We start from the raw sequence: 90,518 nt of genomic DNA on the forward strand, positions 1-90,518 counted from the left end.
GACACAGGTCATCTCCTTCGCGATGAGCAATGTGTCTATTAAAAAGTGTCCACCATGTGTCCGAACACCTGTCCACCATGTGTCCGGTACATACACTCCCGAAGGAGAGGGGACTGACCCTGTTGTTTGCGGTCAATCCGGCGACCTGAGCGATCGATTTGAATTCAAGATCCGATTCAGCGCGGTGCCTCACGTCGGCGTAGATCCCGACCATCCCCCAATCAGTTCCCTCTACCTCCGGGAGAGGGCTAGGGTCAGGGGCTTTTTTGTGGGAAAAGTGGAAGACGTGAGCGGCGCACAACTTTCCAAGACGTTTCGCTAAAGCCCTCACCACAGTGGGCTTTAAATACGTACAAAAATTAGCGAAATGTCTGACAGAGGCGCTCGTTGCACCTCTCTATCGCGGCACTTATAGTCTCGGCTCGCAGAAATCTCTGCGACGATCTTGGCCGGTCGAGTACAGGATCTAACCCATTTGGAGTGAATTCTATGACCGACCAAGTAATGCCTCGCTACCTCCCCATCGACACCTATGACGCCGATTCCCCGGTGCTCTTCATCAACACCCACACAGAACTCAGCGACATGGCCGCCTGTGCGATGCACCGGTTCGTCGTCGTGCGCGATCTGGCCGACACCTTGGCCAGTCTCAACCTCAAAGACATTTCCGATTGTGATCTGACGCGGGTGACCAGCGCGGTGCATCTGTTGATGCGCGAGGGTTGCGCGATTCTGAATGTGATTCAGGCGCGGGCGATGCAGAGGGAAGAGGCGTAAAAAACGCCGATTTAGCGGCGTAGCGGGTGGCATCATCGCTGGCAAGCCAGCTCCCACAGGGTTTGGTGTATGACCACTAATCTGCAGTTGGTCGCATAACCTGTGGGAGCCTGGCTTGCCAGCGAAGGCGTCAGCCCGGCCAACTTATTACTCCTTGACGCTCATGTATTCCTTGGCCCAGAGGATGTATTCCTCAGGCTGGGTATAGGTGTGCGTCAACTCGGTCGCGCTCAGGTCGGAAGCCTGGGTAAAGATCTGCCGCTGCTCGCGCAGGCTGTCGTAGGTTGCCTTGATTGCCGCAAAGTAAGCGCCATGCCCATCGATGGTCACACGCACGCCCAGTTCGGCCAGACGCTTGTCGTCACGCAGCGCCGGGTTGCCGTAGGTGACCAGCATCAACGGCACGGTGAGGTGTTCGGCGATCTGCTCAAGCTGATCGAAGTCCTGCACGCCAACCATGCAGATGCCGTCAGCGCCTGCGGCCTGATACTGGCGGGTGCGGCTGATGATTTCCTGGTTCGGCAGAATGCCGGCGTTGGTGCGGGCGATGATCGCCATTTCCGAGTCGACCCGGGCTTCCAGCGCCGCACGGATCTTGCCGACGCCTTCGGCGACCGAGATCAGGTCGGTCGATTTGCGCCCGAATTGGGCGGGCAGCAGGGTGTCTTCGATGGTCAGGGCAGCGACGCCGGCGCGCTCCAGTTCGACGATGGTGCGCATCACGTTGAGGGCGTTGCCGTAGCCGTGGTCGGCGTCGGCGATCACCGGCAACTGGGCAACGCGGCCAATGCGCGTGGCCTGTTCGGCGAACTCGCTGAGGGTGATCAGGGCAAAGTCCGGCGCGCCGAGCACCTGTAACGAGGCCACGGAACCGCCGAGAATCCCCACTTCAAAACCCAGGTCAGCGGCAATGCGTGCAGACATCGGGTCAAACACCGAAGCCGTGTGGTAGCAGGCGTCGGAGGCCAGCAGCTGACGGAAGTTACGGCGCAAATCTTGATGAGAAAGCCTGGTCATACGAGTTCCACCAATACAAAGGAATGGAAAGGCTTGAGCAAAGGTGTCAACGCCGAAGAGTGAAAAGGCTATCACGCGAATGGGTCAAGGATCATGACGAATTTGCAAGGCAGCGATTTGCCGATGAATCTTCTGCTGAAAGGATTCACCTTGGAAGGGGAAAATTTACCTGTGGCAAGGGAGGCAGGCTTGATCCCCGAGAATCAGGCGGCCACAGCCTGCTGCTGTTGATTGGGCAACATTACTGCCCTGACCGAATTGCCCGGTTGCAATTGCAAGCGTTTGGCCGTCAGGCGATCGATCACCAGGCTGCTGCCGACCCGACGCGCCCGCGCCACAGTGATGCGGCAGTTTTCCAGACGCCGGTTATGGATCAGCCACAGCGGCGCCTGTTCGTCCGGGCTGCCAAGGCTCAAGGTCAGTTCAAGGCTGTCACGTACCGTACGGATGTTGCGGATCGGCGCTTCAATCACCGGCCCACCGTCAAAAATGTCGATATAGCCCTTGTGAGTGAAACCTTCGGCCTGAAGAATTTTCAGCGCCGGCTCGGTGTTGGGATGTGCCTGACCGATCGCCGCCTGAGCCTGTTCAGTGAGCATGCAGGTATACAGCGGTTGGCGCGGCATCAGCTCAGCGATAAAGGATTTGTTGCCCAGCCCCGACAAGTGGTCGGCGTGGCTGAAGTCCATCTGAAAAAAGTGCCGACCCAGGCTGTCCCAGAACGGCGAACAGCCCAGTTCATCAGCACTGCCGCGCAGTTCGGCGATCATCTTTTCGCCAAACAGATGCGGAAACTCGGCGACAAACAGCAGGCGCCCCAAGGACAGCAGTCGCCCGTTACTGCCGTGACGATGGTCATGGCCCAAAAACAACGAGCACAACTCCGATTGGCCGGTCAGTTCATTGTTGAGAAACAGCGTTGGAATCTGCCGCTGAATACCCAGGTTCGGTGCCGAACTCACCGTCAAGCCAACGCGATAGTTGTACCAGGGTTCGCGCAAGCCGATCGCCCCGGCCATGGCGCTGACGCCGACCACGCGCATGTCATCATCTTCGAGCACGAACAGGTAGTCGGCGTCGGCGCGTTCCACCTGCTCGGCGAATGCGCGTTGCGCCCAGCGCACCCGGTGGGACAGGCGATCTTCATTGGCCGGCAGGGTGGTGAACCCTGGGCCGGCCTGTTTTACCAAGGCCATCAAGGCTGGCAGGTCGCTGACTTTAACCGGGCGGACAATCATGCTGTAACTCCTTCTGCGCGCCTGTTCGGGCACTGTCGTTGGGTGCGGAACCGGGCGCGGTTCACAGGGCAATCAGGCGGATCTGGCTGCCATCGGTCACGTTCAGCGCCGCACACATTGCAGGGGTGAGGGACAGCGGTTGATCGGGCTGGTAATCGAGTTCGGCGACGATGGCCCGGAAACCGTGGAGCGTGTCGTTGCTCAGCAGATAACGGCCACGCGCATCAATCTGTGGCTGTAGTCGTACTTCGGCGACCTGGCTACGGACGATCGAACGGATGTTCGTCGTGCGTGCGAACAGCGTCGGGCCGGCGTCGAACAGGTCGATGTAGCTGTTGGTTTCAAAACCTTCACGCTCAAGAATGTCGAAGGCTTCCTGGCCGTCCGGGTGGATTTTGCCAATACAGTCCTGCGCCGCTTGCGGCAGCATCGGCACGTAGATCGGGTATTGCGGCATCAGTTCGGCGAGGAACGTGCGGCTCTGCAACCCGCACAACCGCTCGGCTTCAACGTAGGGCAGATCGAAGAAATGTTTGCCCAGTGCATCCCAGAACGGCGAGTTGCCGTGCTCGTCGCTGTAACCGACGATTTCGGTGATCACTGCTTCGGCGAAGCGTTGCGCGTGAGCCGCGATGAACAGCAAGCGCGCCCGCGAGAGCAATTCGGAGAACGGTGTGCGCACCAGTGCCGCGTCGATGTGGAAGCCGCGCAGCAGGGTGTGATCGTTCAAGTCGTGGCACAACGACAGCGCCGGCACGCCGTGCTCGATGTTCAGTTCCCGCGAGGCACTGGTGAAGTGGCGGTTGCGCAGGCTGTAGAACGGCTCGTCGAAACCGGCGGTGGCAAGAATCTCCGAGCAGCCCAGCAGTCGCTGATTGTTCAGGTCTTCCAGCACGAAGAAGTAATTCTCCGGGCCCTGCGCCGCGGCGTCGCTGTCGAACGAGGCAGCGGAGCCGGCGATTTTCTCGCGCAAGCGGTCGCTGTCGTCCGGCAGGGAGGTCACGCCCACCAGACTGTCGCGGGCCAATTGTTGGAGCTGGGTCAGGTCAGTCGGTGCGACTGGGCGTAAGACCAGCATGGATGTACTCCTGTATCAAAAGGTTCGGCGAATCGCCGAACCTGACTATCACTGTCGGGGTCCACGCGTTAAATCGGCGGTCGCCTGATTTGTTGTCAGACGCCGCTCTTTTTCTTGTCAGCCGTTGCTCGGGTCAGGCAACGCGGTGCTGGTGCCGAGCTTGTTGAGGAAGAACAGGTACACCAGGCCCAGAGCAATCCAGATCAGGCCGAGTTTCTGCGCATCGACGCCCATGTTGTACATGATGGCCGCGACGATGATGAAGCCGATCACCGGGCAGATCAGGTGGCGCACAACCTGACCGGACTTTTGCCGACGCCAGTAGTAGTTGATCACGGTCAGGTGCAGCAGCATGAAACCGCTGAGTGCGCCGAAGTTGACCAGCGAGGTCAGGGTGTCGACCGAGTTGATGAACAGGTAGCAGATCACCAGCGACAGCACCGCCACCAGATAAATGCTCAGGTATGGCGTGTTGTGTTTTGGATGGACCTTGGCCAGCACTTTCGGCAGCTTGCCGTCGCGGGCCATGCCGAACAGCAGGCGCGAGACTGCGGCTTGCGAGGTGATCGCCACGGCCACGCCCCAGGCCAGTGCCGTCGCCACACCGGTCAGCGTCGCGAGCCAGCTGCCAGCGGCGATTTCGGCGATTTCATAGAACGCGGTGTCGGCGGACTTGAAGCCCATGCCGGCGGCCAGATCAGTGGCGATCCAGGTTTGCGCAACGAAAATCACGCCCATCACCACCAATGTGATCAACGCGGCTTTGCCGATGCTCTTGCCCGGGTCACCCTTGATTTCTTCGGCGAGGGTGGAAATCGCATCAAAGCCAAGGAACGACAGCACTGCAATCGATACCGCTTGCATCAACAGGGCGAAATTGAAGGTTTCCGGGTGATACAGCGGCGCCAGGGTCAGTTCACCGTTACCGCCGCCGTTGTACAGGGCGGTCCAGGCGTAGAACAGGAAGATCCCCAGTACGACCAGTTGCGCCAGCAGGAAAATGATGTTCATCCGTGCGGTGAAGGTGATGCCGCGCAGGTTGACGAAAGTCGCGCTGACGAGGAACGCGAGGATGAAGCCGACTTTCGGAATGTCCGGATACAAGTGGTTGAGCGCCATTGCCGCGTACACATACAGCAGCGGCGGAATCAGCAGGTAGTCGAGCAGCATCAGCCAACCGGCGATGAAACCGACGTGTTGGTTGAGGCCGCGTTGCGCGTAGGAGTACACGGAACCGGCAATCGGGAAAGCCTTGGCCATGCTGCCGTAGCTCAACGCGGTGAACAGCATCGCTACCATGCCGATGATGTACGCCAGCGGCACCATCCCCGGTGCCTCGGCGTTGACGTAGCCATACACACCGAACGGGGCGATGGGGATCATGAAGATCATCCCGTACACCACCAGATCGGTGAGGGTCAGGCTACGTTTCAACTCTTGCTTGTAGCCGAATTCTTCAATTTCCATGAAGCGCAACTCCTTGTCAGCCATCGATTGTTTTTTAGTTGTTCTATCGGTAATCCGTTATAGCGTCAGCAGTCTTACAGGCGTTTTTCTTACAGCAATGGCGCTAGATACCCAGCCCAGCGCGATACGTCTTCGGGGCTGCGCAGCAAGTCATTGCGCACCTCGATCAGTACTGAATCCAGACCACGGGCATCGCCGTGGACGGGCACGGTCATGTCGCCCAGCGGATCGATTTTGTACGGCTGGTTGCCGGCCACTTTCAACGGGTGTTGTTCGAGCCCGTCGAGCAAGCGCTGGGCATAGGCTCTGGCTTGGCCGAACAGCACGCCGATTTCCAGCGGGCGAGGCTGGCCGTAATACACCGGGGTGAAACTGTGAATCCCGACCACTCGCACCGGTTGCCCCTTGGCGATGCGCTCGTCGATCAGTGTCTGCAAACGCGCATGGAACGGTTTGAACAGCGTCTGCCGGCGGTATTCGCGCGTGGCCTCATCCAGCTCCCGGTTGCCCGGCACCTGATAGATCTCACTTTGTGCCGGAATGCTGTCGGGGGCATGCCGTGGGCGATTGAGATCGATCAGCAGCCGCGAATAGTTGGCGCTCAATAGAGTCGCGCCGAGTTGCTCCGACAATTGCTTGGCCAGTTGCAGCGCACCGATGTCCCAGGCGATGTGTTCACGGGCGGCGGCAGCGTCCAGGCCCAGATTGTTCAGGGCCTCGGGGATGTAACAACTGGCGTGCTCGCACACCAGAATCAACGGGTGCGTCGAGTCGGCGCGGCTCAGGTTGTAGACCGGTCGGGTGTACAACCCCAGCTCGGCGGATTCAGTACAGGCGTGCATAGTGCTCACACAAGTCGGCGGGCGAGAGCTGTTCCGTCAGCGCCAGTTCCTCGGTTTTCAGGGCGTAATACGTGTCGAGCAACGGCTTGGGCAGCCATTCGTTGAAGGCAGCGCTGTCGCGCAGGCAATCCAGTGCCTGAGCCAGCGAGCCGGGCAGGGCAACGATGCCCCGGGCCTGGCGTTGCTCGTCGTTGAGTGAATCGGGAATTTCATCGGTGATCGCGTTCAGCGCCAGACGCTGTTCGATGCCCAGGCGTCCGGCAATCAGCAGCGCGGCCATCGCCAGGTGTGGCGAGGCGGTGGCGTCCATGGCGCGGAATTCGAGGTTGAATTGCTTAGCTACGGGTTTGCCGCCGAGGGTCACGGTCGGGCAAATGCGCAGTGCTGCTTCACGGTTTTGCTGACCGAGGCAGGCGTAGGACGCGCTCCAGTGATGCGGCTGCAAACGCTCGTACGACACCGGCGTCGGCGCGGTGAACGCACACAGCGCCGGCAAGTAATGCAGGATGCCCGCCGCCCAATGCTGGCCGAGGGTCGACAGGCCATTGCTGGTGCCGGCGTCGTAGAGCATCGGCTGGCCGGCCAGATCGAGCAGGCTGACGTGCAGGTGCACGCCGTTGCACACCGCGTCTGCGGCCGTTTTCGGCGCGAAACTCAGGTCGAGGCCCATTTGCCGGGCGATCTCGCGGGTGATTTCGCGCACATTGACCGCACGATCGGCTGCGGCGACGCCAAGCGTCGGGCGGCAGGTGATTTCGTATTGATGCTTGCCGTATTCAGGCAGGAACATTTCCGGTTCGACGCCACCGGCACGCAAGGCACTGAGCAGCCAGCCACCGAATTCGGCGCCCTGACGCTGGGCTTCGAGGGAAAACGCCAGGTGTTGGGCAAAGCCTGCGTGCAGGTTGAACTCATGTTCGAACGCGGCGTTGACCTGCAAACCGAGTAGATCGCGATAACGTTCGATTTCGTCGCGCAACAGCGTGCGCGGGCAGGCGCCCCACGGCCGGCCGTCGGTTTCGCGGATATCACCGTGGATGAAGTCCAGCGCGGGCGCTTCGGCGGCCGGGCCGTTGCTGACGGTGACGCGGCTGCTCAGGTCGGGAATCAGGCGCAAGTCGCCATAGGCGCCCCACGGATTGGTCGAGGCAATGATGTCCTGAGGCGTCAACGCGCTGTTGGCCGGCACCCAGCCACAACCGGCGGCCTGGTAGTGTTCAAGTTCGTCGGTGGGAAACGAGCGGCCACGGGTGATGCCGATCAGATCGGTGGTGACGATGGTGGTCATCGGCAATGGCATCAGGCGTGCGCTCATGGCTGCATCTCCTGCAACCGGCCGAGCACGGTTTGCGTGTCGGTGATCCAGCAGTAGCCCTTGATCGCGTTGAGGCAGGCGTTGTGGCGTTCGGCGCTGTAGGTGGCGCAAGCGTCCTCGACCAGAGTCACCAGATAGCCGCGGTCGGCGGCGTCACGCACGGCCATGTCCACGCATTGGTCGGTGACAATGCCGGCGATGATCAGATGGCGGGTTTCGAGATTGCGCAGCACGTAGTCGATGTTGGTCGAGTTGAAGACCCCGGAAGAGGTTTTCGGCAGGACGATTTCATTTTCCACCGGGGTCAGGTCTTCGATGATCCGCGCCTGCACGCTGCCCTTGGGCAGATGCATATCCGACAGTTTGTGATCCAGCGAGCGGTCGCGGCCGTCGGCGGTCAGGCTTTCGATAATGGTATGGAGCACGTTCTGCCGTGCCTCGCGAAAGGCGCTGAGCAAACGTCGTTGATTGGGCACCACCTGCATGTGTGCACGGGTCAGGAAATACTCGGCGTCCGGGCCGTTCAGGTGCGGGTCGAACTGCGGTTCGAGCCAGGCACGCTGCATGTCCACCAACAACAACGCGGTGTGATCGGTGACAAAGGGCAAGTCCCGCGGCGAGCGGTGGGGAAGGCTGAACATCCTTATTTATCCTCCAGCAGGTGGGTGTTGAAGTCGTTGCGCAGGGCGTCGATGCCTTCCAGGCGATCGGCCAGATTGTCAGTGCGCAGGGTCAGGCAGGCGATCAGTGCTTCGACCTGTGCCAGCGCCGGCACCATGGTGTCGAACGGCGAGGCCGATTCCACCGGAGCGCTGATGATCAGGTCGGCCATTTCGCGCAGCGGCGAGGCGTAGATATCGGTGAACAGCACCACGCGTGCGTTATTGTTTTTCGCCGCGCTGGCGACGCGCAGGGCCTGGGTCTGATAGCGGCGGTAGTCAAACACCAGCACCACGTCCTGACGTTGCAGATCGAACAGCCGATCGGGCAGTTGCGCGTTGTCCTCCAGTGCAAAGCAACCGGGGCGCAGCAGGCGCAAGTGATTGAGCAGGTAAGTCGCCATCAGGCTGCTGAAACGTCCGCCGAAGCAATACACCTGATGCCGCGCATCGAGCAGCCAGTCGGTGAGGATGCGCACGTCTTCGGGTTGGGTCAGCGATTGGGTGTCGACCAGCAAGCGATGGCTGTCAGCCAGATAGTGGCTCCAGGCATCATCCTTGTGTTGTTGCGCACGAGGCTGCAACAACGTACGCGGCGAGCGCAGGCGATGGTCCATGTCGCTGAGCAGCGCATCCTGGAATTCGGCGTAGCCGCCAAAACCGAGTTTTTTTACCAGCCGCACGATGGTCGGATCGCTGACCCCGGCATGTTCGGCCAAGCGCGCCATTGGCCCCAGGCCGTTTCTTGGGTATTGATCCAGCAAGGCGCGCACGACTTTGCGTTCCGACGGCGTAAGATCGAGGCCGGGGTCGGTGATCAAGTCTCTGAGAGGGGGCATCCTGGCTCCTGCTGGATGGGTGTGTCGAATTCGCTTCACAATCCGTTAAAACAGTATTTATGTAACTGGCGTTACATGTCTAGTGAATTCTTTTTGCTGTTGAAAAGGCGCCAAAATGGAGCAAGACCCCTGTGTAACAAGGGCTACACCGAACTCGACAGGCTTTGTAGTCCATTGCCCGTAGCTGTGTCAGACATTGCCGTTTTTGCGCTTAAGTCACTTTTTCGCGACATTGCATCAAGTCCCCCTGAGCCCCCGGTTTACGGCACAATTGCCCTTGGTTCGGCATTGCGCCGTGGATTTTCATGACTCTCGACAGAGTGATCGATCGTGCAGACCACCCGTTTGACCCTGATGTGCCATGCGCGAACCGTCGCACAAAAACTGGCGTGTTTTCCTACGAATGAGCCTGTTGAAAATACCGACCTGGCGGCTGACTCGCTGGCCGTGCGGTTCGACTCCCCACGACGTCTGATCTGCGGCCCTGAGTTGCGCACTCGTCAGACGGCTCAGTGGTTCGGCACGGATGCGCAAGTCGACGAGGCGCTACGCGATTGTGACTGGGGCCGCTGGCACGGCCGGTCGATCAAGGATCTGCAGCGTGAGGAAGAGGCGGCGCTGCAGGCCTGGCTGGAAGATCCCCACGCCACGCCCCATGGCGGTGAGTCGGTTGCCGGACTTTGTGAGCGTGTTGCGGCTTGGCTGCAGAGTTTGCAAACCACGCCGGGCCATGTGGTGGCGGTCACCCATCCGTTTGTCATCCGCGCCGCGCTGATCCAGGTGATGCGCGGCTCAGCTTTTCATGACATTGATGTCGAACCATTGTCGGTGGTCGAATTGCGCTTTACCGGCCGCTGGCGATTGCGCTTGCCCGGTCTCGATCTTGAAGGAGCACGCTGATGAAACAATTATTGGTGATCGGCATCGGCGCCGGTAATCCGGACTACATCACGATGCAGGCGGTGAAAGCGCTGAACCGGGTGGATGTGTTCTTTCTGATGGATAAAGGTCAGAGCAAGGACAAACTGATCGATTTGCGTCGCGAAATCTGCGAGCGCTATATCACCGATCCCACGTACCGCTTCGCCGAAGCCCACAGCCCGGAGCGTGAACGCGGCGACGTGGACTACACCGCCAGCGTCGATGACCTGAACCGCGCCAAGCAGCAAACCTTCGAACGGCTGATCAATGACGAATTGTCTGACGGCGAGTGCGGCGGTTTTCTGGTGTGGGGTGATCCGGCGTTGTATGACAGCACTGTGCGTATTTTGCAGGCGATTCACGCGCAAGGCCGCTGTGCCTTTGAGTTTGAAGTGATCCCGGGGATTACCAGCGTTCAGGCGCTGGCCGCGCAGCACAAGGTGCCGTTGAACACGATTGGGCGTTCGGTGGAAATCACCACGGGGCGGCGGTTGGCGGCAGGCAAGGTCAGTGATGCGGACAGTCTGGTGGTGATGCTCGATGCCGAAGATTCCTACCACCATGTGGCCGATCTGCAGACAGACATTTACTGGGGGGCTTATCTGGGGACGCCGGATGAAATTCTCATCAGCGGCAAGCTGGGGGAGGTGGCGGATGAAATCGAGCGGGTGCGCAAGGCTGAACGGATTAAGCATGGCTGGATCATGGATACGTATTTGCTGCGCAAGCCTTAGATCTCAATGACCGGGCGGCCCTTTCGCGAGCAGGCTCGCTCCCACAGGGAATTGTGGTCGGTGCAACGATTGGGTCTGTTCTCTGTCCCCACGAGGGACTTTGTGCATGGGGCAGGCAGCGGGCGGATGTCGTGGATCCGCCCGCTGTCTGTATTGCTCGTTACACGCGTTGCAGCGCCAGGGCTACGCCTTGACCGCCACCGATGCACAGGGTCGCGAGACCCTTTTTCGCATCACGTTTGATCATTTCATGCAGCAGGGTCACCAGTACGCGGCAGCCCGATGCGCCAATCGGGTGGCCCAGCGCGATCGCGCCGCCGTTGACGTTGACCTTGTCCAGATCCCATTGCAGATCCTTGGCCACCGCCAGCGATTGCGCGGCGAAGGCTTCGTTGGCCTCGATCAGCTCGAGTTGGCCAATGTCCCAGCCAGCCTTGGCCAGGCAGCGACGGGTGGCCGAAACCGGGCCGATGCCCATGATCGCCGGGTCGACACCGGCGTTGGCGTAAGCGGCAATGGTCGCCAGCACAGGCAAGCCCAGCGCTTTGGCTTTCTCGGCGCTCATCAGGATCACCGCAGCAGCGCCGTCGTTCAGCGACGAAGCATTACCGGCAGTGACGCTGCCGTCCTTTTTGAACGCTGGACGAAGCTTGGCCAGTGACTCGGCAGTGGTGTCGCCACGCGGTTGTTCGTCAACCTTGAATGCCACCGGATCGCCTTTGCGCTGTGGAATCAGGATCGGCGTGATCTCATCGACAAAACGCCCGGCCTCGATGGCAGCAGCGGCTTTTTGCTGAGACGCGGCAGCGAAGGCATCTTGCTGTTCGCGGCTGATCTCGTATTTCTCGACCAGGTTCTCGGCGGTGATGCCCATGTGGTAATCGTTGAACGCATCCCACAGACCGTCGCTGATCATGGTGTCGACGATTTGTGCATGACCCATGCGCAAACCGGTGCGCGCACCTGGCATGACGTAGTTGGACAAGCTCATGTTTTCCTGGCCACCGGCGATGATCACCTCGGCGTCGCCGCAACGGATCGCCTGAGCACCGAGGTGCAGAGCCTTAAGACCCGAACCGCAAACCTTGTTCAGGGTCATGGCCGGTACGGCGTGGGGCAGGCCAGCCTTGATCGCGGCCTGACGCGCCGGGTTCTGGCCGGCGCCGGCAGTCAGCACCTGACCCATGATCACTTCATCCACTTGCGCACCGTCCAGGCCGGTCTGCTCGAGCAACTGACGGATCACCGCCGCGCCCAGATCCACCGCGGATACGCTGGCCAGGGAGCCCTGGAAACTGCCGATCGCGGTACGCGTGGCGGCAACAATGACGACATCTTGCATTTTCGAATTCCTCACTCGGCAGCGAACTGCATTTCCGGCACGTGATCCGGGACGATCAGTTTACCAGCGGTTTTGGCGACGATTTCCTCGACGCTGACGCCAGGTGCGCGTTCCTTGAGGACAAAAGCGCCATTCTCGATTTCCAGGTAGGCGAGGTCGGTCAGCACGCGCTTGATGCAGCCGGCGCCGGTCAGCGGCAGGCTGCACTTGGACAGGAGTTTCGACTCACCGTCCTTGGACGCGTGGGTCATGATGACGATGATGTTGTCGGCACCGGCCACCAGGTCCATGGCGCCGCCCATGCCCTTGACCAGTTTGCCGGGGATCATCCACGAGGCGATGTTGCCTTCGACGTCGACTTCGAACGCGCCGAGCACGGTCAGGTCGACATGGCCGCCACGGATCATCGCGAAGGACTCGGCTGAGTTGAAGATCGACGCGCCGATACGCGCGGTCACCGTTTGTTTGCCAGCGTTGATCATGTCGGCATCGATGGTTTCTTCAGTCGGAAAAGGGCCCATGCCGAGCAGTCCGTTTTCCGATTGCAGCATGACTTCCATGCCTTCGGGGATGTAGTTGGCAACCAGGGTCGGAATGCCGATACCGAGGTTCACGTAGTAGCCGTCCTGCATTTCGCGGGCGACGCGCTGAGCCATTTGTTCGCGGGAAAGTGCCATGTTTTTATTCTCCGTCAGCCTGAATTATTTGCGGATGGTGCGCTGTTCGATGCGTTTTTCGAACGTGCCGCAAATGACCCGATCGACGTAGATGCCGGGGGTGTGGATCTGCGACGGATCCAGCTCGCCGGGCTCGACGATTTCTTCGACTTCGACCACGGTGATCTTGCCGGCAGTGGCGGCCAGCGGGTTGAAGTTCTGTGCGGTGTGACGGTAAACGACGTTACCGAAATGGTCGGCTTTCCAGCCTTTGACGATGGCGAAGTCGCCGGTGATGGATTCTTCCATCAGGTACTTGCGACCTTTGAACTCGCGCACTTCCTTGCCTTCGGCAACGGGTGTGCCGACACCGGTGGCGGTGAAGAAGGCCGGGATGCCGGCACCGCCTGCGCGCATCTTCTCGGCGAGGGTGCCTTGCGGCGTCAGGATGACTTCGATTTCGCCTTTGAGCAGTTGCTCTTCGAACAGCTTGTTTTCGCCAACATAAGAGGCGATGACTTTGCTGATCTGGCGATCGGTCAGCAGCACGCCGAGGCCGAAACCGTCGACGCCACAGTTGTTGGAAACGACGGTGAGGTCGCGGGTGCCCTTGCGCTTGATCTCGGCGATCAGGTTTTCCGGAATGCCACACAGACCGAAACCACCGGCGATGACGGTCATGCCGTCTTCCAGCCCGGCGAGGGCTTCCTCGTAGGAACTCACGCGCTTGTCGAAACCTGCCATATGCACCTCTTTTATTATTTGCGGGCGGCTGGCTAGCCGAATGACTGGAGTGTCGCGCTGGACGATATATTTGTTAAGTTGATTTTTAAGGTTGATTGATAGATAAAACTCAATAAAGTCTCTTCAAATCACTTGGCCCCTGTAGGAGCTGCCGCAGGCTGCGATCTTTTGACCTTGACCTTAAAAAACAAAATCAAAAGATCGCAGCCTGCGGCAGCTCTTACAGTTTGAACGGCGTTCAATAGTATGACCATCAAACAGATTCGCGCCTTTCTCGCCGTCGCCCAAAGCCTCAGTTTCGCCGTGGCCGGCGAGCGCCTGCACCTGTCGCAATCGGCGCTGAGCCTGACCATCAAAGCCTTGGAGGAAGGCCTCGGCGGGCGCCTGTTCAGCCGCAATACCCGCAACGTCGCCCTGACCGCCGAAGGCGAATCCCTGTTGCCGCTGGCCCGACGCTTGATCGCCGACTGGGACAACGCCGAAGACGAAATGCGTCAGCGCTTCAGCCTGCAACGCGGGCGGGTGACGCTGGCGGCGATGCCATCGTTTGCCGGCAACTTGCTGCCGCCGATCCTCAAGACCTTTCGGGCGCGCTACCCGAACGTCAACGTGACGGTCAATGACGTAATCAACGAACAGGTGCTGGAGATGGTTCGCGACCGCCAGGTTGAGTTGGGCGTGGCGTTCGAGCCGATGCAGAACACGTCGATGACGTTTACGCCGCTTTATCTGGACCGCTTCGTCGCGGTGGTCCCGCAGGATTCGCCGCTGGCCGCACGCAGCGAGATCGACTGGCAGACGTTGTTGCAGGAGCCTTTTATCACCTTGCAGCGGCCGTCCACGGTGCGGGTGATGCTTGAAGAACACTTGCAGGCGCGGGGCATGAAGTTGCCGGTGGAGTTCGAAAGCCACCAACTGGCGACGGTCGGGCGGATGGTGGCCAGTGGGCTGGGAGTGAGCGCGGTGCCGGCACTGTGCGCCGAGCAGATGCAGGAATTGGGTGCGCGTTGCCTGACGTTGAATGATTCGGTGGAACGGGCGATTGGCGTGTTGACCGAGCCGGGCAATGAACTGTCGGCGGCGGCGCAGGCGCTGTTCGATATCCTCAAAGCCGAACACTGAACCTGTAGGAGTGAGCCTGCTCGCGATAGCGGTGTTTCAGTCAGCAACGATGTTGGCTTACAAGACGCTATCGCGAGCAGGCTCACTCCTACAGGGAATTTATGTGTTCAGGAGATGAGCTGTTGCGATAGCAACGGCAGGAGCTGTTCGCAGGAGGCCTCGATCTTCAAGTCGAGCAATTCATCCGCCCGGGTCTTGCCCAGATTGATCGCAATCAACGGCTTGCCGCGATCGGCGATCACCCGGCACAGACGAAACGCTGAATACGCCATCAACGAAGACCCGACCACCAGCATCCCCGCCGCTGTTTCTGCCGCCGCCATGGCCCGTGCCGCTGTGGTCTGCGCGACGTTTTCGCCGAAAAACACCACATCGGGTTTCATCCGCTCACCCGCGCAATGGGGGCAGTGCGGCACCTGAAAGCGTGCCTCGAACGCCGGGTCGAGCAGGGTATCGCCGTCAGGTGCCTGCACTGCGTCGACGCCGGCCAGGTACGGATTCTGCTGTTCCATCAGACGCTGAATCGAATCGCGCTCACTGCGCTGCCCGCAATCCAGGCACAGCACGCGATGCAGGCTGCCGTGCAATTCGATCACGTCATGACTGCCGGCCTGATCGTGCAAGGTGTCGACATTCTGCGTAATCAAGCCACTGATGCGCCCCTGGCGCTGCAAACTGGCCAGCGCTTCGTGCGCCGCATTCGGCTGCGCCTGGCGCACGCGCGGCCAACCGAGCATCGCCCGCGCCCAATAGCGGCGGCGTGACTCGGGGGCGGAGAGGAATTCCTGATACATCATCGGCTGGCGGCCACGGCGCACACCGTCGCTGTCGCGGTAATCAGGGATGCCCGAAGGTGTGCTGATGCCGGCACCGGTCAGCACCAGAAAGTCGCCATCGGCCATAGCCCGTTGCAGCGTGTCGAGGTGTTCGCGGATCGGGCTGTCAAGCATGGTCGGCGCTCCTGGCAGAGAGAATGCCTTGCAGGTTAACACCGACCCCTGTGGCGAGGGAGCTTGCTCCCGCTGGACTGCGCAGCAGGCCCATCCTTTGGGGCCGCTTCGCGACCCAGCGGGAGCAAGCTCCCTCGCCACAGGGGATGTGTTCTTTTCAGTCCCGATGATTTACTTGCGCGCCTCCAGTATCAGATTGAACGGCGTTTGCGTTGCACGCCTGAAACGCTTGAACCCGGCCTCGGCAAAGACCTTGCGCAGGCGCATCTCACCCGCTTGCGCACCGAGCCCGAGGCCAACTTCCTGAGACAGCGAGTTCGGCGTGCAAATGAACGTCGACGCCGCGTAGAACAGCCGACCGACCGGGTTGATGTTGTCGTCCAGCGTGTCGTTGGCGAATGGCTCGACCAGCAACACCGTGCCGTCATCCTTCAGCGAGTCGTAGGCGTGGCGAGCGGCGCCGACCGGGTCGCCCATGTCGTGCAGGCAGTCGAAATAGCAGATCAGGTCGTAATCGCTGCCCGGATAGCTCTTCGCCGAGCCCTGGAAGAATTTCGCCCGGCTGCTGACGCCGCCTTCTTCGGCGCGTTGGGTGGCGACGGTGATCGACGGTGCATGGTAGTCGTAGCCGACGAAGCGCGAGTTGGGAAACGCCTGGGCCATGATCACCGTCGAGGCACCGTGGCCGCAGCCGATGTCGGCGACTTTCGCGCCATCCTCGAGTTTCGCCACGACACCCTCCAGTGCCGGCAGCCATTCGGCAATCAAGTGTCCCTTATAGCCTGGGCGGAAAAACCGTTCGGTGCCGGTGAACATGCACGGGTGGTGATCGCCCCAGGGCACGGCGCCGTTGCCGCGCATGGCTTTGACCAGTTTGTCCTTGTCATGGAAAAACGACGCCACCACGCCGAGCCCGCCGGCGACGTACACCGGCGAGTCTTCGACGGCCAACGCCAGAGCCTGTTCTTCCGGCAAACGGAATTGCCCGTCGAGGTGCTCCATGTAGCCCGACGCGGCGTGTGCGCTGAGCCATTCGCGGACCAGACGGGGATTGCAGTGGGTTTTTGCCGCGAGGGTATCGGGGCTGATCGGCTGACTGTCGGCCATCGCCCGGTACAGCCCGAGCTCCTCGCCGACGATGACATTGGCCAGCATTGCCGCGCCGCCCATGTCGTTGACCAGTTTGCCCATGAACTCGTTGAGTCGGGACTCGTCCATCACATGTGCTCCTGAAACAGGATCACGGTCCGGCGACGTTGAGGGTCGAGGCATGCGCCACCGGGCGGTGGTCATGGAAACGGGCAGGGCACGGCAAAAGTCCTGCAGCCCCCTCGACTGGGTAATGAAAGAGTCTAGCCCTCGTCCGGGATAGACGCTGAATTTGTGGGCACTGAAAAACCTGTGGGAGCTGGCTTGCCAGCGATGGCGTGGGCATAGCAACTGACTTGGTGCCCGATACCCCGCTATCGCTGGCAAGCCAGCTCCCACAGGGGACGGTGTTTGATGAGGGATTTGTATTGCCGTGTATCGCGTTGGCTCGGGGATACACGAGGTGGCAAATCCCCGGTTGGCTGAACACAGCGGCGATACAGCCGTCGGTTCAACTGGGTTGGCCAATCAAACGAGGTCAACGCCCATGCAAACTTCCCCATCATCAAGGCAACCCAGCGTCGGTCTGGGTCTGCGGCGTGGTCTGTTGCAAGACCTGCTAGCCGCCCGTTCCGGCGATTTCGATTTTCTCGAAGTCGCCCCGGAAAACTGGATCGGCGTCGGCGGCGCCCATGGCGCGGCGCTGCGCGAACTGGCCGAGCGTTATCCGCTGTCCTGTCACGGATTGTCGTTGTCGCTGGGCGGTTCGGCGCCGCTCGATACTGGTTTTCTGCAAGAGATACGGGTGTTTCTCGACCATCATCAGGTCCGGCATTACAGCGAGCACCTGAGTTATTGCAGCGATGACGGCCATCTCTACGATCTGCTGCCCTTGCCGTTCACCGAAGAGGCCGTGCGCCACGTTGCCGCGCGCATCCGCCAATCCCAGGACATTCTCGAGCGGCGTCTGGCGGTGGAAAATGTCTCCTACTATGCGGCCCCGCGCCAGGACATGGACGAAGTGACCTTCACCAACGCCGTGCTGCGCGAGGCCGATTGCGACCTGCTGCTGGACGTCAACAATGTCTTCGTCAATTCGATCAACCACGGCTTCGATCCGCAGGATTTCCTCGCACGGATCGAGCCGGGCAGGGTGGCCGGCATGCACGTGGCCGGGCATTTCGATCAGTCCGACACACTGAAGATCGACACCCATGGCGCCTCGGTGAAACCGCAGGTGTGGTCATTGCTGGCCGAAGCCTATGCGCGGTTTGGCGCACAGCCGACCTTGCTCGAGCGGGATTTCAATTTTCCGGCGTTCAGCGAACTGGTCGCCGAGCTACAGACTATCCGCCGTCTGCAAGGCGAAGGAGTTCCGCGTGGATAACCTCGAACGGCAACAACAGGCGCTGACGCGCTATCTGCGTGATCCTGAGCAGCAACCACCACCTGCTGGAATGAACGTCACGCGGGTCAATGTCTACCGCGATCTGGTGTTCAGTAACCTCTCGCAATTGTTGAGTGGCACTTTTCCGGTATTGATCCGGATCATCGGCCAACAACGCTGGAACCAGTTGATTCGTGGTTTTTTGCGCGACTACCGAGCTCAGACCCCGAAATTCGCTGAGATTGCCGAGGCGTTCCTCGACTATCTGGCCACGCAGCCTGCGGTGTTGCGCGAAGGTCAGTGGCCGGCGTTTCTGCTGGAGCTGGCGCATTACGAATGGGTCGAGATGGTCTTGCAACAATCCGACGCCGAGCCCTTGCCGTCAACCGATGCGGGGTTGTTGCTGGAGCAGCCGTTGCAGGTGTCGGCATTGGCGTGGCCGTTGGTTTATACGTGGCCGGTGCAGTTGCTCGGGCCAGATCACCAGCCCTCGGTCGCACCGCAGCAACCAACGCTGTTGCTGGTACGGCGGGAGGTGGACTTCAGCGTGAAATTCTCGGAACTGAGCCCACTGACATGGCGGTTGTTGCAGCGCATCGGTGAGCTTCCGGCATTGTCCGGGCGTGAGCAGTTGCAAGATTTGGCGCAGGAGGCGGGGCAGCTGGCAGACGAATCGTTCATGGACAGTGGATTGGCGCTGTTGCAGCAAATGCATGACGACGGCGTGATCGGCATCCTCTGAACACATCATGCTTGCCTGTAGGAGTGAGCCTGCTCGCGATAGCGGTCTGTCAGTCGGAGCTGGTTTAACTGACAGACCGCTATCGCGAGCAGGCTCACTCCTACAAGGGATGGTGTTGAGATTAAAGGTGTAGGGGGAGTTTGAGCTCGGCGCACAAGCCGCCGCCCTGGCGGTTGCTCAGGGTCAACGAGCCGCCCAGGGCCATCGCCAATTGCTGAGCGATCGCCAGACCCAGGCCGGTGCCGCCGGTGTCGCGGTTGCGCGAATTTTCCACGCGATAGAAAGGCTGCATCACCTGCGCGAGTTCCGCTTCGGCAATCCCCGGGCCGCGATCCATGACGGTGATCGACAGGTTGCCCTTGTTCGCTTCGACCCACACTTCAGCGGCGCCGGCGAATTTCAGGGCGTTGTCGGTCAGGTTGACCAACACCCGGCGCAACGCGTGCGGACGGGTGTCGACCACCGCCTCACTCTTGCCGACAAGCTGCACATCCTTGCCCATGTCCTGATAATCGAACACCAGGCTTTCAAGAAAGGAATCCATGTTGGTGCGCCGACTTTCCTCGGTCGAGCCATGGATGCTGCGGGCGTAGGCCACGCCTTCACGGACCAGGTGTTCCATCTCGCCGAGGTCGTTGCACAGTTTGTCCTTTTCCGCCGAGTCGTCCATGAACTCGGCGCGCAGTTTCATTCGGGTGATCGGGGTTTGCAGGTCATGGGAGATCGCCGCCAGCAGTTGCATGCGCTCCTTCAGATAATCGGCGATCCGCGCCTGCATCGCATTGAAGGCGCGGGCGGCGTAGACCACTTCGTTCGGGCCTTTCTCGTCCAGATGAATCGGGTGAGCGTTGGGGTCGAGGGTTTCCACGGCATTGGCCAGGCGGGTGAGGGGGCGGATGGCAATGCGCACCGCCAGCCAGGTGCAGGCAATCATCAAGGCCAGTTGGCCGAGCAATACCGCTGGCAACCAGGGTGACAGCGGCACCATCGAGGGGCGCACGTCAATGGTCACCGGGCTGCCGTCGCTCAGGCGCAAGTGGCCCTGGAAGTGCTTTCGCGGACCGGGAATGTCGGTGAACGTCAGCGGGTATTGGTCGCCGATTGCATCGGTGATCGACGTGACTGCAATCGGCACATCGCCCGGCCCGATGGCTGTGCCGGGTTCACCTTCGCTCAGCAGATAGCCGTAGTTGGCCCGCGCCAGGCGCTTGAGCCACGCCGGGCGCTCCTCGGCAGGCAAGCGGTCGAGGATCGCAATCGAGGTCGAGACGTCGGTTTCCAGATTGCCCAGCATGGTGTTTTTCGCGCTTTGGTAACGCTCGTAATACTGCGCGCCGAACGACAGTGCTTGGGCGAGGATCAGGCCGATCAGGAAAATCAGCGACACCCGCGAGGCAAGGGTACGCGGCCAGTGCAGGTTGAGGCTCATGCCGGGGCACCGAGGATCTCGACCGGCAGCGAAAACACATACCCTTCGCTGCGCACGGTCTTGATGTAGGCCGGTTCACGGGCGTCGTCCAGCAGGCGCTGGCGTAAGCGGCTGACCAGCAGATCAATTGAACGGTCGAACAGATCGGCGTCACGGCCCTGGGTCAGGTTGAGCAATTGATCGCGGCTGAGCACCCGTTGCGGATGATCGAGAAACACCCGCAGGAGGCGGTATTCGGCACCGCTGAGGGCGACCATGGTGCCGTCCTTGTCGAGCAGATGGCGGGCGGACGTGTCCAGTTGCCAACGGCCGAACGCCAGCAAGCGACCCGCTTCGGTAACCACCAGATTCGGCGGCAGCATCCTTGTGCGGCGCAGCACGGCGTTGATCCGCGCGAGCAATTCACGGGCGGCGAAAGGTTTGGTCAGATAGTCGTCGGCACCCATTTCGAGGCCGATGATGCGGTCGGTTTCATCGTTGCGGGCGGTGAGCATCAGCACCGGCGTGGCCTTGTGTTTGCCCACGCGCAGCTCGCGGCACAGCTGCAGGCCATCGTCGCCGGGCATCATGATGTCGAGCACGATCAGGTCGACGGTGTTGGCTTCGAGAAAGCTGCGCATTTGCCGGCCATCGGCGACCACGGTGGTGCGCAGGCCGTTTTTCTTCAGGTAGTTGCCGACCAGTTCGCGGATCTCGCGGTCGTCGTCGACGATGAGAATGTGATCGACATGTTCCATGGGATCAAGCCTCTATCAAAGGGGGAATACCGTGCAGTCTATCGAGCCTTCACGCGCTCGCCTGCCTGCCTTTGTATTGCAGTGTATCTGGCATGACAGCCGATACACGGGGACGCAAAAACACGATTTTTTCAGGCTTTTGTATCGCTGTGTATCCCTGGGCAGCAGGGATACACAGCCATTTATACCCGCCAGTTTCCGACACATAGGCGATACCTCGAGAGCCTTGAATGAGCTCCATCGAGGCACACCACAGCGCCTCGGCTCAAACCCACTGAAGCCTTGAGGAACACGCCATGAAAAATACTTCCGTTATCGCCGCCTGCCTGTTTGCCGCGCTGAATATCTGCACCCTGTCGGCCCGCGCCGAAGCCGTCGTCACCCCGCAAACTTACAGCTACGGCACGCAACTGGATATCCAGAAAGTGGTTTCGCTGACACAGGACAACTCGGTGACATGCGGCGTCGTCAATGCGCGCATGACGTACCTGGATTCGGCCAATAAAACTCACGTGCTGGATTACCGCAAGTTTGCTGACGGCTGCAACAACGACAACTGATTCGTCATTCTTTTAAAGGAAAAAACCATGAATAACCTCTCGCGTTTCCTCACAGCCGTCGCTTTCTCTTTCGCCGGTGCAGCCGCCCATGCCAACGCTGCGGTTGAACAGCATAGCTGCCACGGCAGCAGCTGTTTCCAACTGACGCCAATCGTCAAACAGGGCGCTGATGCTTTGCTCGCGGCTGACGGCGCCGGCCGCACGCCGCAAGGGCAGAGGCTGGAAAGCCAGAACGCCTGACCCCCGGCCACAGGGCTCAGTCTTCACATTTATTCAGGGTGACTTTTATGTACCTCATCGCTTTCCTTGGCGGTCTTTTGACCGTCCTCAGCCCCTGTATCCTGCCGGTGGTGCCATTCCTGTTCGCCGGGGCGCAGCGCAGCCGTACTTCGACTCTGCTGACCCTCGGCGGCATGACCCTGACGTTCGCACTGATTTCCAGTCTGGCGGTGGTCAGCAGTGAATGGGTCATTCAGGCCAGCAACAGCGGGCGCCATATCGCGCTGATCGTCATGGCGCTGTTCGCGCTGTCGCTGATCTCGGCGCGCATCGGTGACTGGCTGGCGCGTCCGTTTGTGTGGCTCGGCAACCGCCTCGATCCCGCTGCGCAGAAAAAGGCCGGGCCTTTGGGCTCGGTGATGATCGGCGTCGCTACCGGGCTGTTATGGGCGCCTTGCGCCGGGCCGATCCTCGGGGTGATTCTCACGGGCGCCATGTTGCAAGGCGCCAATGCGCAGACCAGCCTGTTGTTGCTGGCTTATGGCGCGGGCAGTGCGTTGTCGTTGGGCACGCTGATTTTCGCCGGGCGTGGGTTGGTCAACCGCTTGAAACCATCGATCCCGTTCAGCGGTTGGTTGCGCCGTGGCGCCGGTGTTGCGGTGCTCGCGGCGGCGGTCGTGATTTCCATCGGTGCCGATAAAACCCTGTTGGCCGGCACGTCCTCGCAAGGTGTCGCCAGTGTCGAGAAAAGCCTGCTGGATAATGTACCGAAAGTGCTCGACTTCCTCGTCAGCAAGGTACGCGCTGATTCGCTGATGGACGAGAGCAAAGGCGCGATGCCGTCGCTGTCCGGTGCCGTGCAATGGCTTAATTCACCGGAGCTGAGCGCCGAATCCCTGCGCGGCAAAGTGGTGCTGGTGGACTTCTGGACTTACGACTGCATCAACTGCCAACACACCTTGCCCTACGTCAAGGAATGGGCGCAGAAGTACCAAAAGGATGGCCTGGTGGTCATCGGCGTGCACACCCCGGAATACGGCTACGAACGTATCATCGACAACGTCAGGGATCAGGTGAAAAAGCTCGGTATCACTTACCCGGTGGCCATCGACAACAACTACGCGATCTGGCGTAACTTCGATAACCAGTACTGGCCGGCGCATTACCTGATCGACGCCAAGGGCCAGGTGCGTTTCAGCCACTTCGGCGAAGGGCGCTACGAGGCACAGGAGCAAATGATTCGGCAATTGCTGGAAGAGGCCAAGGCACCTGCTGCCTGATCAACTACCCCAATGGCTCAAAGGTCGCGCACCATGAGCCATTGGTCGTTGTCCCAGGCGCGAAAGCGCTCCAGCACCTGCCAGCCGCGTTTGGCGTAGTAGTCCTGTTTGGTCTGCGTGTGCAGATAAAGACGCGGCAGGCCACGGCTTTTCGCTTCCTGACAGATCCCTTCGATCAACTGCTCGGCGAGGCCTTGCCCACGAGCTGCCGGGTCGACGAATACGCAGGCCAGCCAAGGGCCAAGATCCGGTCGAAATGCGAGATCATCGCGGGCCAGCGCCGCACCACCGACCAGTCGCTCACCGTCCATGGCGATCAGGCAAGACCAGTCACCATTGCTTTGACCGTCGGCAAATTCCCGTTGCCATTCGGCCAGGGGCTGATGGGCGTATTCGTAGTGAAATTGCTGGTGGATCCACGCGGCATAGGTGTCGCTGTGTTGCAGATGGCGGGCCAGCCAGTCGAGATGCAGAGGCATGAGACGAGTCCGTTCAGAGGGCGAACGCGCATCAGAAACCAATCGCTCGCTGCTGGCAATGCCGAGGGTGTTGCACACCCTTTACAGATTTCCACCGCTTATCGGCAAAGCCGTGGTTTTGCCAGCTCGGCAGACGATTGGCAGGGACGCCGGGCGCCCTCGGCGCGATAGTGGGCGAGCAGGGCCACTGCCGGCCCCGTCACAAACGCTATACCACAAGAAGAACGCGAGGTTGCCATGCCGAAATTCGTGATTGAACGCGAGATTCCAGGAGCCGGGAAGCTGTCGGAGCAAGAACTCAAGGCCGTGTCGCAAACGTCCTGCCAGGCGTTGCGTGAACTCGGGCCACAGGTGCAGTGGCTACAGAGCTACGTCACTGCCGACAAAATCTACTGCGTGTACATCGCTCCCGATGAAGAACAGGTGCGCGAACACGCTCGCCTCGGCGGTTTCCCCGCCAACAGCGTGGCGCGAGTGGTGACGGTCATCGATCCGACTACCGCCGAGTGAAGGCAGCTTCAACCTGTTGTGGAGCACCCATTCATGAGTACCCCGATTGATCTGACTGCCTTGAAGGAACGCCAGAAAGTCGCCTGGGCCAGCGGCGACTACTCCCTGATCGGCACGACCTTGCAAATCGTCGGTGAAAACCTCGCCGAGGCCTGCGACCTGCGTTGTGATGAGGAAGTGCTGGATGTCGCCGCCGGTAACGGCAACGCGACGCTGGCGGCAGCGCGGCGAGGGTGTCTGGTTACCTCGACCGACTACGTGGCAGCCCTGCTGGAACGCGGCCAGGATCGCGCCCGCGCCGAGCACCTGGACGTGACTTTTCAAGTCGCCGACGCCGAAGCCTTGCCGTTCGCCGATGGCAGTTTTGCGGCGGTGCTGTCGACGTTCGGGGTGATGTTTGCCCCGGACCAGGACGCGGCGGCGGCCGAGTTGGCGCGGGTTTGCTGTCGTGGCGGGCGGATCGGTCTGGCCAACTGGACGCCGGAAGGTTTCGTCGGCCAGATGTTCAAAACCCTCGGTCGCCACTTGCCACCACCGGTCGGTGCCCAGCCACCGTCGAACTGGGGCACGGAAGCGTGGCTGCATCAGCATTTCGATGACCGCGATTTTGTCGTGCAGGTGACTCGTCGCGAATTCAACTTTCGTTACCGCTCGGCAGCGCACTTCATCGATATCTTTCGGCATTGGTACGGGCCGGTGCACAAGGCCTTCGCCGCGCTGCCGCCGGAAAGCGGCCAGGCGCTGGAAAGTGATCTGGCGGATTTGCTCAACCGTCTGAACCGGGCGGGGGAGGACTCGTTGGTGGTGCCGAGTGAGTATCTGGAGGTGGTGATCAGCAAGCGCTGAGTCGAACTCGATCCTTCAGCTCAAGGGAGACCCTTGTGGGAGCTGGCTTGCCAGCGATAGCGGTGTGTCAGACAACAAAGATATCGACTGACCCACCGTCATCGCTGGCAAGCCAAGCTCCCACAGGTTTCTGTGGTGCCCTCAAATTCCGCATGCACCGCAAATCTTTGTGGGAGCTGGCTTGCCAGCGATAGCAGTCTATTGGCAGATAAATATGCTGACTGACCCACCGCAATCGCGAGCAGGCTCACTCCTACAGAGATTTGCGGCGTACATCGCGTCTGTAAACGACACAAAACCTGTAGGAGTGAGCCTGCTCGCGATAGCGGTGGGTCAGACAACAAAGATATCGACTGACCCACCGCCATCGCTGGCAAGCCAGTTCCCACAGGTTTCTGTGTTTTGATTGGGCTTATTTCTGATGGGATCGATCAAACCACTCCAGCGCCGTGCGCCAGATGCAGATCCCCAGAAAGTACGCCGACATCAGCAGCCACAAACCCATCACCAGCGGGTTGATCACCGGGTGATTGAGCACCAGTGACAAACTGCACAGCAGCCAGATTGCCGTGACCGCAATGTTGATCGGCATGAAGCGGCGCACGCGGAACGGATGCAGGAACTTCATTCGCGTCACCGTCAGTAGCGCCAGGCCGATCACGGTCAGAAAGGTGATCCACGGTCCCGGCCCGATGATGTACAGGCACAGTGCGACGACGTTCCACGCGGCGGGGAAACCGACGAAATAGTTGTCCTTGCTTTTCATGTTGACGTTGCAGAAGCAGAACAGCGACGACACCAGAATCAGCGACACCGTCAGCAGCAGCGTGTAATCGGGCAGCGGAATGTAGCGATAGATAAACAGTGCCGGGATGAACACGTAAGTCAGGTAATCGATGACCAGGTCAAGGATCGAGCCATCGAAACTCGGCAGTACCGATTGCACATTGACCTTGCGCGCCAGTGCGCCGTCGAGGCCGTCGACGATCAGCGCCACGCCCAGCCACATCAGGCAATGGACGGGCTGGTTTTCGAGCAAGGCGAGGGTGGCCAGAAACGCCGTGACCACGCCGGTCGCGGTAAAGCCATGGGCGCCCCAGGCCTTGAGCCTGGCAATGTGGACGGTGGATATCACGGGGGCGTTCTCCAGAAATTCAAGCAAGCCGAGTCACACCCTTAAGCAGCAAGGGCGCCGGCTAACCGGGTCGGGGTTGCAGCTATCGACCGGTCATGCCGGGATAAGGTTCACCCTCCATGAATCTTAGCTCGCCACTGAAAAAATACGCAGGCGAAATCTGTAGGCCTTTTCTGTGTCGGCCCAACGGTGCTGGCGCAATGGCTGCATCGGTCTATTGTTGGCAGACGCAATTACTGCCAATGCATCGAGGATGCCGTCATGAACACCAGCGATTTGCTCGAACAACTGCTGCGGGGCCAGGCCTCGGCGGGTCAACAAAGTGGTGCCTCGGCCAGTGGTGGTCTGGGTGGCCTCGGTGGTTTGCTGGGCGGGCTGCTCGGTGGCGCGGATCCCACCGGTACTCGTGGCGGTTCGCCTGCGGGAGGGGCTGGAGGATTGGGCGGCTTGCTCGGTGGTTTGCTCGGCGGCGGTGGCTTGGGCAGCGTTTTGGGCGGCGGCGCTGGCACGCAAAGCCGATCCGGCGGCACCAACTACGCGGCGCTGGCATCGCTGGGCATGATGGCGTTCCAGGCCTATCAAGCCTGGCAACGCAGCCAGGCCAGCGCGGCACCGCAGCAGACGCCGCAAACAGCCAATCTGCTCGCTGGCCCCGAAATCGAAGAACACAGCCACGCCGTGCTGCGTGCGTTGATCGCGGCGGCCAAGGCTGACGGGCGCATCGACGATAATGAAAAGCACCTTATAAGCACTGAGATCGGCAAGCACACCGATGATCCGCAGATGCAGCAGTGGCTGGATGACGAAGTCGCCAAGCCTCTTGATCCCAATGAGGTGGCACAGTCGGCTAACAACGACCCGGCCGTGGCGGCGGAAATGTACCTGGCCAGCGTGATGCTGGTGGACGATCAGCAGGACGCCGAGCGTAATTATCTGGATGAACTGGCGGCGGCCTTGGGGATTGATCCTGAGTTGCAGGTGCATCTGGAGCAGCAGGCCAAAGGTCAGGCCTGAAGCAAGATCAAAAGATCGCGGCCCTAGCCTTCGGCAGCTTCTACAGGGGAGATGTGCAATCGAGATATGCAGGGGCTAACCCGCCGTCCGTCCGGGCAATTTTCACGTCGATTGAATTTTTGCTTCGCGCAACCCCTCTGCTGCTGTAGAGGCGCGAAGCAGCGTCCTGCCAATCGACCGAGAATACTGCCATGACTGTCCTGACACCTCTGCAATCCGTGCCAGCCCAAGCACAAGCGATCGAACCTGCCGGGAATCTCCGTGGCATTTATGAAACGCTACTACGGGAGGAAAACCCGCAAGCCGTTGCGCAAACGTTCCTGCACGAGCAGCTTCAACGCGCGGCAACGTTGCCCGAAGAGCTGCCGCAAGATCCCTCTACCTGGCACGCCTGGGTTGCCGCGCATTGCGCCGACGTTGCCCGGCAATACGCCGACTATTTGCAACAACGCAAGGCTGGCGGGCCACGGCAGTTCTTCAGCACCAAGGCACAGGCGCTGTATTTCCTGCAAGCGGTGGGGCCGACCAAACTGGTCGATGGTGCGTGGCTGTATGGGCTGTTGCAGCACTGGCGCGATCCGCGTTTCAGCGGTTTGCTCTGCACCTACCTGGAAGAACTCGGCGAGGGCAATCCGGCGCAGAACCATGTCGTGATTTATCGCAAACTGCTGGCCGAGCACGATCTCGACCACGCCAGCCCGATTGCCGATGAGCGTTATCTGCAAGGCGCGCTGCAACTCGCGCTCGGCGTCTGCGGCGATGAATTTTTGCCGGAGGTGATCGGCTACAACCTGGGTTACGAACAACTGCCACTGCATTTGCTGATCAGCAGTTACGAACTCGCCGAACTAGGCATCGATCCGTACTACTTCACGCTGCATGTGACCATCGACAACGCCAGCACCGGCCATGCGCAAAAAGCCGTGCAAGCGGTGTTGGATCTGTTGCCGCTTGAAGCTGATCGCGCCGACTTTCTGCGCCGGGTATCGCTGGGTTATCGACTCAATGATCTGGGGCAGGGCAGCCGCGCGATCATCGAAGGTTTCGACCTGGAAACCGAATTGCTGGCGATGCTCGAACGCAAGTGCCCGTTTGCCCAGCATATGCACTCGGACTATTGCCGCTTCGAAGGCAAAACCGTCAACCAATGGTTGGCCGAATCGGCGCATCTGCCGGGTTTCCTGCAAGCCCTGCAGGACAAAGGCTGGATCAAGCGTCATGAAGATCCGCAGGCAAGTCGCTTCTGGCAACTGATCGACGGCGATGGCGCGGCGATGTTTGGCGTGTTCAGCGCCTACGAAAAACAATTGGTTCACGACTGGATTGCCGGTGACTGGAAACCCTCGGAAAAAGCCACGCCTATGCGTCGACACGCGCCCGCCAACTCACCGATCGAGGTGCCGGAACAAGACCCCGACGTGCAGCAGCTCAACGCCGCGCTGAAAGGGCAGGACGGTCACGCACAAATGGCCGCGCTGATCCCTTGGCTGGCGCCGGCGCGGCATGCGCATCCTGCCGGGCTGCTCGCTACCCGGCGCTTCATCGAACTCAAATCCCGCCTGCCTTAAGGACACCAGCAATGAATCAGGAAGAACAACTGTCCACCCACGACCTCGCGCTGTTGCAACTGGGCCGGCGCTTGCAGGCTGACGGCTATCGTTTCATCACGCCGACGCCGCTGACCCATCAGCGGGTCAATCAGCGTGACGAGGGCCAGTTCGCCGATTCCCTGCGCGATGTATTTGGCTGGTCGCGGCCCTTCGAGCCGGGCCTGTTGTCGGCCGATGAGCAGCGCCAGTTGCTGGACGCTCAAGTCATCGACACCTACGAAGGTCAACTGAAAAGCCGCGTGCGCTGGTCGAGCCTGGACGACTTGCTGTTCGTGCATTCGGCGTATCCGACCGATGCCGCTGACTCGGTGTTTTTCGGTCCGGACACTTATCGTTTCGCCCAACTGATTCACGCCCATTTGCAGCAGAACTTTGCGCCGATCCACCGTGCTGTGGACATTGGTTGCGGGGCCGGTGTCGGCGCCATTCTGATTGGCCGCGCCCGTCGCGAAGCGCAAGTGCTGGCGCTGGATATCAATCCCGCTGCGCTGCGCCTGACCACGATCAATGCGGCATTGGCGGAAGTCGCCAACGTCGAAGCCTGTGCCAGCGATCTGCTGCAAGGCGTCGACGGCGAGTTCGATCTGATCGTCGCCAACCCGCCGTACATGGCCGATCCGGCCGCGCGAGCCTACCGGCACGGCGGTGGCACGCTGGGCGCAGGTCTGTCGCTGCGCATCGTCGAGCAGGCCCTCAATCGGCTCACGCCGGGCGGCTCGTTGTTGCTTTACACCGGCGTGGCGATGGTCGATGGCCGCGATCCGTTTCTCGACACGGTGTTACCACGGCTTGATGAAACGCGTTTTGCCTGGACCTACCGGGAAATTGACCCGGATGTTTTCGGCGAGGAGCTGCTCAACCCCGGCTACCAGCGGGTCGACCGAATTGCCGTGGTCGCCTTGACCGTGACTCGTATTGGCTGAAGCAGGGCAGGTGCGCCATGAGCAGAAACCTCGACGACTACAACCGCATGCGCGATTTCTCGGCGACGTCGGAGCCGGCCGCCGTCAAGCGCTCGGGCAAGAAAACCGCAGCGGATCACGCCCTGCAGTTCTGCATCCAGAAGCACGACGCTTCGCACCTGCATTACGATTTTCGCCTGGAGCTTGATGGCGCGTTGAAGAGCTGGGCAGTGCCGAAAGGGCCGTCGCTCGACCCCAAGGTCAAGCGCCTGGCAGTGCATGTCGAAGATCATCCGCTGGATTACGCGACATTCGAAGGCAGTATTCCTGAGGGGCATTACGGCGCCGGGGATGTGATTGTCTGGGATCGGGGCGTGTGGATTCCGCTGGAAGACCCACAAAAAGCCTACGCCAAGGGCAAGCTCAAGTTCGAATTGCAGGGCGAGAAACTCGCCGGGGTGTGGAATCTGGTGCGCACGCACATGCCGGGCAAGAAGGAGAACTGGTTCCTGATCAAGCATCAGGACAGCGCCGCCCGTGCGCAGGATGATTACGACGTGTTGATGGCGGAACCGGACAGCGTTTTGAGTGAGCGCACCTTGGTCGATAAACCGAAGCTTGCCGCCAGGCAGGTCAAGCCCATCGACAAGCCTGCCGCCAAATCACGCAAAAAGGCTTCGGGCACGCTGACCGGTGCGCACAAGGCGAAAATCCCCGCGCAACTGAAACCGCAACTGGCGACCCTGGTCGACAGCGCGCCGGAAGGCGACTGGAGCTACGAGATCAAGTTTGATGGTTACCGGATCATGGCGCGGATCGACGGTGATCAGGTTCAGCTGTTCACCCGCAACGGTCACGACTGGACGCACAAGTTGCCGAAACAGGCAGAAGCGCTGGCCGCTCTGGGACTTGAATCGGCGTGGCTCGACGGTGAAATGGTGGTCGCCGACGAACAGGGTGTGCCGGATTTTCAGGCGCTGCAAAACGCCTTCGACTCCGGCAGCAGTGCCAACATCCTCTATTACCTGTTCGACATGCCGTACCTCAACGGCGTCGACTTGCGCGAAGTCGCTGTCGAGGAGCGCCGCGCGGCGCTATCCACGGTGCTCGGTGCTCATGAGCAACCGTTGTTGCGCTTTTCCCAGGCGTTCGACGAAACTCCGGATGCGCTGCTCAACAGCGCCTGTCAGATGCAGATGGAAGGCCTGATCGGCAAACGCCTCGGCTCGCCGTACGTTTCACGGCGCAGCAGCGACTGGATCAAACTCAAGTGCAAACATCGTCAGGAGTTCGTGATTGTTGGTTACACCGATCCGAAGGGCTCGCGCAGTGCCTTCGGCGCGTTGCTGCTGGGCCTGCATGATCGTGACAGCGGCGAGTTGCGTTATGCCGGCAAGGTCGGCACCGGTTTTAATGAAACAACCCTGAAAAGCATCCTCGCGCAACTCAAACCCTTGCAGATGAAAAAAGCTGCCGTGGTCAATCCACCGGACGGATTCGAAGCCAAAGGCGTGCACTGGCTCAAACCGAAACTGCTGGCAGAAGTCGCGTTCGCCGAAATGACCAAGGACGGCTCGGTGCGTCATGCCGTGTTCCATGGCTTGCGCGAGGACAAACCGGCCAAGGACATCACTGAGGAGCGAGCGAAGCCCGTGAAGACTTCAGAGACCAAATCCGCCGCGAAGAAAGCGCCGAAAAAAGCTGCTGTGAGTCAGTCGAAATCGACGGATACAGCGCCATCGCAACTCGGCCTGGCCAACGGCAAAGTGCGCATCACTCATCCCGATCGGGTGATCGACGCCGTCAGCGGCACGACCAAAATGCAACTGGCCGAATACTACGCCAGCGTTGCCGAGTGGATCCTGCCGCAACTCAAGGAGCGCCCGGTCGCGCTGGTGCGGGCGCCGGACGGCATCGCCGGCGAACTGTTCTTCCAGAAGAACGCCGAACGTCTGGCCATTCCCGGCATCAGCACGCTGGACAAGCACGTCACCGGGCAACCGGTGATGCTGATCAACAACGCCGAAGCGCTGATCGGCGCGGTGCAGATGAGTACCGTCGAACTGCACACCTGGAACGCCACCACGGTTGACCTCGACAAGCCTGATCGCTTCGTCCTCGACCTCGACCCGGATCCGGCACTGCCATGGAAAAGCATGGTCGAAGCCACTGCGCTGACCCTCACGGTGCTGGATGAACTGGGGCTCAAGGCGTTTCTGAAAACCAGCGGCGGCAAGGGCATTCACCTGGTGGTGCCTTTGACCCGCAAGCTCGGCTGGGATGAGGTCAAGGATTTCAGCCATGCGATCGTCAGTCATATGGCCAAGCTGTTGCCGGATCGATTTTCGGCGGTGTCGGGGCCGAAAAACCGCGTCGGGCGAATATTCATCGACTATCTGCGCAATGGCCTCGGCGCGACGACCATTTGCGCGTATGCCGCACGCACCCGTGAGGGCTTGCCGGTGTCGGTGCCGTTGTTCCGGGAAGAAGTGGCCGAGATCAAGGGTGGCAATCAGTGGAATATCCACAACGTGCATGAGCGGCTGGCGGAAGTCGGTGACGAGCCATGGGCGGATATGAAGAAAACCCGCCAGAGCATTACCGCTGAAATGCGCAAACGGGTCGGCATGAAAAAGTGATCAAGTGTCGCGCAGCAAGTCGTGGGCGTTGAGCAATTCAAAAGCGATTTCCGGGTGGTTTTCCAGGCCCCGGCGAATCGCTGCGGGAATCGCCTGACGCGTCTTGCGACAGAGGCCCGGCAACTCTTCGATCTGAATGGCAATGCCGCGCATCGTGCGCACTTCGTTAAAACCGGGGGCGACGTCGACGCGAATGCCCAGTTGTTCAAACATCCGTTGTTGCAGGTGCTTGAGGTCGGCCAGATCCTTGAGCATTTCCAGGCGTGCGAGCAGGCGTTTTTCTTCCTCGCGCGTCAGACGCAGGATGCGCAGATCCGCGCCGGGATTCTCCAGCAGCGGATCGCGCCCGCAATTGCAGGCGCCGGGCGGGCAGGGTGAGCGCAAGGGCACAGAAGTCGTCATGGCCTCCATCATAGAGGCCGTCGGACATTTTTGCCTATGTGCCGTCAGCAGCCGTCCATCGGCCGCTGCGCCTCTGACAGCTACTGATTCAGACCTTCGTAATGCACCAGAATCGCGTTGGCGAGGTCTTCATCACTGGCGTTGATGCCAGGGTTTTCCTGGCGAACCTGTTGCAGCACCGACTCAAGATAAACCCCACGAATGGCCCCGCCACTGGCGACGAATGCAGACAAGTCGTCACGGGCCGGAATCACCATTTTGTGATCCTTGAAGGTCGAGTACAGCGACGCGGAGACACCCGCCGAGGTGGCGACATCACCCGCATCGACGCGGGCCAACGCCGAACCGACGGGCAGGCATAAGAGTAAAGAAGAAACGAGCACTAACTTGCGCATGACGGTATTCCTCCACAAGCGCGAAGCAAAAGGGAAGTACTACATAATGTGAGAGGTGCGCGCGGGGCGGGAGTTCCGTGGGAGTTTTACGAGAGACGCGGGCAGCAGCGTTGCGGGCTGCCCGGTTAGCTGCGGGACGGTCAGATCACGCCGCAGGCCATGCGGTCGCCGCCACCGCCCAGGGGTTTGGGCATGTCGGCATGGTTATCGCCGCCGGCATGGATCATCAGTGCATGCCCCTTGATCTCGGAAATTTTCTTCAAGCGCGGCGCCAGCACCGGATAGTTGGCGATGCCGTCGGCCGTCACGTAAACCGCCGGCAAATCGCCCAGATGGCCGTCAGCGTAGGGACCGAGGTGCTTGCCGGTTTTCTGCGGATCGAAATGGCCACCGGCCGCGAGTGCCGCGCCTTTGACGCCGTCCTTCATGCCGGGCTCGCAACTGCCGTTTTCGTGGACATGAAAACCATGCACGCCGGCCGGCAGGGATTTCAGCTCGGGGGTAAACAGCAGGCCATACGGCGTCTCAGTGATGGTCACCGCACCAATCGCCTGCGGTGCACCCTCGGCGCTGACCAGATTGATGGCGACTTTTTCGCTTGCCGCCTGAGCGGTGCCGATAGCGAAGGTGCCGATTAGTCCCAACCAGAGTGCGCGTTTCATAAGCGTTTCCTTGTGCTGCAGGAGTTTTCAGAAGGACCGACTCAATAGCCTTTGCCCATTAACAGGCGATGAAGGCGCGATCCCTCTGCATTGCAAAGTGAGACTCGTCGCACAATCCGAAAGTTTTGCCGGTGCTGGCTCCCTGCGTGGACATTCGCTGACACGCTCTGGCGCGGCAGATCGGCGCAAATAGGCTTAACTCAAGGTCTGACAGGGTTTTACTGCGAGCCCGGGGAGGATTTTCAAGGTGTCGATCAAACTGCGTTTAGTGTTGCTGATTGTTACCAGTCTGCTGACAGCGCTGATCATGGCGGTGGTCAGTTACATCGGCAATGCGCACATGGCCTCGGCGGTCAACGACAACGCGGTCAGCATGAGCGCGCTGCGCAATCACATGGAGGCCGACATGATGCACGACGCCCTGCGCGCCGATGTCTACTCGGCGATGCTGGTGGGGTTGGGGAAAAGTACCGGGACGGCGGCCGAAGTGCGCGATTCGATCAATGAGCACGCCGGGCATTTCCGCGAGGTCCTCGACGACAACCTCAAGCTGCCCATCAACCCGACCCTGCGCACGGCGCTGGAGCAGATCAAGCCGAGCCTCGACACGTACATCAACGCCGGTGAGCGGATTGTCGGGTTGGCACTCGACAACCCGGAGGCGGCGCAGCAGGAACTCGCTACGTTCAATACCGCGTTCAGTCAACTCGAAACGCAGATGGCGGCGCTGAGCGAGCTGATCGAAACCAATACCCGGCAGACCAGCGAAGGCACCGAAACGGCGATCCACAATGCCAATCTCGCCCTTGCTGTGGTGCTGATCGCCAGTCTGCTATTGCTGCTGGCGCAGGGGCGCTGGGTGATGCTGAGCATCCTCGGCCCGTTGAAAACTGCCAGCCGAATCGCCGAAAGCATCGCCCACGGTAACCTCAGCGAGCTTATCGCCGAGCCGTCCGGCAAGGACGAGGCCAGCGGCTTGATTCGAACCCTGGCGACCATGCAGCGGGACTTGCGCAACATGATCGACGTGGTACGCCGTAACGCCCATGGAGTCAGTGGCATGAGCGAGCAATTGAGCCACGGTTGCCATCAGGTCGCCGACAGCAGCCAGCAGCAAAGCGTCGCCGCCGGGACCATGGCCGCAGCCGCGAGCCAGATGACTGCGAGCATCGAGGAAATCACCCGCCACGCCGAGCGCGCCTTGGGCATGGCCAATCAGGCTGAGTCATTGGCGAAGAATGGCGGGCAGGTGATCCATCAAGTGGTCAGCGATATGGACGATATCGCACGCTCGGCACAACAGTCGGCGCAGGTGATCCGCACGCTGGACCAGGAATCCGAAGCGATCTTCAACATCATTCAGGTGATCAAGAGTATTGCCGACCAGACCAACCTGTTGGCGCTCAACGCCGCCATCGAGGCCGCGCGAGCCGGTGAGCAGGGCCGAGGCTTTGCGGTGGTGGCGGACGAAGTACGCAGTCTGGCCGCGCGAACCAGCGCGTCCACTCAGGAAATCGCCGCGATGGTCGCGCGCATTCAGCACAGCACTCGCGAAGCGGTCAGCAGCATGGAGGCGGGCGTGGCGCAGGTCGACAAGGGCATGGCGGTAACGGCTGACGTCGAACGGGCGATTCGCGAGATCCTCGACGCGACGTTGAGCACGACGCAACTGGTCAATGACATTACCCGCACCATCGGCGAGCAAAGCCATGCCAGCAACGAGATCGCCCATCAGGTGGAAATGATTGCCGGGATGTCCGAGGGCAATAGCCGGGTAATCGGCCAGACGGCGAATACGACAGATGAGTTGTCGAGTCTGGCGGGACAGTTGGCGCAGTCGGTGGATCGGTTTCGCTTGTGAGTGTTGCTGCGAACACCACAGCCCAATGTGGGAGCTGTGGTGTAAACACAATTGCATTCACAACATCAAAACGATGAGTTTTTACCCAATCAGAACTTGAACGCCTGCCGCCCCACCAGCAACCACTTGCCGTCCTGTTTCTGCCAGACCTGGAAGTTCTCGATCTCTGTCGGCACCACTTCGGTCCCTTTCAACGCCTGTGCGGAGAAGTGATGGCGCACCAGTGCAGTGTCGCCGGACAAGGTGATGCTCTGGTTTTGCATTTCCAGCGTCTTGAACGCGCTCTTGCCCGTTTCGATATCGGCGATGAACTCTTTCTTGTTCTGAATCTTGCCGCTGGAGTGGCCGTAAGTGAGATTGTCGGCGGTCAGGGCATTCAGTTCGGGAATGTCCTTGTGCAACATCGCCTGAGTCAGATGATCGACTGCCTGGGCAACATCGTTTTGTGCGGGAGCGGGAGCGGGGGCGGCCATGGCGTAGCCGCTGAAGGCGCAGAGAAAACCGATCAGAAGTCGGGTCTGGGTCATGGGTATTTCCTTTGTTGTTATTGGCTGGATGACCGACCAATTCAAAAGCATGAATTCATCAGTCATCGTACAACCTAGCAGATTCATTCAGGATTGCACAACGGCGCCACTTCGTTCGGTAACGGCACAGAGGTCTCGGCAAGAATCTGCCTCAGGGTCATGTTCGGCGCTTGGCAGCCGATAAGTCCCTGAGCGGAAAAAGACTCTCAAGTCGGGAACAGACGCGCGGGTTTGCCCTGACGTGATATTCTTCGCGCCAACTTGGTTTGACCTTATTCAGTTTGCTTGCCTTTTCGGCGGGCCGACGGAATCCCTGTCGCTCAAGTAGCTGAAGCCAATAATGATAAGAAGTCAGTTCAGAAGGGACATTAACTGAGGTCGATGCGGTACGTCGGCCTTGTGTGCCCACCCGTCAAAATTGAAGTGTGCCGGAACCCGTGACGCTAGCCTGAGCGTTGCAACAGAGGGGCCACACACGCACAACAGCGGCGGGCGGAAGGCGTTTTATCATAGGTGCAACAGATGTTTAAAAAAGTGAACACAGCCTTGCTGGGTCTGGCTTTGGCGATGGGGATGTCGTCCGCCAATGCTGACGAAGCAAAGAAAGTCGACGTCCTGCTGATCGGCGGCGGCATCATGAGCACCACCCTGGGTGTGTGGATCAATGAGCTGGAGCCGAGTTGGTCGATGGAAATGGTCGAGCGCCTTGACGGCGTCGCCCTTGAAAGCTCCAACGGCTGGAACAACGCCGGTACCGGTCACTCCGCCCTCGCCGAGCTGAACTACACCCCGGAAGACGACAAAGGCAACGTAACGATCCCGAAAGCTGTCGAGATCAACGAAGCGTTCCAGGTCTCCCGTCAATTCTGGGCCTGGCAGGTTCAGCAAGGTGTTCTGAAGAACCCTCGCTCGTTCATCAACACCACTCCGCACATGAGCTTCGTGTGGGGCGATGACAACATCAAGTTCCTGAAAAAGCGCTACGAAGCCCTGCAAGCGAGCCCGCTGTTCGCCGGCATGCAGTACTCCGAAGACCCGGCTGAGATCAAGAAGTGGCTCCAGATGATGATGCAAGGGCGTGACACGAACCAGAAAATCGCGGCCACCTGGAGCCCGCTGGGTACCGACATGAACTTCGGCGAAATCACCCGCCAGTTCGCCGGTTACCTGCAGACCAAGCCTAATTTCGACTTGAAACTGTCCAGCGAAGTGCAGGACATCACCAAGAACGAAGACGGCACCTGGCGCGTCAGCTACAAAAACCTGAAAGACGGCACCAAAACCGAAACCGACGCCAAGTTCGTGTTCATCGGCGCGGGCGGCGGTGCACTGCATCTGCTGCAAAAGTCGGGCATTCCTGAAGCCAAGGAATACGCTGGCTTCCCGGTAGGCGGCTCGTTCCTGGTGACCGATAACCCGGCCATCGCCGAGCAGCACCTGGCCAAGGCCTACGGTAAAGCGTCGGTTGGCGCACCGCCGATGTCGGTTCCGCACCTGGACACCCGTGTTCTGGACGGCAAACGCGTTATCCTGTTTGGCCCATTCGCGACCTTCAGCACCAAGTTCCTCAAGGAAGGTTCGTACCTGGACCTGCTGACCAGCACCACTACCCACAACATCTGGCCTATGACCAAGGTCGGCATCAAGGAGTACCCGCTGGTCGAGTACCTTGCTGGCCAACTGATGTTGTCGGATGAAGACCGTCTGAACGCGCTGAAGGAATACTTCCCGAACGCCAAAGCCGAAGACTGGCGCCTGTGGCAAGCCGGCCAACGCGTGCAAATCATCAAGCGTGATGAAGCCGCTGGCGGCGTGCTGAAACTGGGCACCGAAATCGTTGCTGCACAAGACGGTTCCATCGCCGGCCTGCTGGGCGCATCGCCAGGCGCGTCGACCGCTGCTCCGATCATGCTGAGCGTGCTGCAGAAAGTCTTCAAAGACAAAGTCGCCACGCCAGAATGGCAAGCCAAGCTGCACCAGATCGTTCCAAGCTACGGCACTCAGCTGAACAGCGATCCAGCCAAAGTGGCTGCAGAGTGGGCTTACACCGCCAAGATCCTCGAACTGCCGACACCTCCAGTGATCGGTCAGGCTGCTGCTCCGGCTGCACCTGCTGCTGAAAAAGCAGAAGCTCCGAAGGAAAACGCTGCACGTGACATGGCTCTGTAACTAGACGCCTGACACACAAAGCCCACTGAACCGGCGACGGTCAGTGGGCTTTTTTGTGGCAAAAATCCTGCCGGAGCGGGGTCAGGCTTTTGTTTTCGCCAGATAGGCACCGAGGCGCCGGCCCATCTCTTCGCCCAGGGCTTGCAGTCCGCTGAGGGGACGCACCATCACTTCGAATTCGACAATCTTGCCGCTCTCGTCGAAACGAATCATGTCGATGCCTTTGAGCTCCTTCGAACCCACCTTGGCGCTGAACTCCAGAATCACATTCAAGCCATCGGCAGTCGCCAGTTCACGGTGATATTTGAAATCCTCAAACACCCCGAACACCGTGTTGAGAATCATCGAAACCACCGGTGCGCCAGGGTACGGCGTGTGTGCCATTGGCGAACGGAATACGGCGTTGGCATCCAGCAACGTGGGCAGGGCGCTCAAGTCGCCGGTACGGATCATTTCGTGCCAGCGTTTCAGGGATTCGGTGACGTTGGGCTGCAGGTTCAGATCAGTCATTTGCACCTCTGGATTGTTGTTGTTCTTCGACTCTAGATCAAAGCGCTGTCAGGGCAACCTTAATGTCGCTACCTGATACCACCTTATTGCCCCTCCCTGTAGGAGCTGCGGCACGCTGCGATCTTTTGACCTTGCTTCTGAGAACCAGGATCAAAAGATCGCAGCGTGCCGCAGCTCCTACAGATCAGATTTCATCTGATACGCTTTTTTCGTTTCAATCTGCCTCTGTAATCGGTTCAGATGCAGGATCAAAATGCCCCGGCAGTTCGGTCACTCACGACAATCCTTCATTCCGAAGTGTCCAGTGCACCGCAAGCTCAGCATGAGGAGAGCAACATGAACAAAATGGCGATTTTTCTGGGTGGCTTTCTGGCACTGACCATTCTGATTGGCTTGCTCGCGACAATTTCTCCGGTCTGAGATATGGCCACAAGATGATGTCCGGGGTGTGCCGCGCGAATCGTGTTTAAATGCCGCGCCTCCACACCTCGAAACGGACTTCACCCATGGCCGAACAACGGATCCGCGCCCTCGCACTTTGCGTTTTTCATCATCACGGCAAAATTCTGGTCAACGAGTTTCGTGACCCGGTCAGCCAGCAAACCTGCTTTCGTCCTCTCGGCGGTGGTATCGAATTCGGCGAGACCAGCGCCGAAGCGATCGTGCGCGAAGTGCAGGAGGAGTTGGGCCTGTCCATGACGGATGTGCGCCTGCTCGGCACACTCGAAAGCCTGTTCATCTATAACGGCAAACCCGGACACGAGATCGTCCAGGTCTACGACGCGACGTTTGCCGACTCCAGTGTGTACACGCATGCGCAAATCATTGGCCATGAAAGCGACGGCGCTGCCTTTACTGCGCGCTGGCATGACAGCTCAAGCTTCAGCGAACAGGCGTCACTGGTACCGAAGGGGCTGGGCGATTTGCTCAAGAGCGTCGGGTTGCTGGCCTGAGAGTCAGCGCAGCGCTCGCCTTCGCAGGTTTTCCGCCCCCATCAAATGTGTTGTGACGTCGATCGTCATTCCAGGTATTAGACTCTGCAGACGATTCAGTCGTCGGGGAATAATGGTCCATGGATTCGCTGATCAACGCCGCTGGCAGAGCGCTGTCCGCCGGCGATCCGCTGGGCGCGTTGAACTACGTCGCCCTGCGTGAAGACCCGCCGGCGCTGGCGCTGCGCGCAATTGCCATGGCTCAACTCGGGGATCTGCCTCGCGCCAAGGCGTTGTTGCAAAGGGCGGTAAAGGCGTTCGGCAGCAATGAGCCGTTGTCGCGAGCGCGCTGTGTGGTCGCCGAGGCCGAAGTGGCACTGGCGGCGCGGGATCTGGGCTGGCCGGTGAAGGCACTGGAGGCGGCGCGGCGGGTGTTGCAGGCGCACGGTGACGGCGTGAATGCGGCGCACGCGCGCTATTTGCAGATTCGCCGGTTGCTGTTGATCGGCGAACTGGGTGCGGCCGAAACGTTGCTGGGTGAAACTGCCCCGGCGCCGTTGCCGCCCGCGCTGCGTACCGCACATGAGTTAATCGCTGCCGGGATCGCCGTGCGTCGGACTCAGGCGCACAAGGCCGATGCGGCACTGGCTCGGGCGCAGGCTGCGGCGCAACAGGCCGGGATCGCCGCTCTGAGCGCTGAGGTCGATCACGCCAGACACATGCTTGCCGCGCCGGCAGCGCGGTTGATCGTTGCCGGTGAGGCGCAACCGGTGAATCTGGCGCAGGTTGAAACCTTGTTCACGTCGCCGACACTGATCGTCGATGCCTGCCGCTATAGCGTGCGCGGTGCCGGCATGACGGTGGCGCTGGCCACACGGCCGGTGCTGTTCAATCTCGCACGTTTACTCGCGCAGGCCTGGCCGGGCGATGTAGCGCGCGAAACGCTGTTCGCCCAAGCCTTTCGATTGCCCCTCACGGATGAATCACACCGTGCCCGCTTGCGCGTCGAAATTGGCCGGTTGCGTGCGGCGCTCGCACCGCTGGCGAACATCAATGCGACGCCAAGGGGCTTTGCGCTGGTGGCCGAGGATGTCGCGTTGCTGACACTGCCGGTCGAGGACAAATACGCGGCGTTGCTGGCGTTGCTTGCGGATGGCGAGGCCTGGTCGAGTTCGGCGTTGGCGCTGGCCTTGGGCAACAGTCAGCGCCAGGTGCAACGGGCGTTGGAGGCTCTGGCGCGGGCGGACAAGGTGCAGGCGTTCGGTGTCGGTCGGGCGCGGCGCTGGCTGACGCCACCAATGCCGGGTTTCGCGACGATCTTGTTACTCCCGGTGTCGCTGGGCAATGGCTAGGCTGGACTCACACATCCACGAGGAAGCCCACATGAAACATGCAAACGCAGAAATCCTTCGCGAGTACGGCCCGTTTGATGACATCAAAGGCATTCACGGCGTGACGTTCGATGGCCGGCAGGTCTGGTTTGCCAGCGACGGTCAGCTCAATGCACTGGACCCGGCCAGTGGCGAAACCGTGCGCACGATCAAGGTCAACGCCGACGGCGGCACCGCTTTCGACGGCCAGCACCTGTACCAGATTGCCGACCGCCGCATCCACAAAATCGACCCAGCCACGGGTCGCGTCCTCAACACCATCCCGGCGCCGGGCGATGGCGGCGACTCAGGCATGGCTTGGGCGGATGGCTCGTTATGGGTAGGGCAGTATCGCGAGCGCAAGATTCATCAGATCGATCCGGACACCGGCAAGATCATGCGCACGCTGGAGTCAAACCGTTTCGTCACCGGCGTGACCTGGGTGGATGGCGCGTTGTGGCATGGCACCTGGGAGGCGGATGAAAGTGAATTGCGGCGGATCGATCCGCAGGACGGCGAAGTCCTTGAAGCGCTGACAATGCCAGTGGGACAGGGTGTTTCCGGGCTGGAGGCGGACGGCGCGGATCGCTTCTATTGCGGTGGTGGCGACAGTGGCCGGGTGAGGGCGGTGCGTCGGCCCAAGTCGTGAGGGTGACGGCACTGGCCTCTTCGCGAGCAGGCTCGCTGCCACAGTGATTGCGGGTGAACACAAACTTTGTGAGTTACCCAAAACCCTGTGGGGGCGAGCCTGCTCGCGAAAGCGCAATGTCAGCCACCGCTGTTGCGACGACGTTCAATACCGTCAGGGTTGCCGAGGTCCAGCAACCTTCTTTCCACCAGGACATTCTCCAGCGCCTGACGCTCGACCGGCGCCATTTGATGTTCACGTTTTTTCAGTTCCAGCAGGATCGGGCTGGACCAGGTGCGGTAGGTCTGTTCGATGTTGCGACGCGACGTCATCAGTCTCTCCTTGATCAAGAGCCCGGTGTTGCAGGCAGGGGCTCAATCCGATGAGCTGTAAACCTTAGACGACAAACCGGGAAGCCGCTAATGCCGAGGATTTTGTGGGAGCTGGCTTGCCAGCGATAGCGGTGGGTCAGCTGACATTGCTTTGACTGACAGTGCGCCATCGCTGGCAAGCCAGCTCCCACAGGATTACGGGGTTGGGCAGGAAGTCAGTCGTCGACCTTCATCATTTCCTGCACGCCTTCCCACGCTTCGGCGCGCATGCGTTCGATGTCCAGGCCCGGAATCACGCCGTTATCGACGACTACGCGACCGCCGACCAAACTGTATTTCACCGTGATCGGTTCGCCCGCCACTACCGGGGCGACGGCGCTGTCGTGGAAACCGTAGAAGCGTGGATGATCGAGGCTATAGATCACCAGATCCGCCGCCTGGCCAACCTCCAGCGTGCCGACCGCGCCGAGTCCCAACACCTGCGCGCCGCCCGCGGTGCCCCAATGGATCACATCTTCCGCGGTAGTCGCCGAGGCGCCTTGTTCGGCGCGGTGGATCAGCCACGCGGTGTTGGCTTCGCCGACCATGCTCCCGGACTCGTTGGAGGCCACGCCGTCGACGCCGAGGGCGATCGGCACGCCGGCCTCGTACATTTGCGGCACGGGCGCGACGCCGCTGCCCAGGCGTGCGTTGCTCACCGGGCAGTGGGCGATGCCGGTGCCGGTCTGGGCGAGCATGCGGATTTCACTCGGTTGCAGGTGCACGGCGTGGGCGAACCAGACGTCGGGGCCGAGCCATTCGTGTTCGGCGACAAACTCCACCGGCAGGCAGTTGTACTTTTCCCGGCAGAAGTTCACGTAGTTCTGCGTCTCGGACAAGTGCGTGTGCAAGCGCAAGCCGAGGTCGCGCGCGGTGTGCGCCAGTTCGCGCAGCAGGGTGGGCGGCAGCGAGAAGGTTGGCGTGGTTGGGGCGACCACCACGCGGCGCAGCGCATCCGGGGTGTCCTGGTGATACCGCGATTTCAGCCGTTCGATGTCGCCGACCATCTGCTCGAGACTTTCCGGTTGCAGCGCGGTTTTCGAGAAGCCCGGGTGCGCGCTCGCCGACTCCAGCGCGCCGCCACGGCACAGCACAAAACGCAGGCCGAATTCATCGGCCAGATCGAACAGCAAATCGCCGGTCTCGGTGCTGCCGTGGGCGTGGTAGAGGTAATGGTGATCGGCGCACGTCGTCACGCCGGACAGCAGCAGTTCGACCATACCCAGCCGTGCGGCGATCCGCGCCAGTTGTGGCGTGAAGCGATTAAGACGTGGGTAGGGCACGCTCGCCAGCCAGCCTTGCAGGTCCTGATTGAGACCTTCGGGCACGGCTTTGAGCAGGTTCTGGAACAGGTGATGATGGGTGTTGATCCAGCCCGGGTAGACCACGCAGTTGCGCGCATCGATCACCCGTTCGCCGGGTTGCGCTGCAAGGTCGGCGGTCATTTCGGCGATACGCCCGTTGACCACGCGGATGTCCACGGCGCCGGCCCGGGCACGCGGGCCGCGCAGGCCGGTCATCACCGCGACTGGATTCTTGATCAGGATGTTCTGAAGTTGAGTCATGGGCAGCTCCAAACTAAAGGATGTGCGAGGCAGATTTGCTGGCGGTGGTTTCGGGCACGCTGACGCCATTCAGCGCGGCGTTGAGCAGTACCGACACCAGGCAGGCGATGACCACGCTGCTGTGCAGGAACGGCTGCGACCACTCGGGTAATTGTTTGAACAGAGTCGGCGCGAGCACCGGCACCAGCGCGGCGGCGATGGTGAAACCGACGATCAGCACGTTGTAGCGATTGCGCTCGTAATCGACCTTGGCGAGGGTCTGAATCCCCGCCGCCGCGACCACGCCGAACATGGCGATCCCGGCGCCACCCAGCGCGGCAGTCGGCATCGAGGCGATGATCGCTCCGGCCTTCGGCACCAACGCAATCGAGCACATCAGCAAACCGCTGACCGCGACCACCCAGCGACTGCGCACGCCGGTGAGGATCACCAGGCCGACGTTTTCCATGAAGGCAATAAACGGGAATGCAGCGAACATTCCGGCGATGGTGCTGGCCAGACCGTTGGCGCGCAGGCCATTGATTACCTGTTTGTCTTCCACCGGTTTTTCGACGATGTCGCCGATGGCCACGAACAGCCCCATCGACTCGACCATCTGCACGATCATCACCACCACCATGGTCGCGATGGGGATCAGGCTGAAGGTCGGCACGCCAAAATAGAACGGGTAGGGCACGGTCAGCCATGGCGCTTCTTCGACGCTGTGAAAGTTGCCCATGCCGAGACCGTAGGCGAGACCGGCGCCGATCAACATGCCCACCAGTACCGCCATGTTGCGCAGCAGCGGGCTGCCATAACGGTTGACCAGCAGAATGGTCAGCAACACCACCACCGCCACGCCGAGGAACGCCGGCGCACCGAAGTTGCTGGCGTTGCGACCGCCACCGACCCATTCATAGGCAATCGGGAACAGTTGCAGACCGATCACGGTGACGATGCAACCGGTCACCACGGGCGGGAAAAATCGCCGCAATCGGCCCACGAACGGCGCCATCAACATGGTAAAGATGCCCGCGCCGATCACCGCCCCGCAGACCCCGGCGAAACCGACATCGGGGTTACTGCCGATGGCGATCACCGGGCCGACACTGCTGAACGCCACGCCTTGCAGAATCGGCAGGCGTACACCGAATTTCCAGAAGCCGACGGTTTGCAGCAGGGTGGCGATGCCGGAGCAGAACAGCGTGGTACTGATCAGCACCACTGTGTCGGCGTGGGACATTTTCAAGGCACTGGCGACAATCAACGGCACGGCGATGGCGCCGATGTATGAGACGGCCATGTGTTGCAGGCCGAGGGTGAACATCTGTCGCACCGGCAGAATCCGGTCGACGGGGTGCACGGTGGAGGAGGGAGTGGCTGACGACATGGGGAAACACCTCTGGCTGTTTTTATGCGGTTGAGAGGGGTATTCGTCTGATGCCGCTCAGCTCAAAACACAGAGCAACCCTGTGGGAGCTGGCTTTGTGGTGAGGGGATTTATCCCCGATGGGGCGCGAAGCACCCCCAAAACCTGAGACCGCGGTATCTCGACCACACCGTATTCACAGGGTTTGCGACTGCTTCGCAGCCGATCGGGGATAAATCCCCTCGCCACAGAGTTCACTCCACAGTTGCTGGTTCGTTGTGGCATCAGTCATTCGTGCCCGGAACCGCCATCCACCGGCTCCGATGCCTTGTTCAGCCTGCCAGGCAGGCGGCGAAGCCCTGGTTAAGGGCCGCGCGGTCCAGGTCGCGGCCGATGAACACGATCTTGCTTGAGCGCGGCTCGCTGCCCCACGCGGTCGAGGCGCGGAACTCCACCAGGCTGTGCACGCCTTGCAGCACGTAGCGCTGGTCTTCGTTGGCCACCGCCAGCACGCCTTTCATGCGGTAGAGGTTGTCGGCCTGGGATGAGCGCAGCTCGCTGATCCAGCGGTGAAACGCCATCAGGTTGACCGCGCCGTCCACGGCGATGCCCACCGAGGACACGCTTGGATCGTGCTGGTGATCAGTTTCTTCAGCGTGATGGTCATGATCATGGTCGTGGTGATCGTGATCGTGCTGTTCCGCGCCGATTTCCATGAGCTTTTGCGTGCACTCGAAGGCGCCGATGCCGAGGATCTTGCTCAGGTCGATTTGCGCATGGGTCGAGGTCACCAGCTCCGCCGTGGCATTCAAACCACGGATCTTGCCGCGCAGGGTTTCCACTTCTTCAGGGCTGACCAGATCGACCTTGTTGATAACGATGCGGTCGGCGCAGACAATCTGATCCACCGCCTGATTGTCGACGCCGTCGAGTTGCAGATCTTCCAGATGCTGGGCGATGTGCTTGGCGTCGACCATGGTCACGATGGCGTCGAGTTCGACTTCCTCGGCAATCGGGTCGTTGATGAAAAAGCTCTGCGCCACCGGGTACGGATCGGCCAGGCCACTGGTTTCGATGAGGATGTGATCGAGGCGCACCGGGCGTGCCACCAGTTCGCGGACGATGCGCACCAGGTCCTCGCGAACCTCGGCGGTGCAGCACACGCAGCCATTGACCATCTCGTAGATCTCTTCGGTTTCGGAACTGAGCACCAGATCACCGTCGATGCCGACCTCGCCGAATTCGTTCTCGATCACGGCGATCTTGCGCCCGTGGTTTTCCTTGAGGATGTAGTTGAGCAGGGTGGTTTTGCCGGCACCGAGGAAGCCAGTGAGGATGGTTACCGGGATTTTGGTGTTCGGGGTGGGTGCGTTGAAGGGAGTATTCATTTGGAGCTCCTTACCTGTGTTTTGCCGGAGTGCGATCAACTGTGGGAGCTAGCCTGCTAGCGAATGCGGTGTGTCATTCAGCGGTGATGGCAGCTGAGCCACCGCTTTCGCGAGCAGGCTCGCTCCCACAGGAATTTGGGTGTTCTTGCCAGCGTGTTGCAGTGCCGGCATCGAGGCCGAACAGATCGAGTACGCGGCCGAGGCTGTGGTCGACCATTTGCGCAAGGCTTTCCGGGCGGGCGTAGAAGGCCGGCACCGGCGGGGCGATGATGCCGCCCATTTCGGTGACGGCCGTCATGTTGCGCAGGTGGGCGAGGGTCAGTGGCGTCTCGCGAGCCATCAACACCAGCGTGCGGCGCTCCTTGAGGGTGACGTCGGCGGCGCGGCCGATCAGTCCCGATGAAGTGCCGGTGGCAATCTCCGCCAGCGTGCGCATCGAACACGGCGCAACCACCATCCCCAGGCAGCGAAACGAACCGCTGGCAATCCCGGCGGCGACGTCGTCGGCGCGGTGGTAGTGGCTGGCCAGCGCGGTGACGTCGGCGAGTTTGTAGTCGGTTTCGTGGGCCATGGTCAGCAGCGCGGCGCGGCTGATGATCAGGTGGCTTTCGATGTTCAGCTCATTGAGCAATTGCAGCAGGCGTACGCCGTAGATGAAGCCGGACGCGCCGCTGATACCGACCACCATCCGTTGGCGGCTCACGATGCCAAGCCTTTGAGCAGTTGGCGGGCGCGTTCAAGCACGTCCTGATCTAGCTGTGCCTTTATGCCGTCAAAACCCGAACCGCGTGTGGCGTCGAGACCCATGCGTGACGTGGTGCCATTGACCGACGAAGAGGGATCAAGCGGACTGCCCGGCAAGCCATCAATGGTGAAAATATCCAGGTGCGGCTGGAAATGCGTGGCCAGTGCCCACAGCACCTGGCTGTCATCGCTGATGTCGATATCGCTGTCCACCGCGATCACGGTTTTCAGATACGGATCCCAGCCGAGCAGCGCCAGCATGATCTGTCGCGCCTCGCCGTCGCGGCTCTGATCCAGCGCCACGTAGCAATGAAAATGCGTGCCGGAGTTCGGGTAATGCACGGCGGTGACGGCAGGGAAACGCGCCTTGAGCTTCTCGCTCATTTCCGCTTCGCGGGGCAGGCGGGCGAGCGTGAGGTGTTCGGCGTAGCGGCCGCCCATCACGTCGACCAGCCACGCATCTTTGCGTTTTAACAGGGTGTCGACACGCAGTACGTTGTTGGTCGAACGATCCGAGGAGTAGCCGCTGAATTCACCAAACGGACCTTCCTCGGCGTAGGCCGCCGGATCGATGGCGCCTTCCAGAACAAACTCGGCGTAGGCCGGGACACCGATGCCGTAGCGTGGGGTTTTCACCAGTTCCAGCGGCGCGCCGAACAGTCCGCCAGCCACGGCGCGTTCATCGGCGCCATACGGCAAACGTGCTGCGGCAGCGAGCATGAACAGCGGGTGCGCACCCACCACCATCGCCACACGCAGTTCTTCGCCGCGTTCGCGGGCGGTCTGCAGCATCCGCCACAGGTGGCCGCGTGAGTGCAGGCTGGTGGCGAGGGCCTGACGGGCATGGCGCATCGAGCGGTGATAGCTCATGTTGGCGATGCCGGTAAGCGGGTCCTCGGCAATGATGATCGCGTTGGTGATGTACGGGCCGCGATCACTGTCGAAATGCTTGAGCATCGGCAGCAGCGCCAGGTCCAGCGCTTCGCCTTCGAAGACTTCGTCGAGGATCGGGCCGGTGTCCACGTAACGTGGCGGGATCGGCTGATTGGCGCGGGTCTGGAAGGTTTCGTGCAGTTGCGCCGGGGTGACGCCGAACAGTCGGGCGATGCGAGTACGGGAGGCGAACAGGTTGGTCGCCACCGGCACGTTCAGGTTGCCGACGTTTTCGCAGATCAGCAACGGCTCGCGGCCCTGAGCGGCGAGGGCATCGACCAGGGCGGTGACGTCCTGATCGGCGGAAAGTGTCTGGGTGATGGTCAGCACATCGTCCGGAAATTCACGGCGATAGGCGTCGATGAAGTCGTGAAAGTCCTGAGAATCGCCGAGCGTCGAACGGGTCATGATTTCACCTCGTAAAAAGCAGGCACGCAGGGGTGAGAGCAGCGTTCAATCAAGCAGCCGTTGGCCTGCCGGTCGAGCGAAACGCCGGGTCATCTTCGTGCCTGTAAAGTCGCTGTGTTGCTCACTTGAAACGCTGAAGATCCCCTGTGGCGAGGGAGCTTGCTCCCGCTGGACTGCGCAGCAGGCCTTCTTTTTTGGGGCGGCTTCGCCACCCAGCGGGAGCAAGCTCCCTCGCCACAAGGGTTCAGCATGTCTTCAGCGAACAGCGGTATCAGAGATAGGTGGTGGTCAGGCGAGTATCCGCCTCGGCCAGGTCTTTGGGCGGTGGTGTCGGTTCGATCCCGCACAACCGGGCGATGTTATTGCCCAGGTAGTCTTCGAGATGATCCTCATCAATGCCCAACCCCTGCGGTGCCGGTGAGCACAACACCTCCAGTTCGCGCAGCCACATCCCCGGTTCGTTCGGCGGCGAATCGGTGCCGAACACGATCTTGTTGCGCGGCAGTTCCTTGGCGAACTCGACGATCCGCGACTGGAAGCACCAACCCGATTCGCAGTACACATTCGGCGTGTCCATCGCCATCCAGAACGCCTCGAACGAGTAGTTGCCGCCGGTCTGGATGCCGAAGTGGCCGATGATGAAATTGACCATCGGGAACTCGCGGATGATCGGGTAGAACATCGTCGGAATCGTATACGGGCCGTCACCGGTGTGGATCAGCACGACGATGTTGTATTTGGCGCAGACCTTCATCGCCGGCCGCAGCCAGTCGAGCGCCCGATCCGGCCGATAGCCGTGCATGTTCGCGTGCAGCTTGAGCATCTTGAAGCCGTATTCCTTGATGTGGAATTCCAGCTCCGCCGCACCGTTTTCCGGTCCCCAGCGCGGGTTGAAGTTGAAGTTGCCGATGAAGCGGTCCGGGTATTTCACGCAGAGTTCGGCGATGTACGACATGTAGTCGCGCACGCCTTCGCGGCCCCGGCGGTTGCCGTCGCGGTACCCGGTGTTGCCCGGTGGCGGCTGAATGAAGCCCATGTCGATGCGGCGCGGTTTGCCGTTGATCATGTACGGGCCGTCCATCAACTTGAGCATGCGCTCGCCGGTGAACGGTTCGCCGGTGTGGCGCCAGGCCTCGTCGACCAGATTGGTGGGGTGCAGATGGGTATCGATAATCATCGGTTCAGCTCCTGGCCAGTTGAGTGGTGACGGGGCGCTTGAGTTGCGCCTCTGCTTCGGAAACGGAACGCGGCGGCGGTGTCGGTTCGAGGCCGATCATCCGTGCGGTGTTGTTGCCCAAATAATCTTCGAGGGTGTCCTCGTCGAGGTTCAGGCCCTGTGGCGGCTCGTGGCAGAGCACTTCGAGCAGGCGCAGCCACATGCCCGGTTCGTTTGGCGGGGTGTCGGTGCCGAAGAGGATCTTGTGCGTCGGCAGGACTTTGGCGAATTCGACGATCCGCGATTGCAGGCACCAGCCGGATTCGCAATAGACGTTGGGCAACTCCATCGCCCATTGCATCGGTTCGAACACGTAGACACCGCCGGTCTGCACGCCGAAGTGGGCCATGATGAAATTGACGTTGGGGAATTCCTTGATCATCGGCACCCATTCCGACGGGATGCTGTACGGCCCGTCGCCAGTGTGCAGCTTGACCGGGATACCCAGCTCGGCACATTTCTCGAAGCACGGCCGCACCCAGTCGAGTGCGCGGTCAGGCCGGTAGGCGTGCATGTTGGCCTGCATCTGGACCATGCCGAAGCCGTGTTCCTTGACGTAGCGCTCGATCGCTTCGACGCCGTTCTGCACACCGCAGCGCGGGTTGTAGACGAAGCAGCCGATGAATCGGTCCGGATAGGTCTGGACCATTTTCAGGGTGTAGGCCATGTAGGCATCGATGGATTCGCGGCCCGAGAGTTCGCCGTCGGTCCAGGTGTAAATCGTGTTGCCCTGCGGCGGCTGGATGAAGGCTTTGTCGATGCGGCGCGGCTTGCCGTTGACCATGTACGGGCCATCCATCATCTCCAGTAGACGCTCGCCGGTGAACGGGTCACCGTCATGCCTCCAGGCGAGGTCCACCAGGTCGGTGGGATAGCAACTGATATCGATGATCATTGAAGTCGATCTCCTGATAGCGGGGAAGGGAGCCTTGCGGCTCTCGGCATCCACGTCCCGGGCAATCGGCCATTTCTATGCGCTGGACACGCGCATTCCCTCGCCTGGTTGCATCCGGCCCGGGTGGGTGGCTGCTGGAGGCGAGTATTGGGAGAGGGGATTGGGTTCGTACAATATTAATTGGGCGCGGTGGTGATACTTGTTTGATATGGTTTTGGTTTTGTGGTGATAGCGATGGCCTCTTCGCGAGCAGGCTCGCTCCCACAATTGGAAAGCGTACCCCTGTGGGAGCGAGCCTGCTCGCGAACGCGTCAGTGTTGCGTATGCAAAGCCAACTGCTTGATCACCTCAACCACCGGCGCCACCCGCTCAGCCTGGCCATGTGGCCACACCGCATACAGGTTGTAATGCGCCGCAATCTGCGCCGCGTTCAACGCCACCAGCCGCCCGCTGCGCAGCGCATCGGCGGCCAGTAATCCACGCACCAGCCCAGCACCGACACCGGCCTCGGCCGCTGCAATCAGGTTCGCCGCATTATCAAAAACCACCCGCGCCGAGGGCTCAACCGGCGGCATTCCCGCCGCATCCAGCCATGGAATCCATGAGCGCCGCGTGTACCCCAATAACGGCAACTCAAGCACTTGCGCCGGGCTCAACGGCAACTGCAATCCATGCCGTTCCAGCAACTGCGGCGACGCCACCGCCAGCACCCGGTCGCCACAGATTTGCGTCATCTCGCAGTCGTCCCAATCGCCATAGCCATAACGCAACGCCAGATCGACCCGCTCGAACGTGCTGCGATCACTGCGCGGCATCGACAGCAGCGTCACCTCGTAATCCGGCAACCCATCGAGCAGCTGTGGCAGGCGCGGATTGAGCCAGCTCTGTGCCAGTTCGCTGTCCACGTCCAGCGTCAGGCGATGCGCCACGCTGCGGTTTTTCACCGAGGACAACGCCCGATCAATCTGCGCCAGACCATCCGACAACACGCTGGCAAACAGCTGGCCGGCGTCGGTCAGATTGCTGCCGCCGCCTTCACGCACGAACAGCGGCTGGCCGATGAAATCTTCCAGTGCGCGGATCTGCTGGCTGATCGCGCTGTGGGTCAGATCGAGCTTGCGCGCAGCGCTGGAGAAACTGCCGCTGCGCGCCGCGTGGATAAACGCACTCATGGACTGCACCGACGGGTATCGCTTGTACATGTTGTTAGTCCTGCTTACACCGGTTGGCAGAAATCGTCGCTGGCCGCGTGTTGCCAAGGGTTCCAATAATCGGTGACCAGGCCCGCACAAAGACGGGCCGCTCTTTTGGAGCCTGACAATGATTGCATTCACGGTTAACGGCGAACGACGCGAGCTGGATGAGGCGCCCCCCTCCATGCCCTTGTTATGGGTGTTGCGCGATCAGTTGAAACTCACCGGCACCAAATTCGGCTGCGGCATGGGCCTCTGCGGTGCCTGCACCGTGCACCTGAACGGTGTCGCGGTACGTTCCTGCCAGTTGCCGCTGGCCGCCGTCGCGGGCCACAGCATCACCACCATCGAAGGCTTGTCGCCGAGCGAAAACCATCCGCTGCAATTGGCCTGGGTCGCCGAAGATGTGCCGCAATGCGGTTACTGTCAATCCGGTCAGATCATGTCCGCGGCTGCGTTGCTCAACACCGGGGCGGCGGTGACTGACGATTCGATCCGCAACGCGATGTCCGGCAATATCTGCCGCTGCGGCACTTACGGGCGGATCAACAAGGCGATCAAACGCGCGGCGAATACGCCGAAGGAGGCGTGATGCGCCTTCTCGACGACACCTTGATCGAACCGTCGCGCCGAGTGTTCCTCAAACAAGCGGCGACGGTGGCTACGGGGCTGGCGATTGCCGTGTATTTACCGTCCGGCATCGCCGCCACGGACCCGAAGGCTCCAGCGCCGGCCACTGAGTTCGAGCCCAACGCCTGGGTGCGGATCTTCCCCGACGGCACGGTAAAACTGGTAGTGCACAAGCACGATTCCGGCACGGGCACACAAACGGCGCTGGCCGCGTGTGTGGCTGAAGAGCTGGACGTCAACCCGATGACCGTGCAGGTGATCACGCCGGAAGATCCGTTTTTTGAAACCTACATTCACCCGATCTGGAAAGTTTTCTCCACCGGCGGCAGCACCAGTGTGTCGCTGGAGTACGACCGCTTGCGCATGGCCGGGGCGACAGCGCGGGCGCTGTTGATCACGGCAGCGGCCAAGCAGTGGAAAGTCAGCCCTGATAGCTGCACCACGGAAGAAGGTCGAGTCGTTCACATATCGAGCAAACGCAGCCTCGGCTACGGCGAACTGGTCGGCGTAGCGGCGCATTTGTCGGCGCCGGAGCAGGTAACGCTGAAGGATCCGGCGCACTTCAAATACATCGGCAAACTGCGCCATAAACGTGATGCGGCGGCCAAGGTCTGTGGGCGTTTCACGTACAGCATCGACGTGCAATTGCCAGGGATGCTGGTGGCGGTGATTCAGCGTGCGCCCGTGGTCGGCGCAAAGGTGATCAGCGTGAATTCGGCGACGGCATTGCAAGTGCCAGGCGTGCGCAAGGTGATCGCGATCCCGGGGCGGCCGGACGTGCTTGGCGGCAATCTGGAAGGCGTCGCGGTGCTGGCGGAAACGTTCTGGGCCGCGCAACAGGCGCGCAACGTGCTGGAGATTCAGTGGAGCGATTCAGCGCTGGCCGAATTCGACAGCGAACAGTTGGCCAACGCTCAGGCCAAAGCCATCGGCGATCCGACAGTACAAAGCGTAAAAGCCATGACCCATGGCGACGTCGCTGGGCAATGGCCCGGCGCGGCGAAGCTGATCGAAGCCGATTACCGCATGCCCTACAAGGTGCAAAACCCTCTGGAGCCGATCTGCATCACCGCACAGGTCAAGGATCAGGCAATCACCTACTGGGGCGGCGTGCAGGTGCCGTCGTCAGCACTGGAAGCGGCGCAAACCGTGTGCGGCATCGACAAGGCCAGGGTCACAATCAACGAGTTGGTGTCCGGCGGCAGTTTCGGTGCGCGGGAGTCTAAATACTGGTTGTTCGAAGTCGCGTATCTGGCGCAGCAAAGCGGCGTGCCGGTGAAACTGCTCAACAGCCGCGAAGACGAAATGCATGCGTTGTTCAATCACCCGGCAACCCTGCACCGGGTCAAGGGTGCGCTGGACGCACAGGGCAAACTCGTCGCGCTGCAACTGCACGCGGTGTCGCCAGCCTCGCCGGAGCAGTGGGAACCGGGGTATTTCGAACGCCCGGATCACATGGATTACAGCACCACCGAAGCGATCACCGCATGGGACTTTGCCTATCGTCCGCCACACCTGGATCTGAATTGGGTCAAGCACGAAAGCAACGTGCCCAGTGGCTGGTATCGCTCGGTGAGTTTCATCCCGAATGTGTTTGCCGTGGAAAGCTTCATGGATGAACTGGCGCATGCAGCCGGCGCCGATCCGTTGGCGTTTCGCCTGGCCAACATGCAGGAGCGACCTCGGCATGTGGCGGTGCTCAAGCAAGCCGCCGAGCGGGCCGGATGGGGCCAGCCGTTGCCGCCGGGCACGGCGCTGGGGATCGCCACGAATCAGGGTTACACCAGTTTTATCGCGGTGGTGGCGCGGGTCGCGTCCGTTGATGGCAAGGCTAAAGTGGAAAAACTCACCTGCGTGGTTGATTGCGGCCTGGCGGTGTCACCGGGCGGGGTCGAAGAGCAGATCTACGGCGGCCTGATGTGGGGCTTGGGTCATGCGTTGTTTGATCGGCTCGACATCAAGCAGGGGCGGGTGGTGCAGAGCAACTTCCACGACTATCGCGTTACGCGCATGTCGGATATGCCCGCCACCGACATCGTCGTTCTGGACGGTGAGCCGAGCAAACCCGGCGGTGTCGGCGAACTGGGCAGTCCATCGGTAGCGCCGGCCATCGCCAACGCGTTGTTCGCGCTGACCGGAGTGCGGCAGCGCTCGACCCCGTTGAGTCTGGGGTAAACGACCATGGACCTGCGCCTGTTGCGTTACTTCATGGCGCTGGCCGATGAGCTGCACTTCGGTCGCGCCGCCGAACGCCTGCACATTTGCCAGCCGCCGTTGAGTCAGCAGATCCGTTTGCTCGAAGAAGAGCTCGGTACGCCACTGTTTGAACGCAGTCATCATCGGGTCGAGCTGACAGCGGCGGGGCAGATGCTCAAGGAGCAGGCGCCGCTGGTCTTCGAGCAACTCGAGCGGGCGCTGGACCTGACCCGTCAGACCGGACGCGGGCAGCTCGGTGAGCTGGAAATCGGCATGATCAGTTCGGTGATGGTCGGCGTGCTGCCGAAGGCTCTACACCTGTTTCGCCTGCGTTATCCGCAGGTCAGCTGGCGCCTGCATGAGATGACCCCGGCGGCGCAGGTCAAGGCGTTGAAGGAGAAACGTATTGATGCCTGCGTGTTTCGCGTGGGTTATGACGATCCGCTGTTGCGCAATGAATTGCTGATCTACGAGCCGATTCATGTGGTGATGCCGGCGGATCATCCGTTGGCCTGTCGCGAGGTGCTGGCCCCGGCGGATCTGGCGCAGGAGCCGTTTGTGGCGCTGGAATTGAAGCAGTCGCGGTTTGCCAATTTTCTCTATCAGTGTTGTATCCAGGCCGGGTTCACCCCGCAGATCCGTCAGCAGGTGATCGAGGTGCAGACCTTGCTCAGTCTGGTGCGCGCCGGGTTTGGCGTGGCGCTGCTGCCTGCGTCCATCGAGCAATTGGCGCCGGCAGGGCTAGTGTTCAAGGCGCTGACTCCGGCGCTGCCGGAAGTGCCGCTGTATGCCACCTATCGCGCGGATGATGCATCGCCGGTGCTCAAGCTGTTTCTCGATACCCTGCGTGAGTTGGTCGACAAGTCAGCCCAACGCTAATCCCCCTGTGGGAGCGAGCCTGCTCGCGAATGCGGTATTTCATTCAAATAATTCGTTGGCTGATACGACGCCTTCGCGAGCAGGCTCGCTCCCACAGGGGATTGTGGTGTTTCGGAATTAGTGCTTGGCACGATCACGTCGGGCTGCGGTCGTAATCTTCACATGGGCGTATCACTTGTGGAGATCCAATGAGCCAGGAAGTCCTGACCCGCGAAACCAATCGTCGCCAGTTGCAGCAGATCATTGCCGGGCTGTCCGACGGGGTGATTCTGCTTGAGCTGGATCAGAGCATCCTCTGGGCCAACGAAGCCGCGCTGGCCATGCACGGTGTCAGCCGGATCGGTGAGCTGGGCGCCAACGCCGACGAGTATGCCAAGCGTTTCAGCCTGCGCTATCGCAACAACCACCTAGTGCCCGCCGAGAATTATCCGATCAGCCGCGTGGCGCGCTGCGAGGCTTTCAGTGACGTGCTGATCGAGGTGTCCGCCGTCGATGACCCGGAGCGCGTCTGGGTGCACAGCGTGCGCAGCATGGTCCTGACCGACCGCGAAGGTCAGCCGGAGTCGCTGGTGCTGATCATGAGCGACGTCACCGACTGGGCCAACGCCGAGCAGCGTTTCGAAAAGACTTTCAACGCCAACCCGGCACCGGCAGTGATCTGCCGTCTCAGCGATTTGCGTTACATCAAGGTCAATCCGGGGTTTCTCGAGATGACAGGCTATACCCGCGACCAGGTCATCGGCACCTCGGCTTATGAAATCGATATCCTCGAACAGGCCGAGCACAAGGACCTGGCCATTCAGCGCCTGAAAGATGTCGCGACCATTCCGCAGATGCAGGCCGAGTTGCGCTTGTCCGATGGCAGCACCAAGCAAGTGATCGTCGCCGGGCAACCGCTGCAGCTCAACGAAGAGCAGTGCATGTTGTTTTCCTTCGTCGACATGGAGTTGCGGCACAAGGCGGAAGTGGCGCTGCGCCAGAGCGAAGAGCGCTTCGCCAAGGCCTTCCGTCTGACGCCGGTGCCGATTCTGATTTGCAGCGCCGACGAACAGCAGGTGATCGATGTCAATCAGGCGTTCCTCGATACCCTGGCGTATGCCAGCGATGACGTGGTCGGCAAAACCGTGACGCAACTTGATTTCATCGACGACGAGGGAGACCGCACCCGGCTGCTGGCATCATTGGCGGCGAACGGCCGGATTGACCGGGTCGATGTGCGGGTGCGCAAGAAAGATGCGGATCTGCTGGAGTGCGCGGTGTCCGCCGACACGGTCAACATTCAGGATATGTCCTGCTATCTGCTGGTGCTGATGGACATCACCGAGCGCAAGCGTACCGAGCTTGAGCTGGTGGCAGCGATCGAAGAGGTGATGAAGGACGCGTCATGGTTCAGTCGCACGCTGATCGAAAAACTGGCCAATGTGAAGAAGGTCAATTCGCCGCAACTGCCGAGTGTCTCGTTCACTGACTTGACGGCGCGTGAGCGTGATGTGCTGGGTCTGATCTGCGAAGGGCTGGCGGACAAGGAGATTGCGGCGCGTCTCAAACTGGCGCCGAACACCGTACGTAATCATGTGGCGACGGTGTATTCCAAACTGGATGTGCACAGCCGCAGCGAGGCGATTGTCTGGGCGCGGGAGCGTGGGTTGTTTTCGGGTGAGTGGCGGACCAAGGGGCAGCGTTAGGGTGCAAATGCACTAGTTCAGCCGGTGCAAATTCGGGTGTTGGCAGGCGGGGGCTGTTCTTAGTCTGGTGGGGTGCGATACGAGCCTGTTTTGGCTTGGGATCGTGTCCCTTCGAGCAGTTAAAGGAACGGCCTCAATGATGAATCTTGCGCAGTTGCGTGCCCGGCTTGAACAGAGCTTTTCGCCGCTGGCGTGTGAGTGTTCGGTTGATGGGGATCATTCGCTGACGGTGAAGCTTTATCACCCGGTGTCGGGGCAGGTGGATCTGGTGATCAGTGGGTTGAAGCTGGATGCGTTGCGGACGCCGGAGTCGGTGGATGCGTTGATTGATGAGTTGCGGTATGAGCTTGAGAGCAATTCTTTGCGCTCGTCTATTGGTCCGGTTTTGTAGGAGCGGCGGAGTGTTGCTTTGGGTCTTTGGGTGTATATCCGTTTTTTTGGTGATGGCTGCTGGTGGTTTCGCCCTGACGGTCGACTCCCTTTGGCAGACGCCCCAAAGGAAGCAAAGGTCTTCACCCTGACGTACGGCCCCTCGCTGTGGCTCGGGGTCCCTTCGCTACGGTGTTCATCCGGGGGCATCGCCTCCGGTTTGCTGCGCTGCACCTCCTCTCGATGTGTTCGACTTCGTCGAACGGCGCTTCGCGCCTCCCCCCGGATAAACCCCTCCACTCAGCCTCCCGACGGGCTCTGAGATCAAGAGCTGCACTCGAGCTAACGCTCATTGTGTTGAGTGGTGGAGGTCAAGAGCTGCACTTGAGCTAACGCTCATTGTGTTGAGTGGTGAAGGTCAAGAGCTGCACTTGAGCTAACGCTCATTGTGTTGAGTGGTGAAAGTCAAAAGCGGTTGGCTTTGGTTGTTGCTCTATGTGGGAGCCAGCCTGCTGGCGAAGGCGTTCTTTCGGCCGGCCCGTTTCTGTGAGATGTCATCAATCATGTGGGAGCTGGCTTGCCAGCGATGGCGTCCTGACAGCCAACCATTCTCTTCCTGCTTCACCCGATCCAACTGTAGGAGTGAGCCTGCTCGCGATGGCGCCCTGCAATCCAACCAACCTCTAACTGAATGCACTCAATCCATTGTGGGAGCTGGCCTGCCAGCGATGACGGCCTGCCAGCCAACCAGTCTGTGGCGGGACGCACACAAATTAAAATGTGGGAGCCAGCCTGCTGGCGAAGGCGTTCTTTCGGTCGGCCCATAGCTGTGAGATGTCATCAATCATGTGGGAGCTGGCTTGCCAGCGATGGCGGTCAGTCTGGCGAAGCGGATCATGAGTCTTTTTCCCTTCAAATCCGGCGCAAAATCGACAGCTCTGGCGCTTCGGTGTGGCCGGTTTACTGGCGCTTGCGGGGCTGTCGGCTATAAAGAATGAGTGGTCAGGTCTTCCGTGGTCGGTTGGGTTGCGGGAGTAAGTCTTCATTTATCGCGGGTCGTCCTATGAACAATCTTGGGAAACGCGTGTGTTCACCGTTGTCGTTGGCTTTTGCTGTGGCGCTGTTGGCCGGTTGTGCCAGTCCGCCGCCACCGCCACCCGTCACTCCACCGCCACCGCCGGAACGTACTTGCCAGGTCCTCGAAAACACTGAGGTCGCCGGCGATATGTACGTCGACGGCCAAGTGACTCGACACATCACCACTACCCGTTGCGTCACTCAATAACGCCGGCGGGGCGCAAGTCTCGGGTTGAGCGGATTGTGCTGGTGGCCGATCTGCTCGGCACGGCGGTGTTTGCCGTGGAAGGGGCCATTGCGGCGATGCGCAGTCAGCTCGACTTGCTCGGGGTGATGGTGATTGCGTTCATCGTCGCCCTCGGCGGCGGGGTGACCCGTGATCTGCTGATCGGCGCTACGCCACCGAATGCCGTGGCTGATTGGCGCTATCCGGCGCTGGCGTTTTTCATGGGCGGATTGGCGTTTGTTTTCCATGAACAGGTGCTGGGCTGGTCCGGTTCGACCCTGATTGTGCTGGATGCCGCCGGGCTGGCGCTGTTTGCCGTGGCCGGGGCACAGAAGGCGTTGAATTTCGGCATCACGCCATTTGTCGCCATGCTGATGGGGACGATTACCGGCGTCGGCGGCGGGGTGCTTCGCGACATTGTGCTGGCGCGGATACCGGTCGTGTTGCAGGCGGATTTGTATGCCAGTTCGGCTTTTACCGGTGCGGCGGTGTTGATCATCGCACGGCGTTGCGGTGTGCCGCCGGTCGCAGCGGCGCTGCTGGCAGGCGCAGCGTGTTTGCTGCTGCGCCTGCTGTCAGTGCATTTCGGCTGGCAGTTGCCGAAGGTCATTGATGCCTGAGTGTCAGACTTCTTCGAGGCGGACCCAACGCTGCTCGCGCGCGGCGAGGCGAATTGCCGTGGCCAGACGCTCGACGGCCCAGGCCTGTTCGAAGTCGGTGCCACCCTGGTGGGTACCGGCCAACGCCATCAGCACGTCATGCACCTCTAGCGTCTTCAGTTCGTTGTAGCCCAATTGATGGCCCGGAGCAGGGCTGAACGCGGCGTAGCCCGGCAGGTTGGGGCCGGCGAGCAGGCGCTGGAAACCGTCCTGTCCGGCGCGGAACAGACGCAACTCGTTCAAGCGTTCCTGATCGAAGGTCAGCGTTCCGCGTGTGCCGCTGATTTCAAAGTTCAGGTGATTCTTGTAGCCGTGCTTGAGCCAACTGCTGCTGAACGTGCCTCGGGCGCCGTTGGCGAAACGCAGCAGGGCGTGGACTTGATCGTCGACGTTGATCGGTTTTTTCGAGGTGCCGTCCGGGCGTTGGCTGTGAACGGTCTGGGTGTCGGCGCAAACCGCTGTGACTTCGCCCACCAGATAGCGCGCCATCGATAGCAAGTGACTGCCGAGGTCCGCCAAGGCACCGCCGGCATGTGCCGGGTCGCAGCGCCATGACCACGGCGAGTCGGGATCGGCCATGAAGTCTTCACTGAACTCACCCTGAAAGCTGATGATCTCGCCAAGTTCGCCGTCGCGAATCAAATCATGCGCCAGCGTGATCATCGGGTTGTGCTGGTAGTTGTAGCCGACCCGCGTGACCACTCCGGCGTCTCTGGCGGCCTGACGCATCGCGCTGGCTTGTTCAAGGTTCACCGCCAGGGGTTTTTCGCAGTACACCGCTTTGCCGGCAGCCAGGGCGGCCATGGCCATTGGGTAGTGCAGGTGGTTGGGAGTGGTGATGGCGACCAGATTGACCTTGGGGTCATCGATCAATTGTTGCCAGTCGCTGTGATGCGCGGCAAAGCCCCATGCTTCGGCACAGTGGCGGGCACGCTGTGGATCGGCGTCGGCGAGGGCGGCGAGGGAGAGTTTGAACGGCAGTTCGAACACTGCACTGACATTGCGAAACGCCAAGGCATGGGCACGGCCCATGAAACCTGTGCCGATGAGACCGATACCGAGTTCGCGCATAGCCGTATTCCTTGGTTTTTTATTTTCAGGAAGGCTATTTATGGAATAAAAATTCCCTATTTGCAAATTTCAGAATAAATATTCATTTTATTTAGGAGCTGCCGAAGGCTGCGATCTTTTGATCCTGCTCTTCAAAAACAACATCAAAAGATCGCAGCCTTCGGCAGCTCCTACATGGGTGAGTTGCGATCAGGCCACGGATTGGTTCCGATCACTACATGGGGTCAGGACAGGAAACCACCGTCTACGTTGAGCGAAACGCCAGTGGTATAGCTCGACGCATCACTCGCCAGATACAGCACCGCGCCGGCCATTTCGCTCGGATCCGCCACGCGCTTGAGCGGGATCTGAGTCAGTGCCTGCTTGAGAATTGCATCGTTTTTCACCAGCGCAGAAGCGAACTTGGTGTCGGTCAGGCCCGGCAGCAGGGCGTTGCAGCGGATGCCGAACTGCGCGCATTCCTTGGCGAAGACTTTGGTCATGTTGATCACCGCCGCTTTGGTCACCGAGTAGATGCCCTGGAAAATCCCCGGCGAAATACCGTTGATCGAGGCGACGTTGATGATGCTGCCGCCACCGTTTTCGCGCATCAGCTTGCCGGCTTCCACGGACATGAAGAAGTAGCCGCGAATGTTCACATCGACGGTCTTCTGGAAGGCGCTCAGGTCGGTGTCGAGCACGTTGCAGAACTGCGGGTTGGTCGCGGCGTTGTTGACCAGAATGTCGAGGCGGCCGAACTGTTCCTTGATCCCGGCGAACACCTGGCTGATCTGTTCCATTTCACCGATGTGGCAGGCCACGGCGGTGGCTTTGCCGCCGGCGGCGATGATTGCGTCGGCGACGTGCTGGCAGCCTTCGAGTTTGCGGCTCGAAACAATTACATGGGCGCCTTGCTGGGCCAGCAGTTTGGCGATGGCTTCACCGATGCCACGGCTGGCACCGGAGACGAAAGCGATCTTGCCGTCGAGGTCGAACAACTGAGTCTTGGACATAAGGGTTCCTTGGTGTGGGCCGTCAGAGGCTCGATTTCGCAATGACCTGCAAGCTCATCTGCTCCAGCAGTTTGTTCATGTGAATGAACTGCGCGAAGCGTTTGTCCTGGGTCTGGCCGTGGTAGAAGCGGTAGTAGATCTGCTGCACGATGCCGGCCAGGCGGAACAGGCCGTAGGTGTAGTAGAAGTCGAAATTGTCGATCTGGATGCCGGAGCGCTCGGCGTAGTAATCGACGAACTCGCGGCGGGTCAGCATGCCCGGCGCGTGGCTCGGCTGGCGGCGCATCAGTTGTACCGGCGCCGGGTCATCGGCCTCGATCCAGTAGGCGAGGGTGTTGCCCAGGTCCATCAGCGGATCACCGAGGGTGGTCAGTTCCCAGTCGAGCACGCCGATGATCTGCATCGGGTTGTGTGGGTCGAGGATGACGTTGTCAAAGCGGTAGTCGTTGTGGACGATGCTTGAGGTCGGGTGGTCGGCCGGCATCTTGTCGTTGAGCCACGCCTTGACCGCTTCCCAGTGCGGTGCGTCCGGGGTCAGGGCTTTTTCGTAGCGCTCGCTCCAGCCTTTGATCTGGCGGGCGACGTAGCCTTCCGGTTTGCCCAGATCGCCGAGGCCGCACGCCTTGTAATCAACGCGGTGCAGTTCGACGAAACGGTCGATGAAACTCTTGCACAGGGCTTCGGTTTTCGCGGAGTCGAGGCCCAGTTCCGGCGGCAGTTCGGAACGCAGGATGATGCCGTTGACCCGTTCCATCACGTAGAACTCGGCGCCGATCACCGACTCGTCGGTGCAGTGCACGTAGGCTTTCGGGCAATACGGGAAGCCGTCGCGCAATTGATTGAGAATGCGGAATTCGCGACCCATGTCGTGGGCGGATTTGGCTTTGTGGCCGAACGGCGGACGGCGCAGGACGAATTCCTGCTCCGGGTATTCCAGCAGGTAGGTCAGGTTCGACGCACCGCCGGGAAACTGGCTGATCGCAGGTAAGCCGCTAAGGCCCGGAATGTGCGCCTTTAGGTACGGATCGATCAGGCTGGCATCGAGTTCTTCGCCAGAGCGGATACGGGTGGACTGGTCAGTAAGCGCCATGCTTATCCCTTCTGCTTATTTTGGAGGCCAGACATCATTGGCTAATCTAATGGCGCGCTCGGGCAGCCACAAGCGCGGGTCGGTCTTATAGGTTAGCGTGTTGCACGATAATCACCTTTGGGAATGTGCGCGGCGGGCCGTGGGCGACTAAGGTTTAGCGGGTATGCCGTGTCCACGAAGGGGTCGTGAAATGGGCTGTCCGCAAGTCTGTGCCACCGCCACATTGCAATGCAGCTTCGGCGCCGCCCCGGCGATGCTCAATGTGCTGCCGGTCAACCGCACGCTGACCGGCGGGATGCCGGCGGCGAACATCATGGATCACATTCCGCTGGTCAACATCCTGCCGTTTGGCGTGTGCATGAGCATGGCTAACCCGATGGTCGCCGCTGCCACTGCGGCAGCGCTGGGCGTGTTGACGCCGATGCCGTGCATTCCGGCGACGGCGACGCCGTGGATTCCCGGTGGCGCGCCGACGCTGCTGCTCGGCGGGATGCCGGCGATCGACGCCAACAGTACGTTGATGTGCAACTGGGCGGGGGTGATCAAGATCGCGATGCCGGGGCAGATGCAGATGCTCATTCCCTGAGGCTTGTGTTGCCGAGTCTGGCCTCTTCGCGAGCAGGCTCGCTCCCACATTCGAGCGCATTCCAGCTGAAGAAACACAATCAACTGTGGGAGCGAGCCTGCTCGCGAAGAGGCCGGTGCTGCCAATAGAAAACTTCAGGCCTGCTGAGGATCCGCCCACCTGCGATACCACCAGCGCACCCGCGAAATCGGCTTGCCATCCGCGCCCAGCGGCCGCCCATCCTCGGCAAACCCTTGCTCGGGCTCCAGCAACTGCCCATTCACATACCGGGCGTCGACCGCCGTTTTCCCGTTCGGATGAAAGCGCTGATAGCGCCCCTCACGCACACCATCGCGATAAAACTCCGCCTCCGCCACTTGCCCATCCGGAAAGTAATTGAACGCCTCGCCATGCAACAACCCGCGCCGGTACGTGGCCTTGCGCTGCAACCAACCCTCGGCCGAATAAAAACTCGCCACGCCTTGCACTTTGTCGCGCACGAAGGGCATCTGCGCCGAGACTTTGCCGTTGGGGTGATAGAGCAGCGACATGCCCTGCAGCTCACCGTGGCTGTAATTCAGATCCGCCTGTTTGCGCCCGTCATCCTTGATCTGCAAGGCGCCGTCGAGCTGACCGTCCTGCAACCGTCCCTTCAACTGCTTGTCATCCTGCTGTAGATCCAGCGGTGTGATCGCCATGCCTGCTCCTTGTCAGTTGACCTGCACCAGACCACCCTTGATGGTCAGCATGCCGCCGCCATCGACGGTCTGCGAGGCCGCGCCCTTGTTGGTCAGGCTGATGCCGGCGTCGTTGGTCAGCGTGGTGCCGGCCTTGTTGTCCAGTGAAGTGCCGGCCTGATTTGTCAAGGCAGTGCCAGCCTTGTGCGTGATCGAAGTGCTCGCCGAGGTCGCCAGATCGGCGCCGCTCTTGATCGTGAAACTGCCGCCGCTTTGCAGGGTGAGGGTGCCGCTGACTTTAATTGTCAGGTTGCCGTCCACCGTCAGGCTGTAATCGCCGGTGACCTTGTCGGTGTAGTTGCCGCCGGTGCTGTGGTTCTGATCGGCGCCAACCTTGACCGTGCGGCTGTCCTTCACATCGAGGCTGTCGCTGCCGGTCTGGATCGTCACGCTGCGTTTGCCTTTTTCCAGGGTCACGGTCTCGTCGCCGTCCTTGACCGTGCGGGTGCGGGCGTTTTGTACGGTGAGAGTTTCGTCATGGCCGACGGTGGCGGTGGTGTCGTTGAACACGTTGATTTTCAGATCTTTCTGCGCCTGCAAGAACACCTCTTCAGCGTCTTTCTTGTCCTCGAAGCGCAGTTCGTTGAACCCGCCGCCGCCCTTGGACGACTGGGTCTTGATCCCCGACTGCGTCTGATTAGCCGGCAAGGCATAGGGCAGGGCGTTATCACCGTTATAGACGCAACCGGTCACCAGCGGCCGGTCCGGATCACCGTCGATAAAGGTCACGATGACTTCCTGGCCAATGCGCGGAATGAACTGCATGCCGAAGCCCTTGCCGCTCCACGGCAATACCACGCGCACCCAGCAGGAACTGCTTTCATCGTTTTTGCCGTCGCGATCCCAGGGGAATTGCAACTTGATCCGCCCGTATTCGTCAGTCCAGATTTCCTCGCCGGACTTGCCCACCACAATCGCGGTTTGCGGGTGCATGCGCGGTTTCGGTGTGCTGCGTTGCGGGCGAAACGGTGTGGCTTTGGGGATTGCCTCGAAGCGGTTGCGATAGCTCTCATGGCTGGCGTCGTGGGTCACCCGCGTCACCACCCAATCGATATTCAGGCTCGCATCGTCATGGCCGGCGAGGGTGAACCAGTGTCCGGGAATCAACCAACGACAGTCGCTCTCGCCGACAAAGCGTTTTTCCTCACTGCGCAAACCGTCGACGCGTTGCTTGGTCAACGTATCGCCGCGTGCCTTGGCGTTGTAACCGCCGGGATGCTCATAGATCGAACGCGGCCCGGCCACCGCTTCGGCCTGACCATACAGCGAGGTGGTCGGCGTGGTGAATTCATAATCCGTCGCCCGATAAACCCCGGCGACTGCCTGCAGGCAGACTTGGCCGGAGCGGATGCCGTGCAGCTCACGCTCGCCCAATCCTTGCCCTAGATAACTGACTTTCGGCCCGTTGGGGATCGGCACGAAAGCATCGTTGCTGTCGCCGAGCACTAGCGTGTGCTTGCCATCGTCGTGGGTGAAAAACCAGAAGATGCCTTCCTCTTCCAACAGCCGAGAGACGAAGGCGAAATCGCTCTCGCCATACTGCACGCAGTATTCCCGCGGGGTGTAGCTGCCAGTCAGCGAGAGTTTGAAATCGGTGAAACCGTGGGCCTTGAAGATCGTCGTGACGATGTCCGAGGTGGCGAGGTTCTGGAACACACGGTTGTTGCTGGCCAGTGTCAGCCACCAGAGCCAGGGTCTTAACACCAACTGATAACGCTCGGCGGTGGCGTCGGCAGGGAGTTGGCGGATCTCGGCGACCAAGGCATCGAACGGGCGCAATTGCGCGTCGTTGTGCAGGGTGGTGGTGACGTGGGTGGCGATTGCGGTTGTCAGGGTAAGGGAGGTGCCGTCGTTGAGGCCGTTGAGGATTTGCGACCCGAGCGAGTTGAGCGTTTCTTCGCCGCGTAGTAATTCAGGGTAAAGCGCCGACAACGAGGGGGCGATCAGGGATAGCGTGGTGTTGCTGTCGGTCGTGCGGGGCATGGATCAATCCTTGATTGTATTTTGACTTTGTTTTTTCTAGTAATCTTCCGGTTCTGAGTCAGACAAGTCCGCCGTCATGTGTTTTCGAGTGATTACCTGAGCTGATGAGTACGCGCTATGGATAATATTTTCTATTAAAGCTTCTTTGTTGATGAGCTGCCCGAGCAACAGAGGGGCATTCCAGCCGGCGTCCATGACACCATGGCGTCCGCGGGTCGATGGTAGAAATAACTTTCCATCACAGTTTCTATAAAGATACAAAAAGGCTGCGCATTTTGAGCAGCACAGTAACGATACGCCTATATAGATCGGCATTATTTTTAAGTCTGACTCAGCGGCTGCATCCTTTCGTGTTTTCCGCTCCAAGTGCTCGAGCACCCGAAGTTCAGCATGTACATTTTTATCGTTTGTGTTTATTACCTCGAATCTACCGTCGAGCAACGCAGTCATGGCCCTATTGTCGGGGCGATTCAGTTTTGCGAGATCTCTTGCTTTCATGAAATTTTTCAGCGTTAACGTGTACTCTCCAACCAAGCGAGCTTTATGGGAGGCTTTTGCCGCACCCTTGTCTTCGATATGTATTTTTGCATGCTCGGTTTTAAAGAAAGCAAGAATGAGTGTTTTAAGTACGTCGTTGGTTGAATCTGATTCTCCCTCGCAGCGATTTGTGCTGAAAATTATTGTTGGCGGGTCTTCCCAATAACTCGGGCTCCAACAAGCGGCTACGCAAACCTGCGTGTTCAAAGGACCGGCGACCAGTAGTCGGCATATTCTGTCAAGATCACGATCATCTTTGTCCAGAATATTTTCCATTTGATATTCTCCGAGTTTGGCTTCAGGCATATCGGAGAATAACTGTTGAGAAAGATTGGTCCTTCTTGCCACCAATTCTTCATTTGCGTTTTTTTTGGAAGCGTTATAACGCGTGGCTCTTTCCTTTTGGCTGGTTTTTGCGGTGGGTAGTGCGGGGGATGGGCAGTTGTTTTCTTGATAGTTGTAGGGCACATTGAGGAAGTTGGTTGCATTGTTGCCTAAAGCCATCGTCGCCAATTCAAGTTCATTAATGGAGGCTTCGCTACAGGCTTTTTTGACTCTGGCTTCGAAACACTTGTCGCACATGGCAATTCCCTTTGTGAAATGTTATCAGAACAAATTCGCTTTTTGACATTTGTGTTGGCGTGACTTTGGATAAATCCCTTGGTGCACAAGTTTTTTTTCGTCTTCAACTGTGCGAAAAATAAATCTTTCCCCTATGAGTTTCAGAATATGTTGGGATTCGCATTTCGTGCACCATTACAAGGAGGGCACAGCGGTCTGACATTAGTGATGTCATTACGCAGGACCTCGATTAAATCAAACTCCTTTGCCGTCGCTGTTATCCCCGTTGTAATGGGGAAACTCACAGTTATTTTTCGGCTGATAGGGTTGTAGGTGTAATTTGCTTCGACGATTCTGCAATCGACCTGGTGAGGCGCTACAAGTATTTTGCCCTCATCAAAGACCTTCCAATTTGTACGCAAACCATCCCGCCCTAAGGGGCCACGACTATTTTTGTAATTCATCTGGCACGTGTTACCCACGAAAACGGGCAGCATTGAACCAAGGGTATAAAGGAAACTGCCGTTAAGTGAGGCTTGCGGGATTCTGTGATCTATTTGGGCGCAGTCCAGCGGCAGGGCTCTGGCTCCGCACTGACCTTCACACTTGAACGCATCCCAGTTGAACGCGGATTCAAACTGACGCTGACCCACAAAAGTCGCGACTGGCACCCCCAGTTTCGTCATGAGGCCGCAGACGGCTTGCCAGTTGTTTCTCACCATCGTTTGGGTGTTGTCCCAATCCACACCTCCCATTGGTCCAATAAAGAAAATTGCAGGAATCATGATTGGCCTCCTTGCTTTCTCTGCCCCGTTTGGGCATTTGATCGAGGGTTTTTGGATGTCATTCCAACACCCACTCCGCCAACTTCCCCGTCACCTGCGTCATCAAGACGTTTTCAACATCCCGCGCACCTGCCGCACTGCATTTGGCGAGCACTGCTTTAACGATTCCTGAATCAAACTCGAACTGTTTGCCGGTCGCGGCCTTGTAACGGCCACGCAATTTCTCCAGCTTGGCCAATACAATCCCTTCCAGCGTCGCTTCATCCAGGGGTCGATACGCGACCACGGTCATGCGCGCCAGAAATGCAGGGCGGAAGGCTTGCAGGAGGACTTTGTGCAGGGCTTCGTTGAAGGCTTCCGAGCCAAGTTGCGCCACGGGCGTATCCAGTAAAAGCTCCGCGCCGACGTTGCTGGTGGCGAGCATCACGGTGTTCTTGAAATCCACCACCAGCCCGGTGCCGTCTTCCATCAAGCCTTTGTCGAAGACGTTGTAGAACGCCTCCAGCACATCCGGATGCGCCTTCTCGATTTCATCCAGCAACACCACCGAATAAGGCTTGCGTCGTACCGCTTCGGTGAGCACGCCACCGCTGCCGTAGCCGACATAACCGGGCGGCGCACCTTTGAGTTGGCTGACGGTATGGGCTTCCTGATATTCCGAGAGGTTGATGCTGATCAGGTTGCGTTCGCCGCCATACAAGGCGTCGGCCAGCGCATACGCGGTTTCGGTTTTGCCGACGCCAGTGGGGCCGACCAACAGGAACACGCCCACCGGTTTCTGTGGATCAGTGAGCCCGGCGCGGTAAGCCTGCAAGCGTTGGGCAATGGTCGCGAGCGCCGTGGTTTGACCCATGACGCGTAAACCCATGCGCTGGCCGAGAGTACGCACGGCGTGGGCTTCGTCGGCGAGCATCTTGCCGACAGGGATGCCGGTCCAGCCTGCGATGACAGCGGCGACGGTTTTACTGTCGACCTGTTCCGGGACCAGCGGATCGTCCTGGCGAATCGCATCCAGCCCGGCCTCAAGGCGCAGCAGTTCTGCAGCCAAATGATCGATGCGGCTGTCAGTGGCTTCATCCGGTTTGTCGCTGTCGGCACTTTCGCTCAATGCGAGCAATTCGCGGCGTGTTTCGAGTAGCTCGCGCACGGCCACGCGCTCCTCGCCCCAGCGGATTTCCAGTTCGCGGATAGCCTGCACATTGGTTTTCGATTCATCTTCCAGCAGCGTGATGCGTTCCCTGTGATCCAGGCCGGTAGCTTGCTCACGGCGCAGGCGTTCGACTTCATCCTTGAGGCTGTTTTGCCGGTGGCGCAGGCTTTCCAGCGGTGGCGGCACGTCGTGCTGACCGAGGGCGACCCGAGCGCAGGCGGTGTCGAGGACGCTGATGGCTTTGTCCGGCAACTGGCGGCCGGAGATGTAACGGTGCGAGAGTTTCACCGCTTCATGGATCGCCGCGTCGAGCACTTGCACGCCGTGGTGTTGTTCCAGTTTCGCGGCGACGCCACGGAGCATTTCCACCGCGGTGATTTCGTCCGGCTCCTCAACCTGCACCAGTTGAAAGCGGCGGGCGAGGGCCGGGTCTTTCTCGAAATATTTTTTGTACTCCATCCACGTCGTGGCGGCGAGGGTGCGCAATTCGCCTCGGGCCAGCGCCGGTTTCAAAAGATTCGCCGCATCGCTGCCGCCCTCGGCACCACCAGCGCCGATCAGCGTGTGGGCCTCGTCGATGAACAAGATGATTGGTTTGTCGGCGCTGCGCACCGCGTCGATCACGCCTTTCAAACGCTGTTCGAATTCACCTTTGACCCCGGCGCCGGCCTGCAGCAAGCCGAGGTCGAGCACGCGCAAGCTGACTTCCTGCAACGACGGCGGCACGTCTCCGGCGGCGATGCGCAGGGCCAGACCTTCGACCACGGCGGTTTTGCCGACGCCGGGTGCACCGACCAGAATCGGATTGTTCTGGCGACGGCGAAGAAGAATATCGATGCACTGACGAATCTCGCCATCGCGGCCAACGATCGGGTCGATGCGCCCGGCGTGGGCGTCGGCGGTCAGGTCCTGGGTGTATTGGTCGAGTACCGAATCCTGTCTCGGCGCCGAACCTTTAGACGGAGTGGTTCGCGCACCAACGTGTTCGCGAGAGTTTTCCGTCCACTCCAGCAGATTGGCGCGCAGGGCTTCCTTGGGAATTCGCAGCAATGACGACGCGCTGTTGAGCAGCAGACTGCGGCGCTCGTCGCGATCAATCAACGCCAACAAAAGCAGCCCCGAACGAATGCTGTCGAGCCCCAACACACTGGCCTGCACCACCGCATCTTCGAGCAAACCCAAGGTGTGTGAAGACAATGCCGGTGTGCGCGTGCTGCCGCCCTTGAACAGATCCAGCGCCTTGTTGATCTCCGCCGTCAGCGCATCGCGTTCCAGACCAAATCGCGGCAGCAGGAAAGCAAAATCCCCGCCCTCGATGTCGAGCAGTTCCAGCAGCAAATGTTCGATCTCGACAAAGTGATGCCCGCGTTGCAAACAGCGTTGCGCGGCGCGTTCGAGGGCGCGGCGGTTGTCCGGGTTGAGGCGTCCGATCAGGCTGGCCAGTTCCATTTCAGGTGATCTCCAGCTGACAAAGACGGGTTTCGATCTGTTGCACGGCGAGGCTGGCCTGACGCTGCAATCCACCGTTCCAGCTCAGCAGCGCAGGAGTTTGGCGACTGAGTTTCATTGGCCCGGCACCGCGCACCAGCAGCACCAGTTTCACGTCCAGGTCCGGGCCGAAATACAGCGCCGCAAGACTCGCCAGTGCCGGGTGCGCTTCGCCGTCAGGCAAAAAGCGCCCGGCCTGCGTCGAGGGCAATGGGCCAAGTGTCAGGCGAATGCCGGCGTGTTCATCCCAGACTCGTTTGCCGGCAACGGCCGTGCGCCCGAGTTGCAGATTGCGTCCACCGGCCTTCATCAGGCTGCGGCTGGCCAACGGAATCTCGCGCCAGGCACCTTCGTAAGCGCTGAGTTCGACCGGCACTTCAAACTGTTCACGGACAATCGCGGCGAACCCTGCCAGTGAGCGGCGACCATCGGCAAACAGCGCCGTGCAGGCCAGCACGGCGCAATCGGCAACGGCCTGACGTTCCTGCAAAGACTTGGGCAACAAGCCGGTCAACGCGCGCAATTGCGCTTGCACCGGCGAAGCGCCTGGCGTGACAAACCCCAAGGCTATGCGGTGTTTGCGCATCACCTTGTAAAGCAGACTGAGCAGTCGATGCTGGAACAGATCGAGGAATTCGGCCGGCGCATGATCCTTCGCTCGCGCCCGTTGTTGCAGCCATTCCTGATAGGCGTAGGGCAACGGCCCGTCAGGCCCACCGAGGCCGAAAACCGGTGTGTCGATCGTCAGCGCTTCGCCCGGCTCTTCAGTCAGGCTCTCGATCTGGCTGGCGGCGAACATCGGTGTCAGTGGCCCGCGCAACTTCAGCGCTTCGGCCTGTGGCGAGGTGCCGCTGCCGAGGGATTCGGCTTGTGGCTGTTCGCGCTCCAGCAACAGCAACGCCTGCAACAACTCGAACGCCTGCGGATCGCGGCGCAGGCGCTGGCTCAGGGTCAGAGCGACAGGGGCATGCCGGCTTGGGGTTGCCATGCCTTGACCTCCTTGTCGCCCTGCATCAGCACTGTGCGCACAAAGCGATTGGCCGTGGCGTACAGCGAAAAGAATTGCGCCAGCACCGCCGAAAACAGCACCGCGCTGCTGCCGACAAAGTGCTGCGGATCAAGCTGCAATTGCACCTCCAGGCCATTGCGCCAACCGCGCCAGGCATCGACGCCGACATGACCGATCACCCGTTCGCAATTGATCCCCAGCAGACCTTCGATCTGGCGCAGGGCACTGGCCTCGTCGCGCAGATTGTGCAGCTGCAGAATCTCCTTCAACGCGTCCAGCGCCTGCGGGCCTTCGACCAGCGACAAGTGATTGAGGGTCAATTGCGACACCAGGCGCCAGCGAGAATCACCGTCGAGGCGCGGCAGGCTTTGCGGGGTCGGCGGATTGCACAAGCGTGCCCACGCCACCGGGCCGGGGCGCTCGAAACCCAGCGGCGTACCGGCCGGCAAGCTCTGCGCCAAATGGCGATTGGTGCAGAGCAATTCGGCCGTGAGGCTGTAATCGGGCAGGTCGGTCTGCGGTTCGAAACGGGTATCGACCACGCTCACCAACAGGTCACTGCCGAGGCGGTTCGGGGTCATGCCGTGAACCCTGCGCGCATGCCAGTAACGCTGTTGATCGCCGCCGCTGTGTTGGCTGCCGTAATAGGCCGGCAGCCGTTGAACGCCAGCGCTGGAACTGGCACGCATGCCACGAATGCTGTGAATTTCCACGCTGTTTTCGCGGTGGCTGTCGGCGATCAAACGATATTCGCTGCGCGTGCCATCGGGGCGTAGCGGCTCGGAGGTACGTGGGAACAGGTTGAGCACCGGCGCACAGCCGAGGGCGATGTCACTGGCTTGCAGATGCAGGCGACTACCCGGGGCGCGGTCGAAGACGATGTACAGATAAAGCCTCTGACTGTCGCTGGCTGCACCGCTCAACGGTAGATCGAAAAAGTGGAATTTATCGGGGAACGCAAAATATTCGGCGAGCAAGCGCATGCCCGGATGCACCCCGTCCTCATCGGGCAACAGTGCTTCGTCCTCGGCGAAACCGACGATTCGCGGCAAGCCTTTTAGCGCTGTCGGAACGCTGCCCGGCGACCCGGCCAGCACCTGCACCGCGTGTGCACCGAGCAGGTCGTAGAGGCAGGCATTGATCACCGGCGACGCCGCCAGATGAATGCGCAAATGTTCGATGCCCAACTCGGACCATTGGCTCTCGCCGAGGCAGCGCAGGCTCAGGCGCAGCGCCGAACGCGACTGCGCCACGCCGGTCAGGGCCTGCGCTTCATCGCTGCCGAGCAACAAAGCTTCGCTCACTTCAATCGGCCACAAGCGCACGGCGGCGCTGGTACGAAAGTGGATGCTTTCGCCCTTGCTGGTGGTGACGAACAGCGGAGTATCGCGGGGCAGGGGGTAACCGCCGTCGAGCTTGCCTTTGCTCGGGTCCGGCTCGAACTGGACGATGGCGCATGACGGCAACGGGCGCATGGCCAATGGATAAAGTTGTTCAAGCAGGGCGTCGCTGAACTCGGCGTAATCGTCATCCAGCCGCCGCTGTAATCGGGCCGCCAGCAGGGCGAAACCCTCCAGCAGGCGCTCGACGTGCGGGTCGGGGCATTCGCCGGGGGACAATTCCAGACGCCGGGCGACCTTCGGATAGCGCTCGGCAAACTGGCTGCCGGCGTGGCGTAACCAGGTCAGTTCGCGCTGGTAGTAGTCGAGCAGTTGCGGGTCAATCGAGTCGCTCATGGCGCACCTCCAGCCCCTGGCCACCGGGCTCGATGACGAACGCTACCGGCCAGTGCTGGCGGCCGCTGCGCAACTCGCCGACCAGGCGAATGCTCATTTGCTGCGGATGCTCGGGCAGGGGATTGACCTGAACTTCGCCCAGCTTCAGGCGCGGTTCGAAGTGGGTGATGGCTTCGCGGATATCCCGCGCCAGACGACGGCGGTCATCGCTGCGCTGCTGTTGCAGGGCGCTCCAGTCGGCGATGCCGTAGTCGATCACGCTGGGTGGGTTGGTCAACGTGCGCGGGCCACGACGAGTGTTGAACAGGCGCCCGAGCTCGGCGTGCACCGAGTCGAGCAAATCCTGCCGATCAAACTCCCGCACGCCGTCGCCCTCGCTCGAAGCGAGGCGTTCGAACAGCGGCGGGAGTATGCCGGTGCCTGCCATGGCCGGGGCGCCGGGTTAGCTGACGAGCTTGTTGGCGGCCATGTCCCAGGTCGACGCGGCGGTGCCTTCCTTGGTGCCGTCGTCTTTTTGCGCGGTGAGTTCCCATTTGATCTTGGTGAAGTTCAGCGACAGCGTTTCCACCGGTTTGCCGCCGGTACCGCCGCTGACACTGACATTGGAAATCACCACGTTGGTCAGCGTGTAAATGATGAACGGCAACAGTTGCCCACTGCCTTCGGCGGCGTTACGGCCGATGGTGATTTTGGCTTCCGGAATCGGTTTGCCCGCGCAGCAGTATTCGTTGAGGGAGGGCGTCGAGGTGTCGACGAATTTGGTCAGGGTGAACTCGCCTACGTGAGGCTTGCCAGAGGTCCGCTCCGAGTTGCTGACGTCGTTGGTCACCTGCATCGCCACATTGTGGCTGTAGGACATGACTTCGATCTTGTCCGCATAACCCTCGAGCAGGCTGTCGCCTTTGATGTCGCCGCCGAGGTCGAGAATGATTGCATCCATCGCTTGAAACTCCTGAAGAAAATCACATTAGGATTTTGGCCTGCACCAACCTGTTGACTTGATCACTGAACCTGTGGCGAGGGAGCTTGCTCCCGCTGGGCTGCGCAGCAGACCCCGGCTTTTGGGTGAAACGGGGCCGCTTCGCGACCCAGCGGGAGCAAGCTCCCTCGCCACAGGGTGCGTCAGTGGCTCAAAAAATTGTTTTCGTCAGGCAGCAACCGGTGGCGGCAACGTTGCCACCAGGCGAATCGATGCCGTCAGTTCCTCAAGCTGAAAGTGCGGCCGCAGGAACACCGTCGCCCGATACGCGCCAGGCTTGCCGGCCACCTCAGTGACATCCACCCGCGCCTCGCGAAGCGGGTACTGCGCTTTGATTTCCTGCGGGGCGTTGTCGTTGATCAGCACGTAATCGGCGATCCAGTTGTTGAGATAGGTCTGCACGTTGTCGCGGGTCATGAAGCTGCCGACCTTGTCGCGCATGATCACCTTCAGGTAATGGGCGAAACGCGAGGCTGCGAGCACGTACGGCAACATCGCCGAGATCCGCGCGTTGGCATTGGCCTCGTTGGTGTTGTAGACCTTGGACTTGTTGGTGGTCTGGCCGCCGAAGAACACCGCGACGTCGCTGTTTTTCTTGTGGCACAGGGCGATAAAACCGAGGTCATTGAGTTCCTTCTCGCGGCGGTCAGTGATCGCCACTTCGGTCGGGCATTTCAGCGACAGGTCACCGGAACTGGTGCGGAAGGTATGCGCCGGCAAGCCTTCGACCGCGCCGCCACCTTCAGCGCCACGAATCGCCGCGCACCAGCCATATTTGGCGAATGCTTCGGTGATGCGTTGCGACAAGGCCCACGCGGCGTTACCCCACAGGTATTTGCTGTGGTCGGTGCCGTTGACGTCTTCGACGTAGTTGATGCCTTCCACCGGAGCAGTGTCAGGGCCGTAAGGCAGTCGCAGAAGGAAGTGCGGCAGCACCAGCGAGACGTAGCGCGAATCCTCGCTTTCGCGGAACGAGCGCCACTTGATCAGCTCCTGGCTCTCGAAGACTTTCGACAGATCACGCGGCACCGCCAGTTCAGTGAAGCTGTTCATGTCGAACAGACGTGGGCTGGCGGCGGCAATGAACGGCGCGTGCGCAGCGGCAGCAACGTTCGAGAGTTTCTCCAGCAGGCCGATGTCCTGTGGATGCCGGCCGAAGGTGTAGTCACCGACCAGCAAGCTGAACGGGTGGCCACCGAAGGTGCCGTATTCCTCTTCGTAGATCTTCTTGAACAGCGCGCTCTGGTCGAATTCGACGGCTTTTTCCAGATCGTTCTGCAGCTCTTTCTGCGTGACGTTGAGCAGGCGCAGTTTCAGCCGGGTGCTGGTTTCGGTGTTCTGCACCAGCATGTGCAGGCCGCGCCACGAGGCTTCGAGTTTTTGCAGATCGGGGTGATGCAAGACCTCGTTGAGCTGGGCGCTGATCAGCTCGTCGATCTGGCTGATGCGGTCGTTGATCATCGCCACGGTGTCCTTGTCGATGGCCATGCCTTCGTCAAGGACCTGAGTGGCGAACTCCGCGAGCATGTCGCGGGCGTAATCCTGCTGACTGTCATCGTGGGCCATGCGGCCCTCGGCGATGATCCGGTCGAGCAGGGACAAGGTTTCGGCGGCAGCATTGTCGCTGGCTTGTTGCTGGGCGGCGGCGGGCATGGTGAATTCTCCCCTCGATTAAGTGGACGATCAGGCTTGCGGTTCGGCCGGCGCCTCGGCATCAGCTGCCGGGGTAGCGGTGTCCGGGCGGGCCGATTTGATCTCTTGCAGGCCTTCGGTGTTGGCGATGACATCGCGCAACAGCTTGTCCAGATCATCGTTGCCGTCGAGTTTGGTCAGCAGATCGCGCAGGCGCTGGCGGGCCTCGAACAGGCGCCGCAGCGGGGTGACTTGCTCGACCACCTTGACCGGGTCGAAGTCGTCGATGTGTTTGAAGTTGAGTTCGATATTGAGCTTGCTGTCGTCGCCGCTGAGGGTGTTGTTGACTTGCAGCGTGGCGCGCGGGCCGATCGAGGCGAGCACCTCGTTGAAGTTGTCGCGGTCGATTTCGGTAAAACGCCGCTCAGTCAGTTTTGCCAATGGCTCGAGCGGTTTGCCCGAGAGGTCGGCGAGGATCCCGACCACCAGCGGCAATTCCTTTTTCTCGATGGCGTTGCCGATTTCGACGTCGTAGGTGATTTGCACTCGGGGCGGGCGCACCCGGTCGAGCTTGTGTTGAGTACTTTCTGCCATGACAGCGGACTCCGATGCGATGAGCGGGCGCAATGCATCGGGATGGCCCGTTCATCGCTTTCCCTTGCTGGACCGTAGGTTAGAAAGGGAGGCAGATGACCTGTCGTTCCTTTGACAAACCTTCCTCATTCGGCTGTAGGAACCGAACTACCCAAGACGCTAGAACAGGTCTATAAAAATGCAAGGAAAAACATTTTTGGACAGGTTCAGGAAAAGGAAAATTCATTTTGTGTAGACGACTTTTTCTAACGTGGGTGTTTGCACTGCTGGCGGGCTGTTCTTTCTTCGGGCCGAAAGTCGACCTCGACAGCCTGACCCTCGACGTCGCGCCCAAGGCCAATGACGACACACCGATTGCCGTGGATTTCATTGCGGTCAATGACCCCGATCTGCTCAAGCAACTGTCCGGCATTAGCGCCAGCCAGTGGTTTGCCGAGCGCGAGCAATACCAGCGCGACTATCGTCAGTTGATGAGCGTGTGGGGACTGGAGCTGGTGCCAGGGCAATTCATCGACCGCCAACCCTTCCCGCTGGGGGGCAAGAAGGCCGCTGGACTTTTGGTCTTCGCCAGCTATAACACACCCGGAGCACACCGCTTGCGGCTCGACGATCAGAGCGATGCCTGGCTCAAGTTCGACAGCCGCGAGATGACGCTGGTCAGCAAGGAAAACTGAAATACACCGTCCGCCGCCGGCTTGCGGCAGGGTCGAAAGGAGTCGTATGAGTCTGCTACCTGACGCGGTTTGCTGGCACGAAGGCATGCAATTGCTGCCGCAGCATTTTCAGTTGCAGGGGCTGCGGGCGGAAGCGCTCGGCGCCCATCTGGCGCAAGCGTGTAATCCATGGTTCTGGGGCGTCAGCCACATGGAGTTCGATCCTTCGGCACTGAGTGCCGGTGTTGTGCGGGTGTTGTCGCTGCAAGGGACGATGCCCGACGGTTTGCCGGTGGATTTGCAGGCCGGAGTCGGGCCGACGCTGGAACTGGATGTCAGCGCCGCGATCAATGCCACCGACGATGCCACGGTCACCGTGTTTCTGGCGATCAGCCCGATGTGGCGCGCCGGGCAATTGCTGCCGCTCAAGGGCCGCTTGCAGTCGGTGGTCGGCGAGGCGTTGCCGGATCTCACCAGTGGTGAATTTCCCGAATCGATCACCGTGTGGCGCCCCAATCCACGGCTTTGCACACAATTGAACAAGGCTGATTCAATCTGCCTGCCGCTGCTGAAGATCCGCAAGGAGGGCGGCGGTTTTCTGCCGTTGGCGTACACGCCGCCAACGCCGATGCTGTTGCCGGAATCCGCGCTCGGACGGCGCATCGCCGGTCTCTGCGCCCGGGCGCGGGAAAAGTGCCTGTTTCTCGGCGGCCGTTTGCGTCAGGCGCAACAGGCTGGCAATCAGGACGATGCCCTGGAAATCCGCCGTCAGTTGACCGCGTTGTGGGCGCGCCTGCCTGAAGTCGAAGGCTTGCTCAACAGTCGCATCGCGCACCCGCAAACCTTGTATGTGCACTTGCTCGGCCTCGCCGGCGCCTGGTCGGCGCTCGATCCGCTGGCCGGCGTCCCGGCGTTCGCGCCACTGGATTTTCTTGAACTGCAACGCGGATACGATGCGGTGCTGCAATGGCTGGAAACCACCCTCGAACTGATTCGCGCCGGCTATCGAAGCCTGCCGTTCGAACGCGGCGAACAGAGCTTTTCGATTCAGTTGCCGGACGAGCAACCGAGCCAGCGCCTGGTCATCGGCCTGCGCATGCCCAACGGTGCCAGCGAGCAGGCGGCGATTGACTGGTTGCGCGGCGCGATCATCGCCTCGGCACCGCATATTGCGCTGCTCAGTCGCCAGCGCATGAGTGGGCTGAGCCATCAGGCCATGAACCGCAGCGAGCAAGTGGCGTACAGCGTCGGCGAAGACACGCGACTGTTTGTGATCACTGCCGAGGGCGCCTGGTTCGACGCGCAACTGCCGCTGATGATCGCCGCCCCCGCTGCAAAGCTGACCAGCAGTCCGTGGCAAGTGGTGCTGTTTGTCGCGCAGAACAGTGAAAGTGCCTGATCACACAAGGAACGCCATATGTCGCAAGGAAGTGTCGCCGGCCTGGGGTTGCAGGACGCACCGTTGAGCAGCGCGTTCCGCCAGACGTGGCAGCAATGGCAACAGGACTGGACGCAGTTGCCCAAGGACAGCGAGGACGAAGCGGCGCTGGTCGAGACCGTGGTCGAACTGTCGACTCAGGCTTCGCAACGTTTGTGGCGCACCGCGTATTCGCGGGTCGGCGACTCGGCGACCGATCAGGTCAAGGCTCTGGTGTATGCCTTCGTCGCGCTGGTCGATGAGACCCTCCTGTTTACGCCATGGCCGGGGCAGGCTGCATGGCAAGACAAACCGCTGGAGTCGCGTTTGTATTCCAGTCGACAGGCCGGCGAGCAAGTGCCGGCGGCAATTCAAACCCTGCTCGATGAACAGCAACCGACCACCCGCGATCTCGCCAACGTGTATTTGCAGTGCCTGATTCTCGGTTTTCACGGGCGTCTGCGCGGTGAGCATAGTCAGGCGCAACTGGAGAAGTGGCGACTGGCGCTGTTCAATTTCGCCTGGCAGGACGAGGCCTCTTATGAAGGCGTCAGTCAGCGACTGGTGCAGCCCTCGTTGGGCACGCCGTTGCAGTTGCCAGTACGTACGGCTCTGCCGGACGGTTTTCGTCTGGCGTTGGGGATTCTGGCGATGGTGCTGGTGTTGACCGGGCTCGGCCAGTTTCTCTGGCGTGACATTCGCTCCGAGTTGGAACCGGTGCTGCAAATGACCGATTCGGTGACGCCCGCGGAGCAAGACTCATGAGCACCCTGACGATTGTCGCGTGGGTCTTCGCGTTGCTGTTGTTGCTGGTGATCATCGCCGTGGCGGTGTGGTGGCTGCGCACCCAGAGCGGCGCGGCGATCCGCAGTTTTTACGCGTCGGTACGGCACATGGAACAGGAGCAGGGCAGTCGCGATCGCTATCAGATGCCGTGGCTGCTGATGCTCGGCGACGAATCTCAGGGTACGCAACTGGTCACTGATTGGCGCTTGCAGCCGACCGACAAACCGGCGTGGTTCGGCCGCTGGTGGTCGGATCCCGAAGGCGCGGTGTTGGTGGTGCCGCAGGCATTGTTCCTGCCGGACGACGGCATGCATTTGCAGCGCGGCGGCTGGTGGCGCCTGCTCGGCTTGATCTTGCGTCTGCGCAGTAAACGGCCGCTGGACGGGGTGATCTGGACCGTGCCGGTGAGTCGCCTGAGCAATCTCGAACAAGCCGCGAGCCTCGGTCTGGCGGCACGCCGGCGTTTTATCGATCTGCTGCAACGCTTCGGTTTGAGCGTACCGGTGTACGTGATCGTTACCGGTCTGGAAGAGTTGCCGGGGTTTCAGGAGCTGATCAGCGCTTTGCCCGACGAGGCCCGCGAACGCACCTTGGGCTGGTCGTCGCCCTACGCGCGCGACGCCGTTTGGCAAGGGCAGTGGAGCGATCAGGCGCTGGATCGGATTCACCGCGCCGTGGCCGAAGCGGTGATTGAAGTCGGTACTCTTTCCGGGCATTTGAGCGCGGATCTGTATGCCTTGCCGGAACGTCTGGAAACCCTGCGCCGTGGTTTGCAGAGCGTGCTGGAACCAGTGTTTCAGGGTAATGCGCAGGGTGAAGCGCCGTGCTTTCGCGGTGTGTATTTCAGTGCCAGCCAGGCGTCGGAAGATGCCAGGGATGGTTTTTCCGCCGACGACAGCGGACTGCAGCAAAGCGTGTTCGTGCGCCAGTTGTGGCGCCAGCGCCTGGTCGGCGAGCGCGGTCTGGCCCAAGGCGTTCCGCGCCTGTTGCGTTTGCGTCAGCGCTGGCAGCGGATCACCGCTGGCGTAGCGCTGGTGGTTGGCGTGGTCTGGGCGGTGGCGATGTTGTGGGTGTGGAATCAGTCGGTCAAGGATGCCCATGAGCTGGCGCGGCTGATGCAGAGTGCGCAGAAGAGCTACGTGGCGGTCACCGATGAGGCGCATCGAGTCGAGCCGACCCGGCGCAATGTGCAGAGTTTCTGGCGGGTGCTGGAGCGCGCACCGCGTTGGGATTATGTCTCGCTGGTGTTTCCGACTTCGTGGTTCTCGTCACTGGATAGCCGTTTGCAGCAGGAGCTGTTCCAGTCTACCCAGCGGCATATGTTGGTGCCGCTGCATGAATTGCTGGCCGGTGAACTGAACAAGATCAAAGCGATCCGCGCGACGGATCGGCGCAGCAGCGTCGAGAGCGAAGACCCGGCGCAGTGGCAGAACTATCAGAAGGCAACCGATCTGGTGGATCGCGCATTGCGCCTGGAGCAGCAAAACCAGTTGTTCAATCAGGTGCAGAACAACCCACGCGTGCCGCTGGATGACCTGGTGCAACTGAGCAACAACGCGCTGTCGCTCAACCTCAACGCCGGCACCTTGCCTCACGCGGGGTTCTACAACCGTTTGCTGGTGTCGGGCGACGGCAGCGACTTGCAGGCGCTGGACCTGAGCGTTGACCGGCCGTTGATCGAGAGCAACTTCTCCGGGCTGATGGAGCGCTGGCTCGACCAGTATTTCCTCGCCGACAACTTCGTCAGCAAGGCCGGTTATCTCAAATTGCACCTGGAGCAACTGGAGGTCGGCAGCGGCAACAGCCTGCGAGAACTCGAAGACTTGCGCGCGCTGATCGATGATCTGCAAGCAGCGATTGCCCTGACCAATTCCACGTGGAGTCGCGGCAAGGGCCAGGAGCTGGTGCCGGGTTATCGCGAGTTTCTCGACAAGGTGCGCAAAAGCACCTTGCTCGGCCCGGCGGTCGAGCAACAACTGGATCAACAGGCGAGCAAGTTGCAGCAAAGCTTTCGTGATCAATGGATCGCGCAAGTCGGCTCACGCGGCAACCTGTTGGTGCAGCAGGGCAGTGGGCAACTGGCGCTGCAGGAACAAGTGGTCAAGCTCAACAATGCCGTGCAGGCGCTGTTCAAGCGTGACTTCGTCTCGGTCGCCCTGCGCGCCGACCAAGACAACGTCAACCTCCAGGGCCAGACCGTGGATGGCGATGATCTCAACACCTCACTGAATTACTTCACCAGCTATAAAAGCTATGTCGCCGAAGAGTTGCCGCGCATCCCGCCGGCCTATCGCGAGGCGCTGCTGCAAACGGCTGAAGCCGCCGCCGCTCAGGCAATGTGGCTGAGCCTCAAGGATCACAACGATCAGACTCATCCTTACGCGGTGTTCAATGTTCAGGCCGAACAAGCCATGGCCTTGCAAAAGGCCTTCGTCGAGGTGCATCGCAATGATCTGGCGGCGCGCCTGCAAGGTGCGTTGAACCGTCGGGCGATGGCGCAGATTGTCGGTGGCCTCGATGAAATTACCGCGCAGCCGCTGTTCGGCGGGCGAGCCGAAATCAGCCAGTGGGACGGCTCGAAAAATCTCGGTCTGCAACTGTACGGTGCCAGTGATGTGCAGGACTTGAAGCTGAGCCTCAAGCAGCAGTTCAACACCATGCTCGGCATCACCGAGCGGCGTCAGTCGGCGTTACAGTGGCTGATGACGCAGCAGGGCAATCTGTCGGCGCTGGATTACGAGCGTGTGACGCAGTTCGGTGCGCTCAATGATGAACTGCTCAAGTACAAGGACTCCAACCCGGCCAGTTCGCCGGCGCAGATCGAGCAACTGGTTAGTCGTGATTTTGTCGACATGGACACCGCGTCGTGCGTGCAGGTGTTGCAGACCGCCAATGTTGCGGGCGGGCGTGGAACCCTGGCGATGCGCGCGGTCGAGCTGCAACAGTCGGCCATGCAGCGTTGCCAGTTCTTGCAGCAACAACAGGCCGCAGCGGCATGGAATGAACTGGCCAACTATTTCAATCAATACCTGGCCGATCGTTTTCCTTTCGCCAACGGCGTGCAGGCGCAAGATGCCGATCCGGCGCGGGTTCAGCATTTTCTCGAAATCATCGATAAACGCCTGCCGGTGGCGCAAGCCGGACTGGTCCTCAGCCAGACCCCGGAACGCCTCGCGGCAGAAGATTTTCTCAATCGTTTGAAGCAGGCCAGTACCTGGTTGACGCCACTGCTCGTGCGCGACAAGAGCGGCATCCTCGGCGTCGAACTGGACGTGCGTTGGCGCACTGATCGCGACGATGAGAAGGGCGCCGATCAGGTGATTGCCTGGGGCCTGCTCGCCGGCAGTCAGCAAATCAACTATCCGGTCCCCGCCGAACAGCCGAACCTGCGCTGGATGGTCGGCCAGCCTATCCGCCTGACCCTGCGCTGGGCGCGCAACGGCAAAGAGCGGCCGGTCAACGATCCACTGCAACCGAACCTGGTGGTGCGGGATCTGGAGGCTGGTTGGGAGTACGGCGGGCCGTGGTCGTTGCTGCGCCTGATGCGTGCGCACTTCTCGGTACAGCGTCAGCCGAGCATGGATTACACCGAGTTCCCGCTGACCTTGCGTCTGCCGGTGACGGCGTCGAGCGACAGCGTCACCAGTGACTTCACACGAATGTTCGTGCGCCTGTCGCTGATGAGCCAAGGCTCGAAACTGCCACTGTCGATTGCACCGTTGCCGACCCGCGCGCCGCGTTCGCCGTTTCAGGTGACCGGCACCACGGCTGCGCTTGAAGCCCAAAAGGAGAATCTGTGAGCCTGCCATCGACCTCGTTACCGGACCTGATTGATCAGTTGCTCGCGCCGATCAGCGCGGATGCGCCGTGTGGCGTCGATCTGCGTTATGAACGCGAGTTCGACCAGTTGCGCGACCTGCGCCGTGAGGACGACGCCAGTCTGCCAACCGGGGTCTGGCAATCGACACTCAAGCGGGCGAACTGGCCGGACGTCGAAAAACTCACCACCACGTTATTGCTGGAACGCAGCAAGGACCTGATGCTCAGCGCCTGGCTCGGTGAAGCGTGGCTGCATCTGCAAGCGCTGGACGGCTTGCCCGGCAGCCTGGCGTTGATCGCCGGTTTGTGCGAGCGCTTTCCCGAGCAGTTGCATCCGCAGGCCGAGGACGGCGACCAGTCGTGGCGGGTGATTCCGCTGGAATGGCTGGTGCGTCGCTACAGTGAAGTGCTGCTTACCCGAGTGCCTTTGTTCGGCAGCCGCAACAGCGATTTCGAGGCCTATACCCTGGAAGTCTGGCGGCGTTTGCAGGTTCAACAGGTGCAAGCCAACGACAGCAAGAACGCCAAGACCTCAGCGGAAACCGCGCGTAACGAACAGAAGAAACTCAACGAGCAGATCCGCGCCACGCCGCTGGCGTTCTGGCTGCGTACGCAGGGCAATCTGCTGCTAAGCCTGCAACACCTGCAACGGCTGGATAACTGGAGCAATGCCTATCTGGGCGATCAGGCCCCGGGGCTGCGCGCCTTGCAGGACACCATCCAAGCGCTGCTGACCCTGGTTCAGGAGTTTATCGCCATGCACCCACAACAACCGGCGCCGCCACCGCCGCTGGTCGAAGCGCCCGTGGCCGTCGCGCAATCAGAAGAACCCGCGCCAGTTGCACAGGTGTTTCGTGAGCCGGCCAGTCGCGAAGAAGCGTACCGGCAATTGCTGCTGATCGCCGAATACCTCGCACGCACCGAGCCGCACAGCCCGGTGCCGTATCTGATCCGGCGCGGGGTCGAGTGGGGCAACAAACCGCTGAGCGAACTGCTCGGCGAGTTGATCAGTGCCGACGCTGAATCGCGGCGCCTGTGGACGTTGCTTGGCGTGCTTTAGTGCACGCGCTGGTTGTTGACCCTCGGCGGCAACTGGATCGGCGTAAGCACCGGTTGTCCGGAGAAGAACGCCACGAGGTTTTTCCCCACCAGTTCCACGGTGCCTTGGGTGGCTTCCGGTGATAGACCGGCGACATGCGGCGTGAGCAACACATTGCTCAGGGTTTTCAACGCTTCCGGCACTTGCGGCTCATGGTCGAACACATCCAGCGCGGCACCGGCAATGCGTCGTTGTTCGAGTGCGGTGATCAAGTCCGCCGTGGCGATCACACTGGCCCGGGCGATATTGACGATGAAACCATTCGGCCCCAGTGCATCGAGCACCGCCCGCGTCACCAGATGCTGGGTGCCGATCCCGCCCGGCGTGGCGACGATGAGAAAGTCCGACGCCCGCGCCAGTTCGGTCGGGGTCGAGCAGAACACGTAAGGCACGTCACTGCGGACCTGGCGGCTGTGATAGCTGATGTCCATGTCAAAACCGAGGTTCGCGCGCTTGGCAATCGCCAGGCCCACCGCACCGAGACCGAGAATGCCCAAACGCTTGCCGGCCAGTGATGGACGCATGATTTTCGGCCATTCGCCACGCCGCACGGCGGCGTCGCAGCGCGGAATGTCACGCACCAGCGCCAGCAGCATGGCCATCGCATGATCAGCCACGGACGAGGCGTTGACCCCGGCGCCGTTGGTCACGGTGATCCCGCGATCACTGGCGGCTTGCAGGTCGACCTGTTCGTAACCGGCACCGATCACGGTGATGATTTTCAGCGCGGGCAGGGCGGCGATTTCGTCGGCGGTCAGGCCCAAGGGACCTCGGGTCAACACCGCGTCGATGCGCGCGCCCTGGCTGGCGATCGCTTGCGCACGTTCGGCGGGCGTCGGGGCGAGGATCAGGTGAAAGCCCTGATGTTCGAGAATCGGCAAGTAATCATTGATGGTTTCAACCAGTACCAGAACGGTTGCGGGCATTGCGCGGCTCCTGTGATCGTCGGTGGGGTTGGTTGCGAAAGTCGGTTCAGAGTGCTGATTCCAGAGCGGTTTGGCAATGGTGGCTGTTGCCCCGTATCAGCCAGTGTAGGAGCTGAAACGGGGCATGCGCGGGTGCTTCGTCAGAACGTTACATCGGCACTGTTGATCAACCGGGCGAACGCGCCGCCGAGGGTGGCGTTGTGGTGTTCGATGATGGCCTGCGCTGGCAGCGCGGGAGTGTCCATGCAAGTGTGGGCGTCGGCCACCAGTACAGGTTTGAAGCCAAGGTCGGCAGCGGCGCGGCAAGTGCTGTCGATGCAGAACTGAGTTTTCATGCCGACGAGGTAGAGCTCATCGATATTTTTGGTGTTGAGTTGCTGCGCAAGATCTGTCTTGTGAAAGGCGTTGGGTCTGGATTTGTCGAACAGCAGATCGGTGTCCGCGTGCAGCTCAAGGGCCGGCAACAGTTGCCAGAATGGACTGCCCGCAGCAATTGGTGAGCCTTCGGGTCCGGTGTGGCGCACGGCGAAGACGGGCACGTGTTGTTGGCGCGCCCTGGCGATCAACTGCTGGATGTTGGCGAGAACGCGTTCGCCGTCGTGGGGTTTTTCCGGGCCGTGGAACAGACCGACCTGCATATCGATGATCAACAGTGCTGCGGACATGTGTTTCTCCTTGAGTGACAAAAGCAGCCGCACGGACGGGAGAAACAACAAGGCCCCGTCCATTGCTGGCGGGGCCTTGGGTTTGCTGCGCTGAGTTTACCTCACGCACAAACACCACGACCCGCCGGTGGCGGTCGTGGTGGTGCGGGTGAGGTGCAGCGCGCGAAGGTTCATGGGGCCGATCATGCTGGCGGCGTCCACGGGCTGTCAACCGGCGTATTGGGCGATGCCGTTGCCAAACGACCAGTTTTCTTTTTTCACTTCCACCAGATTGATGAACACGTCTTCGAGGCGAACGCCCAGTTGCGTGTTCAAGCTCTGCGCGATGGTCAGATACAGGGCTTTTTTTGCCTCCAGCGTTCGGCCTTCGTTGAGGGTGATCTGGATAATTATCAGTTGGTCGCTGCGCTGGATACCCAGGTATTGCGGATCGAAGATGAAATGCTCGCCGTCGTGTTCGTTGAGGATCTGGAAGTTATCGTGCTCCGGGACATTGATCGTGCTGCGCATGGCGGCATAGATCTGCTCGCCGACGCGTTTGGCGAAGCTGGGATCGGTGCGTTTTTTCAGTTCGACACGAACGAGGGGCATGAGCAAAGACTCCACGGGGGGGCAGGGGACTTATACACGCTAGACCATTTGGGCCAGATTTGGAGAATCGGGTGTTTGAACGGATGCTTTCGCTGGCAAGCCAGCTCCCACAGGTCATGCGGTGTTCAAACAATCGTGACCAGATCCCAAATCCTTGTGGGAGCTGGCTTGCCCGCGAAGGGGCAGGGGGGGTGTACGAGGCAGCCTACCTGATTCCCGGATTCTGCCTACAAAACCGCCGGATTCATCCGCTATCTGGCTCGGGATGAATAGGAAATCATGAGGATACAAAGTAGTCCGGGCAGTGACTGCCAACAGCCAAGGAAGGCGCATGCTTCAGAATGATCGCGAAAATCTGGAACTTGAGAGGCTACAAAATGAAATACGCAAACTTGTTGTCGAGAGACTTAAGCTCATGGCGGAGGAAAGCAAGTTCAAGCGAGAAAAGTTCTGGTATCCCGTCGCGGTAGGTACTGGGGTTTTAACCGCGCTTGCTGCCGTATTAAGCCTTTTGGTGAAGTTCTAAATTAACCCGCTGAGGAGAATTATCATGACCCTGGAAGAACGCGTAGCCAGAATTGAGCGGCTGTATCGAGAGGACGCCGAACTTGCCGACGAAATACAAGGCCTCTCCCCAGCGGAAATTCGGTCGGAACTGTTCAGGTTCAGTCTCGGTTTTTTGTTTGGCCTGGCGTTCCTCACAATCGGATTGATAGTCATGCGTTCAATCTAATTACGTTTTGCTCGTCGTCGGCGTTGGCTCTTATCAAAAAACGACACTGTACATACCTTGTGCCGACAGCAATTTTCCCAAAAACGACACCTCGCTCATCTGCTCCGCACAACCATTCCTCAGCTAAGTCTTTGCTTCTGCTCATTTATCGCGGAGAATCGCGCCCCTGTTTCGGCCGGAGCATGTCTGTCGGTTTTTTCCGACGCGTCCTGACCGAGTGGCAAGTGACCGGAATGCGGAGATCCGACCGGATGAATGATCAGGCCAAAAGCGTCGACCAACGCTTTGATGCAGCAGCACCCGCTGAACTTTCGAGCTGGAATCGCCAGGACACCACCTGGATGTTGGGACTGTTCGGGACGGCCATCGGCGCCGGTACCCTGTTTTTGCCGATCAACGCAGGGCTGGGTGGCTTCTGGCCGCTGGTGATCCTCGCGCTGCTGGCATTCCCGATGACGTTCTTCGCACACCGAGGCCTGACCCGTTTTGTGCTGTCCGGTCGCGAAGGCGCCGACATCACTGACGTGGTCGAGGAGCATTTCGGCATTAAGGCCGGTGCGCTGATCACCTTGCTGTACTTCTTCGCGATCTTCCCGATCCTGCTGATCTATAGCGTCGGCCTGACCAACACGGTCGCCAGTTTCCTCGAACATCAACTGCACATCACGCCACCACCGCGGGTGATTCTGTCGTTCGTGCTGATCCTCGGTCTGCTGGCGGTGGTACGTTGCGGCGAGCAGGCGATCGTCAAAGCGATGAGCCTGATGGTGTATCCATTCATCGTTGCGCTGCTGTTCCTCGCCGTGTACCTGATTCCGCACTGGAACGGCGGCATCCTCGCCACCGCTTCGCAAGTGCCGGCGCCATCGGCGCTGCTGCACACCTTGTGGCTGGCCATTCCGGTGATGGTGTTCTCGTTCAACCACTCGCCGATCATTTCGGCGTTTGCGGTGGATCAGAAGCGTCGTTACGGCGTTAACGCCGACCAGCGCAGCTCGCAGATCCTCTGCCGTGCCCATCTGTTGATGGTGGTGATGGTGCTGTTCTTCGTCTTCAGTTGCGTGCTGACCCTGTCACCGGAGCAACTGGCTGAAGCCAAGGCTCAGAACCTGTCGATCCTGTCGTACCTGGCCAACCACTTCAACAATCCGACTATCGAGTTCGCGGCGCCGTTGATTGCGTTCGTGGCGATCTCGAAGTCATTCCTCGGTCACTACATTGGTGCCAGCGAAGGCCTGAAAGGCTTGATCATCAAAAGCGGCAAGCGTCCGGGCGCCAAGGCACTGGATCGCATTGTGGCGGCGTTCATGCTGGTGATCTGCTGGATCGTGGCAACCTGGAACCCGAGCATTCTCGGCATGATCGAGACCATCGGTGGCCCGGTGATCGCGGCGATCCTGTTCCTGATGCCGATGTACGCCATCCGTAAGGTGCCGGCGATGGCGCGTTATCGTGGCCAGGCGTCGAACGTGTTTGTCACCGCCGTGGGTCTGGTGGCGATTTCGGCGTTGATTTATTCGCTGACGGCTTAAGCCAAAGCCTCGGATACTCAGCTACAGTGGCCGCTGTGCGTGATGCGCACAGCGGTTTTTTTCGTCTGGAGACAGTGGATTGTCGAGCGCCCCACAACCTGTTGAATCACCCAATCGCTGGCGGGATGTACTCGCCGGTCTGTCGATTGCCGGGCTGTTGCTGCCCGAAGCCGTAGCCTATTCGACCATCGCCGCGCTGGCGCCGCAGGCCGGGGTGATCGCCCTGTTTGCCGGGTTGCTCTGTTATGGGCTGTTCGGTACCAGTCGTTTTGCCATTGTTTCGGCGACGTCATCTTCCGCAGCCGTACTGGCGGCAGCCACGGCGACGCTGGCCAATGGTGATCCGCAGTTGCGCGCGACGTTGGCGGTCGGTCTGGTATTGGTCACGGGTGCGCTGTTTGTGCTGGCCGGGATCTTTCGTCTGGGCAGCGTCACGGCGTTCATTGCCAAACCGGTGTTGCGCGGGTTTGCCTTCGGCCTGGCGCTGACGATCATTCTCAAGCAGGTCGCCAGTGTGGTCGGCGTGCACCTGACCGACGCCAATCTGGTGCGCTTCGCCCCGCAATTACTTGAACAGTTGCCGCAGTGGAACTGGCCGGCAGCGGCTGTTGCGGCAGTGGCATTGATGCTGTTGGTGGCGTTTTCGCGGTTGCCACGATTGCCCGGTGGTTTGCTGGTGGTGGTGATCGGCATCGCCGCCGGCCAATGGCTGAACCTGCCGGCGTACGGTGTGAAGATGATCGGCATGATCGACCTCAGCCTGGAAGTCCCCAATCTGCCGGTGCTGCCGTTCGCCGACTGGTTGCGGTTGGGGGAGGTGGGGTTTGCGCTGGTGATGATTCTGTACGCGGAATCTTACGGCTCGATCAGTTCATACGCGCTCAAACATGGTGACCGTGTGACGTCCAACCGCGATTTGCTGGCGCTGGGCGCGTCAAACCTGTTGTCCGGGTTGTTCCATGGCATGCCGGCGGGGGCGGGGTATTCGGCGACATCGGCGAATGAGGCGGCGGGTGCCACATCACGTTGGGCTGGCGGGGTGGCTGCGTTGGTGGTGCTGATCATCGTGCTGACCGTGTTGCCGTGGATCGCTTTGACCCCTGAGCCGGTATTGGCGGCGATTGTCATGCACGCGTTGGGGCGCGGTTTGAGTCTGCAGCCATTGGGGCGTTATTTCATCTGGCGTCGCGACCGCGTGCTGGTGCTGTGCGCGGTGGCGGCGGTGCTGGTGCTCGGTGTGCTCGACGGTTTGCTGGTGGCGGTGGCGATCAGTGTCTTGCTGATGCTCAAGCAGATGTCGTCGGCGGACATTCAGGTGCTGGGGCGAATTGATGGCGGGCATGACTTTGTCGATCAACAGCGCCATCCGACGGCAATCGGCGAGCCGGGCGTGTTGATCGTCCGGCCGGGCGAGGCGTTGTTCTTTGCCAATGTCGAGCGGATCCTCGGCGCGGCGTTACGCTTGATTCGGCATTCGGATGCGCCTGTGCACACAGTGATTTTGAGTCTGGAGGAAACTCCGGATCTGGATGGCACCAGCATTGAGGCGATGCAAGAGTTTTTCCTGCGGGTGCATCAGGAGGACAAGCGGCTGATTCTGGCGCGGCTCAAACATGGGGCGTTGGTGGTGCTGGAGGCATTGCCCGAAGTGTCGGCCAACGGTGTGATCCTCAGCGGCTTGAGCGTTGATGGTGCGGTGCAGAAAGCCCTCAAGCTCAACACATAACCCCTGTAGGAGTGGGGGGGGGGGGGGGGGGGGGGGGGGGGGGGGTGGGGGGGGTGGGGGGGGGGGCCCCCCCCCCCGGCGGGGGGGGGGGGGGGCCACCCACCCCCGGGGTGGGGGTAATTGGGGGGGCAAAAAACTCACCACC

Annotated in this window: 86 protein-coding genes and 1 pseudogene; 39 read left to right on the forward strand and 48 right to left on the reverse strand. The window is 60.5% G+C overall.

The features are described from left to right. Positions 1-322, forward strand: a 322-nt coding sequence (locus ACIOWE_RS15015) for a hypothetical protein (protein ID WP_401392663.1), incomplete at its 5' end; no start/stop codon positions are given. 167 nt (positions 323-489) lie between these two features. Further along, on the forward strand, positions 490-777 hold the full coding sequence (locus ACIOWE_RS15020; RefSeq protein ID WP_401392666.1) for a hypothetical protein: 288 nt from the start codon (positions 490-492) through the stop codon (positions 775-777). 147 nt (positions 778-924) lie between these two features. Here the strand turns inward: ACIOWE_RS15020 and ACIOWE_RS15025 are convergent, their stop codons facing one another. The 8 genes from ACIOWE_RS15025 to ACIOWE_RS15060 all read right to left on the reverse strand — a co-directional run bounded on the left by ACIOWE_RS15025 (position 925) and on the right by ACIOWE_RS15060 (position 9,232). Next, on the reverse strand, positions 925-1,794 hold the full coding sequence (locus ACIOWE_RS15025) for an oxaloacetate decarboxylase (RefSeq protein WP_201238970.1): 870 nt from the start codon (positions 1,792-1,794) through the stop codon (positions 925-927). A gap of 203 nt (positions 1,795-1,997) precedes the next feature. Beyond that, complete coding sequence (astA, locus tag ACIOWE_RS15030; RefSeq protein ID WP_401392669.1) at positions 1,998-3,032, reverse strand: arginine N-succinyltransferase; 1,035 nt, start codon at positions 3,030-3,032, stop codon at positions 1,998-2,000. Positions 3,033-3,093: 61 nt separating this feature from the next. Beyond that, positions 3,094-4,110: an arginine N-succinyltransferase gene (locus tag ACIOWE_RS15035; RefSeq protein WP_401392672.1), complete on the reverse strand. Its 1,017-nt coding sequence runs from the start codon at positions 4,108-4,110 to the stop codon at positions 3,094-3,096. 117 nt (positions 4,111-4,227) lie between these two features. Next, a complete protein-coding gene (locus tag ACIOWE_RS15040) occupies positions 4,228-5,577 on the reverse strand; it encodes an APC family permease (protein ID WP_401392675.1) in 1,350 nt (449 codons plus the stop codon). An 89-nt stretch (positions 5,578-5,666) separates the two neighbouring features. Next, positions 5,667-6,419, reverse strand: coding sequence for an N-formylglutamate amidohydrolase (locus tag ACIOWE_RS15045; RefSeq protein WP_401392678.1), 753 nt, complete (start codon positions 6,417-6,419; stop codon positions 5,667-5,669). Then, positions 6,403-7,734, reverse strand: a complete 1,332-nt coding sequence (locus ACIOWE_RS15050) for a glutamine synthetase (protein ID WP_401392681.1) — start codon at positions 7,732-7,734, stop codon at positions 6,403-6,405. The genes ACIOWE_RS15045 and ACIOWE_RS15050 overlap by 17 nt, the downstream gene beginning before the upstream one ends. Continuing rightward, positions 7,731-8,375, reverse strand: coding sequence for an isochorismatase family cysteine hydrolase (locus ACIOWE_RS15055; RefSeq protein ID WP_401392684.1), 645 nt, complete (start codon positions 8,373-8,375; stop codon positions 7,731-7,733). The genes ACIOWE_RS15050 and ACIOWE_RS15055 overlap by 4 nt, the downstream gene beginning before the upstream one ends. Before the next feature lie 2 nt (positions 8,376-8,377). Next, entirely contained in the window at positions 8,378-9,232 is an 855-nt protein-coding gene (locus ACIOWE_RS15060) for a MurR/RpiR family transcriptional regulator (protein WP_201238963.1), read from the reverse strand. 330 nt (positions 9,233-9,562) lie between these two features. Between ACIOWE_RS15060 and ACIOWE_RS15065 the strand changes: the two genes are divergently transcribed. Continuing rightward, positions 9,563-10,132 (forward strand): histidine phosphatase family protein, encoded by a 570-nt coding sequence (locus ACIOWE_RS15065; RefSeq protein ID WP_401392687.1) that lies wholly within the window; start codon positions 9,563-9,565, stop codon positions 10,130-10,132. Then, on the forward strand, positions 10,132-10,887 hold the full coding sequence (gene cobF / locus ACIOWE_RS15070) for a precorrin-6A synthase (deacetylating) (protein ID WP_401392690.1): 756 nt from the start codon (positions 10,132-10,134) through the stop codon (positions 10,885-10,887). The genes ACIOWE_RS15065 and cobF overlap by 1 nt, the downstream gene beginning before the upstream one ends. A gap of 160 nt (positions 10,888-11,047) precedes the next feature. Here the strand turns inward: cobF and ACIOWE_RS15075 are convergent, their stop codons facing one another. The 3 genes from ACIOWE_RS15075 to ACIOWE_RS15085 are packed head-to-tail and all read right to left on the reverse strand — an operon-like array spanning position 11,048 to position 13,629. Beyond that, a complete protein-coding gene (locus ACIOWE_RS15075) occupies positions 11,048-12,229 on the reverse strand; it encodes an acetyl-CoA C-acetyltransferase (protein WP_401392693.1) in 1,182 nt (393 codons plus the stop codon). 11 nt (positions 12,230-12,240) lie between these two features. Beyond that, a complete protein-coding gene (locus tag ACIOWE_RS15080; protein ID WP_201238959.1) occupies positions 12,241-12,906 on the reverse strand; it encodes a CoA transferase subunit B in 666 nt (221 codons plus the stop codon). A gap of 24 nt (positions 12,907-12,930) precedes the next feature. Beyond that, the gene (locus ACIOWE_RS15085; protein WP_201238958.1) at positions 12,931-13,629 is read right to left on the reverse strand and encodes a CoA transferase subunit A; all 699 of its coding nucleotides are present in this window, start codon (positions 13,627-13,629) and stop codon (positions 12,931-12,933) included. A 246-nt stretch (positions 13,630-13,875) separates the two neighbouring features. Between ACIOWE_RS15085 and ACIOWE_RS15090 the strand changes: the two genes are divergently transcribed. Next, positions 13,876-14,751: a LysR substrate-binding domain-containing protein gene (locus ACIOWE_RS15090; protein ID WP_401392698.1), complete on the forward strand. Its 876-nt coding sequence runs from the start codon at positions 13,876-13,878 to the stop codon at positions 14,749-14,751. 107 nt (positions 14,752-14,858) lie between these two features. On the opposite strand, the gene ACIOWE_RS15095 is transcribed toward ACIOWE_RS15090, so the two are convergent. Continuing rightward, the gene (locus tag ACIOWE_RS15095) at positions 14,859-15,701 is read right to left on the reverse strand and encodes an NAD-dependent protein deacetylase (protein ID WP_401392701.1); all 843 of its coding nucleotides are present in this window, start codon (positions 15,699-15,701) and stop codon (positions 14,859-14,861) included. 171 nt (positions 15,702-15,872) lie between these two features. Further along, complete coding sequence (locus tag ACIOWE_RS15100; protein ID WP_401392704.1) at positions 15,873-16,919, reverse strand: class I SAM-dependent methyltransferase; 1,047 nt, start codon at positions 16,917-16,919, stop codon at positions 15,873-15,875. 418 nt (positions 16,920-17,337) lie between these two features. On the opposite strand from ACIOWE_RS15100, the gene ACIOWE_RS15105 reads away from it, so the two are divergent. Next, the gene (locus tag ACIOWE_RS15105) at positions 17,338-18,177 is read left to right on the forward strand and encodes a DUF692 domain-containing protein (protein ID WP_401392706.1); all 840 of its coding nucleotides are present in this window, start codon (positions 17,338-17,340) and stop codon (positions 18,175-18,177) included. Beyond that, a complete protein-coding gene (locus ACIOWE_RS15110) occupies positions 18,170-18,919 on the forward strand; it encodes a DUF2063 domain-containing protein (protein ID WP_401392709.1) in 750 nt (249 codons plus the stop codon). The genes ACIOWE_RS15105 and ACIOWE_RS15110 overlap by 8 nt, the downstream gene beginning before the upstream one ends. A 121-nt stretch (positions 18,920-19,040) precedes the next feature. Here ACIOWE_RS15110 and ACIOWE_RS15115 read toward each other — a convergent pair whose 3' ends face one another. Then, on the reverse strand, positions 19,041-20,348 hold the full coding sequence (locus ACIOWE_RS15115; RefSeq protein ID WP_401392712.1) for a sensor histidine kinase: 1,308 nt from the start codon (positions 20,346-20,348) through the stop codon (positions 19,041-19,043). Continuing rightward, positions 20,345-21,085 carry a response regulator gene (locus tag ACIOWE_RS15120; RefSeq protein ID WP_064392669.1) on the reverse strand — a complete coding sequence of 247 codons (741 nt, stop codon included), beginning with the start codon at positions 21,083-21,085 and terminating at the stop codon, positions 20,345-20,347. Before ACIOWE_RS15120 ends, ACIOWE_RS15115 begins: the two co-directional genes overlap by 4 nt. Positions 21,086-21,381: 296 nt before the next feature. On the opposite strand from ACIOWE_RS15120, the gene ACIOWE_RS15125 reads away from it, so the two are divergent. From ACIOWE_RS15125 to ACIOWE_RS15135, 3 genes are read left to right on the forward strand one after another with little or no spacing between them, the layout of a single operon-like run. Next, a complete protein-coding gene (locus tag ACIOWE_RS15125) occupies positions 21,382-21,645 on the forward strand; it encodes a DUF2790 domain-containing protein (RefSeq protein ID WP_401392715.1) in 264 nt (87 codons plus the stop codon). A 27-nt stretch (positions 21,646-21,672) separates the two neighbouring features. After that, the gene (locus tag ACIOWE_RS15130; RefSeq protein ID WP_401392718.1) at positions 21,673-21,885 is read left to right on the forward strand and encodes a hypothetical protein; all 213 of its coding nucleotides are present in this window, start codon (positions 21,673-21,675) and stop codon (positions 21,883-21,885) included. 47 nt (positions 21,886-21,932) lie between these two features. Next, on the forward strand, positions 21,933-23,144 hold the full coding sequence (locus tag ACIOWE_RS15135; RefSeq protein ID WP_401392721.1) for a cytochrome c biogenesis protein DipZ: 1,212 nt from the start codon (positions 21,933-21,935) through the stop codon (positions 23,142-23,144). Between the two features lie 17 nt (positions 23,145-23,161). On the opposite strand, the gene ACIOWE_RS15140 is transcribed toward ACIOWE_RS15135, so the two are convergent. Then, complete coding sequence (locus tag ACIOWE_RS15140) at positions 23,162-23,623, reverse strand: GNAT family N-acetyltransferase (protein ID WP_401392724.1); 462 nt, start codon at positions 23,621-23,623, stop codon at positions 23,162-23,164. A 237-nt stretch (positions 23,624-23,860) separates the two neighbouring features. Between ACIOWE_RS15140 and ACIOWE_RS15145 the strand changes: the two genes are divergently transcribed. Both ACIOWE_RS15145 and ACIOWE_RS15150 read left to right on the forward strand, forming a co-directional pair. Beyond that, on the forward strand, positions 23,861-24,133 hold the full coding sequence (locus ACIOWE_RS15145; protein ID WP_401392727.1) for a DUF4242 domain-containing protein: 273 nt from the start codon (positions 23,861-23,863) through the stop codon (positions 24,131-24,133). 33 nt (positions 24,134-24,166) lie between these two features. Continuing rightward, entirely contained in the window at positions 24,167-24,979 is an 813-nt protein-coding gene (locus ACIOWE_RS15150; RefSeq protein WP_401392730.1) for a class I SAM-dependent methyltransferase, read from the forward strand. Positions 24,980-25,391: 412 nt separating this feature from the next. Here ACIOWE_RS15150 and pcsA read toward each other — a convergent pair whose 3' ends face one another. Beyond that, a complete protein-coding gene (gene pcsA, locus ACIOWE_RS15155) occupies positions 25,392-26,114 on the reverse strand; it encodes a phosphatidylcholine synthase (RefSeq protein ID WP_201238950.1) in 723 nt (240 codons plus the stop codon). Between the two features lie 261 nt (positions 26,115-26,375). Here pcsA and ACIOWE_RS15160 point away from each other — a divergent pair, with 261 nt between their 5' ends. The 4 genes from ACIOWE_RS15160 to ligD all read left to right on the forward strand — a co-directional run bounded on the left by ACIOWE_RS15160 (position 26,376) and on the right by ligD (position 32,279). Then, a complete protein-coding gene (locus ACIOWE_RS15160; protein WP_401392734.1) occupies positions 26,376-27,128 on the forward strand; it encodes a tellurite resistance TerB family protein in 753 nt (250 codons plus the stop codon). Positions 27,129-27,319: 191 nt separating this feature from the next. Further along, positions 27,320-28,696 carry an iron-containing redox enzyme family protein gene (locus ACIOWE_RS15165; protein WP_401392737.1) on the forward strand — a complete coding sequence of 459 codons (1,377 nt, stop codon included), beginning with the start codon at positions 27,320-27,322 and terminating at the stop codon, positions 28,694-28,696. Between the two features lie 11 nt (positions 28,697-28,707). Then, positions 28,708-29,661, forward strand: a complete 954-nt coding sequence (locus ACIOWE_RS15170) for a methyltransferase (RefSeq protein ID WP_401392740.1) — start codon at positions 28,708-28,710, stop codon at positions 29,659-29,661. Between the two features lie 17 nt (positions 29,662-29,678). Further along, a complete protein-coding gene (gene ligD / locus ACIOWE_RS15175; protein ID WP_401392743.1) occupies positions 29,679-32,279 on the forward strand; it encodes a DNA ligase D in 2,601 nt (866 codons plus the stop codon). Here the strand turns inward: ligD and ACIOWE_RS15180 are convergent, their stop codons facing one another. The 3 genes from ACIOWE_RS15180 to sodC all read right to left on the reverse strand — a co-directional run bounded on the left by ACIOWE_RS15180 (position 32,280) and on the right by sodC (position 33,738). Further along, on the reverse strand, positions 32,280-32,681 hold the full coding sequence (locus tag ACIOWE_RS15180) for a hypothetical protein (protein WP_401392746.1): 402 nt from the start codon (positions 32,679-32,681) through the stop codon (positions 32,280-32,282). Positions 32,682-32,761: 80 nt separating this feature from the next. After that, positions 32,762-33,076, reverse strand: coding sequence for a DUF2388 domain-containing protein (locus ACIOWE_RS15185; protein WP_103303299.1), 315 nt, complete (start codon positions 33,074-33,076; stop codon positions 32,762-32,764). A gap of 140 nt (positions 33,077-33,216) precedes the next feature. Next, on the reverse strand, positions 33,217-33,738 hold the full coding sequence (gene sodC / locus ACIOWE_RS15190; protein WP_401392749.1) for a superoxide dismutase [Cu-Zn] SodC: 522 nt from the start codon (positions 33,736-33,738) through the stop codon (positions 33,217-33,219). A 247-nt stretch (positions 33,739-33,985) separates the two neighbouring features. Here sodC and ACIOWE_RS15195 point away from each other — a divergent pair. Beyond that, positions 33,986-34,741 (forward strand): annotated as a pseudogene (locus ACIOWE_RS15195) (MCP four helix bundle domain-containing protein); the annotation flags it as partial. A 132-nt stretch (positions 34,742-34,873) separates the two neighbouring features. Further along, positions 34,874-35,599, forward strand: coding sequence for a methyl-accepting chemotaxis protein (locus ACIOWE_RS15200; protein WP_401392864.1), 726 nt, complete (start codon positions 34,874-34,876; stop codon positions 35,597-35,599). 89 nt (positions 35,600-35,688) lie between these two features. Here the strand turns inward: ACIOWE_RS15200 and ACIOWE_RS15205 are convergent, their stop codons facing one another. Further along, a complete protein-coding gene (locus ACIOWE_RS15205) occupies positions 35,689-36,126 on the reverse strand; it encodes a nuclear transport factor 2 family protein (protein WP_401392752.1) in 438 nt (145 codons plus the stop codon). Positions 36,127-36,648: 522 nt separating this feature from the next. On the opposite strand from ACIOWE_RS15205, the gene mqo reads away from it, so the two are divergent. Further along, complete coding sequence (gene mqo, locus ACIOWE_RS15210) at positions 36,649-38,295, forward strand: malate dehydrogenase (quinone) (RefSeq protein WP_401392755.1); 1,647 nt, start codon at positions 36,649-36,651, stop codon at positions 38,293-38,295. Positions 38,296-38,376: 81 nt separating this feature from the next. Here the strand turns inward: mqo and ACIOWE_RS15215 are convergent, their stop codons facing one another. Further along, the gene (locus ACIOWE_RS15215; protein ID WP_401392758.1) at positions 38,377-38,805 is read right to left on the reverse strand and encodes a nuclear transport factor 2 family protein; all 429 of its coding nucleotides are present in this window, start codon (positions 38,803-38,805) and stop codon (positions 38,377-38,379) included. A 506-nt stretch (positions 38,806-39,311) separates the two neighbouring features. Here ACIOWE_RS15215 and ACIOWE_RS15220 point away from each other — a divergent pair. The 3 genes from ACIOWE_RS15220 (at position 39,312) to ACIOWE_RS15230 (ending at position 41,756) form a co-directional block, all read left to right on the forward strand. After that, entirely contained in the window at positions 39,312-39,758 is a 447-nt protein-coding gene (locus ACIOWE_RS15220; protein ID WP_401392761.1) for an NUDIX hydrolase, read from the forward strand. A gap of 119 nt (positions 39,759-39,877) precedes the next feature. Beyond that, positions 39,878-41,089 (forward strand): helix-turn-helix domain-containing protein, encoded by a 1,212-nt coding sequence (locus tag ACIOWE_RS15225; RefSeq protein WP_401392764.1) that lies wholly within the window; start codon positions 39,878-39,880, stop codon positions 41,087-41,089. Between the two features lie 31 nt (positions 41,090-41,120). Further along, complete coding sequence (locus ACIOWE_RS15230) at positions 41,121-41,756, forward strand: PQQ-binding-like beta-propeller repeat protein (protein WP_401392767.1); 636 nt, start codon at positions 41,121-41,123, stop codon at positions 41,754-41,756. 119 nt (positions 41,757-41,875) lie between these two features. Here the strand turns inward: ACIOWE_RS15230 and ACIOWE_RS15235 are convergent, their stop codons facing one another. The 9 genes from ACIOWE_RS15235 to ACIOWE_RS15275 form a co-directional block, all read right to left on the reverse strand. Beyond that, positions 41,876-42,067 carry a hypothetical protein gene (locus ACIOWE_RS15235; protein ID WP_401392770.1) on the reverse strand — a complete coding sequence of 64 codons (192 nt, stop codon included), beginning with the start codon at positions 42,065-42,067 and terminating at the stop codon, positions 41,876-41,878. Between the two features lie 215 nt (positions 42,068-42,282). Then, on the reverse strand, positions 42,283-43,671 hold the full coding sequence (locus ACIOWE_RS15240) for an amidohydrolase family protein (RefSeq protein WP_401392773.1): 1,389 nt from the start codon (positions 43,669-43,671) through the stop codon (positions 42,283-42,285). Between the two features lie 13 nt (positions 43,672-43,684). Beyond that, positions 43,685-45,040 (reverse strand): nucleobase:cation symporter-2 family protein, encoded by a 1,356-nt coding sequence (locus ACIOWE_RS15245; protein WP_401392776.1) that lies wholly within the window; start codon positions 45,038-45,040, stop codon positions 43,685-43,687. A 311-nt stretch (positions 45,041-45,351) separates the two neighbouring features. Continuing rightward, positions 45,352-46,407, reverse strand: coding sequence for a CobW family GTP-binding protein (locus tag ACIOWE_RS15250; RefSeq protein ID WP_401392779.1), 1,056 nt, complete (start codon positions 46,405-46,407; stop codon positions 45,352-45,354). 73 nt (positions 46,408-46,480) lie between these two features. Beyond that, on the reverse strand, positions 46,481-47,095 hold the full coding sequence (locus ACIOWE_RS15255; protein WP_401392867.1) for a UbiX family flavin prenyltransferase: 615 nt from the start codon (positions 47,093-47,095) through the stop codon (positions 46,481-46,483). An 11-nt stretch (positions 47,096-47,106) separates the two neighbouring features. Beyond that, the gene (locus tag ACIOWE_RS15260) at positions 47,107-48,492 is read right to left on the reverse strand and encodes a UbiD family decarboxylase (RefSeq protein WP_401392781.1); all 1,386 of its coding nucleotides are present in this window, start codon (positions 48,490-48,492) and stop codon (positions 47,107-47,109) included. Positions 48,493-48,763: 271 nt separating this feature from the next. Then, entirely contained in the window at positions 48,764-49,669 is a 906-nt protein-coding gene (locus ACIOWE_RS15265) for an amidohydrolase family protein (protein WP_401392784.1), read from the reverse strand. A gap of 4 nt (positions 49,670-49,673) precedes the next feature. Continuing rightward, on the reverse strand, positions 49,674-50,603 hold the full coding sequence (locus ACIOWE_RS15270; RefSeq protein WP_103303314.1) for an amidohydrolase family protein: 930 nt from the start codon (positions 50,601-50,603) through the stop codon (positions 49,674-49,676). 311 nt (positions 50,604-50,914) lie between these two features. Next, a complete protein-coding gene (locus ACIOWE_RS15275; protein WP_401392787.1) occupies positions 50,915-51,805 on the reverse strand; it encodes a LysR substrate-binding domain-containing protein in 891 nt (296 codons plus the stop codon). A 118-nt stretch (positions 51,806-51,923) separates the two neighbouring features. Here ACIOWE_RS15275 and ACIOWE_RS15280 point away from each other — a divergent pair, with 118 nt between their 5' ends. The 7 genes from ACIOWE_RS15280 to ACIOWE_RS15310 all read left to right on the forward strand — a co-directional run bounded on the left by ACIOWE_RS15280 (position 51,924) and on the right by ACIOWE_RS15310 (position 59,478). Next, entirely contained in the window at positions 51,924-52,388 is a 465-nt protein-coding gene (locus ACIOWE_RS15280) for a (2Fe-2S)-binding protein (protein ID WP_401392790.1), read from the forward strand. Continuing rightward, the gene (locus tag ACIOWE_RS15285; protein WP_401392793.1) at positions 52,388-54,601 is read left to right on the forward strand and encodes a molybdopterin cofactor-binding domain-containing protein; all 2,214 of its coding nucleotides are present in this window, start codon (positions 52,388-52,390) and stop codon (positions 54,599-54,601) included. Before ACIOWE_RS15280 ends, ACIOWE_RS15285 begins: the two co-directional genes overlap by 1 nt. 6 nt (positions 54,602-54,607) lie before the next feature. Beyond that, positions 54,608-55,501, forward strand: coding sequence for a LysR substrate-binding domain-containing protein (locus ACIOWE_RS15290; RefSeq protein ID WP_401392796.1), 894 nt, complete (start codon positions 54,608-54,610; stop codon positions 55,499-55,501). A gap of 188 nt (positions 55,502-55,689) precedes the next feature. Continuing rightward, positions 55,690-57,186, forward strand: coding sequence for a helix-turn-helix transcriptional regulator (locus ACIOWE_RS15295; protein ID WP_401392799.1), 1,497 nt, complete (start codon positions 55,690-55,692; stop codon positions 57,184-57,186). Between the two features lie 136 nt (positions 57,187-57,322). Further along, positions 57,323-57,577: a DUF1652 domain-containing protein gene (locus ACIOWE_RS15300; protein WP_401392802.1), complete on the forward strand. Its 255-nt coding sequence runs from the start codon at positions 57,323-57,325 to the stop codon at positions 57,575-57,577. A 1,041-nt stretch (positions 57,578-58,618) separates the two neighbouring features. Further along, positions 58,619-58,840, forward strand: coding sequence for a hypothetical protein (locus tag ACIOWE_RS15305; protein ID WP_201233802.1), 222 nt, complete (start codon positions 58,619-58,621; stop codon positions 58,838-58,840). A 41-nt stretch (positions 58,841-58,881) separates the two neighbouring features. Further along, positions 58,882-59,478: a trimeric intracellular cation channel family protein gene (locus ACIOWE_RS15310; RefSeq protein WP_249412120.1), complete on the forward strand. Its 597-nt coding sequence runs from the start codon at positions 58,882-58,884 to the stop codon at positions 59,476-59,478. Between the two features lie 3 nt (positions 59,479-59,481). Here ACIOWE_RS15310 and ACIOWE_RS15315 read toward each other — a convergent pair whose 3' ends face one another. From ACIOWE_RS15315 to ACIOWE_RS15325, 3 genes are all read right to left on the reverse strand, one after another. Then, positions 59,482-60,588 (reverse strand): Gfo/Idh/MocA family protein, encoded by a 1,107-nt coding sequence (locus ACIOWE_RS15315; protein ID WP_401392807.1) that lies wholly within the window; start codon positions 60,586-60,588, stop codon positions 59,482-59,484. A 224-nt stretch (positions 60,589-60,812) separates the two neighbouring features. Continuing rightward, positions 60,813-61,580, reverse strand: coding sequence for an SDR family oxidoreductase (locus ACIOWE_RS15320; protein WP_145595523.1), 768 nt, complete (start codon positions 61,578-61,580; stop codon positions 60,813-60,815). Between the two features lie 22 nt (positions 61,581-61,602). Further along, complete coding sequence (locus ACIOWE_RS15325; RefSeq protein WP_401392810.1) at positions 61,603-62,670, reverse strand: phosphotransferase family protein; 1,068 nt, start codon at positions 62,668-62,670, stop codon at positions 61,603-61,605. 190 nt (positions 62,671-62,860) lie between these two features. Here ACIOWE_RS15325 and ACIOWE_RS15330 point away from each other — a divergent pair, with 190 nt between their 5' ends. Further along, complete coding sequence (locus tag ACIOWE_RS15330; protein WP_166220822.1) at positions 62,861-63,256, forward strand: DUF4280 domain-containing protein; 396 nt, start codon at positions 62,861-62,863, stop codon at positions 63,254-63,256. Positions 63,257-63,390: 134 nt separating this feature from the next. On the opposite strand, the gene ACIOWE_RS15335 is transcribed toward ACIOWE_RS15330, so the two are convergent. The 11 genes from ACIOWE_RS15335 to tssB form a co-directional block, all read right to left on the reverse strand. Beyond that, positions 63,391-63,933: a toxin-antitoxin system YwqK family antitoxin gene (locus ACIOWE_RS15335; protein ID WP_201233800.1), complete on the reverse strand. Its 543-nt coding sequence runs from the start codon at positions 63,931-63,933 to the stop codon at positions 63,391-63,393. 12 nt (positions 63,934-63,945) lie between these two features. Next, entirely contained in the window at positions 63,946-65,955 is a 2,010-nt protein-coding gene (gene tssI / locus ACIOWE_RS15340) for a type VI secretion system tip protein TssI/VgrG (protein WP_401392814.1), read from the reverse strand. Between the two features lie 36 nt (positions 65,956-65,991). Then, positions 65,992-67,074 (reverse strand): nucleic acid/nucleotide deaminase domain-containing protein, encoded by a 1,083-nt coding sequence (locus ACIOWE_RS15345; RefSeq protein WP_401392816.1) that lies wholly within the window; start codon positions 67,072-67,074, stop codon positions 65,992-65,994. Between the two features lie 140 nt (positions 67,075-67,214). Beyond that, the gene (locus ACIOWE_RS15350; RefSeq protein ID WP_401392819.1) at positions 67,215-67,838 is read right to left on the reverse strand and encodes a hypothetical protein; all 624 of its coding nucleotides are present in this window, start codon (positions 67,836-67,838) and stop codon (positions 67,215-67,217) included. A gap of 58 nt (positions 67,839-67,896) precedes the next feature. Further along, positions 67,897-70,437: a type VI secretion system ATPase TssH gene (gene tssH / locus ACIOWE_RS15355; RefSeq protein WP_401392822.1), complete on the reverse strand. Its 2,541-nt coding sequence runs from the start codon at positions 70,435-70,437 to the stop codon at positions 67,897-67,899. 1 nt (position 70,438) lies between these two features. Next, entirely contained in the window at positions 70,439-71,464 is a 1,026-nt protein-coding gene (tssG, locus tag ACIOWE_RS15360; protein WP_401392825.1) for a type VI secretion system baseplate subunit TssG, read from the reverse strand. After that, on the reverse strand, positions 71,428-73,221 hold the full coding sequence (gene tssF, locus ACIOWE_RS15365) for a type VI secretion system baseplate subunit TssF (RefSeq protein ID WP_401392828.1): 1,794 nt from the start codon (positions 73,219-73,221) through the stop codon (positions 71,428-71,430). The genes tssG and tssF overlap by 37 nt, the downstream gene beginning before the upstream one ends. Then, complete coding sequence (gene tssE, locus ACIOWE_RS15370; protein WP_401392831.1) at positions 73,205-73,648, reverse strand: type VI secretion system baseplate subunit TssE; 444 nt, start codon at positions 73,646-73,648, stop codon at positions 73,205-73,207. Before tssE ends, tssF begins: the two co-directional genes overlap by 17 nt. 15 nt (positions 73,649-73,663) lie before the next feature. Then, a complete protein-coding gene (locus ACIOWE_RS15375) occupies positions 73,664-74,161 on the reverse strand; it encodes an Hcp family type VI secretion system effector (protein ID WP_007958866.1) in 498 nt (165 codons plus the stop codon). 207 nt (positions 74,162-74,368) lie between these two features. Continuing rightward, positions 74,369-75,853, reverse strand: coding sequence for a type VI secretion system contractile sheath large subunit (tssC, locus tag ACIOWE_RS15380; protein ID WP_201233792.1), 1,485 nt, complete (start codon positions 75,851-75,853; stop codon positions 74,369-74,371). Between the two features lie 30 nt (positions 75,854-75,883). Further along, positions 75,884-76,426 (reverse strand): type VI secretion system contractile sheath small subunit, encoded by a 543-nt coding sequence (tssB, locus tag ACIOWE_RS15385; RefSeq protein WP_064117633.1) that lies wholly within the window; start codon positions 76,424-76,426, stop codon positions 75,884-75,886. 227 nt (positions 76,427-76,653) lie between these two features. Here tssB and ACIOWE_RS15390 point away from each other — a divergent pair, with 227 nt between their 5' ends. Genes ACIOWE_RS15390 through tssA form a run of 5 tightly spaced genes read left to right on the forward strand, consistent with a single transcriptional unit; the run spans position 76,654 to position 84,161 of the window. Continuing rightward, positions 76,654-77,100, forward strand: a complete 447-nt coding sequence (locus tag ACIOWE_RS15390) for a type VI secretion protein (protein WP_201233791.1) — start codon at positions 76,654-76,656, stop codon at positions 77,098-77,100. 46 nt (positions 77,101-77,146) lie between these two features. Then, positions 77,147-78,478: a type VI secretion system baseplate subunit TssK gene (gene tssK, locus ACIOWE_RS15395; protein WP_401392836.1), complete on the forward strand. Its 1,332-nt coding sequence runs from the start codon at positions 77,147-77,149 to the stop codon at positions 78,476-78,478. Positions 78,479-78,496: 18 nt separating this feature from the next. After that, entirely contained in the window at positions 78,497-79,261 is a 765-nt protein-coding gene (locus ACIOWE_RS15400; protein WP_201233789.1) for a DotU/TssL family secretion system protein, read from the forward strand. After that, positions 79,258-83,082 carry a type VI secretion system protein gene (locus ACIOWE_RS15405; RefSeq protein WP_401392841.1) on the forward strand — a complete coding sequence of 1,275 codons (3,825 nt, stop codon included), beginning with the start codon at positions 79,258-79,260 and terminating at the stop codon, positions 83,080-83,082. The genes ACIOWE_RS15400 and ACIOWE_RS15405 overlap by 4 nt, the downstream gene beginning before the upstream one ends. Beyond that, positions 83,079-84,161 (forward strand): type VI secretion system protein TssA, encoded by a 1,083-nt coding sequence (gene tssA, locus ACIOWE_RS15410; RefSeq protein ID WP_401392844.1) that lies wholly within the window; start codon positions 83,079-83,081, stop codon positions 84,159-84,161. Before ACIOWE_RS15405 ends, tssA begins: the two co-directional genes overlap by 4 nt. Here the strand turns inward: tssA and ACIOWE_RS15415 are convergent. From ACIOWE_RS15415 to ACIOWE_RS15425, 3 genes are all read right to left on the reverse strand, one after another. Further along, positions 84,158-85,126, reverse strand: coding sequence for a 2-hydroxyacid dehydrogenase (locus tag ACIOWE_RS15415; protein WP_401392847.1), 969 nt, complete (start codon positions 85,124-85,126; stop codon positions 84,158-84,160). The genes tssA and ACIOWE_RS15415 overlap by 4 nt on opposite strands. Positions 85,127-85,266: 140 nt before the next feature. Further along, a complete protein-coding gene (locus ACIOWE_RS15420; RefSeq protein WP_401392850.1) occupies positions 85,267-85,791 on the reverse strand; it encodes a cysteine hydrolase family protein in 525 nt (174 codons plus the stop codon). Positions 85,792-85,998: 207 nt separating this feature from the next. Beyond that, entirely contained in the window at positions 85,999-86,382 is a 384-nt protein-coding gene (locus tag ACIOWE_RS15425; protein ID WP_401392852.1) for a tautomerase family protein, read from the reverse strand. A 331-nt stretch (positions 86,383-86,713) separates the two neighbouring features. Between ACIOWE_RS15425 and ACIOWE_RS15430 the strand changes: the two genes are divergently transcribed. The 4 genes from ACIOWE_RS15430 (at position 86,714) to ACIOWE_RS15445 (ending at position 90,373) form a co-directional block, all read left to right on the forward strand. Further along, on the forward strand, positions 86,714-86,908 hold the full coding sequence (locus tag ACIOWE_RS15430) for a hypothetical protein (RefSeq protein ID WP_201233783.1): 195 nt from the start codon (positions 86,714-86,716) through the stop codon (positions 86,906-86,908). Between the two features lie 24 nt (positions 86,909-86,932). Beyond that, complete coding sequence (locus tag ACIOWE_RS15435; protein ID WP_201233782.1) at positions 86,933-87,115, forward strand: hypothetical protein; 183 nt, start codon at positions 86,933-86,935, stop codon at positions 87,113-87,115. Positions 87,116-87,366: 251 nt separating this feature from the next. Then, positions 87,367-88,647 carry an HAAAP family serine/threonine permease gene (locus ACIOWE_RS15440; protein WP_401392855.1) on the forward strand — a complete coding sequence of 427 codons (1,281 nt, stop codon included), beginning with the start codon at positions 87,367-87,369 and terminating at the stop codon, positions 88,645-88,647. Between the two features lie 79 nt (positions 88,648-88,726). Continuing rightward, complete coding sequence (locus tag ACIOWE_RS15445) at positions 88,727-90,373, forward strand: SulP family inorganic anion transporter (RefSeq protein WP_401392858.1); 1,647 nt, start codon at positions 88,727-88,729, stop codon at positions 90,371-90,373. Positions 90,374-90,518: the final 145 nt, after the last annotated feature.

The organism is Pseudomonas sp. NPDC087598, from assembly GCF_044743525.1.
Lineage (GTDB): Bacteria > Pseudomonadota > Gammaproteobacteria > Pseudomonadales > Pseudomonadaceae > Aquipseudomonas.

What these genes read in the sequence shown, in the direction of transcription:
- ACIOWE_RS15225 (WP_401392764.1), top strand. Translation starts at nt 39,878, where the DNA reads ATGGATTCGCTGATCAACGCCGCTGGCAGAGCGCTGTCCGCCGGCGAT.
- ACIOWE_RS15260 (WP_401392781.1), bottom strand. Translation starts at nt 48,492, where the DNA reads ATGACCCGTTCGACGCTCGGCGATTCTCAGGACTTTCACGACTTCATC.
- astA (WP_401392669.1), bottom strand. Translation starts at nt 3,032, where the DNA reads ATGATTGTCCGCCCGGTTAAAGTCAGCGACCTGCCAGCCTTGATGGCC.
- ligD (WP_401392743.1), top strand. Translation starts at nt 29,679, where the DNA reads ATGAGCAGAAACCTCGACGACTACAACCGCATGCGCGATTTCTCGGCG.
- ACIOWE_RS15055 (WP_401392684.1), bottom strand. Translation starts at nt 8,375, where the DNA reads ATGTTCAGCCTTCCCCACCGCTCGCCGCGGGACTTGCCCTTTGTCACC.
- mqo (WP_401392755.1), top strand. Translation starts at nt 36,649, where the DNA reads ATGTTTAAAAAAGTGAACACAGCCTTGCTGGGTCTGGCTTTGGCGATG.
- ACIOWE_RS15285 (WP_401392793.1), top strand. Translation starts at nt 52,388, where the DNA reads ATGCGCCTTCTCGACGACACCTTGATCGAACCGTCGCGCCGAGTGTTC.
- ACIOWE_RS15040 (WP_401392675.1), bottom strand. Translation starts at nt 5,577, where the DNA reads ATGGAAATTGAAGAATTCGGCTACAAGCAAGAGTTGAAACGTAGCCTG.
- ACIOWE_RS15325 (WP_401392810.1), bottom strand. Translation starts at nt 62,670, where the DNA reads ATGGCGCTTACTGACCAGTCCACCCGTATCCGCTCTGGCGAAGAACTC.
- ACIOWE_RS15245 (WP_401392776.1), bottom strand. Translation starts at nt 45,040, where the DNA reads ATGTCGTCAGCCACTCCCTCCTCCACCGTGCACCCCGTCGACCGGATT.
- ACIOWE_RS15215 (WP_401392758.1), bottom strand. Translation starts at nt 38,805, where the DNA reads ATGACTGATCTGAACCTGCAGCCCAACGTCACCGAATCCCTGAAACGC.
- ACIOWE_RS15090 (WP_401392698.1), top strand. Translation starts at nt 13,876, where the DNA reads ATGACCATCAAACAGATTCGCGCCTTTCTCGCCGTCGCCCAAAGCCTC.
- ACIOWE_RS15350 (WP_401392819.1), bottom strand. Translation starts at nt 67,838, where the DNA reads ATGATTCCTGCAATTTTCTTTATTGGACCAATGGGAGGTGTGGATTGG.
- ACIOWE_RS15440 (WP_401392855.1), top strand. Translation starts at nt 87,367, where the DNA reads ATGAATGATCAGGCCAAAAGCGTCGACCAACGCTTTGATGCAGCAGCA.
- ACIOWE_RS15335 (WP_201233800.1), bottom strand. Translation starts at nt 63,933, where the DNA reads ATGGCGATCACACCGCTGGATCTACAGCAGGATGACAAGCAGTTGAAG.
- ACIOWE_RS15180 (WP_401392746.1), bottom strand. Translation starts at nt 32,681, where the DNA reads ATGACGACTTCTGTGCCCTTGCGCTCACCCTGCCCGCCCGGCGCCTGC.
- ACIOWE_RS15320 (WP_145595523.1), bottom strand. Translation starts at nt 61,580, where the DNA reads ATGTCCAAGACTCAGTTGTTCGACCTCGACGGCAAGATCGCTTTCGTC.
- ACIOWE_RS15275 (WP_401392787.1), bottom strand. Translation starts at nt 51,805, where the DNA reads ATGTACAAGCGATACCCGTCGGTGCAGTCCATGAGTGCGTTTATCCAC.
- ACIOWE_RS15265 (WP_401392784.1), bottom strand. Translation starts at nt 49,669, where the DNA reads ATGATTATCGATACCCATCTGCACCCCACCAATCTGGTCGACGAGGCC.
- ACIOWE_RS15430 (WP_201233783.1), top strand. Translation starts at nt 86,714, where the DNA reads ATGCTTCAGAATGATCGCGAAAATCTGGAACTTGAGAGGCTACAAAAT.
- cobF (WP_401392690.1), top strand. Translation starts at nt 10,132, where the DNA reads ATGAAACAATTATTGGTGATCGGCATCGGCGCCGGTAATCCGGACTAC.
- tssH (WP_401392822.1), bottom strand. Translation starts at nt 70,437, where the DNA reads ATGGAACTGGCCAGCCTGATCGGACGCCTCAACCCGGACAACCGCCGC.
- ACIOWE_RS15105 (WP_401392706.1), top strand. Translation starts at nt 17,338, where the DNA reads ATGCAAACTTCCCCATCATCAAGGCAACCCAGCGTCGGTCTGGGTCTG.
- ACIOWE_RS15020 (WP_401392666.1), top strand. Translation starts at nt 490, where the DNA reads ATGACCGACCAAGTAATGCCTCGCTACCTCCCCATCGACACCTATGAC.
- ACIOWE_RS15255 (WP_401392867.1), bottom strand. Translation starts at nt 47,095, where the DNA reads ATGGTGGTCGGTATCAGCGGCGCGTCCGGCTTCATCTACGGCGTACGC.
- ACIOWE_RS15140 (WP_401392724.1), bottom strand. Translation starts at nt 23,623, where the DNA reads ATGCCTCTGCATCTCGACTGGCTGGCCCGCCATCTGCAACACAGCGAC.
- ACIOWE_RS15270 (WP_103303314.1), bottom strand. Translation starts at nt 50,603, where the DNA reads ATGATCATCGATATCAGTTGCTATCCCACCGACCTGGTGGACCTCGCC.
- ACIOWE_RS15405 (WP_401392841.1), top strand. Translation starts at nt 79,258, where the DNA reads ATGAGCACCCTGACGATTGTCGCGTGGGTCTTCGCGTTGCTGTTGTTG.
- ACIOWE_RS15300 (WP_401392802.1), top strand. Translation starts at nt 57,323, where the DNA reads ATGATGAATCTTGCGCAGTTGCGTGCCCGGCTTGAACAGAGCTTTTCG.
- ACIOWE_RS15045 (WP_401392678.1), bottom strand. Translation starts at nt 6,419, where the DNA reads ATGCACGCCTGTACTGAATCCGCCGAGCTGGGGTTGTACACCCGACCG.
- ACIOWE_RS15115 (WP_401392712.1), bottom strand. Translation starts at nt 20,348, where the DNA reads ATGAGCCTCAACCTGCACTGGCCGCGTACCCTTGCCTCGCGGGTGTCG.
- ACIOWE_RS15145 (WP_401392727.1), top strand. Translation starts at nt 23,861, where the DNA reads ATGCCGAAATTCGTGATTGAACGCGAGATTCCAGGAGCCGGGAAGCTG.
- ACIOWE_RS15230 (WP_401392767.1), top strand. Translation starts at nt 41,121, where the DNA reads ATGAAACATGCAAACGCAGAAATCCTTCGCGAGTACGGCCCGTTTGAT.
- ACIOWE_RS15235 (WP_401392770.1), bottom strand. Translation starts at nt 42,067, where the DNA reads ATGACGTCGCGTCGCAACATCGAACAGACCTACCGCACCTGGTCCAGC.
- ACIOWE_RS15095 (WP_401392701.1), bottom strand. Translation starts at nt 15,701, where the DNA reads ATGCTTGACAGCCCGATCCGCGAACACCTCGACACGCTGCAACGGGCT.
- ACIOWE_RS15075 (WP_401392693.1), bottom strand. Translation starts at nt 12,229, where the DNA reads ATGCAAGATGTCGTCATTGTTGCCGCCACGCGTACCGCGATCGGCAGT.
- ACIOWE_RS15165 (WP_401392737.1), top strand. Translation starts at nt 27,320, where the DNA reads ATGACTGTCCTGACACCTCTGCAATCCGTGCCAGCCCAAGCACAAGCG.
- tssE (WP_401392831.1), bottom strand. Translation starts at nt 73,648, where the DNA reads ATGGCAGGCACCGGCATACTCCCGCCGCTGTTCGAACGCCTCGCTTCG.
- ACIOWE_RS15050 (WP_401392681.1), bottom strand. Translation starts at nt 7,734, where the DNA reads ATGAGCGCACGCCTGATGCCATTGCCGATGACCACCATCGTCACCACC.
- sodC (WP_401392749.1), bottom strand. Translation starts at nt 33,738, where the DNA reads ATGAAACGCGCACTCTGGTTGGGACTAATCGGCACCTTCGCTATCGGC.
- ACIOWE_RS15150 (WP_401392730.1), top strand. Translation starts at nt 24,167, where the DNA reads ATGAGTACCCCGATTGATCTGACTGCCTTGAAGGAACGCCAGAAAGTC.
- ACIOWE_RS15375 (WP_007958866.1), bottom strand. Translation starts at nt 74,161, where the DNA reads ATGGATGCAATCATTCTCGACCTCGGCGGCGACATCAAAGGCGACAGC.
- tssF (WP_401392828.1), bottom strand. Translation starts at nt 73,221, where the DNA reads ATGAGCGACTCGATTGACCCGCAACTGCTCGACTACTACCAGCGCGAA.
- ACIOWE_RS15315 (WP_401392807.1), bottom strand. Translation starts at nt 60,588, where the DNA reads ATGCGCGAACTCGGTATCGGTCTCATCGGCACAGGTTTCATGGGCCGT.
- ACIOWE_RS15035 (WP_401392672.1), bottom strand. Translation starts at nt 4,110, where the DNA reads ATGCTGGTCTTACGCCCAGTCGCACCGACTGACCTGACCCAGCTCCAA.
- tssG (WP_401392825.1), bottom strand. Translation starts at nt 71,464, where the DNA reads ATGGCAACCCCAAGCCGGCATGCCCCTGTCGCTCTGACCCTGAGCCAG.
- ACIOWE_RS15170 (WP_401392740.1), top strand. Translation starts at nt 28,708, where the DNA reads ATGAATCAGGAAGAACAACTGTCCACCCACGACCTCGCGCTGTTGCAA.
- ACIOWE_RS15345 (WP_401392816.1), bottom strand. Translation starts at nt 67,074, where the DNA reads ATGTGCGACAAGTGTTTCGAAGCCAGAGTCAAAAAAGCCTGTAGCGAA.
- ACIOWE_RS15135 (WP_401392721.1), top strand. Translation starts at nt 21,933, where the DNA reads ATGTACCTCATCGCTTTCCTTGGCGGTCTTTTGACCGTCCTCAGCCCC.
- ACIOWE_RS15205 (WP_401392752.1), bottom strand. Translation starts at nt 36,126, where the DNA reads ATGACCCAGACCCGACTTCTGATCGGTTTTCTCTGCGCCTTCAGCGGC.
- ACIOWE_RS15330 (WP_166220822.1), top strand. Translation starts at nt 62,861, where the DNA reads ATGGGCTGTCCGCAAGTCTGTGCCACCGCCACATTGCAATGCAGCTTC.
- tssI (WP_401392814.1), bottom strand. Translation starts at nt 65,955, where the DNA reads ATGCCCCGCACGACCGACAGCAACACCACGCTATCCCTGATCGCCCCC.
- tssK (WP_401392836.1), top strand. Translation starts at nt 77,147, where the DNA reads ATGAGTCTGCTACCTGACGCGGTTTGCTGGCACGAAGGCATGCAATTG.
- ACIOWE_RS15185 (WP_103303299.1), bottom strand. Translation starts at nt 33,076, where the DNA reads ATGCGCAAGTTAGTGCTCGTTTCTTCTTTACTCTTATGCCTGCCCGTC.
- ACIOWE_RS15120 (WP_064392669.1), bottom strand. Translation starts at nt 21,085, where the DNA reads ATGGAACATGTCGATCACATTCTCATCGTCGACGACGACCGCGAGATC.
- ACIOWE_RS15290 (WP_401392796.1), top strand. Translation starts at nt 54,608, where the DNA reads ATGGACCTGCGCCTGTTGCGTTACTTCATGGCGCTGGCCGATGAGCTG.
- ACIOWE_RS15425 (WP_401392852.1), bottom strand. Translation starts at nt 86,382, where the DNA reads ATGCCCCTCGTTCGTGTCGAACTGAAAAAACGCACCGATCCCAGCTTC.
- tssB (WP_064117633.1), bottom strand. Translation starts at nt 76,426, where the DNA reads ATGGCAGAAAGTACTCAACACAAGCTCGACCGGGTGCGCCCGCCCCGA.
- ACIOWE_RS15250 (WP_401392779.1), bottom strand. Translation starts at nt 46,407, where the DNA reads ATGAATACTCCCTTCAACGCACCCACCCCGAACACCAAAATCCCGGTA.
- ACIOWE_RS15130 (WP_401392718.1), top strand. Translation starts at nt 21,673, where the DNA reads ATGAATAACCTCTCGCGTTTCCTCACAGCCGTCGCTTTCTCTTTCGCC.
- ACIOWE_RS15220 (WP_401392761.1), top strand. Translation starts at nt 39,312, where the DNA reads ATGGCCGAACAACGGATCCGCGCCCTCGCACTTTGCGTTTTTCATCAT.
- tssC (WP_201233792.1), bottom strand. Translation starts at nt 75,853, where the DNA reads ATGCCCGCCGCCGCCCAGCAACAAGCCAGCGACAATGCTGCCGCCGAA.
- ACIOWE_RS15305 (WP_201233802.1), top strand. Translation starts at nt 58,619, where the DNA reads ATGAACAATCTTGGGAAACGCGTGTGTTCACCGTTGTCGTTGGCTTTT.
- ACIOWE_RS15240 (WP_401392773.1), bottom strand. Translation starts at nt 43,671, where the DNA reads ATGACTCAACTTCAGAACATCCTGATCAAGAATCCAGTCGCGGTGATG.
- ACIOWE_RS15025 (WP_201238970.1), bottom strand. Translation starts at nt 1,794, where the DNA reads ATGACCAGGCTTTCTCATCAAGATTTGCGCCGTAACTTCCGTCAGCTG.
- ACIOWE_RS15435 (WP_201233782.1), top strand. Translation starts at nt 86,933, where the DNA reads ATGACCCTGGAAGAACGCGTAGCCAGAATTGAGCGGCTGTATCGAGAG.
- ACIOWE_RS15200 (WP_401392864.1), top strand. Translation starts at nt 34,874, where the DNA reads ATGGCCGCAGCCGCGAGCCAGATGACTGCGAGCATCGAGGAAATCACC.
- ACIOWE_RS15400 (WP_201233789.1), top strand. Translation starts at nt 78,497, where the DNA reads ATGTCGCAAGGAAGTGTCGCCGGCCTGGGGTTGCAGGACGCACCGTTG.
- ACIOWE_RS15060 (WP_201238963.1), bottom strand. Translation starts at nt 9,232, where the DNA reads ATGCCCCCTCTCAGAGACTTGATCACCGACCCCGGCCTCGATCTTACG.
- ACIOWE_RS15295 (WP_401392799.1), top strand. Translation starts at nt 55,690, where the DNA reads ATGAGCCAGGAAGTCCTGACCCGCGAAACCAATCGTCGCCAGTTGCAG.
- ACIOWE_RS15420 (WP_401392850.1), bottom strand. Translation starts at nt 85,791, where the DNA reads ATGTCCGCAGCACTGTTGATCATCGATATGCAGGTCGGTCTGTTCCAC.
- ACIOWE_RS15100 (WP_401392704.1), bottom strand. Translation starts at nt 16,919, where the DNA reads ATGGACGAGTCCCGACTCAACGAGTTCATGGGCAAACTGGTCAACGAC.
- ACIOWE_RS15160 (WP_401392734.1), top strand. Translation starts at nt 26,376, where the DNA reads ATGAACACCAGCGATTTGCTCGAACAACTGCTGCGGGGCCAGGCCTCG.
- ACIOWE_RS15415 (WP_401392847.1), bottom strand. Translation starts at nt 85,126, where the DNA reads ATGCCCGCAACCGTTCTGGTACTGGTTGAAACCATCAATGATTACTTG.
- ACIOWE_RS15085 (WP_201238958.1), bottom strand. Translation starts at nt 13,629, where the DNA reads ATGGCAGGTTTCGACAAGCGCGTGAGTTCCTACGAGGAAGCCCTCGCC.
- ACIOWE_RS15080 (WP_201238959.1), bottom strand. Translation starts at nt 12,906, where the DNA reads ATGGCACTTTCCCGCGAACAAATGGCTCAGCGCGTCGCCCGCGAAATG.
- ACIOWE_RS15280 (WP_401392790.1), top strand. Translation starts at nt 51,924, where the DNA reads ATGATTGCATTCACGGTTAACGGCGAACGACGCGAGCTGGATGAGGCG.
- ACIOWE_RS15125 (WP_401392715.1), top strand. Translation starts at nt 21,382, where the DNA reads ATGAAAAATACTTCCGTTATCGCCGCCTGCCTGTTTGCCGCGCTGAAT.